The organism is Priestia sp. 53B2 (assembly GCF_056099005.1).
Genome location: NZ_JBLZXA010000008.1, coordinates 1,032,393 through 1,120,531 on the forward strand (window position 1 = coordinate 1,032,393; position 88,139 = coordinate 1,120,531).

Annotated in this window: 86 protein-coding genes, 12 tRNA genes, 2 riboswitches and 1 other annotated feature (1 of these 101 only partly in view); of the genes, 26 read left to right on the forward strand and 72 right to left on the reverse strand. The window is 38.8% G+C overall.

Annotated features, from left to right (window positions below; translation table 11 throughout):
- Positions 1-298, forward strand: the 3' end of a protein-coding gene (locus ACN6NE_RS08665; protein ID WP_016765739.1) for an acetoin utilization AcuB family protein. It extends 344 nt beyond the left edge of the window; 298 of the gene's 642 nt are visible here — the last part of the coding sequence; its start codon lies off the left edge, out of view; its stop codon occupies positions 296-298.
- On the forward strand, positions 298-1,461 hold the full coding sequence (locus ACN6NE_RS08670) for an acetoin utilization protein AcuC (RefSeq protein WP_129705067.1): 1,164 nt from the start codon (positions 298-300) through the stop codon (positions 1,459-1,461). The genes ACN6NE_RS08665 and ACN6NE_RS08670 overlap by 1 nt, the downstream gene beginning before the upstream one ends.
- Before the next feature lie 29 nt (positions 1,462-1,490).
- On the opposite strand, the gene motS is transcribed toward ACN6NE_RS08670, so the two are convergent.
- The 7 genes from motS to ACN6NE_RS08705 all read right to left on the reverse strand — a co-directional run bounded on the left by motS (position 1,491) and on the right by ACN6NE_RS08705 (position 7,610).
- Positions 1,491-2,147, reverse strand: coding sequence for a flagellar motor protein MotS (gene motS, locus ACN6NE_RS08675; RefSeq protein WP_129705069.1), 657 nt, complete (start codon positions 2,145-2,147; stop codon positions 1,491-1,493).
- Positions 2,137-2,940, reverse strand: coding sequence for a flagellar motor protein MotP (motP, locus tag ACN6NE_RS08680; protein ID WP_129705071.1), 804 nt, complete (start codon positions 2,938-2,940; stop codon positions 2,137-2,139). Before motP ends, motS begins: the two co-directional genes overlap by 11 nt.
- A gap of 53 nt (positions 2,941-2,993) precedes the next feature.
- Positions 2,994-3,992 carry a catabolite control protein A gene (gene ccpA, locus ACN6NE_RS08685; RefSeq protein ID WP_013059493.1) on the reverse strand — a complete coding sequence of 333 codons (999 nt, stop codon included), beginning with the start codon at positions 3,990-3,992 and terminating at the stop codon, positions 2,994-2,996.
- Between the two features lie 558 nt (positions 3,993-4,550).
- Positions 4,551-5,627 carry a bifunctional 3-deoxy-7-phosphoheptulonate synthase/chorismate mutase gene (locus tag ACN6NE_RS08690; protein ID WP_474325158.1) on the reverse strand — a complete coding sequence of 359 codons (1,077 nt, stop codon included), beginning with the start codon at positions 5,625-5,627 and terminating at the stop codon, positions 4,551-4,553.
- Between the two features lie 477 nt (positions 5,628-6,104).
- The gene (gene ytxJ / locus ACN6NE_RS08695) at positions 6,105-6,428 is read right to left on the reverse strand and encodes a bacillithiol system redox-active protein YtxJ (protein WP_129705075.1); all 324 of its coding nucleotides are present in this window, start codon (positions 6,426-6,428) and stop codon (positions 6,105-6,107) included.
- A gap of 213 nt (positions 6,429-6,641) precedes the next feature.
- Positions 6,642-7,097: a YtxH domain-containing protein gene (locus ACN6NE_RS08700; protein ID WP_013059496.1), complete on the reverse strand. Its 456-nt coding sequence runs from the start codon at positions 7,095-7,097 to the stop codon at positions 6,642-6,644.
- Between the two features lie 27 nt (positions 7,098-7,124).
- Positions 7,125-7,610 (reverse strand): DUF948 domain-containing protein, encoded by a 486-nt coding sequence (locus ACN6NE_RS08705; protein WP_013085231.1) that lies wholly within the window; start codon positions 7,608-7,610, stop codon positions 7,125-7,127.
- A gap of 282 nt (positions 7,611-7,892) precedes the next feature.
- On the opposite strand from ACN6NE_RS08705, the gene ACN6NE_RS08710 reads away from it, so the two are divergent.
- A complete protein-coding gene (locus tag ACN6NE_RS08710; protein WP_057244958.1) occupies positions 7,893-9,008 on the forward strand; it encodes an aminopeptidase in 1,116 nt (371 codons plus the stop codon).
- Positions 9,009-9,049: 41 nt separating this feature from the next.
- Here the strand turns inward: ACN6NE_RS08710 and murC are convergent, their stop codons facing one another.
- From murC to ACN6NE_RS08750, 8 genes are all read right to left on the reverse strand, one after another.
- Entirely contained in the window at positions 9,050-10,351 is a 1,302-nt protein-coding gene (gene murC, locus ACN6NE_RS08715) for a UDP-N-acetylmuramate--L-alanine ligase (RefSeq protein WP_013059499.1), read from the reverse strand.
- Between the two features lie 185 nt (positions 10,352-10,536).
- Complete coding sequence (locus tag ACN6NE_RS08720; RefSeq protein WP_129705077.1) at positions 10,537-11,190, reverse strand: nicotinate phosphoribosyltransferase; 654 nt, start codon at positions 11,188-11,190, stop codon at positions 10,537-10,539.
- Positions 11,191-11,529: 339 nt separating this feature from the next.
- The gene (locus ACN6NE_RS08725; RefSeq protein WP_474325161.1) at positions 11,530-14,640 is read right to left on the reverse strand and encodes a DNA translocase FtsK; all 3,111 of its coding nucleotides are present in this window, start codon (positions 14,638-14,640) and stop codon (positions 11,530-11,532) included.
- A gap of 429 nt (positions 14,641-15,069) precedes the next feature.
- A complete protein-coding gene (ytpR, locus tag ACN6NE_RS08730) occupies positions 15,070-15,675 on the reverse strand; it encodes a YtpR family tRNA-binding protein (protein WP_013085234.1) in 606 nt (201 codons plus the stop codon).
- A 2-nt stretch (positions 15,676-15,677) separates the two neighbouring features.
- Positions 15,678-16,490, reverse strand: coding sequence for a DUF1444 domain-containing protein (locus tag ACN6NE_RS08735; RefSeq protein ID WP_129705081.1), 813 nt, complete (start codon positions 16,488-16,490; stop codon positions 15,678-15,680).
- Between the two features lie 72 nt (positions 16,491-16,562).
- Complete coding sequence (locus ACN6NE_RS08740) at positions 16,563-16,880, reverse strand: thioredoxin family protein (protein WP_013059504.1); 318 nt, start codon at positions 16,878-16,880, stop codon at positions 16,563-16,565.
- Between the two features lie 153 nt (positions 16,881-17,033).
- On the reverse strand, positions 17,034-17,558 hold the full coding sequence (locus ACN6NE_RS08745; protein ID WP_016765749.1) for a DUF84 family protein: 525 nt from the start codon (positions 17,556-17,558) through the stop codon (positions 17,034-17,036).
- A gap of 58 nt (positions 17,559-17,616) precedes the next feature.
- Positions 17,617-18,690 carry a M42 family metallopeptidase gene (locus ACN6NE_RS08750; protein ID WP_129705083.1) on the reverse strand — a complete coding sequence of 358 codons (1,074 nt, stop codon included), beginning with the start codon at positions 18,688-18,690 and terminating at the stop codon, positions 17,617-17,619.
- Between the two features lie 152 nt (positions 18,691-18,842).
- Between ACN6NE_RS08750 and ACN6NE_RS08755 the strand changes: the two genes are divergently transcribed.
- Positions 18,843-19,154, forward strand: coding sequence for a PepSY domain-containing protein (locus ACN6NE_RS08755; protein ID WP_129705085.1), 312 nt, complete (start codon positions 18,843-18,845; stop codon positions 19,152-19,154).
- On the opposite strand, the gene ACN6NE_RS08760 is transcribed toward ACN6NE_RS08755, so the two are convergent.
- Positions 19,123-19,980: a YtnP family quorum-quenching lactonase gene (locus ACN6NE_RS08760; RefSeq protein ID WP_129705087.1), complete on the reverse strand. Its 858-nt coding sequence runs from the start codon at positions 19,978-19,980 to the stop codon at positions 19,123-19,125. The genes ACN6NE_RS08755 and ACN6NE_RS08760 overlap by 32 nt on opposite strands.
- A 75-nt stretch (positions 19,981-20,055) precedes the next feature.
- Positions 20,056-20,706, reverse strand: coding sequence for a tRNA (guanosine(46)-N7)-methyltransferase TrmB (trmB, locus tag ACN6NE_RS08765; protein WP_013059509.1), 651 nt, complete (start codon positions 20,704-20,706; stop codon positions 20,056-20,058).
- Positions 20,707-20,833: 127 nt separating this feature from the next.
- On the opposite strand from trmB, the gene ACN6NE_RS08770 reads away from it, so the two are divergent.
- A complete protein-coding gene (locus ACN6NE_RS08770) occupies positions 20,834-21,112 on the forward strand; it encodes a YtzH-like family protein (RefSeq protein ID WP_013059510.1) in 279 nt (92 codons plus the stop codon).
- A 6-nt stretch (positions 21,113-21,118) separates the two neighbouring features.
- Here ACN6NE_RS08770 and ACN6NE_RS08775 read toward each other — a convergent pair whose 3' ends face one another.
- The 4 genes from ACN6NE_RS08775 to thpR all read right to left on the reverse strand — a co-directional run bounded on the left by ACN6NE_RS08775 (position 21,119) and on the right by thpR (position 25,954).
- On the reverse strand, positions 21,119-21,913 hold the full coding sequence (locus ACN6NE_RS08775) for a phosphotransferase family protein (protein ID WP_028410490.1): 795 nt from the start codon (positions 21,911-21,913) through the stop codon (positions 21,119-21,121).
- Between the two features lie 191 nt (positions 21,914-22,104).
- Complete coding sequence (gene pulA / locus ACN6NE_RS08780) at positions 22,105-24,246, reverse strand: type I pullulanase (protein ID WP_129705089.1); 2,142 nt, start codon at positions 24,244-24,246, stop codon at positions 22,105-22,107.
- A 91-nt stretch (positions 24,247-24,337) separates the two neighbouring features.
- A complete protein-coding gene (locus tag ACN6NE_RS08785; RefSeq protein ID WP_474325164.1) occupies positions 24,338-25,264 on the reverse strand; it encodes a hypothetical protein in 927 nt (308 codons plus the stop codon).
- A gap of 135 nt (positions 25,265-25,399) precedes the next feature.
- Positions 25,400-25,954, reverse strand: a complete 555-nt coding sequence (thpR, locus tag ACN6NE_RS08790) for an RNA 2',3'-cyclic phosphodiesterase (RefSeq protein WP_097824696.1) — start codon at positions 25,952-25,954, stop codon at positions 25,400-25,402.
- Positions 25,955-26,144: 190 nt separating this feature from the next.
- Here thpR and cysK point away from each other — a divergent pair, with 190 nt between their 5' ends.
- Positions 26,145-27,077: a cysteine synthase A gene (gene cysK, locus ACN6NE_RS08795; RefSeq protein ID WP_474325166.1), complete on the forward strand. Its 933-nt coding sequence runs from the start codon at positions 26,145-26,147 to the stop codon at positions 27,075-27,077.
- A 32-nt stretch (positions 27,078-27,109) separates the two neighbouring features.
- Here the strand turns inward: cysK and pepV are convergent, their stop codons facing one another.
- Positions 27,110-28,513 (reverse strand): dipeptidase PepV, encoded by a 1,404-nt coding sequence (gene pepV, locus ACN6NE_RS08800; protein ID WP_474325168.1) that lies wholly within the window; start codon positions 28,511-28,513, stop codon positions 27,110-27,112.
- Positions 28,514-28,921: 408 nt separating this feature from the next.
- Here pepV and ACN6NE_RS08805 point away from each other — a divergent pair, with 408 nt between their 5' ends.
- Complete coding sequence (locus ACN6NE_RS08805; RefSeq protein WP_013059517.1) at positions 28,922-29,143, forward strand: DeoR family transcriptional regulator; 222 nt, start codon at positions 28,922-28,924, stop codon at positions 29,141-29,143.
- A gap of 222 nt (positions 29,144-29,365) precedes the next feature.
- Here ACN6NE_RS08805 and ACN6NE_RS08810 read toward each other — a convergent pair whose 3' ends face one another.
- Both ACN6NE_RS08810 and ACN6NE_RS08815 read right to left on the reverse strand, forming a co-directional pair.
- Positions 29,366-30,082 carry a pseudouridine synthase gene (locus ACN6NE_RS08810; protein WP_028410484.1) on the reverse strand — a complete coding sequence of 239 codons (717 nt, stop codon included), beginning with the start codon at positions 30,080-30,082 and terminating at the stop codon, positions 29,366-29,368.
- 51 nt (positions 30,083-30,133) lie between these two features.
- Positions 30,134-31,777, reverse strand: a complete 1,644-nt coding sequence (locus ACN6NE_RS08815) for a putative polysaccharide biosynthesis protein (protein ID WP_129705097.1) — start codon at positions 31,775-31,777, stop codon at positions 30,134-30,136.
- A 210-nt stretch (positions 31,778-31,987) separates the two neighbouring features.
- On the opposite strand from ACN6NE_RS08815, the gene ACN6NE_RS08820 reads away from it, so the two are divergent.
- Complete coding sequence (locus ACN6NE_RS08820) at positions 31,988-33,259, forward strand: BaiN/RdsA family NAD(P)/FAD-dependent oxidoreductase (protein WP_129705099.1); 1,272 nt, start codon at positions 31,988-31,990, stop codon at positions 33,257-33,259.
- Between the two features lie 4 nt (positions 33,260-33,263).
- Here ACN6NE_RS08820 and ACN6NE_RS08825 read toward each other — a convergent pair whose 3' ends face one another.
- From ACN6NE_RS08825 to ACN6NE_RS08860, 8 genes are all read right to left on the reverse strand, one after another.
- Positions 33,264-33,443: a sporulation protein Cse60 gene (locus tag ACN6NE_RS08825; RefSeq protein ID WP_013059521.1), complete on the reverse strand. Its 180-nt coding sequence runs from the start codon at positions 33,441-33,443 to the stop codon at positions 33,264-33,266.
- Between the two features lie 518 nt (positions 33,444-33,961).
- Positions 33,962-34,273, reverse strand: coding sequence for a rhodanese-like domain-containing protein (locus ACN6NE_RS08830; RefSeq protein WP_071270224.1), 312 nt, complete (start codon positions 34,271-34,273; stop codon positions 33,962-33,964).
- Positions 34,274-34,513: 240 nt separating this feature from the next.
- A complete protein-coding gene (gene leuS / locus ACN6NE_RS08835) occupies positions 34,514-36,928 on the reverse strand; it encodes a leucine--tRNA ligase (protein WP_129705102.1) in 2,415 nt (804 codons plus the stop codon).
- A gap of 64 nt (positions 36,929-36,992) precedes the next feature.
- Positions 36,993-37,211, reverse strand: a binding site (T-box leader).
- A gap of 243 nt (positions 37,212-37,454) precedes the next feature.
- Complete coding sequence (locus ACN6NE_RS08840) at positions 37,455-37,646, reverse strand: hypothetical protein (RefSeq protein WP_129705104.1); 192 nt, start codon at positions 37,644-37,646, stop codon at positions 37,455-37,457.
- Between the two features lie 64 nt (positions 37,647-37,710).
- Complete coding sequence (locus ACN6NE_RS08845; RefSeq protein WP_129705106.1) at positions 37,711-39,033, reverse strand: GntP family permease; 1,323 nt, start codon at positions 39,031-39,033, stop codon at positions 37,711-37,713.
- Positions 39,034-39,189: 156 nt separating this feature from the next.
- Positions 39,190-40,377 (reverse strand): MDR family MFS transporter, encoded by a 1,188-nt coding sequence (locus ACN6NE_RS08850; protein WP_129705108.1) that lies wholly within the window; start codon positions 40,375-40,377, stop codon positions 39,190-39,192.
- A 158-nt stretch (positions 40,378-40,535) separates the two neighbouring features.
- Positions 40,536-40,691: a hypothetical protein gene (locus ACN6NE_RS08855; RefSeq protein WP_013059527.1), complete on the reverse strand. Its 156-nt coding sequence runs from the start codon at positions 40,689-40,691 to the stop codon at positions 40,536-40,538.
- A gap of 12 nt (positions 40,692-40,703) precedes the next feature.
- Entirely contained in the window at positions 40,704-40,967 is a 264-nt protein-coding gene (locus ACN6NE_RS08860; protein ID WP_013059528.1) for a YtzC family protein, read from the reverse strand.
- Between the two features lie 169 nt (positions 40,968-41,136).
- Between ACN6NE_RS08860 and mnmL the strand changes: the two genes are divergently transcribed.
- Together mnmL and mnmM are read left to right on the forward strand one after the other, a co-directional pair.
- Positions 41,137-42,099, forward strand: a complete 963-nt coding sequence (mnmL, locus tag ACN6NE_RS08865) for a tRNA modification radical SAM protein MnmL/YtqA (protein ID WP_116515003.1) — start codon at positions 41,137-41,139, stop codon at positions 42,097-42,099.
- Positions 42,096-42,665 (forward strand): tRNA 5-(aminomethyl)-2-thiouridylate-methyltransferase MnmM, encoded by a 570-nt coding sequence (gene mnmM / locus ACN6NE_RS08870; RefSeq protein WP_474325172.1) that lies wholly within the window; start codon positions 42,096-42,098, stop codon positions 42,663-42,665. The genes mnmL and mnmM overlap by 4 nt, the downstream gene beginning before the upstream one ends.
- Before the next feature lie 12 nt (positions 42,666-42,677).
- On the opposite strand, the gene ACN6NE_RS08875 is transcribed toward mnmM, so the two are convergent.
- Positions 42,678-43,736, reverse strand: a complete 1,059-nt coding sequence (locus ACN6NE_RS08875) for a tetraprenyl-beta-curcumene synthase family protein (RefSeq protein ID WP_057233135.1) — start codon at positions 43,734-43,736, stop codon at positions 42,678-42,680.
- A 31-nt stretch (positions 43,737-43,767) separates the two neighbouring features.
- On the reverse strand, positions 43,768-44,544 hold the full coding sequence (locus ACN6NE_RS08880; RefSeq protein WP_013059532.1) for an alpha/beta fold hydrolase: 777 nt from the start codon (positions 44,542-44,544) through the stop codon (positions 43,768-43,770).
- A gap of 107 nt (positions 44,545-44,651) precedes the next feature.
- On the opposite strand from ACN6NE_RS08880, the gene ACN6NE_RS08885 reads away from it, so the two are divergent.
- From ACN6NE_RS08885 to ACN6NE_RS08895, 3 genes are all read left to right on the forward strand, one after another.
- The gene (locus ACN6NE_RS08885) at positions 44,652-45,179 is read left to right on the forward strand and encodes a gamma carbonic anhydrase (protein WP_014457969.1); all 528 of its coding nucleotides are present in this window, start codon (positions 44,652-44,654) and stop codon (positions 45,177-45,179) included.
- A gap of 191 nt (positions 45,180-45,370) precedes the next feature.
- On the forward strand, positions 45,371-45,895 hold the full coding sequence (locus ACN6NE_RS08890) for a phosphatase PAP2 family protein (protein ID WP_474325175.1): 525 nt from the start codon (positions 45,371-45,373) through the stop codon (positions 45,893-45,895).
- Positions 45,896-45,913: 18 nt separating this feature from the next.
- Positions 45,914-47,059, forward strand: coding sequence for a glycosyltransferase family 4 protein (locus ACN6NE_RS08895; protein WP_129705114.1), 1,146 nt, complete (start codon positions 45,914-45,916; stop codon positions 47,057-47,059).
- A gap of 32 nt (positions 47,060-47,091) precedes the next feature.
- Here ACN6NE_RS08895 and metK read toward each other — a convergent pair whose 3' ends face one another.
- A complete protein-coding gene (gene metK, locus ACN6NE_RS08900) occupies positions 47,092-48,294 on the reverse strand; it encodes a methionine adenosyltransferase (RefSeq protein WP_057244936.1) in 1,203 nt (400 codons plus the stop codon).
- Between the two features lie 131 nt (positions 48,295-48,425).
- A riboswitch (SAM riboswitch) is annotated at positions 48,426-48,543 on the reverse strand.
- A gap of 374 nt (positions 48,544-48,917) precedes the next feature.
- Between metK and pckA the strand changes: the two genes are divergently transcribed.
- Positions 48,918-50,507 (forward strand): phosphoenolpyruvate carboxykinase (ATP), encoded by a 1,590-nt coding sequence (pckA, locus tag ACN6NE_RS08905; protein WP_129705116.1) that lies wholly within the window; start codon positions 48,918-48,920, stop codon positions 50,505-50,507.
- Positions 50,508-50,541: 34 nt separating this feature from the next.
- Here pckA and ACN6NE_RS08910 read toward each other — a convergent pair whose 3' ends face one another.
- Entirely contained in the window at positions 50,542-50,784 is a 243-nt protein-coding gene (locus ACN6NE_RS08910; protein ID WP_028411849.1) for a DUF2584 domain-containing protein, read from the reverse strand.
- A 54-nt stretch (positions 50,785-50,838) separates the two neighbouring features.
- Positions 50,839-51,621: an alpha/beta hydrolase family protein gene (locus ACN6NE_RS08915; RefSeq protein ID WP_251444395.1), complete on the reverse strand. Its 783-nt coding sequence runs from the start codon at positions 51,619-51,621 to the stop codon at positions 50,839-50,841.
- Between the two features lie 172 nt (positions 51,622-51,793).
- Here ACN6NE_RS08915 and ACN6NE_RS08920 point away from each other — a divergent pair, with 172 nt between their 5' ends.
- The 3 genes from ACN6NE_RS08920 to ACN6NE_RS08930 are packed head-to-tail and all read left to right on the forward strand — an operon-like array spanning position 51,794 to position 54,357.
- Positions 51,794-52,792, forward strand: coding sequence for an ABC transporter substrate-binding protein (locus tag ACN6NE_RS08920; RefSeq protein WP_474325177.1), 999 nt, complete (start codon positions 51,794-51,796; stop codon positions 52,790-52,792).
- A gap of 1 nt (position 52,793) precedes the next feature.
- Complete coding sequence (locus tag ACN6NE_RS08925; protein ID WP_057233120.1) at positions 52,794-53,564, forward strand: ABC transporter ATP-binding protein; 771 nt, start codon at positions 52,794-52,796, stop codon at positions 53,562-53,564.
- A complete protein-coding gene (locus ACN6NE_RS08930; RefSeq protein WP_474325179.1) occupies positions 53,551-54,357 on the forward strand; it encodes an ABC transporter permease in 807 nt (268 codons plus the stop codon). The genes ACN6NE_RS08925 and ACN6NE_RS08930 overlap by 14 nt, the downstream gene beginning before the upstream one ends.
- A 46-nt stretch (positions 54,358-54,403) precedes the next feature.
- On the opposite strand, the gene ytkD is transcribed toward ACN6NE_RS08930, so the two are convergent.
- From ytkD to ACN6NE_RS08955, 5 genes are all read right to left on the reverse strand, one after another.
- A complete protein-coding gene (ytkD, locus tag ACN6NE_RS08935) occupies positions 54,404-54,874 on the reverse strand; it encodes an RNA deprotection pyrophosphohydrolase (protein ID WP_474325221.1) in 471 nt (156 codons plus the stop codon).
- Positions 54,875-54,977: 103 nt separating this feature from the next.
- Positions 54,978-55,298 (reverse strand): hydrolase, encoded by a 321-nt coding sequence (locus tag ACN6NE_RS08940; RefSeq protein WP_474325181.1) that lies wholly within the window; start codon positions 55,296-55,298, stop codon positions 54,978-54,980.
- A gap of 74 nt (positions 55,299-55,372) precedes the next feature.
- Positions 55,373-55,798, reverse strand: a complete 426-nt coding sequence (locus ACN6NE_RS08945; protein ID WP_028410466.1) for a phage holin family protein — start codon at positions 55,796-55,798, stop codon at positions 55,373-55,375.
- An 81-nt stretch (positions 55,799-55,879) separates the two neighbouring features.
- Positions 55,880-56,320: a Dps family protein gene (locus ACN6NE_RS08950; protein ID WP_013059546.1), complete on the reverse strand. Its 441-nt coding sequence runs from the start codon at positions 56,318-56,320 to the stop codon at positions 55,880-55,882.
- 163 nt (positions 56,321-56,483) lie between these two features.
- The gene (locus tag ACN6NE_RS08955) at positions 56,484-56,957 is read right to left on the reverse strand and encodes an S-ribosylhomocysteine lyase (protein WP_013059547.1); all 474 of its coding nucleotides are present in this window, start codon (positions 56,955-56,957) and stop codon (positions 56,484-56,486) included.
- A gap of 150 nt (positions 56,958-57,107) precedes the next feature.
- Between ACN6NE_RS08955 and yidD the strand changes: the two genes are divergently transcribed.
- Complete coding sequence (gene yidD, locus ACN6NE_RS08960) at positions 57,108-57,335, forward strand: membrane protein insertion efficiency factor YidD (RefSeq protein WP_013059548.1); 228 nt, start codon at positions 57,108-57,110, stop codon at positions 57,333-57,335.
- 3 nt (positions 57,336-57,338) lie between these two features.
- On the opposite strand, the gene ACN6NE_RS08965 is transcribed toward yidD, so the two are convergent.
- Entirely contained in the window at positions 57,339-57,911 is a 573-nt protein-coding gene (locus ACN6NE_RS08965; RefSeq protein ID WP_013085269.1) for a beta-class carbonic anhydrase, read from the reverse strand.
- A gap of 118 nt (positions 57,912-58,029) precedes the next feature.
- Here ACN6NE_RS08965 and ACN6NE_RS08970 point away from each other — a divergent pair, with 118 nt between their 5' ends.
- Both ACN6NE_RS08970 and ACN6NE_RS08975 read left to right on the forward strand, forming a co-directional pair.
- Positions 58,030-59,217, forward strand: a complete 1,188-nt coding sequence (locus tag ACN6NE_RS08970) for a GTP-binding protein (protein ID WP_474325183.1) — start codon at positions 58,030-58,032, stop codon at positions 59,215-59,217.
- Between the two features lie 83 nt (positions 59,218-59,300).
- Positions 59,301-60,272, forward strand: coding sequence for a metal ABC transporter substrate-binding protein (locus ACN6NE_RS08975; protein ID WP_129705132.1), 972 nt, complete (start codon positions 59,301-59,303; stop codon positions 60,270-60,272).
- A gap of 29 nt (positions 60,273-60,301) precedes the next feature.
- Here ACN6NE_RS08975 and ACN6NE_RS08980 read toward each other — a convergent pair whose 3' ends face one another.
- The gene (locus tag ACN6NE_RS08980; protein WP_013059552.1) at positions 60,302-60,547 is read right to left on the reverse strand and encodes a type B 50S ribosomal protein L31; all 246 of its coding nucleotides are present in this window, start codon (positions 60,545-60,547) and stop codon (positions 60,302-60,304) included.
- A 151-nt stretch (positions 60,548-60,698) separates the two neighbouring features.
- Here ACN6NE_RS08980 and ACN6NE_RS08985 point away from each other — a divergent pair, with 151 nt between their 5' ends.
- Entirely contained in the window at positions 60,699-62,033 is a 1,335-nt protein-coding gene (locus ACN6NE_RS08985; RefSeq protein ID WP_013059553.1) for a cytochrome ubiquinol oxidase subunit I, read from the forward strand.
- Positions 62,034-62,048: 15 nt separating this feature from the next.
- On the forward strand, positions 62,049-63,086 hold the full coding sequence (locus ACN6NE_RS08990) for a cytochrome d ubiquinol oxidase subunit II (RefSeq protein WP_474325185.1): 1,038 nt from the start codon (positions 62,049-62,051) through the stop codon (positions 63,084-63,086).
- Positions 63,087-63,115: 29 nt separating this feature from the next.
- Here the strand turns inward: ACN6NE_RS08990 and ACN6NE_RS08995 are convergent, their stop codons facing one another.
- Genes ACN6NE_RS08995 through ACN6NE_RS09005 form a run of 3 tightly spaced genes read right to left on the reverse strand, consistent with a single transcriptional unit; the run spans position 63,116 to position 64,681 of the window.
- Positions 63,116-63,574, reverse strand: coding sequence for a flavodoxin (locus ACN6NE_RS08995; protein WP_129705138.1), 459 nt, complete (start codon positions 63,572-63,574; stop codon positions 63,116-63,118).
- Positions 63,575-63,589: 15 nt separating this feature from the next.
- A complete protein-coding gene (locus ACN6NE_RS09000) occupies positions 63,590-64,345 on the reverse strand; it encodes a hypothetical protein (protein ID WP_474325187.1) in 756 nt (251 codons plus the stop codon).
- A 54-nt stretch (positions 64,346-64,399) separates the two neighbouring features.
- Positions 64,400-64,681 carry a DUF2325 domain-containing protein gene (locus ACN6NE_RS09005; protein WP_028411863.1) on the reverse strand — a complete coding sequence of 94 codons (282 nt, stop codon included), beginning with the start codon at positions 64,679-64,681 and terminating at the stop codon, positions 64,400-64,402.
- Between the two features lie 206 nt (positions 64,682-64,887).
- Here ACN6NE_RS09005 and ACN6NE_RS09010 point away from each other — a divergent pair, with 206 nt between their 5' ends.
- Together ACN6NE_RS09010 and ACN6NE_RS09015 are read left to right on the forward strand one after the other, a co-directional pair.
- Complete coding sequence (locus ACN6NE_RS09010; protein ID WP_082603910.1) at positions 64,888-65,046, forward strand: DUF1540 domain-containing protein; 159 nt, start codon at positions 64,888-64,890, stop codon at positions 65,044-65,046.
- A gap of 66 nt (positions 65,047-65,112) precedes the next feature.
- On the forward strand, positions 65,113-65,316 hold the full coding sequence (locus ACN6NE_RS09015) for a hypothetical protein (protein WP_013059559.1): 204 nt from the start codon (positions 65,113-65,115) through the stop codon (positions 65,314-65,316).
- Between the two features lie 29 nt (positions 65,317-65,345).
- On the opposite strand, the gene ACN6NE_RS09020 is transcribed toward ACN6NE_RS09015, so the two are convergent.
- The 8 genes from ACN6NE_RS09020 to ACN6NE_RS09055 all read right to left on the reverse strand — a co-directional run bounded on the left by ACN6NE_RS09020 (position 65,346) and on the right by ACN6NE_RS09055 (position 76,713).
- Positions 65,346-66,389: a ribonucleotide-diphosphate reductase subunit beta gene (locus tag ACN6NE_RS09020; RefSeq protein WP_013059560.1), complete on the reverse strand. Its 1,044-nt coding sequence runs from the start codon at positions 66,387-66,389 to the stop codon at positions 65,346-65,348.
- Positions 66,390-66,405: 16 nt separating this feature from the next.
- The gene (locus ACN6NE_RS09025; protein WP_474325190.1) at positions 66,406-68,649 is read right to left on the reverse strand and encodes a ribonucleoside-diphosphate reductase subunit alpha; all 2,244 of its coding nucleotides are present in this window, start codon (positions 68,647-68,649) and stop codon (positions 66,406-66,408) included.
- Between the two features lie 133 nt (positions 68,650-68,782).
- A riboswitch (cobalamin riboswitch) is annotated at positions 68,783-68,968 on the reverse strand.
- A gap of 280 nt (positions 68,969-69,248) precedes the next feature.
- Positions 69,249-70,352, reverse strand: coding sequence for an o-succinylbenzoate synthase (gene menC, locus ACN6NE_RS09030; RefSeq protein WP_474325192.1), 1,104 nt, complete (start codon positions 70,350-70,352; stop codon positions 69,249-69,251).
- A 3-nt stretch (positions 70,353-70,355) separates the two neighbouring features.
- Complete coding sequence (locus ACN6NE_RS09035; RefSeq protein ID WP_129705143.1) at positions 70,356-71,819, reverse strand: o-succinylbenzoate--CoA ligase; 1,464 nt, start codon at positions 71,817-71,819, stop codon at positions 70,356-70,358.
- Positions 71,820-71,902: 83 nt separating this feature from the next.
- Positions 71,903-72,721, reverse strand: coding sequence for a 1,4-dihydroxy-2-naphthoyl-CoA synthase (gene menB / locus ACN6NE_RS09040; protein ID WP_013059564.1), 819 nt, complete (start codon positions 72,719-72,721; stop codon positions 71,903-71,905).
- Between the two features lie 16 nt (positions 72,722-72,737).
- Positions 72,738-73,547 carry a 2-succinyl-6-hydroxy-2,4-cyclohexadiene-1-carboxylate synthase gene (gene menH, locus ACN6NE_RS09045; protein WP_474325194.1) on the reverse strand — a complete coding sequence of 270 codons (810 nt, stop codon included), beginning with the start codon at positions 73,545-73,547 and terminating at the stop codon, positions 72,738-72,740.
- 3 nt (positions 73,548-73,550) lie between these two features.
- Positions 73,551-75,305: a 2-succinyl-5-enolpyruvyl-6-hydroxy-3-cyclohexene-1-carboxylic-acid synthase gene (gene menD / locus ACN6NE_RS09050; protein ID WP_474325196.1), complete on the reverse strand. Its 1,755-nt coding sequence runs from the start codon at positions 75,303-75,305 to the stop codon at positions 73,551-73,553.
- On the reverse strand, positions 75,292-76,713 hold the full coding sequence (locus ACN6NE_RS09055) for an isochorismate synthase (RefSeq protein ID WP_129705151.1): 1,422 nt from the start codon (positions 76,711-76,713) through the stop codon (positions 75,292-75,294). The genes menD and ACN6NE_RS09055 overlap by 14 nt, the downstream gene beginning before the upstream one ends.
- A 351-nt stretch (positions 76,714-77,064) precedes the next feature.
- On the opposite strand from ACN6NE_RS09055, the gene ACN6NE_RS09060 reads away from it, so the two are divergent.
- Together ACN6NE_RS09060 and ACN6NE_RS09065 are read left to right on the forward strand one after the other, a co-directional pair.
- The gene (locus tag ACN6NE_RS09060) at positions 77,065-77,817 is read left to right on the forward strand and encodes a TraR/DksA C4-type zinc finger protein (RefSeq protein WP_013059568.1); all 753 of its coding nucleotides are present in this window, start codon (positions 77,065-77,067) and stop codon (positions 77,815-77,817) included.
- A 94-nt stretch (positions 77,818-77,911) separates the two neighbouring features.
- The gene (locus ACN6NE_RS09065; RefSeq protein WP_013059569.1) at positions 77,912-78,709 is read left to right on the forward strand and encodes a TIGR00266 family protein; all 798 of its coding nucleotides are present in this window, start codon (positions 77,912-77,914) and stop codon (positions 78,707-78,709) included.
- 38 nt (positions 78,710-78,747) lie between these two features.
- Here ACN6NE_RS09065 and ACN6NE_RS09070 read toward each other — a convergent pair whose 3' ends face one another.
- The 17 genes from ACN6NE_RS09070 to ACN6NE_RS09150 form a co-directional block, all read right to left on the reverse strand.
- On the reverse strand, positions 78,748-81,159 hold the full coding sequence (locus tag ACN6NE_RS09070) for a glycogen/starch/alpha-glucan phosphorylase (protein WP_016765785.1): 2,412 nt from the start codon (positions 81,157-81,159) through the stop codon (positions 78,748-78,750).
- A 13-nt stretch (positions 81,160-81,172) separates the two neighbouring features.
- Positions 81,173-82,603: a glycogen synthase GlgA gene (gene glgA / locus ACN6NE_RS09075; protein WP_028410451.1), complete on the reverse strand. Its 1,431-nt coding sequence runs from the start codon at positions 82,601-82,603 to the stop codon at positions 81,173-81,175.
- Positions 82,600-83,625 (reverse strand): glucose-1-phosphate adenylyltransferase family protein, encoded by a 1,026-nt coding sequence (locus ACN6NE_RS09080; protein ID WP_025750736.1) that lies wholly within the window; start codon positions 83,623-83,625, stop codon positions 82,600-82,602. Before ACN6NE_RS09080 ends, glgA begins: the two co-directional genes overlap by 4 nt.
- A 22-nt stretch (positions 83,626-83,647) precedes the next feature.
- Complete coding sequence (locus ACN6NE_RS09085) at positions 83,648-84,799, reverse strand: glucose-1-phosphate adenylyltransferase (protein ID WP_016765788.1); 1,152 nt, start codon at positions 84,797-84,799, stop codon at positions 83,648-83,650.
- A complete protein-coding gene (gene glgB / locus ACN6NE_RS09090; protein WP_028410449.1) occupies positions 84,750-86,711 on the reverse strand; it encodes a 1,4-alpha-glucan branching protein GlgB in 1,962 nt (653 codons plus the stop codon). Before glgB ends, ACN6NE_RS09085 begins: the two co-directional genes overlap by 50 nt.
- A gap of 293 nt (positions 86,712-87,004) precedes the next feature.
- A tRNA-Glu gene (locus ACN6NE_RS09095) sits at positions 87,005-87,076 on the reverse strand.
- Between the two features lie 20 nt (positions 87,077-87,096).
- Positions 87,097-87,187 (reverse strand) — tRNA-Ser (locus ACN6NE_RS09100).
- Between the two features lie 3 nt (positions 87,188-87,190).
- Positions 87,191-87,265: transfer RNA gene (locus tag ACN6NE_RS09105), tRNA-Asn, on the reverse strand.
- A gap of 3 nt (positions 87,266-87,268) precedes the next feature.
- Positions 87,269-87,345, reverse strand: a tRNA-Ile gene (locus ACN6NE_RS09110).
- Between the two features lie 5 nt (positions 87,346-87,350).
- Positions 87,351-87,424, reverse strand: a tRNA-Gly gene (locus ACN6NE_RS09115).
- Between the two features lie 11 nt (positions 87,425-87,435).
- Positions 87,436-87,511 (reverse strand) — tRNA-His (locus tag ACN6NE_RS09120).
- A gap of 10 nt (positions 87,512-87,521) precedes the next feature.
- Positions 87,522-87,597: transfer RNA gene (locus tag ACN6NE_RS09125), tRNA-Phe, on the reverse strand.
- A gap of 8 nt (positions 87,598-87,605) precedes the next feature.
- Positions 87,606-87,681, reverse strand: a tRNA-Asp gene (locus ACN6NE_RS09130).
- Positions 87,682-87,685: 4 nt separating this feature from the next.
- Positions 87,686-87,762, reverse strand: a tRNA-Met gene (locus ACN6NE_RS09135).
- Between the two features lie 25 nt (positions 87,763-87,787).
- Positions 87,788-87,880, reverse strand: a tRNA-Ser gene (locus tag ACN6NE_RS09140).
- 27 nt (positions 87,881-87,907) lie between these two features.
- A tRNA-Met gene (locus ACN6NE_RS09145) sits at positions 87,908-87,984 on the reverse strand.
- A gap of 30 nt (positions 87,985-88,014) precedes the next feature.
- Positions 88,015-88,090: transfer RNA gene (locus ACN6NE_RS09150), tRNA-Ala, on the reverse strand.
- Between the last annotated feature and the right edge of the window lie 49 nt (positions 88,091-88,139).

Genomic DNA, 88,139 nt, shown 5'->3' on the forward strand with positions numbered 1-88,139 from the left:
AGGCGTTGTTACCGAAAGAGATCTATTACATACGTTTATTCAGCTTACCGGCACCAATAAGCCAGGTTCACAAATTGAAATAAAAGTAGAAAATAAGGCTGGCGTGCTCGCTGAAGTTACATCCCTCTTTGGTTCAACGAGAACAAACATCTTAAGCGTACTTGTCTACCCTGATGTAGATGAACGATATAAAATCCTTGTGCTTCGCATTCAAGCTATTAATCCATTGATTAGTATAAATACATTAAAAGAAAACGGCTATGAGGTGTTGTGGCCTAAATTACCGGAGATGACGTAATGACTAGTAATGCTGTATTTATTTATTCAGATGATATTCTTTCGTACAAATTCAGCAATGATCATCCGTTTAACCAGCTTCGTGTTCAACTAACATATGAACTGTTACGGGAATTTGGCGCTTTAGGCAATCAAGATATTGTATTACCGCGGATGGCATCTGATGAAGAACTTCAGCTTGTCCATGATACTAGCTATATTCAAGCGGTAAAATTAGCAGGAAGCGGCGAGCTTTCTGTTGAAAAAGCAGCAGATTTTGGTCTTGGAACAGAAGATACACCTATGTTTCCCAACATGCATGAAGCCAGTGCATTTTTAGTTGGGGGTACACTTACTGCTGTAGATTATGTGATGACTGGAAAAGCTAAGCATGCTCTAAATTTAGGAGGAGGATTGCACCACGGCTTTCGAGGAAAAGCTTCCGGCTTCTGTATTTATAACGATAGTGCGGTAGCCATCAAATATATGCAGCAAAAGTACAACGCGCGCGTTCTCTATGTCGATACAGATGCTCACCACGGCGACGGCGTGCAATGGACATTTTATGACGACCCTTCCGTTTGTACTCTTTCCATTCATGAAACGGGACGCTACTTGTTTCCAGGCACAGGAAACGTTAACGAACGCGGGCACAGTGAAGGCTATGGTTATTCATTTAATGTGCCTGTTGATGCTTATACCGAAGATGAGTCTTGGCTCGACGTTTATAAGACCTCTTTAAAAGAAGTAGCTGCTTTTTTTAAACCAGATGTTATCTTGACACAAAATGGAGCCGATTCTCATTATTACGATCCGCTCACTCATTTATGCGGCACCACGAAAATATACCGTGAGATTCCTAAAATTGCTCATGAAATTGCCCATGAATACTGTCAGGGAAGATGGATTGCGGTTGGAGGAGGAGGTTATGATATTTGGCGGGTTGTTCCTCGGGCTTGGTCATTCATTTGGCTTGAAATGATTGAACGAAAGGCAGAAGGCATGCTTCCTCTGTCATGGCTTGAAAAATGGACAAAAGTATCGCCTCACCCCGTTTGCACGCAGTGGGATGATGAACCTAATATCTATCAGCCAATTCCAAGAAAACCAGAAATAACAGAAAAAAACGCTCAAACTCTTGAGCGCGCTCTTTATCCTATTCGTTCTCATACATCTCATTCTTAAAAAAAGGCTATACAAGCGTATGGCCTTTTTCACTGTGCTTCGGGATCTGAAATAATAATTTCAACGCGTCTATTTTTTTGTAGATTGCTATTAGACGTGTTCGGAACAAGCGGCTTTGTATCTCCGTATCCAAGTGCTTCAAAGCGGTTAGCAGAAAGAGAAAAATGGTTCGTTAAATAACGTATGACGCCGCTAGCACGCGCTGCCGATAGTTCCCAATTAGATGGATAACGATAGGTGTGAATGGGTCGATTGTCGGTATGACCTTCTACTTTAATATCATTTGGAATAGTACTGAATAACCTTCCTAATTCATCCAGAAAAGGAGTACCTTTTTTCAAAATGTCTGCTTGTCCTGTTTCAAACAGCACCTGTTCTTGTAAAATAAGCACAACTCCGCGTTCATCTCGCTTAGCAGTAATGACATTCTGAAGCTTATTTTCCTTCAGGTAATCCTGCACTTTCGCTAAAATGTTATCCAGCTTTTGAGACTGCTGGCTCTTTTCTACAGAAGCTAATGAGCCACCGCTTGTAAGTGAATTGACAACGGTCTGAAACTTTTGATTATCAACGCTAGACATTGAAAATAGTAAAATAAAAAAAACTAATATTAACGTCACCAAATCAGCAAATGTTATCATCCATTTTGGTGGCTGTGGCGAATACCTTTTTCTTCTACGCTTCACGAACGTGCTCTCTCTTTTCTTCCAGCTTTCGTTTTTCAACAGGGGCAAATACTTTTAGCTTTGCTTGCACAAAGCGGGAATTTTGACCCGCCTGCAAGCCGATGACACCTTCAATAATCACTTCTTTAACAAAAAGCTCATGCTCCGTTTTACCAGCTAATTTAGCTGCGATTGGCTGAAAAAACAAGTTTGAAAGCAGCGCCCCGTAGAAAGTCGTTAAAAGAGCAATTGCCATGTTAGGCCCAAGCGATGAAGGGGTATTAAGGCTTTTAAGCATTAGCACTAGCCCAACGAGCGTCCCAATCATTCCCCAAGCGGGGGCATAATCGCCTGCTTTTTCAAACATACTTCGACCTCTCGCATGTCTTTCTTCCACTGCAGCTATTTCAGCTTCAAGCAGCTCTCGAATCATTTCCGGTTCTACTCCATCAATGGCTAGCAAAATACCTTTTTTCACAAATGAATCATCGATTTGTTCAAGCTCTGCTTCTAACGATAGAAGTCCTTCTCGACGCGCTTTTTCCGATAAATGTACAAATGTTCCTACAATTTCTTCTACGTTTATTTCTTTAGATTGAAACGCTTGTTTCCCTACTCTTCCCATATTTTTTAATTGTTTTAAAGGAAAGCTCACGCACAGCGTACCAAAAACGCCTCCCAGTACAATTAAAATCGATGGTACATGAATAAAAGCTAAAAAACCGCTCATTCCTCCACTTGAAATAACCCCAAACACAACCATAGAGATACCAATTAGTATCCCTATAGGTGTGAGCATATCAATTTTTTTCATATTCTATCTCCCCGTGTCTGAACTTTGGATTCGTTCTTATTCATTCACAGGTATTATTTTGTTGATTGTCTGAACTCGATGCGGTGAGGAAGCTGTACAATGCTGCTGTCTACCGTTTCTTTGTTCATGTATTTTGTTAAGAGACGCATCGCTACTGCACCAATATCATACATTGGCTGTACAACAGATGTTAACTGAGGACGAACCATTGTTGAAAGTCTTGTGTTATCAAAACCGATAACTTCTAAATCGTTTGGTACATTCAACCCGCGATCTTGTGCCCCGTGAATAACGCCTAATGCCATTTCATCCGTTCCAACGAAAATAGCAGTTGGCTTTTCATCTTCTTCTAGTAGTTTTTCAACCGCTTCAATACCTGAATCGTACGTGTAGTCTCCTTCTACAATATAAGAATCACGTACAGGCAATCCGCTTTCAGTAAGAGCACGCTTGTACCCTTTTACTTTTTTTGCATGGTTGATTGGTTCTTCTAACGTACCTGAAACGAATGCAATATTTTTATGACCGCTGTCAATTAGTGATTGCACTGCATCAAAAGCTGCTTGTTCATAATCAATAGTTACAGATGGGATTTGGTTAGTTGATTCGATTGATGCTGCAAGTACAACTGGAACCGGTGATTTTTTTAGCTCTTCTACGTGTTCTTCCGTTACATTCCCACTCATGAAGATGATTCCGTCTACTTGTTTACCAAGCATGTTATTTAAAAGGTGAAGTTCTTTATCTTGATTTTGATCGGAGTTACTTAAGATGATATTATATTTGTACATCGTTGCAATATCTTCGATTCCACGCGCTAATTCTGCATAAAAAATATTTGAAATATCAGGAATGATAACTCCTACTGTCGTTGTTTTTTTACTTGCTAATCCACGCGCTACTGCGTTGGGACGATAGCCTAGTCTTTCAATTGTTTCTAATACTTTTTTTCTAGTTGATGGTTTTACATTTGGATTTCCGTTTACCACACGAGAAACTGTTGCCATCGACACGCTTGCTTCCCTTGCTACATCATAAATTGTTACGTTCACAACAAACACTCCTTATCGAAAAACATTTCGTTTATTTTATCCTTATTTCATTTCTTGTATTTACGTATATAAATCCATCTTCCTTTATAGAATGGCTATTTCTAGCTCCTTCACTCTTACATACAGCTTAGATACCCTGTATGCATCTAAATCATTCCTGTTATGCCCTTATTATTACGTGGCAAAGACAATTTTACCAGTTTATATGTAACAATGTAAAAGACGGTGTATATTAAGTAAATAAAAAAAGTGAATCGCGAATTTATATCATATGCAATCACAGAATGATAGCGAATATCTGTAACTACTATACGATACTATGTGCTTCATCGCAACGTATTTACCGCCTTTTTCCGACAAGTTTCACGAGAATTTCATAAATTCTTGTTTTTTGGATTTGCACTTATTCTTTCCTATTTTGACAAAAGTTATCGACTGTTTTCAAAATACGTGATAATTTCGCTTATCTTTATTATAACGAAAGGCAAACAAGCTTGAAACCATTAAGTGCCTCAAACTTGTCATAAAAGTATACGAATTTTTCATTTTTACGTTTTTTTATAAATTTAAGTTACATATAGGTTTTAGCTGCTTCATAAATTCTGTAAATTGCGGGATATCCATTTGCTGAGCTGAGTCTGAAAGTGCTACCGCAGGATCTGGATGAACTTCTGCCATAATTCCATCTGCACCAATGGCAAGAGCCGCTTTAGCCGTTGGAACAAATAAATCTCTTCTTCCCGTTGAATGCGTGACGTCGACTAAAACAGGTAAATGAGTTTCTTGTTTTAAAATGGGAACAGCTGAAATATCCAGCGTATTTCGCGTTGCTCGCTCATACGTACGAATTCCTCGTTCACACAAAATCAGCTGATCATTTCCTTTTGAAACAATGTATTCAGCAGCATTAATAAACTCATCAATCGTAGCGGCTAAGCCTCGCTTTAATAAGACAGGCTTCTTCACCGCACCCGCTTCTTTTAACAGCTCAAAATTTTGCATATTACGAGCACCAATTTGAATCACATCTACGTATTCTACAGCTGTTTCAATATCAGCGGGATCGACAATTTCACTAATAACGGCTAAATCGTATTCGTCAGCTACTCTTTTTAAAATTTGCAATCCTTCTAAGCCAAGGCCTTGAAAATCATAAGGAGATGTTCTTGGCTTGTAGGCTCCGCCTCTAAGCATCCGCACGCCCTGCTGCTGCACGGCTTTTGCTACGGCTGCTACTTGCTCATAGCTTTCAACGGAACAAGGTCCTGCTACAAAACGCTGAAGTCCGTCACCAATTGTTTCTCCTTTTACCGTAACAATTGTATTTTCCGGCTTCTTTTTACGGGATACAAGAAGTGCTTTACGATGATCATCTTCTTGAAGCTCTAAATGAGCTTTGAAAATCTCTTTGAAAATATGTTGAAGCGTAGACGTTTGAAACGGTCCTTCATTCTTGCTTAAAATCGCATCAAGCATTGCTCGTTCACGAACGGGATCAAACCGTTTGGTTGACTGCATTCCTTTTAACTTTCCTATTTCTTGAACAAGCTCGCCTCGCTCATTAATAAGCTTTAACAGTTTCATATTTACTTCGTCAATTTGAGATCGCAAATGCTGAAGATCTGAATTCGTCATGTACGTCCACCCTTTCACTGATTTTAAAAAATCCGTTTAGCAGGGTTACTACATAAGATGATAGATGATGGAGGATATATGTAAGGGGCTTCTCTGCTTTTATGTGCTAAACTACATCTATTGTACGAAAAAGCGGATGAAACCGCAATCAGCTTATAAAAAAAGAGATTGAGGCATAGCTAAATCGCTCCAATCTAAAGGCGAACAAATGGGATAAACAATTTATTATGGATTGCTTGTCATACCGCTGTTGATTTCCGTGCAAGACTTCGCTTTCCGCGGGCGGACGCTGAGCCTCCTCATCGCTTACGCTCCTACGGGGTCTCACCTGTTTCGCTTTTCCCGCAGGAGTCTTCGTCTTGCCCTCCAATCAACCGCTAGAAGCAGCTCCATGCAGTAAACCTACGTTCACCCTGCCAATGAAAAAATCCGAACGATTAATGTTCGGATTTTTCTTTTACTACAATACTTTTTCGATTAGTGAGCTACGTTTTTCGCTAATTCGTCTTCGTTAATGTTCCAGTGAGAAGCATGCCACTTCACTTTTCCATCTTCAAACAGAAGCGCTTGAGGTGATTCATGCTTCACTTCATACGTCTCAGAGATATAGTTAGATACATCACGTGAATCTTGAACATGAAGATAATAAGAAGGAATGTCTTCATGACTAGAAGCAAATACTGAAAATGCCTCATGACCAGCTGCACTAATTGGACACGTTGTGCTGTGTTTTAAAAATAAAAAGCGATTGTTTTCCTTTACAACTTGTTCGAACTCTTCAACTGTTGAAATTTTTTTCATTTTTTCACCCTTTCTATACTTACTCTTAAGTTTACATGGTTTGACCGTTTCCATACAAAAAGAGTGCTCAGCTTTATATATGATGCTAATAAATTCATTTATAAGGTAGAGTTTTTTCCTGCAATGAAACGATTATTTACTTGTTGTTATCCAACCTAAATTACATACAAAAAAAAGCGTTCACCCTATAGGGTAAACGCTTTTGATTCTTTATTATGGTCGTGGCACTGTACTTTCCACTTCATCTAGTGCTTTTTGAGCTTCTGTTAGCTTCTGCTGAACGTCTTCGTTGCTTTGAGACTCAACTTCATCAGCAAGCACTTCTAAGCTTGTTGGCGGTAATGCTTCGTGTTCAGGATCTACTTTACGGAAGTTTTTCACCTTGTCCACTACTTGTGAAGATTGCTCAGACAGTGTTTGTGATAAACCAGCCGTTTTTTCTTTAGCCGTTTGAGCAAACCCTTGTCCTTTTTCAACAGCGCTGTTTTTCGCTTGCTCTGTTTTTAAACGAACGTAAGCTGCCTGCTCATTTAAATCAGAACGGAACTCTTTACCTGATTTTGGAGCAAGTAGTAATGCCGTTGCAGCTCCTACAACTCCTCCAATCACTGTTCCTACTAAAAAGCCTTTATTTGAAGTGTTGTTTGGTTTATTTGGTTTGTTTGACATATGCGTCTCCTCCTTTAAAGTTCATTCTTATGAAAATGAGCGTGAGCGTTGAACCGCTTTTTCTTTTACTTCAACAGGTACAGGCTCTGCTTCAACTTTTTTCTGTTTTCTTAATTTTATACGTTCCCATACGTCTAATGCAACATTGCTCCATTGAACGACTTGAGCAACAGTTTCTTTATTTTCTTCTACTTTCTCTGAAACGCTTGATGATACGCTTTTAATAGACTTATTTAGGTCTTGGATTGAGTCACCTACACCTTTAACAGAATCCACCACTGTGTTCAACGCTTCGGATTTGCGCTGAATATCTTCAGCTAACAGATTAGTCTTATGTAAAAGTGCAGTTGTTTCGGCTGTGATTCCTGTCATTTGCTTTTCTACACCGTCTAAAGTACCTGCCACTGAATTTAATGTGTGCTGAACGGATTTCAATGTTTTGGACACGGAAACCACCAGGTAAAAAATCGCAATGGCAACAATAGCAGCGCTTAAATAAAGAATAATAACCATCTGTGCAAGGCACCTCCTATTTTCTTCTCTCTTGTTATAACTACTTTCCCAATTTTATAAACAATTAAACCTTCTATTCCCTATAGACTCTTTAACTTTACCATATTCTCTCTGCTTTTATTCAGAAAAAGGGAAGATTGCTACATTATTTCGCGATATATAAGTTATTTCCCTTCCTAAAGAAAAAAAGGATTTTAAAGCATAAAAACAAACAAAATAAGCTCAGTGGGGTACAATAGAAAGTGAATCACCAATCATTGTTATTTTAAGGAGGCACTATTTATGAAAGACCCTAGAATTTCCACATTAGCTAAAAATTTAATTAATTATTCTGTTCGCCTTCAAAAAGGAGAAAAAGTATTAATCGAAAACTTTGGACTTCAGCGCGAACTTGTGACAGCACTTGTAGATGAAGCCTACAAGGCGGGTGGCTATCCGTTTGTACTGCTAAAAGATCATTCGGTAGATCGAGCTCTTTTAAACGGTGCACAAGAAGAGCAGTTCAATATGATGGCAGACTTCGAAGCAAATGTGATGAAAGAAATGAATGCTTATATTGGCTTGCGTTCTGGTTCAAACATTTTTGAACAATCAGATGTTCCAGCAGATAAAATGAAAATCCAAGGGAATACGATCGGTAAAAAAGTACATAGAGAAATTCGCGTTCCAAAAACAAAATGGGTTGTTCTTCGCTATCCAAACGATTCAATGGCGCAGCTTGCTAAAATGAGTACAGAAGCATTTGAAGATTTTTATTTTGATGTATGTAACTTAGACTATGGCAAAATGAGCAAAGCGATGGATGCTTTAGTTGAGCTCATGAACCGTACGGACAAAGTGCGTTTAACAGGTGAGAATACAGACTTAACGTTCTCTATTAAAGATATTCCTGCAGTGAAGTGTGCCGGGGAAATGAATATTCCGGACGGTGAAGTATACACGGCTCCTGTACGTGATTCTGTAAACGGAACAATTTCTTACAACACTCCTTCTAACTATCAAGGCTTTACGTTTGAGAATGTATCCTTAACATTTAAAAACGGTAAGATTGTTGAAGCAACTGCTAATGATACAGAACGCATCAACGGCATTTTTGATACGGATGAAGGCGCACGTTTTGTTGGGGAATTTGCGATTGGCGTAAATCCATATATTCAACATCCAATGCAAGACATTTTATTTGATGAAAAAATTGACGGAAGTTTCCACTTCACTCCTGGCGAGTGCTACGAAGATGCGTATAATGGAAATAAGTCAAATATTCACTGGGATATGGTGATGATTCAGCGCCCAGAATACGGCGGCGGTGAGATTTATTTCGATGACGTGTTAATTCGTAAAGACGGGCTATTTGTCATTGAGGAATTAAAAGCGTTAAATCCTGAAAATTTAAAATGAGTTTTGAAATAAAAAAAAGGCACTCTCCTGAGTGCCTTTTTTTATGATACGGTTTGCTGATATAGTTTTTCAAACTTTTGAATGTCTCCAGCACCCATAAATACTAATACAGCTTCATTATGGTCTTTTAACGATTCAATTGTTTCTTCATTAATTAATTCAGCTCCGCTGATTTTGCTTCGTAAATCTTCAATTGATAATTTACCTTGATGCTCACGAGCTGATCCAAAAATGTCACATAGATATACTTTATCAGCGTGCTGTAAGCTTGCTGCAAAGTCCTCTAAGAACGTTTGTGTACGCGTAAAAGTATGCGGTTGGAAAACAGCCACAACTTCACGGTTTGGATACTTTTGACGAGCAGCTGAAATCGTTGCATTAATTTCCGTTGGATGGTGTGCATAATCATCGATTAGCACTTGTTTGCCAACGTTCTTTTCACTGAAACGACGCTTTACACCTTGGTATGTTTTAAAACGCTCTTGCAGCACAGCAACGTCAATTTCTTCATAATGACAAAGTGCAATAACAGAAAGTGCATTTAAGATGTTATGGTCGCCATACCCTGGAATTTCAAATGATGCGTGGAATGTATTACGAACGAACACATCAAATGTTGTGCCTGTTGTGCTTTTTACGATATTACGTGCTTGGAAATCATTTTCTTCGCCTAATCCGTAATAAAGAACAGGTACCTTCGCTTGAATTTGCTGCAGATGTTCATCGTCACCACAGGCAATAATTCCTTTTTTGACTTGAAGTGCCATCTCTTGGAACGCGCTGAATACATCGTCGATATTGGCAAAATAATCAGGGTGATCAAAATCAATATTCGTCATAATTGCATAGTCTGGCGTATAAGATAAGAAGTGGCGACGATACTCACATGCCTCAAACGCAAAATACTTGCTGTCTTTTACACCTTTACCCGTACCGTCTCCAATTAAATATGAAGTAGGTTCAGCTCCTTGAATCACATGCGCTAACATACCCGTTGTGGATGTTTTTCCGTGTGCTCCTGTTACGGCTACACTCGTATACTGTTTCATAAAGTCACCTAAGAAACGGTGATAGCGTACAAGCTTGACTCCTTCTTTTGAAGCTGCTTCTGCAATTTCTTCATGCGTATCAGGAAAAGCATTTCCTGCGATTACAGTCATGCCGTCTTTAATATTATTTTTATCAAATGGTAAAACAGGAATTCCCTGCTGTTCTAGTGCTTTTTGCGTAAAAATTTCTTTTTCAATATCCGATCCTTGAACTTGAAAGCCCATATCGTTTAGGATTTGCGCAAGTGCACTCATTCCTGTTCCTTTAATACCTACAAAATGGTAAACTGTCATATAAAGAACCTCCAACATTCGTCTATCTGTAAGACAGTATATGACGGTTATCTAGAATTGCTCTTACAAACGTATATAAATGTCGTTTGATTGCTGATTTCACGATAACATTCGTACATTATTTCACTTCTTATAACATAACTCCATGACTCCATTTCTACTCTCTTCCCTTGCGAAACGGCCTTTTATTTTGGCTTCATCACATAGTATATAGCCTGCTGTTTTAAAAAAGAGCGCCATGGCATTGCATTTTTTTTGTCATTATATTGCGTTACTAACTGTTCAATGCGTTGTTTATGTCCTAAAAAGAAAGAGTCAATTAACACGTCATATCCGATTGATTTTATTTTTCGAATCCAAATTACTTGTTGTTCCTCTAAATTTGCAAATCTTCCTCTTACATCTTTGATGATAACCTGCTCATTTGTCAATGGGGTATATCCTTTTAAGAAAAACGAATTAGGTACTTTAGACACAATAATTGGCTCTAGTACACTCGTCAAAAAAAAGGCTCCTTGAATCAAAAACGACTCTGTTTTCTGCTTCGCCTGATCAGCTAAAAAAAGCTGCAGCAGGGTTTTCCCCTGAATGGTTACATATTCAAATGCAAACCACTGAAAAAATAATTGTTCATGGGAATCAGACAGAGGCGCCTCATGAGGCAAGTTTACTAACTCTTTAAATAAATGTGAAGCCCGCACTTTTTCTCGTATATTCGTATAGCGGTTCACAAAAAAGAAATATTGATTGTAAAAGTCGCAAATAGCATTATCAGACTGAAGCTGCTTTTGTTCACGAATTTCATTAAAGTTAATCAGTTCATGATTTTCTTCTGTCATTACTCTTCACTCGTACTCTAATTATTTTGGGTTGTCCTCTTTAAACGCCTTCAGCTCATATGTTTCTGCTGGTGAGAAATGATAGCAAACTATCACATGCTAAAAAAGCAACACACACATTATCCTTACATATAGTAAATCATTTTACTAGTTCTGACAAACCTTTTCCTTTTTTTCTTCATGGATTTCTTCCAAAATCTCTACTCAAATTCTGTATAAACGAACTTAAAGCAGGAAAAAAAGAGGCGACGGAGACAGTGACAGAGCGTTAGCTCACACAATGCTGTATCCTGCTGATCTTGCATAGCCTCTTTTTTAACCTACAAGTAGAAAAACAGCTTAAAATGTAGAAGCGGCTGTTTGACTTTCCATTTCCTGAAGCTCGTTTTCGGTAATGAGCACATCTCTCGGCTTGCTTCCTCTTGCTTCTGAAATAATTCCTTGCTGCTCCATCATATCAATTAGGCGCGCTGCGCGATTGTACCCCATTCTGAAGCGTCTTTGCAGACTGGAAGTAGATGCACCGCCTTGATCTAGCACAAACTCGCATGCTTCATAAAAAAGCTCATCTTCTTCATTTGAAGCAAAGCTTTGCTGCTTTTTCAACAAATCTTCTTGATCAAATAAGTATGTTGGCTTCATTTGTTTTTTGACATGATCTACAACGCGGTCAATTTCTTCATCTGAAACAAAGTTCCCTTGAATTCGAACGCTTTTAGAAGAGCCGTTTTCAAGAAGCAGCATATCACCTTTACCTAGTAGCTTTTCTGCTCCCCCTGTGTCGATAATTGTACGTGAATCAACTTGCGAAGAAACAGAAAATGCAATACGCGTTGGCACATTCGCTTTAATTAAGCCTGTAATCACATCTACGGAAGGACGCTGCGTTGCAAGCAATAAGTGAATGCCACACGCTCTTGCTTTTTGTGCAATACGGCAAATAGCTTCCTCTACTTCTCCAGGAGATACCATCATTAAGTCGGCAAGTTCATCAATAATAATAACTAGATATGGCAGCTCCCCGCTTTTTTCATTATGTTCTTTTACACGTTCGTTGTATTTTGTAATATCACGTACACCCGCATGTGCAAACAATTCATAACGGCGCTCCATTTCCTCTACTGCCCATTTTAAAGCTGTAGTAGCTGCTTTAGCATCCGTGATAACCGGGCTGACTAAATGCGGAATACCGTTGTAAGGAGCTAGCTCAACCATTTTAGGGTCAATTAACATAAGCTTGACTTCGTGTGGCGCAGCTTTATAAAGCAAGCTGACGATAATAGTATTAATACACACGCTTTTACCAGACCCTGTCGCTCCGGCAATCAAACCGTGAGGCATTTTATTCAAGTCAGTCACAACCGGCGTTCCTGAAATATCTAACCCTAACGCCACCGTTAAAGGAGAGTTATCTTTTCTAAAAGAAGGATGCCTCAAAATTTCACGAATTAACACCGGCTTACTTTGACGATTTGGCACTTCAATTCCAATCGTATTTTTCCCTGGAATTGGCGCTTCAATTCGGATATCACGCGCGGCTAGGCTCAGTTTAATATCATCTGTTAAATTCGTAATTTTGTTCACTTTCACACCGGGTTCAGGATGTACTTCAAATCTGGTCACGGTAGGACCTTGCGTGACGTTTACGACCTTAGCTCGAACGTTAAAGTTTTTTAATGTCATATCCAAAAGCTCACGCTGCTCATCCGCCCATTGATTATCTTCTTCAATAGCAGCTGGAGGAATGTTAAGCAAGTTCATTTCAGGAAATGCATAAGGAGAAGAAGCCTTTACATTTACAGGTTCTTCAGCTTTTAACGAAGCCTGCGGAACCGCTTCTTTGGTTTGTTCACCGTGAACTTCTTCTTGCCTACTTACTTCCGTTTTTTTTTGCAGAGCTCCTGCCTCCTGCCTTTGGTATGAACCTTGAGACGGCTGACTTTTTTCTTGAGCGCTGTTATTCATCTTTGTACGGTCTTTTTTCAGCATCATCACGTTAAAAGGCACTAATCGCTTACCGCGAGCTCGTTCAGCATTTCCAGGCTGTTCTGCAGGTACAAGAGGTTCTACATCTGACTCTTGCTGTACTTGTTCTTGTAACTTTTGACTTTCCTGCATACTGCTCTCTTCCTCTTTTATCACCGAATTTTCAAGCTCTTGGTGAACAACAGCCGATGCCGCTTGTGGTTGCCATTCATCAGCTGCGGGTTGCGATGAATTTAAACTTTCAGAATTCAGCTCATGTTCTGCTTCCATATGAACACTGTTTGCTGGCTCTTCTAGAATGACTTCACTTTCTTTCTCAGCAGCTGGAGCTTCTTCTTTCTTTCTAGGCTTTAGCGCTTCTACTTCTTCTGCTGCTTGTAAAAACACTGCGCTTCCGTCCATCAACGTTTCTGCTTCTACTTCTTCAGTCTCATTTCCTATCTCTTGTTGGAGAGAAACTGATGGTTCAGACGGGCGCGGTTCCTCTGAAATTGGAACTTCTTCGGCCGCTGTCATACCTTTCGCTAAATCCCAGTCAAGAGTTCTCTCTTGTCCCACTAACGGTTCGACCGCGTGTGATTCTTCAAAAGTTGGCACCTCTTCCTGTTCTTTTACGGCTACTGAAGAACTTGGCTTTTCTTCAGGAAATGATAGCTTCTCTTTTTGATTTTCCTCATATTGCTTCCACTGAGCAAAACGCTGAGAAGACAGTTGCATCATTTCTTCTGTTTCTTGAATCGGTGCTTCTTCGGCTATAGGCTTAGAAACTGGTTTTCTTAACGGCTCTACAACAGCTGTATTCATCGCTCGTCGGTAAATTTCATCTTCGAACGCTGCTTTTGATAACTGTGTACTCGGAAGCTCATATTCTACTACTTCCTCACTTCCATTTTGTACAACATTAGAATTAGAAGGCCGCTTATTAAACCCATAGACAGGTGAAGGAATTTCAGTCGGACGAAACGGACGTTTTCTTACTTGCGGAACCGCTTCTTTCTTTTCAGATACCGTTTTTAACGGCTGAGATACTGACTTAGGCTGCGTTAGCGCCGACTTGCGAACAGGCTCTTGATAAAACGGAGCCGGTGCCTTTTTTGCTACAGGCCTTGGTTCATTTTTAGGAGCTGCTGCCTTTTTTGCTTCTCCCGTATCATCAATTAAAGGAAAACGAAACGTTCCTTTTGGATATTGATAAGCTACTTTTGTATGAACATCTTGCTGCTCTTCACTGTAACTCCGCTTTTGCGTTCTGGCCGAGTGTGGAACAGAAGGTTTTGACGCTGCTTTCATCACTGGCTTTTGATGAACTGACTGCATTTGTTTATGCTTAGGAGCCTTCTTTTTAGGAATTGTTTTTTCTCTATTTAAAGGGTATTCTTCCGTTGTATTTCCATGTTCGTCTACAACGATTTCTTTCACTTCGTATCCTAGTAAATAATCCATTACTTTTCGTACAAAACCCATTTTTATCACTCTTTCTATCAGACTATCTTACTTCGTTTAGCCTCTTATATCGCAGTGCTGCGATATCTACAAAAAGCTATCCATGCATCCTTTATTTACCTTTGGCCTCAAAGTATTCTCTGAGATGGATATATATACTATCTTTTCATTTATTATTCTATCACGTATGCTTGAACTCTTACTATAAAATCTACTATTTTGCTTCCCTTATTTATACAGTAAAATTCCTCTTTGCAAAAATATTTTTTCGCGTCTAGTTAGCACTCATAATTAAACGCGAAAAAAGCCACTAGTATATACTAGTGGCTTTTAATTTTATCAAACCTTTTTAAGAATTGACAATTGCTTTTCAGCAACTGTAACGCTTTGAAATATACGTGTAAAAAAACATCATGCTTTTGCCCTATAAATCAGTATGGCCCTCTGCTTTTATGCTTGAAAAGGTTGACCTACTTCATATTTGTCTTCAAGTACTAAAATCCCTTTTTCTTGAGGAGCGTTCGGAAGTGCCAGCTCTTTAGCAGAGCAAATCATACCTGAAGAAGGTACACCGCGCAGCTCTGCATCTTTAATGATCATACCACTTGGCATAACCGCTCCTACTTTTGCTACCACGACTTTTTGACCTGCGTCTACATTTGGTGCTCCACACACAATTTGAAGTGTTTCTGTGCCAACATCTACTTTACAGATGTTCAGCTTATCTGCATTTGGATGCTTTTCTTTTTCTTGAACATATCCCACTACAAATTTAGGAGATAAATCCACTTCAAGTTTACCTTCAAAACCGCTTTCGCTAAGTACACGATTTACTTCTTCCACCATTTCTTCTGTTAATTCAAGAGAACCATTTCCCTCTACTTTTAACTTAGAAGAAGCATGAAAGATGTTATAGCCAGCTGTTGTATTTGATTTTTGATCAAAGATACGCACAACGTCGCCCTTTGTTTCAAACGTGCGATTTTCAATTGCGATATCTTCTAGCTTGACGATTAACGTATCGCCGATACCTTCTTTATTGTAAAAAAGATTCATAATTAGTCCCGTCCTTTACTGCGATTTTTTCCTAGAATAAAAATAGGTTCTAGCTCACCGTTTTCGTATAAAAATGAAAGAGCTGTGATGGGTACACGTCCACTTGCAAAAAAGCTCATGGTCATTTGCGCAAGAATATCATAACCCGTTTCGTTTTGGATATCAGCTAGAATCAGCACATCTTGATGAGGTACTGCTACAGCCATTGTGCCCGAAACATTAGAAGCAAAATCTTGCAAAAATGCCTCGTTAAGAATTCGGCTTGCATCGTATCCATCGTTCTGATTTACAAAATAAAAGTCATTGCCTGCTACCGTATCTTTTTTATGTGAAATCGGCAAAGAGCGAAGATTAAATTTAGCCATTTCCCGTACTGAGGATAGATCTAAACTTTCCTTACGAATTAGTTTCTCATCTAATAGACGATATGTATTGCCTAAATCAAGCGCATAATAAATGCGTGTTTCAGCTGTATGTTCATCATAAATCAACGGCACGTCTTCATTCGATTTATCTGGAAAAGACGTTGATCGAATAACTGGATAAATGCGCTTTTCTTTTCCCGTTACCTGCTGTTCATCGTTCATAACACGAAGAGCTTCTTTTATATAATATACCATTTCATCTAGAGCCGCTTCCTTTTTTTCTTCCCATTTTGCAATTAGCCCAGGTAAAGAAATGGTTACACCTTTTTTCGTTTCCTGATGTTCAACGCGGAGCGTATCTTTTTCACGATCAAATAAAAATGACCAATCCGCACCCGTTAATCGCTCTTCTAGTAGCTTTCTCATCTTTTGACTATTCATTTTCGCCATATTTACGCCTCCTTTTCTTATTTTTATGTATGAAGACTGATAGCTGTAGATCGCTATCAGTCTTCACTTGATTTATGCATTTAAGCCGTTAATAAACTCTTCAATTTCTTCTTTTGTTTTACGGTCTTTGCTGACAAAGCGCCCTGTTTCTTCTCCGTTGCTGTAACCAACAAAGCTTGGAATTCCAAAGATGCTTAATTCTGCACAAAGATCGATAAAGTCGTCGCGGTCGACATAGTGAAATGTATACTCGCTATGATTCGCCTCAATTTCTGGAAGCACAGGCTCGATTACTCGGCAATCTGGGCACCAGTCTGCTGAAAACATCATGATATGTTTTCCTTCTTTAATGATTTCTTTGTATTGTTCAATTGTTTGCATTTTTTCCATTTTTCTTTCCTCCACTTTTTCTTTTACTTTCGTATTTAAACGGCTAAAGCCCTATACATTATTTAATCCTTCTACATCAAAACATAGTATATGAGTTGTTGCAACTATCATACACTGATGCTTTTCTATTATAAAGGGTTACAAAGAAATTTCCTATTGAACAGCTTGATTTGTCCTAAAATCCAGCTGTCCTTTTAGCATTAAAACAACCTGATAAAACATAGCGGTCCGATCTAAATTTCCGTTGGTAAAAATACCGATTGCTCCTTCTTTTTTCCGAATATTCTTTTGGTTTGTATACACTTCCATAGCTTCGGCTAATTCTTTTTTATCATGACGAAGCATACCGGCTACCGCTTCAGGAAGCCGAATACGAGCCCCTCCACCTAAAATCGGTTCAAGGTCCTTAGAGGTAACAAGACTTCCCCAATTGCAAAGGAATAAGCCATGAGGCGTTTCCTGCACCCCTCCTTCAAGCCCAATGCCAATATCAGCACCTGTCTCTTTGACAGCAGCACGCGCGCGGTTAACCGCTCCTTGGATGGTTTCTTCATCAGAAAAAGGCTGTGGCGACACCCCGGACTGCACGGCTACCTCTACATATGTAAAAGTATCTCCAAATACTTTTTTTACTGCATTTACTTTTGTTGGATTCTTCGTTCCGATTGCAATTTTCATTTTTTTCTCCTGTCATTATGAAACAAAGCAACCGCAAAAGCAGCTGCTTTGTTCTTTTTTATCCGTTTTGCTTAATCGTATCGAGCGTTGTTTGGTCTGTAGAACGTACAAGTTTGACTAGTAATTCTTTTGCGGCTGCATAGTCATCTACATGAATCATAGACGCATGAGTATGAATATAACGTGAACATACGCCGATTACCGCAGAAGGAACTCCATTATTAGAAGTATGAACGCGCCCTGCATCCGTACCTCCTGGAGAAACAAAGTATTGATAAGGGATGCTGTTTGTCTCAGCTGTATCTAAAATAAATTCTCTCATTCCTCTATGTGTGACCATCGTACGGTCAAAGATACGAAGTAATACGCCTTTTCCTAATTGTCCAAACGCATTTTTATCGCCTGATGTATCGTTAGCTGGACTAGCATCTAGTGCATAAAACAAATCCGGTTTAATCATATTCGCAGCTGATTGAGCACCGCGAAGCCCTACTTCTTCTTGCACAGTAGCTCCAGAATATAAGATATTTGGCAATTTTTCATTTTTTACTTCTTTTAATAATTCAATCGCAAGTCCGCACCCATAGCGGTTATCCCATGCTTTCGCCAGTATTTTCTTTTCATTTGCCATTGGCGTAAACGGACAAATCGGTACAATTTGATCGCCAGGACGAATGCCCATTTCTGCTACTTCCTGCTTGTTATCTGCGCCCACATCAATCATCATATTTTTAATGGCCATTGGCTTGTTGCGCTGTGATTCGTCTAATAAATGGGGAGGGATGGAAGCAATTACGCCGGTGATAGGACCTTTTTTTGTAACAACATGGACGCGTTGAGCTAGCAGTACTTGACTCCACCATCCTCCTAGAGTTTGAAAACGAAGCATTCCTTTATCTGTTACAGACGTAACCATAAATCCTACTTCGTCCATATGTCCCGCTACCATTACTTTAGGACCTTTTTCTTCATTATAGCGAACGCCGAATAAACTTCCTAACCCATCTTGAATGACTTCATCTACAAGGGGTTCAATTTGCGAGCGCATAAATGAACGTACTTGATGTTCGTTTCCAGCGGCACCTGGTAACTCCGTTAATGTTTTAAATAGAGATAGCGTTTCATTGTTCATATATACTCTCCTTTATGTATCATTTTCTTTATTGTATCGAAAACCGGAAATAGTTGCTAGTTCCGTCCTTCTCTTCTATGACTCAACTTAACAAAGCATTCGACAATTTGATATAATGATGAAAACATATCCTTAAAAAGCAGGTGAATAACGTGAAATGGACTCAACTAATAGCAGGAGCTGCAGTCGGATTTGCAAGCGCTTATATTATTCAAAAAAGAAAGTCGTCAATTTCCTCATCGGAAGCCCTTACGATTGTTAAAAGCGCTTTCAAACAAAATGGGGCAATCGACGGCTCATGGATTGAAACAACGACTAAAGTCATTCAAAAACATGGTCTCTCTTTTTATGGTTATACAGGTGGAATTATCAGAACACATGATGCAAAACAGGAACATTACGAGTTTTTCATTGATAAAAAAAGCGGTGCTATTATTGAATTGACGCTGAATGCATCCGTTTAATTTCGTCAACTATTTCTCCTTTATTATCCCATTTTACAGCTCGATAAAAAGCATCATGATAAAAACTTAGCCAAGCTTGATTCTCATAGGCATAAGCTAGCCACTGCTGCTTTTGTTCAATCGAAGTCATTGGATAATCATCATATGCCATTACCCATAAGACATTTTGATGTGCATGTGTTGGCAAAAGATCGCCCATATGCACTAAGATGTCATTGTTTCCTTTTAATATAACTACAGCATGACCATCGCTGTGACCGCCGGTATGATGAACCGTTACTCCAGGCACAATTTCATCTTTGTCGCTAAATGTTATTACTTGATGCTGAATAAATTCCCAATTTTGTTTCCAATACGTATTTTTAGAACGTATATTAGGATTTCTCATTTCATTCCACTCGATTTCACTAACAAAAATTCTTGCATTTGGAAAAGCAGAGGAAAAATGTCCGTTGCTACATTTTGTTAAGCCTGACACATGATCAAAGTGAAGATGCGTCATAATGACATGAGTAATATCTTCGCACGTAAACCCTAACTTTTGTAAATCTTCAGCAATAAATGATTCTTCTGTTACACCAAAATGACGCTTTTTTTTCTCATCCAACATACCATTCCCTATGCCTGCATCAATTAACATGAGGTGTTTTTCAGTTTGAACGAGCAAAGGATCAGTCCTCATTGGAATTCGATTTCCTTCTGAGATAGGATATTTTTTTGTCCAAAGCTCTTTTGGAACAACACCAAACATTGCTCCTCCGTCTAAATGATTATTCCCTCCACGAAGCCATGTCACTTTTAATTCGCCTATTGTTAACGTTTCCATTTTACACCTCCATTATATTCCTTTTTATTTTATCACTATCTCCTTCTCTTTTTGAACAAAAAAAGACTGAGGAACTCAGTCTTTTTCGTTCAGGTATTTTACTTCACAGCGGTAAATGCGGCTGCCTTTTTGTGAAAATTTCTCTTCATATTCCGTCATAACATTGCCTTCAAAATCGCTTTTATGCAAATCTAAGCTAATGTATTTGAGAAGAAGCCCATATTCTGAAAAGCTTGTCAATGAATATTCAAATAGCCCTTGATTATCTGTTTTAAAGTGAATTTCCCCACCATCAACCAGCAGGTTTTCATACATGCTTAAGAACGTTTTGTATGTTAAACGGCGTTTGGCATGTCTCTTTTTTGGCCATGGATCAGAGAAATTGAGATAAACGCGATCCACGTCATTTTTTGCAAAAAACTCACTAAGATGGTTAGCATCTACATTCAACAGCTTTAAATTTGGAAGCTCTTCTTCAATCAATCGTTCTAGAGCACTTAAAATGACACTTTCATACATTTCAATTCCAATATAGTTGATATGCGGATTTTGTTTAGCCATCCCTACTAAAAATTGGCCTTTTCCTGTTCCTACTTCAATATGAAGAGGATTTTCGTTTCCAAAAACCTCTTTCCAGTTCCCTTTATACTCTGCTGGGTTTGGAACTACGTATTGGGGGTTTTCAGCAATTTTATCTTTTGCCCAAGGTTTGTTTCGTAATCTCATGTTGCACCTCTTTAATGTATTTTGACGCATTGAAAATGTCGGTTATTCGAAACAACCGACATTCTCATGCATAATTGTGTTTAGATAGAAAAAAATAAGAGCATCATACGAGAAAGGATGATGCTTAATGCCTTTAAATGCCGAACACCAAATGAATATATTAAAAGATATTTTATCTAATCATCAAAGTGATTGCTGCGGAACGGTTGCGGAATGTGAACAGGTTGAACGTTTAATTCAATCAATGTTAGCAAAAGGATACGCTAGCACAGACGTACAAGCAACACTACAAAACGTGTATAAATACACGCAAGATGCAAAAAGTGCTGCTCATTTAGACGAACATATTCAAACCAATCAACAAAATTTATCACAATGGGTCCAAGAACTATCTACCTTGTCATAATCTTTGCTACTGTGCTTGAATGTCGTTGACGAGCAACATCCGAAGATATTCAAGCCAGTAATTCATTTCAGAATGTTCATTTTTCGAACGATGCCATTCAATGAATAAAATGGTTTGACTTATCACATACCACTTCATTCTCTTTTTCAAGTTCTCGGTTAGTTCAACCCCATAATGCTCAAGCCATTCTTCCCACTGAGATGGATTGATGTACCAATAAAGCAATAAACCTAAATCAATAGCAGGATCTGCAATCATCGCTCCGTCCCAGTCGATTAAATATAACTGCGTATTCTCTCCAAGCATCCAGTTATTGTGGTTCACATCACAGTGACACACAACATATTTATCAGTCTGAACGGACGGAAGCTCTGCTTGTAAATAACTGATTCCCTGCTCTACAATACTTTCTTTTTGAAGTCGCTCGTCCACATTCTCTACAATATCGGCTAGCACGTCTTCGGGAAGAAGCGGTGTTTTCCCCAACCTTTTCAACATATCTAATAACTCGTTTGAATGATGAATTTTACTAAGCAATTCTGTCACTCGACTCGAATTCATATCTTTTGGTTTTAATTCTCGACCATCTAGCCAGTGCTGAGCTGTGATCACATCTCCATTTTCCATTCGTCTTGTCCACACGAGCTTCGGTACAATTCCTTCAGCTGACAATACTGCTAAAAAAGGTGATGAATTACGCTTTAAAAAAAGCTTTCGGTCTTGAAATTTTGCAAAATAAGCTTCTCCTGTCGCTCCGCCAGCAGGAGTAATTTCCCATTCGCTTCCTAATATATCTTCCAACCAATTCACCTTCAATTTCAACACACACATTTCGTTTAAAAATTTCACTCAATAAAGCAATCTATTAAGACATCATGACGTTATTTTCTTAGTAAATAAAAAAGACGGCTATTGAGGATATGTATCAATAGCCATCCTTTATAAATATTATCTCCATCACACTTTTTTCGTCAAGTGGTTGAAGACAATAATTACGTTTGAAATAAAATAAGAACGCTAAGCTTTGAAACGTTTATAGCATTATCCTCTATAGTAGGATACCCATTTTTATATACTTTACAATGATCAAGTGCTATTTTCCATGGTCCTTCTGGCAAAACTACTTTTTCTTCCATTAGGCCTTGATTAAAAAACACGATAATATTCTTCCACGGACCGTAAGCCAATACGTTTGATAAGCAATAGCCAATAACGGACTGCGGCGTGTTTAGGAAAGAGACATGCTGCCTAATCGCTGAAGCATCTCCCAACCGAAATGCACCGTGCTGTTTGCGAATACGAATCAGCTCTTGAACCCAATTCACATCAGGAGAAAATTTGATCCGTCGATTCCAATCAAGTGCATTAATATCATCGGGTGAATTATAGCTGTTCTCTACGCCTTGTTTAGTGCGGTAAAACTCTTGACCACTATGAAGAAACGGTATGCCTTGCGAAAGAAGTACAATAGCAGTAGCAAGGCGGTGACGACTTCTGCGAGTGTCTTCGTCTTCTTCTCCATTTGAATTCGTTAACTTATCCCACAGCGTATGATTATCATGTGATTCAACGTAATTAACTGATTGTGCTGGATTTATAAATAAAGCCCGGCTGTCTTCTTTATCCAGAATGCTCCCCGCTATCACAGATTGCACGGTCTCTTTTTGATGAATATTTCCGCTGATAAAACCTTTTTCATATACATCAAACGTGCTTCCTTTTACAGAATCTCGAAAGCGATCATTAAAATAGCCGATTTGAGGCGTTTGGCGGGCATTCGCCATAATTGCTTTTTGATTGTAGGGGAGAGGAGTATTTAAATCCCAGCCTTCGCCAAACACCAAAATAGTAGAATCAATTTCATTTATTTTTCCCCGAATGATGTTCATCGTTTCTATATCTAAAATCCCCATGAGGTCAAAGCGAAACCCATCAACGTCGTACTCTTTTATCCAAAATAATACTGAATCGATAATAAACTTTTGCGCCATTTTCCGTTCAGAAGCAAAATCATTTCCTACTCCCGTCCCGTTCGAAGGCATCCCAAACTCATCATGTCGAAAATAATAGCCCGGAACAATTTTTTCAAAAGGTGATTCCTCTCGTACAAATACGTGATTATAAACTACATCTATAATAACACGGAATCCCTGTTGATGAAGTGTTGATATTAATTGTTTCACTTCAGCAATACGAGTGGCGGGATTTGAAGGGTCAGCGGAGTAGCTTCCTTCTGGTACATTAAACAACAATGGATTATACCCCCAATTATAAGAAGCATGAGGATTTAATTCATCTACTCCGCCAAAGTCGTTAATAGGAAGAAATTCAAGGTGGGTCACTCCTAGCTCTTTTAAATAATGAAGACCTGTTGTTTTGCCTGGCTGCCCGCTTGATTCAGTAACAGCTAGGTACGTGCCCTTTTTTTCTATCCCGCTTGAAGGATGAATAGAAAAGTCTCGAACGTGCATTTCGTAAATAACGGCATCCGTTGGCTGAAGGAAAGGTGGCTTTTCATGGAGATGAACATAGGCTGTATGAAGATTTATCAGAACTCCGTATTCACTATTTGCTGTAGCTGCAACGGCATAAGGATCCACCGCTTCATTTGTCCGGCCGTTTACATCTATTAAAAATCGATAATAATACCCTTCTTTATCTAAGGGAAGTTCTTTTTCCCATACGCCTTTTCTTTGACGAGCCATAACGTACAGTTCTTCTTTCCCGCTGTTTGCATGTATTAATTTTAAAACCACTGCTGATGCAGTCGGGGCCCAAATTTTTATCATAATATGATCCGAATAAAATGCTGCACCCAAATCATTTTGATTATAATAAAATCTCTCATCAAACTCTTTGGTTCGTATAACAGCCCCTACTTGCAGCGGAACTTTCTCCCCGTAATTATCACAGATAACGTACGACTGTCCAATTTCTATGCTACCTTCAACCTTGCCTTCATATTTGATAAAACCTTCTAATTCATGTACGTTTTCAATAGAGATGGCCTCATGCATTTGTGTACTTTTAATCACAAAAAAATCAATTTGACCTTCATGATAAGAAGTTGGAACTAAAAGAGTAATACGATCTATTTGATCTAAATAAGCTTGAAACTTATTATCACCAGTCATCCTTTCTCCTCCTTATGCCAATTACCTCTTTAGTAGCATTATATGTAGCAAACGCAAAAACGAAAGCACTTTCATAGCGTGAATGTTCGTATTATTCACCTGCTTCGAATTCCTGGTCAAAATAAATACTCTGGCTGTGTTCGAGCAATACTTGAGCTGCTTTCATCTGCTTAAACTTTAAAGGTGCTTTAGATTTCCTAAGTTCATAAAACCACTCTTCGTACTTTCTAGCATCTACAAATTCAACCTGATAAGGCTCCGCAGCGTAATCAATGTATCCATTTCTGCTCAGTAATATTTTCTTTACATTATGTTCAATATCGTGAGTACGATAGATGCTTCGGACAATTTGCTCCGTTCGATTTAACCCAATTAAAGGATTTAATATCTTTTTTTGATCTCCTCCTCTTAACTCTGTCCAAAAATTTTCTTTTGAATACTGAAAAACAGCGCTTTTATATGTTTCTATTAAACAAATACAGAGGGTTTCCGTTGGAGTAACAATAATGATATCTCCTTCTACCGGAGCTTTATTAATCAGGAAAACAGGCTTGTACATCACGAGACACGTATCAGGAAAGCGCTGAATAAAATAACGGAGAGCTTCATCATGGTAATATTTACGATCTGCTTGTGAGAACTCAAATAAAGTGGATGTAGCCCATTTCATTTGAAGATCAAATACATTTTCTAAAAACAATATTTTCAAGTCTTCGGCTGTTTGTGGAAGAGTTGTAAACCTCAATAGCTCTTGATTTTCCACGCTATCGCTAGAGAACGCTTCTTCCACTTCACACGTTTCTTTTTTTCTTGTAAACCGCTCTTTTGCTTTTTGCAAAAATGAACGTTGAGCTTTTGTTTCTTCTTGTACAGGCGGCTCATGTAATAGCCCTTCTTCAAATAATTGCTTTGCTTTCTTCCAATTATGCTTTTTTAAGTGATTAAACTGAGACGTGTAGTGATAAACGTCTTTTTCATAACGGGAAATATAATCTTGCACCTTAAGTAGCTGCGCCACGTTTACATCAATCCCCTAATTAAAATTCCTCTAAAACTTTGTTCGCCGATGATTTCTCTATTATCATCGGCGTTTTCTTTCCTTTGATAAGAGTGATTTTTAAATAACCTCTCTCCATGCTTGTATGTTCATATGCTACTGTGACTGCAAGGAAAAAGATAGTATTTTTTTATATTTAGGTTTGCTAGCAGGATGAACTTCAAAAAGGGCAAACGAACTTACTTGAAACTGTTCTTCAATCGACGTTTGCTTTAACTGTTCTTCCAAAAGTCCGGCTTCCCCTCCCCACTTCTTTGCAATCGTAATATGAGGACGATAAGGACGTTTTTCGTATAAGCCGCTTAGATCTTCCCATACGGCCTGTATATCCCTTTGCAGATTCATAAGCTTATCATTTGGCCTAAGGCTTACATAAAGCACTCTAGGCTTGTTATACGCACCGAACACATCGTACTGACCTGTCTGCAGTGAAAAACTTGAATGACGGGAGGCTACTTCTTTTAAGCGGGTAATCAGCTTTTCCTTTTTGTCATCTAAAAACCCTAAAAATTGTAGCGTTATATGATAGTCGTCAGGGTATGTCCATTGTTTGAAGGGAAAAGGTATTAATTCCTTTGCCCAATTTTCTGCCTGATGTGCAATAGATACAGGCACGTTGATTCCAATAAAATAGTGTTTATCACCTTTCATCAAATCGCTCCTTTTCTTTTCATTAGCTTTCCCCAATTTGTTATGTTCGAAAAGAGCTAGATCTATTTTAAAGGTTTTTTCGGATGAAATAGAAAGGTTTTTCTAAAAATTTGTCATGTGCTTAAAAAATAAGAATTTGTGTTATCATAGAAACAATACAGAGAATTTTTATAAGAAAAGGATGAGAAAAATGAAAGTTGTTAACAATATGGCTGATTTGATTGGCGAGACACCTCTTGTTAAGTTGAATCGTCTTCAACCTGCAGATGGAGCATCCGTTTACTTAAAACTAGAGTTTTTTAATCCGAGCCGTAGTGTAAAAGACCGTGCTGCTTTTAATATGATCATGGAAGCTGAAGAAGCAGGCTTGCTCAATGAAAATTCTACTATTATTGAACCAACGAGCGGAAATACAGGTATTGGCTTAGCTATGAATGCAGCGGCAAGAGGTTATCGTTCTATTTTAGTCATGCCAGATACCATGACTCAAGAACGAATTAACTTGTTAAAAGCATATGGTGCTGAAGTTGTTCTAACACCGGGTGATGAGAAAATGCCTGGAGCAATCCGCAAAGCAGAAGAACTTACAAAAGAAATTCCAAATGCATTTATGCCCATGCAGTTTGAAAATAATGCAAACCCTGACGCACATCGAAAAACGACTGCTAAAGAAATTATCGAGGCAATGAACGAGTTAGGCAAAGACCTATCTGCTTTTGTTGCTACTGCTGGAACAGGCGGAACGATTACAGGAACTGGTGAAGTCCTAAGAGAAAACTACCCAAATATGACCGTTCATGTTGTGGAACCAGCTGGGTCTCCTGTCTTATCTGGAGGAAGGCCTGGGAAGCACAAGCTTGTAGGAACAAGCCCTGGATTTATTCCTGATACGCTTAATGTAGATGTTTACGACGAAATTTTAAAAATTAAAGATGAACAAGCCTACGATATTACGCGACGCTTGGCTTCTGAAGAAGGAATTTTAGTCGGTCCTTCATCTGGCGCTGCGTGCTATGCTGCTATCGAGGTAGCCAAAAAATTATCTCCTGATCAAGTGGTCGTATGTATTGCTTGCGATACAGGTGAACGTTATTTATCAAGCGACCTGTTCTCATTTGAATAATAAAAAAGCGAACGCAAAGGCGTTCGCTTTTTTTATTTAGCTAATTCGTAAATAGCCTGTGCATAAATAGCTGTTGCACGAAGTAAATCTTCAATTACCATGTACTCGTCTTTTTCGTGCGCTACTTCTTCACGGCCTGGGAAAAGAGGTCCAAATGCCACACCCGCTTCTAATGCTCTGGCATATGTTCCTCCTCCAATTGAAATAAGTGTAGGTTCTTCATTTGTTTGTTCTTGGTAAACCTTTTGAAGCGTTTGAATAAGCTCATGTTTTTGATCGACGTGATGTGGTTTAGAATCTGTAAAATGTTTGATAGTCATTTGATAAGATTCACTTTTTTCTTTAATCGTATCAATAATATCGTCAATATGAGCTGATACAGGATAGCGAATGTTTAAACCAAAGTGCCCTGCTTCTTCTTGATTGTAAGACATGATTCCAACATTTATCGTTAAATCACCCGTGACCTCATCTTTGCGATTTAAGCCCATTTTTTCTCCTAGTGCATCTTGGACTAAATACGCGTTTGCATAACCTACAAACTGATTAGCTTGTTCATCAAGTTCTAATGTGTGTAAAAAGCGAAGAAGTGTAAGTCCAGCATTTTTCCCTTTATCAGGCACACTGCCATGTGCTGAAACGCCTTCTAAAGTAAGTGTGTATACACCGCTCTTTTCTGTTATTGAACCTTTTAAAGACTGATCCTTTAAAAATTGATCATATTTATTTTTAATATCCGTTTCACTATGGAATTGAAGAACAGCTGTTGCAAGATCAGGAACCATATTGTAGCGTCGCCCAGAGACAAATGATGTAAGCTGAACGCTTCCCTTTGTTCCTTCAATTGGCTGCTGGCGAACTTCTACGTCTGTAATGCCTTTTTCAGCAAAAATGATAGGAAAATCCGCATCCGGCGCAAATCCCATAGTTGGCATCTCTTCATGGTTAAAGTAGTGGTCCACACATCTCCAGTCACTTTCTTCATCCGTTCCAATGATCATTCGAACCCGTTTAGATAGAGGAAGCCCTAAATCTTTCACAATTTTCATCGCATAATAAGCAGCCATCGTCGGGCCTTTGTCATCGATTGCTCCTCTAGCAAAAATTTTCCCATCTTTTATTTCACCGCCGTATGGATCAACCGACCAACCGTCTCCTTCAGGAACAACGTCTACGTGACAAAGAATGCCAAGAAGATCTTTCCCTTCTCCTGCTTCAATATGACCAGCATATCCGTCTACGTTCTTGACGGAAAACCCGTCATTTTTTCCTTTATTTAAAAGAAAGTGAAGCGCTTGAGCAATTCCAGGTCCAAATGGCTCTTCTTGTTTCTCTGTGCTTGTCAAAACACTTTTAATTTGTAGAAAACGCTGCGTCTCAGCTAGAATTTCAGCTTCTCTTTTTTGAACTTCCTCTTTCCAATTAATTGCCGTCATCTGTTTGTCTCCTTTTCCTGCTTTTACAGATTGTATCTATCATTACTATTGGTAAATTTAACTTTATCATACCTTTATATAGAAAGAAATAATTGTCTCTTTCCTTTCATATCAAAGGTTTACAGAGTCAAAATTTCGGGAAATAATTTGTAGGCACAATCGATAAAAACGGATTCTATTTGTTTATTGTTTACATATACTATAAAAAATGTGCAAATAGAGGAAGGAGATGTTACGAAAGGATTACATATTTATATCATTTTTTGTAAATATTGTGTTAATTTGCGTTTTCTCTTTTATTTTTCTGTCGATTTTGTGTACAATAAGGATAAGGACTGAAATAGTGCTTGACATCTCAGAGTTATAAAGAAGTTGTGCCTTACGAAAAACGAATAAGGAAGTGGTTTTTTGAAACCTTCAACTAATCGAATGCTAACTCGTATCAAATCGGTCTATATGTTCATTTGTAAAAATGGAACAGTTACAACGCAAGAGCTCGTAGACGAATTTGGTATTACACCAAGAACCATTCAGCGTGACTTGAATGTGTTAGCATATAATGATTTAGTTCGCAGCCCAAGTCGCGGTACATGGACGACTACGCAAAAGAAGGTCAAGATGTCATCCTAGTAAGTTTATTTCAAGGGTAGTAAGTGATTTATATATAGAGATAAAATTCTACGCAGTAGAAAGTCAAGACTTGGACGAGTGCATAGTCCCCCGCTCCATTTGCACGTCAAGCAGAGTTGGTACTCGTTTAAGTTCTTTAACGTGAAATGTTTCACTTGTCTAATAAAGTGGACAAAAAAAGGAACCATTTTAGACTTAGGTTCCTTTTTCTTTCGCCTCTTCTTAGGCATTTGATTTTTGCAATAAAGCTAGTTCCTCTTCCGTTAACTCCCTATACTCTCCTAAATCTAACGACTCGTCTAATAGCAAAGCTCCCATAGATAAACGTTTTAAATACGTTACTTTTTTTCCTCTTGCTTCAAACATACGCTTCACTTGATGAAATTTCCCTTCAACGATCGTTAATTCAATTTCTGATTCCACACCGCTTGTTAGTATCTTTAACTCTGCTGATTTTGTTACATATCCATCATCAAGAGTGACACCTTGTCTAAATGCTTCAGCATCTTCTTCAGTCACCGGTGCATTAATTTTTGCAAAATATGTTTTAGGAACGTGTTTTTTAGGAGATAGCAGCTGATGTGCAAGCTGACCGTCATTCGTCAGCAGCAAGAGCCCTTCTGTATCTTTATCTAAACGCCCTACCGGAAATGGGTCATACACAGCATCGTCAAGTTCAAGTAAGTCCAAAACTGTTTCATGAAGAGAATCTTCTGTTGCTGATATGACGCCTTGCGGCTTATGAAGCATAAAGTAAACAAATTCTCGGTAAGAAACGGCTTCGCCATGCACAGTTATTTCTTGTTCATCTGGATTAACGTGGACCTTAGCATCTTTAACTGCTGTACCGTCTACCTTAACAGCTCCAGTCTTTAAAAGACCTTTAACTTCTTTTCGGCTTCCGTACCCAATGGTAGAAAGCAATTTATCCAAACGCATGTAATATCCTCCTCTTTTTTGAAAAGAAGATGACTCTAACGAGTCATCTTCTTAGGCACTGCGCTGTTTATTTCGGCGCAGTATCTTTCGTTCAATTGCACCTGTTACCCTCGCTCCCATTACTTTTTCAAGCAGGCTTGAACGATAGGTAATAATAAAGTAAATAAGGCCGCCTACTGCTGCTCCTAGAATCGTAATAACAGTGGCAGAGAATCGTCCTGGCGTTGTAAACAGACCAATCACTGCTGCGACAATTTTTACGCTGATTCCCATAATCGCAACAAAAATGAGAATAAGCACAGAGCGTTTTATAAACTCACTGTAGTTATATTTTGCGTGTTTTTGAATAAGCGCAAACATATAAACAAGAGATACGATATATCCTAGTGCTGTCGCTAAAACTGAACCAATCTCGTGGAACATAAGAATAAATGGAACGTTCACGACAATTTTCACAATCAATCCAAATAATAGACTTAAAACAGCATATTTTTGTTTGTTGATTCCTTGTAAAATAGCTCCATTAACCGTAAAGAATGAGAACAATAAAGCTACCGGTGCATAGTAAAGCAAGACATTTCCACCCGCATCCGATGCATCTGTTCCGAAGAAAAACGTATAGGCTGGGCCAGCTAAAGCCATTAATCCTACAGATGCTGGCAGCACAAGAAACATAATCGTTTGATATGTTTGGTCAATTTGCTTTTGCAGTACGTTATAATCTTTATTCACAAAGGAACGTGTAATCGTTGGTACAAGAGTCAAACCGAACGCAGTAGCTAATGAAACGGGAATCATCACAAGCTTTGGAACATAAGACTGAACAATTCCGTTCATTGACTCTGCTATTTCTTTTTGTCCAGCCGCTACCATCGCACGGTTAAATGTGAATTGATCCACATACTGATAAAGCGGTATAGCCAAGCTGACAAAGACATATGGCAATGAATACGTAAGCAGCTCTTTAAAAATGGATACGGTAGAAATACGGGTAGGCGTTACCTTCTGCTCGTTCACCATTTTATCAAGATAAGGCTTTCGTTTTTTCCAGTACCAAATTAATACAGTCAGTCCAGCAAGAGCTCCTACAAAAGCCCCCATCGTAGCAAATCCAACGGCTAATGCAAGACTCCCATGGACAACTTTGATGACGATATAGGTAGATGCCAATAAAAAGACAACCCGCACAAGCTGTTCAACTACTTGTGAAACAGCTGTTGGTCCCATAGACTGGTGACCTTGGAAAAATCCTCGCATTAAACTCATCATCGGTACTACAATTAACGCAACACTAACCATTCGCATAACCATTACTACATCTTCTAAGGAGTTATTTAAATCAGAACCTCCCAGTGTAATTCTAGACATAACAGGAGCTAACGAATATAAAAGTAAAAATGCAAGTATTCCTGTGACAAGCATTAATTTCATGCCGGCCCGGTACATTCTTCTACTCGTATAGTAATCACCGAGTGCATTATATTTTGATACAAATTTCGATACGGCCATTGGCATACCGGCTGTAGCAATACTTAAATAAATAGCATATTGGTTATATCCGTAACCAAACAGTGCTCCCCCTACGGTTCCAACAAGGATCGCAAATGGAAATAAATAAATCATTCCCAAGATTCGGGATACATAGGTGCCAAGCGTCAGCACAAAGGTCCCTCTTAACAATTTTGAATCAGACATACGTTTGCCTCCGATACTTAATGTTACATACTGATAATAATGATAGAATTGAAAAGAAGCAAGTGACAGTATACACTAAGAAAGGTCTTATACTCACTCGCACTCGTCAACAAACTAAAAAAACAAAGACTATAGCCCATTTTATCCAATGTTGAGAGATTTGTCAGTGAACAAACTAAAATTTTTAAGAATAGACAGGTTGGTGAAAGTATGATATATGATGTAGTCGTAATCGGAGGAGGACCTTCTGGTTTGATGGCATCGATTGCAGCTGGTGAGTCAGGTGCAAACGTATTATTAATTGATAAAGGCAATAAACTTGGACGAAAGCTTGCCATTTCTGGAGGAGGACGCTGTAATGTGACAAACCGTCTTCCCATTGATGAACTTATTAAACACATTCCAGGAAACGGACGCTTTTTATACAGTGCGTTTTCTGTTTTTAATAACGAAGATATCATCTCTTATTTTGAAGGCCTTGGAATTAAATTAAAAGAAGAAGATCACGGTCGTATGTTTCCGGTCAGCAATAAAGCGCAATCTGTTGTTGACGCATTAATTAGCGAACTTCACCGTCTTCGTGTGACAATTCGCACAAACACAGCCGTTAAACGCGTAAACTATGAGAACAACACCGTGAAAGAAGTTGTGCTTCAAAACGGGGAAGCAATCCAAACGAAAAGCGTTGTGATTGCAGTAGGTGGAAAATCAGTACCTCATACAGGTTCGACAGGAGACGGTTATCAATGGGCAAAAGATGCGGGGCATAAAATTACTGAACTTTACCCAACAGAAGTTCCTATTACATCTAGCGAACACTTTATTAAAACCAAAACGCTTCAAGGTCTATCTCTTCGCAATGTAGGACTAAGCGTGCTTAATAAAAAAGGCAAGCCTGTCATTACTCATCAAATGGATATGATTTTCACTCACTTTGGCATCTCTGGCCCTGCCGCTCTTCGCTGCAGCCAATATGTTGTTAAAGAGTTAAAGAAACAAAAAAGCAACACTGTTCAAATGTCTCTTGATTTATTTCCTAGCCAAAACGAAGAAGATGTTTTCCGAAATTTAGTAAAAACAACAAAAGAAGAGCCGAAAAAAGCAATTAAAAATGTCTTAAAAGGTTTTGTATCTGAACGCTATCTATTGTTTTTACTCGAGCAAGCAGGCATTGATAGCCAAGCACTAGCAGGACAGCTTCAGCATGAGAAACTGAGAGAATTTGCAAGACTGTGCAAACGATTTGAATTTGCTGTAAACGGCACGCTTTCTTTAGAAAAAGCATTCGTAACAGGAGGCGGCGTATCCGTTAAAGAAATTCACCCAAAAGAAATGTCTTCGAAATTTATGCAAGGCCTTTACTTCTGCGGGGAAATTCTTGATATCCATGGATACACTGGAGGATACAATATCACTTCTGCTCTTGTAACAGGCCGTTTGGCTGGAAGTAATGCAGGAGAATTTGCAACAAGCCTAGCATAATATGCTAGGCTTTATACATAACCATGGCTGAAAAACAGTACACCTGCTCATCACGATCAACATCCACTGTCACTTGGTATTTAATATCAACGACGTCTTCATCCTCTAATTTCCGTAAAAATCGGTTCACCGCAAATTCTAAATCTTTTTCATGCTCTTTATCAAACATTTTTACTTGTATCACAGCTTCTACCACCTTGTCCTATCAAATTTGTTTCAATCAGAATGGACCGTTTCTCTTGATGATGGTTTTTGTACGGATTTTCAATCTCTTACTACCTCTATTTTTATGAGGGCTTTTATAGATTTAGTCATCATTTGTTTTCCTGCTATCATTTTAGTCGGATGGTAGAAGTTTCATTCAAAAAAGAGGTTGAGACATAACGAAATGAATTCAATCTAAAGACGAACAAATGGGATACATGAGCTGAACCGCTTGTAACACGGCAGTCGATTTCCGTGCAAGACTTCGCTTTCCGCGGGCGGCCGGTGAGTCTCCTCGTCGCTTGCGCTCCTGCGGGGTCTCGCCTGTTCCGCTTTTCCCGCAGGAGTCTTCGCCTTGCCCTCCAATCGACTGCTAGAAGGAACGAAACAAATAAAAGCTATGTTCACCATAACAAAAAAAACGAACCACTAATCAAACATGTTGATCAATGGTTCATTTTTCACTTCAGCTAAGATACTTTTGTCCCAGCCTCTTTTTTATTTATTAACCGTTTTTCCTTCCCACTCTAACATACCGCCAACCATATTTGTTACTTTATATCCTTGTTCTTGAAGGTAGTAACATACGTTTTCACTGCGGCGGCCCGAACGGCAAATGAAAATATATTCTTTGTCTTTATCGAAATAATCCACATTAGCTGGAATATCATTCATACGAATGTGTTTAGCAGTTGGAATCATTCCTTCTGCTACTTCTTCATCTTCGCGCACATCAACTAAATGAAGTTCTTCTCCATTTTCAACGCGTTTTTGAAGTTCTTCAGGCGTAATTACTTTTACTTCTTCCATCTTCGTCATTCCTCTCTATTCTTTCATTCAGCTTGCTATCGCTATTGTAGCAAATTCAAATACCTTTATGCCACTAAATAAGAAAAGCTTAAGCAGCAAGCCTGCCTAAGCTTTTCCAATCGTAGTTAAAGATTTGACTAAGCGCCTGATGCCACCCCCCAAAGGGGAATATCAGGCACTTAGGTCTAGAACAGAATCCCTGACTGCTCTTTAGTCAGGGGTTCTGTTCTACATCAATACTTAATTAGCTACGATGTTTACTAATTTACCAGGCACAGCAATCACTTTGCGCACTGTCTTACCTTCAATGAACTCTTGAACATCTTCATTAGCCATTGCAATATCTTGAAGCTCTTCACGAGATGCCTCAGCAGGTACGTTTACTTTCGCACGTACTTTACCGTTAATTTGAACGACAATTTCCACTTCATCATCTACAAGTTTCGCTTCGTCAAACGCAGGCCAAGCCTCATACGAAATTGTATCTTCGTGACCTAGTTTGCTCCATAATTCCTCAGTCGTATGAGGACAAATTGGTGCTAATAGCTTCACAAACCCTTCTACGTATTGCTTTGGCAGCACGTCAACTTTATATGCATCATTGATGAATACCATAAGCTGAGAGATACCTGTATTAAAACGGAGGCCTTCGTAATCTTCCGTTACTTTTTTCACCGTTTGGTGATACACGCGTTCAAGCGTAGTGTCATTGCTTTCTTGAACCTTGCTGCTTAATTCACCGTTATCGTCAACAAGTAAGCGCCATACACGATCTAAGAAACGGCGTGCACCATCAAGCCCTTTTGTTGACCAAGCGATTGATGCATCTAAAGGCCCCATGAACATTTCATAAAGGCGAAGCGTATCTGCTCCGTGGCTTTCTACGATTTCGTCTGGGTTTACAACGTTACCTTTTGACTTACTCATTTTTTCGTTGTTTTCTCCAAGAATCATACCTTGGTTAAACAGTTTTTGGAACGGCTCTTTTGTTGGAACTACGCCGATATCATATAAAAACTTATGCCAGAAACGAGCATATAATAAGTGAAGAACAGCGTGTTCAGCACCACCGATATAAATATCAACCGGCAACCATTCTTTTAATTTATCTGCATCCGCTAACGCTTCACTGTTTGTTGGATCAATGTAGCGTAAGTAATACCAGCAGCTGCCTGCCCATTGAGGCATTGTATTTGTTTCACGGCGCCCTTTTTTGCCTGTTTCCGGATCTACAACGTTCACCCAGTCATCAATGTTTGCTAACGGAGATTCACCTGTGCCTGACGGTTTGATTTCAGTCGTTTTTGGTAACACAAGCGGAAGCTGATCTTCAGGAACTGCAGTCGTTGTGCCATCTTCCCAGTGAATAACAGGAATTGGTTCACCCCAGTAGCGCTGACGGCTGAATAACCAGTCACGCAGACGGTATGTTACTTGTTTTTCACCTTTTTCATTTGCTTGAAGCCACTGAATCATATTTGAAATTGCTTCTTCTTTATCTAAACCATTTAAGAAGTCTGAATTAACGTGCTCGCCGTCGCCTGTATAAGCTTCTTTTGAAACGTCTCCGCCCGCTACTACTTCTTTAATCGGCAGTTCAAATTTAACAGCAAATTCATAATCACGCTCATCATGAGCCGGAACAGCCATAATTGCACCTGTGCCATAGCTCATTAGAACATAGTCAGCAATCCAAATTGGCATTCTCTCGCCGTTTACAGGGTTAATTGCATAAGCACCAGTGAATACGCCAGTTTTGTCTTTAGCTAAGTCTGTACGTTCTAAATCGCTTTTGCTTTTAATTTGATCTAAATACGCTTCTACCGCTTCTTTTTGTTCGGCTGTTGTAATTTTTTCCACAAACGGATGTTCAGGTGCTAAAACGGCATACGTTGCCCCAAATAGCGTGTCAGGACGCGTTGTGAACACAGTAAATGTGTCGTCGTATCCATCGATTGTGAAGTGCACGTGAGCTCCTTCAGAGCGGCCAATCCAGTTGCGCTGCATTTCCTTAATACTTTCTGGCCAATCAAGCTCATCTAAATCTTCTAGTAAACGATCTGCATAAGCTGTGATTTTAAGCATCCACTGCTTCATTGGGCGACGCTCAACCGGATGTCCCCCACGCTCACTTTTGCCGTCAATAACTTCTTCGTTCGCAAGTACTGTTCCTAGAGCAGGACACCAGTTAACAGCTACTTCATCCACATAAGCTAAGCCCTTTTTATATAGCTGTAAGAAAATCCACTGCGTCCATTTGTAGTAGTTTGGATCAGTTGTATTAATTTCTCGCTCCCAATCGTAAGAGAAACCTAACGATTTGATTTGACGACGGAAATTATTAATGTTAAGTTCAGTGAATTCAGCCGGGTCGTTTCCTGTATCTAATGCATACTGTTCAGCAGGTAGTCCGAATGCATCCCATCCCATCGGATGAAGTACATTGTATCCTTGCATACGCTTCATACGAGATAAAATATCCGTTGCTGTATAACCTTCTGGATGCCCAACGTGTAAACCAGCGCCAGATGGATAAGGGAACATATCTAATGCGTAAAATTTACGCTTTCCTTCATCTTCTGTTGTTCTAAATGTTTTATTTTCTTCCCAAACTTTTTGCCATTTTTGTTCGATCTTTTCATGATTAAAAGCCATACATAATCCTCCTTGTACGCTCCAGCTGTATTTAATTAAACTAAAAAACCCCTCATCCCTCAAACAAAGGGACGAGAGGTTGAATAAACTTCCCGCGGTACCACCCAAATTAGCACAATTATGTACTCACTCATTTTCCTTAACGCGGATAGACGGCAAATGTTACTTTACTTCACATTTACAACTCCAAGGTGAGTTCATGAACGCTCGTTTGCTGACTCGCACCACCCGTCAGCTCTCTTAGCTCGCTTCGTTCACTACTATTCCTTATCATAGTTTTTACATCATACTACCTTGTATTGTAAATAATATGTTCGTAAACTGCAAGTTGTTCAACGGATTTTGTAAAAGTTTCTGCACTGTAGCACTGCTTTGTTGCTAAATCCTCTCTTTCATTCTTATATATGAACAACTTCTCCCAAAAACATACATCCACGGCCAAACAAAAAAGGGATTGAGACATACTTAAATCAATCCAATTTAAAGACGAACAAATGGGATAAATGCGCTAGTATGAATCTCTTGGTTACACCGCTGTTGATTTCCGTGCAAGACTTCTCTTTCCGCGGGCAGCCGATGAACCTCCTCGTTGCTTACACTCGTGCGGGGTCTCACCTACTTCAGGAGTCTTTGTCTTGCCCTCCACTCCGGAGCTAGAAGCACCTAAACAAATGAAACCTACGTTCACCATAAACATGAAAAGATCCGAACGATTCATCGTTCGGATCTTCCTTCAACTAAAATACTTGTATCCGAGTCCCTGCTTTCTTTAGCTCCTATTATTAAATGCCAAATCCAAAAGAAAACAGGATGATCGCAAGTACAAGACCAACAAGCGGCACAATCACCGTCATTGCTGCAACTGGTCCATACGCATCTTTATGAGTTTCTCCGCAAATAGAATTAATTGTTGTTACGACATAACCATTATGAGGCAAGGAATCTAATACTCCAGAGGAAATAGCTACTACGCGATGGAGAGCTTCTGGATTTACACCAGCATCTAGATAGTGAGGCGCTAAAATTGGCAAAGCAATCGCCTGACCTCCTGAAGCCGAACCTGTCATCCCCGCGATAACACTCACGGCAATAGCTCCCCCAATCAACGGACTTCCTGGAATATGCGTCATGGCATCTACAGCCACTCCAAACGCGGGAACAGCCTTAGCAACTCCTCCAAAACCTACGACAGCGGCTGTATTCCCAATAGCAATTAACGCACCCAGCGTTCCTTCTGAAGCTGCATTCCAAAATCCTTTAAAATGCTTTCGGTTCACAATATAAGTGACAATGATCCCGCTTAAAAGTGCAACAATCAACGCAGATTGCTGAAGTGGCTTATGAAGTGTAAAAGAAATAATGAGCACGACCACAAGCGGAAGCAAACTTAATAAAGGATTAGGAAGAGACTGATTTTCCGTTACTACTGGATCTTTCTCGCGTGATATAAAACGCTCTCCATTTTTAACTGCTTTTGAAATCAAGCGCTTTAACCACCAGTAGCCGAATACAGCCATCACTACTGCTACAACTAAACTAACTTCCCATCCTGCATACGGACTAGTCTTCAAATATTCAATTGGAATCCAGTTTTGGATTTCAGGCGACCCAGCCGAGGTCATCGTAAACGTAACGGAACCGAATGCTAAAGCAGCAGGAATAAACCGCCTCGGTAAATCGGCTTGTTTGAATAAGCTCAAAGCCATTGGATAGACAGAGAATGCTACTACAAACAGACTGACTCCTCCGTATGTTAAGACCGCACAGGCAAGTACAATCGCCAACACTGCTCTTTTCATTCCTAGTTTACTGACAATCCAGCGAGAAACACTATCAGCAGCCCCGCTGTCTTCCATCACTTTTCCAAAGACGGCGCCCAATAGAAACATTAAATACCAAGAAGCAATAAATCCTGTAAAACCAGACATGTAATTTCCAACAAAATTTACTTCTCCTTCTTTCACCAGCTGTGGAAATAAAGGCATTCCGCTTGTTAACGCAACAACTAAAGCACTGAGCGGACCTGCTATAAATAAATTCATGCCTCTCATCGTTAATACAATGAGCAGCAATAATCCTCCAATTAATCCAATCATACTAAGCATGTTTAGCCCCCCATGAAGTCATATAATTAGAAAACGCTTACACATTTACAGGTATATACTCCTTTCTTTGCTTGTCACAACCCTTACTATATTATTAAAGGAATACTGAAGACATTCCTACGTTTATTAAGCATTCAAAAATAAAACCATCTCTATTTATTTAGAGATGGTTAATGAACGCTGACGTTTTTCTTTTAATTTATAATCGTATATCCATGTTGTACACATACTGAATAACAATAGCGCAATTAATAAATAGCACAGCGTAGACATATTAAAAGCATCGAAAATAACGCCTCCAAAAAGAGGACCAATCATTTTACCTGCAGTAGCCATGCTGTTAACTACACCTTGATAAAATCCTTCTTTTCCAGATGGAGCTAACTGACTCGCCACAGCCGGAATGGCTGGCCAAACGAACATTTCTCCAATTGTTAACACAACCATTGCTGTTAAGAACTGCGGAAATGTTGTAGCATTCACCACGATAATAAAAGAAGCCACAAAAATAACCGTTCCAATTAGGACCTGTATTTTTAATGTTTTTGCTACTTTTTGAATGATGGGTACAATCAAAGGCTGACCGACTACAATTAAAATTCCGTTAATCGTCCAAAGCAAACTGTAGCTAGAAAGAGGTATATTCAGCTCACGCGTATGCGTAGCAATCGTTGTTTGCCACTGAACATACGCCACCCAGCATAAGACATACCCCGTACATAAAATAAGAAGAGCAGTCAGCTTCGTTTTATGCCCAATGCTTCCAGCTTCATTAAGGACATTCGTTTGCCCAACTGTAACCGAAATATGGCGATATGAAAAAATAGCAATAAGCAGAAAAATAACGTATAAAATTGTATTAGCTAAGAAAATATACGTAAATGAATAAGACGCTACAATGCCTCCTACTGCGGCGCCAATAGCTACTCCTGCATTTTGAGCAACGTACATCGCATTAAATGCTTTTCTTCCGCCTTGTGGCCAAACGGACCCTGCCATTGCATACATAGATGGAAACACAATACCAGATCCAAACCCTACAACAACCAAGAGAACAACGTATGTAGGCCAACCATGGAAAAACACGAGTCCTACTAATGCAATAAGAGTAATAATAATTCCTGATAAAATGGATTTATATCCTCCGATTTTGTCAAAAAGCGTTCCTCCAAGCAAATTTCCTACTACGCTTGCCGCAGAATTCAGCATAAGAACCACTCCTGCGACGGATAACGACTTTCCTAAATGTTCATTTATATAAATTGTATTGAGAGGCCATAAAAATGAAGCTCCCGTTACGTTTACAAGCATACCAATAATCAAAAACCAAAGTGATTTGGGCATTGATCTCCCCCCTATCTATTCGAATGCCAACGTACATTCTAGTCTTTTCTTAAAGGGTTCGCAATGCTTTTACATATAGACAATTTATTTGAAATTCGCTGACTATTTAAAAAGGTGATTCCACATGACAATATCATGCAAAACCACCTTTTTATCGCTTATTTTTGCTTCGAACGAACCGGCTGTGCACGCTTGCTATTTCGTGCTTTTAATTCTTTTACCGGATCAAAATCTTTTCCTAGCTCAATGTCATTGCTGTTGATCCCGTTTTTTGTTTTTTGTTCCGGATTATTTTGATTTGAACGCGTTGCCATAAAATCCTCTCCTTAATGCTGAGTTGTGATCAATTTATTTTGCAGCTGCTGAACTTGCAGACGCATGCGATATAGCTGCTCTCTTTGCTGTGCATTTGCACTGTGAGAAAACTCTTCAATTTCTTTATAAGCATTTTCTAATTTTTCCTGTGCTTTTGTATATTCAGTGTCGTTATAATGTTCTTGCTTCATGCCTTCCTGCAACTGACCTTGTCCAAAGCGAATAGCATCTTCACACTGTTGCATAAGTTGATCCACTGCTTGACGAGTTGTCATTCTCTATTCCTCCTATTCGTTCATTTCTGTCTTATTTTGTGCAACTTTACTTCCCTTTACGACAAGAAGAACCTGTTAAATATAAGCATCCTTAAATTTGTTTGGCACTTTTTCACGTTTTTGATACAATTTGTTGATGTATATTGCATGTAAAAAGGAGGTTGCTGATTTGAATCAGACAAACCCATTTCCGTATAAATCTGAAAACAAACGTTATCATACCTGGAATTACCACTTACGTAACCACTTTGGCCATAAGGTATTTAAAGTAGCCTTAGATGGAGGATTTGATTGTCCAAACAGAGACGGCACGGTAGCTCACGGCGGCTGTACGTTTTGCAGTGCTGCCGGCTCAGGGGATTTTGCCGGAAACAGAGCGGATGACCTCGTGACACAATTTAATGAAATCCGTGAAAAAATGCATCATAAATGGAAAGACGGAAAATACGTTGCTTACTTTCAAGCATTTACTAATACTCATGCTCCTGTCGAGGAGCTTCGTGAAAAATATGAAGCCGTCTTAAAGCTTCCCGGAGTTGTTGGGCTTTCTATCGCCACGCGCCCTGACTGTCTCCCCGACGATGTGGTGGAATACTTGGCTGAATTAAATGAACGAACTTATCTATGGGTAGAACTTGGACTGCAAACTGTTCATGAACGAACTTCACTGCTTATTAACCGGGCACACGATCATCAATGCTATGTAGATGGGGTAGCAAAGCTTCGAAAACACGGTATTCGCGTTTGTTCTCACATCATTAATGGTTTGCCTTTAGAAACACCTGATATGATGATGGAAACCGTACGTGAAGTAGCAAAATTAGACGTTCAAGGAATTAAGATTCATCTGCTTCATTTACTAAAAGGAACTCCTATGGTCAAACAGTATGAAAAGGGCCTTGTTGAATTTCTTTCATTTGAAGAATACGTAAAGCTTGTATGCGATCAGCTCGAAGTAATCCCTCCTGAGATGATTGTTCATCGTATTACAGGCGATGGACCGATAGACCTCATGGTTGGACCGATGTGGAGCGTAAATAAGTGGAGCGTATTAAATGCCATTGATCAAGAGCTCCAACGTCGTCAAAGCTATCAAGGAAAATATTACGAAAAAGAGTTGATGGAAAGATGAAAATAGAACGTATCCTGCCTTTTGCCCGCACATTGCTCACTAATGCTGTGGCCGAAGGAGATGTCGCGATTGATGCCACAGCAGGAAATGGACATGATACATTGTTCTTAGCTAACTTAGTCGGAGATACAGGTCATGTATATGGATTTGATATTCAACCTCAAGCCATTCAAGCAACTCAGAAGCGATTGACAGAACACCATGTAGAAAACAGAGTAACACTTATCCAAGAAAGCCACAGCAATATAAACATGCTTCCTCATTCTATTAAAAGACGAGTCACGGGCGCTGTCTTTAATTTAGGTTATTTACCAGGTGGAGATAAAGACATTGTCACCACTTCTGAAACAACAATCTCTGCAATTGAGCAGTTACTTGATTTGCTAGCACCTGAAGGAGTGATTGTGCTCGTTATTTATCATGGACACGAACAAGGGAAACAAGAAAGAGACGATTTACTAACGTATGTCCAAAATCTTGATCAAAAAGACGTTCACGTTTTACAATATCGTTTCATGAATCAGCAAAACAACCCTCCCTTCATCATTGCTATTGAAAAAAGATAAGCCGCATATGGCTTATCTTTTTAACATTCGGTACAAGCGGCCGTTGATATAGAAAAAGTAGCTGAGGGCTCCCCCTGCTTTTATTAACCTGCGTGCATTTACATGAACATGTTTTTGTGCCCGCACTTTTTGATCCGACAAATAAACGCCCAAGAGTCCTTTATAGATAAAGCAGTGAAAGTGATAATCCGGCAGTTTTTTAGCATATTCGTCCGCTTTTACGACAAAATGCAAAAAGCGATCCATCATTTGCTGATAATGAGGATAATAAAAACAAAAGTTCAAATCTCCTCCTGCTTTATCTTCTTCTTGGTCAATTAAATAATCGAGTAAAATATGTAAGCCTTGAATATAAGGAAAATATCCTGCTTTTATTTTCTGCGTCATTTCTTCGGTCATCTCTTCTTGAAAGCTATAAGCAACTAAACAAAAAATCCCTAACGTTGAACCAGAGCACGCTGAAAATTCATACCACTCCATTTCAGGAACACTGTGCCGGTGAGCATCGAACCAATTCTCTAATCGTGGAACTCTTTCCTTGATTTCAACATGCTTATGTATTTGCAAATCACAATAATAATTAGCTAGTTCTAATAAATGTGAAGAGACTATATGGTAATTACAAGCTTTTCGCAAGGACTGCTGACAAGTCTGGACAAGTCCGGCTAAGTATCCTCCGTCGTCTTTATCCGTTCGAAAACGATAGTAATCCCCAAGAGGTGCATGAGGAGTCAACGCATCTGGCATCGATTCATGTAAGGCGGCAAAATCTTTAGGGTCTAGCGAATTGCTGCGGTCACATAAGTTATCTAAGTAATCGCTGATTGTTTGGTAGGCAACAATAAATTTCACGCATTCAATCATGTTTTCTTTCGCTAAAATCGATAGGATACCGCCTCCTTCACAATGAAAAGTTTTTGTATCGATACTTGCCAATGCTTGAGTACGCAATTCTTTATTAGGAATCTCTTTTGCTCGTTCGCGCCAATGATTAAGCTCATGATGAACGACAGGAAACACTTCTCGATAAATTTTTCTCATTAATGAAATAGGATGAGACGGAATCTTCATTTATTTTCACCTCAATTTCTTACCGCACTTATTAAATGTGAAGATCGACAAAACTTTTCGCATATGTAAAAACGTATTCTCTTTCAGGCTCATTAAAGATTTCGTGATACAGCTGAGACCATTCTTTGTAGATTTTTTCACTTAGCTCTATTTCATCAAACCATTGCCTAACAATCAGCTTTTCAATAATTTTATCTTCTCCTGCCTGCATCACAAGAAGCGGGACATCAGGCAAACGATCGATATCTTTAAAAGCTAAGTTGACAGCTTGGATCAATTCCCGGTACCATCTTACAGAAACTTTTGTAACATACAAAGAGTCATTTTCATCTTCATCTCGAACTTCTTGGTTTCTTGTTGCTTTTTCAACAGTGAGACCTAAATCGAAAAGTTTGTTCGGCATGACTTTATTTAACCCTTTAGATAGCATATCTAAATAAGCCGGTACTTGCTCTTTTAATCCTAGACAAGGAGAGGAAAGAATCGCACCCCATATAGGGAGGTTTTTTGTCTGTAGCGTACGAATAACCGCCAGTCCTCCCATACTGTGACCTAACAGGAAAATAGGCAAATCATATTTTTGCGCTTCACGTACCCATTCTTCCACTTCATACACATATTCATCAAAGGATAGGATATGTCCTCTTCTTCTTGTTGTTAAGCCTTGGCCAGGAAGGTCTCCCATAATTACGTGCATTCCAACCGAACGCCACATCTCAATCAGCCAGCGATAGCGTCCGTGATGCTCCGCTGCTCCATGGACCATGACAATAACGCCTTTTGGATTTACTGCTTCCCATTTATGCATTTGAGTTACTCCTTCTTCCTTTTTTTGTTTACCTGCTTAAAAAACCTTTGTACACTTACATTAGAAGATTTACTACTTTTTTTCAACTAATAAAGGGAGATGATTTGATGATTTATCCGTATAAAGAAAAAATGCCTACCATTGCACCCAGCTGCTTCATCGCAGACTATGTCACGATTACTGGAGATGTCACCATTGGTGAAGAAAGCAGCATTTGGTTTAACACTGTTATTAGAGGAGATGTTTCACCTACGATTATTGGTAAACGAGTAAATATACAAGATCAATCAACACTGCATCAAAGCCCAAATGCTCCTTTGCTTATTGAGGATGATGTAACAGTAGGACATCAAGTTATTTTACATAGCTCCATCATCCGCAAACGCGCGCTCATTGGCATGGGTTCTATTATTTTAGACGGTGCGGAAATTGGTGAAGGTGCTTTTATCGGTGCTGGAAGCTTAGTGCCTCCCGGTAAAAAAATACCCCCTAATACTCTCGCACTCGGCCGACCTGCTAAAGTGATCCGCACTCTGACAGAAGAGGATTTAAAAGATATGCAGCGCATTCGTACAGAATATGTAGAAAAAGGGCAGTATTATAAATCTATTAAGAAATCTGATTCTTCATTATAAAGGAAACGTTCCCTCAGAAAGTCATACTGAGGGAATTTTTTTAGTACCTCCACAAACTCTCCAATCATGTTCTATTCTCTCCACAATTGTAAAGAAATTTCCATATTAATTTACATCGTTTTAGTACTGCCTACACAATTAAAGATTAAACTGAATAATAAAGACGTATTTATTGAAAAGGGAGCGACTCTATGAAAGCCAAGTTAATTCAGTATGTATATGATGCCGAATGCCGATTATTCAAAAGCGTAAACCAACATTTTGATCGAAAGCACTTAAATAGATTTTTACGTTTACTAACTCACGCTGGCGGAGCCACGTTTACCATTGTGATAGCGTGCTTGCTGCTATTTCTGCATCCTTCATCCGTCGCTTACGCTTGTGCGTTTTCTCTAGCCGTTAGTCATCTTCCTGTCGCCATTGCTAAAAAACTATATCCGAGAAAACGACCTTATATTCAATTAAAATATACAAAAGTATTAGAAAATCCATTAAAAGATCATTCATTTCCATCTGGGCATACAACAGCTATTTTTTCGCTGGTTACCCCTCTTATGATTGTTTATCCAGCCTTCACTGCCGTTCTTTTGCCTCTTGCAGTAACGGTAGGAATTTCAAGAATTTATCTCGGTCTGCACTATCCGACGGATGTCATGGTAGGCCTGATACTGGGCATCTTTTCAGGTGCTGTGTCACTGAACATATTTTTAACTTAATTGATAGGAGGAGTACTAATGAGAATTGCTTTATTTACGGATACATTTGCTCCAGAAGTTAACGGAGCTGCTAAAACACTTTATCAGTTTACCCAGTATGTCAAATCAAAGCAAATTCCCATCCAGGTATTTGCTCCTGAATTTGCTCATGATCAGTCATTTTCAACGTATGTTCACCGTTCGCCCAGCATGCCGTTTTTCCTTTATCCAAACAGCCGCTTTTCATTGCCAAACGTTCTAAAAATTAAAAAGCAGCTGCAGGAATTCAATCCTTCTATTATTCATTTGGCCACTCCTTTTACAATGGGGCTTTGCGGCTCCTATTACGGGAAAAGATTAGGTGTTCCTCTTGTCGGCTCTTATCATACCAATTTTGATGATTATTTATCTCACTATGAACTTGAAAAAATGCGTGTACCACTGCAAAAATATATGAAATGGTTTTATAAACCTGTACAAAAAATATTCGCTCCCTCTGAAGTGACCAAACAGCAGCTAGAAGAACAAGGGTTTCACAACGTATCTATTTGGTCGCGAGGAGTAAATCATAAATTATTTCATCCCCACTATGACCGCTTTGATATTCGTATTAAATATAATATTAAAAAGCCCTACATTTTAACGTATGTAGGAAGATTAGCTAAAGAAAAGAACGCTGATTTTTTAATAAAAATCGCACGATCTCTACCGGATCATATCCGCCATCAAATTCACTGGGTTATTGTGGGAGACGGCCCTTTAAAAGAACAAATGCAGCAGCAAGCATCTGAGCATATGACATTTACAGGCTTCCTTGAAGGTAAGCAACTTGCTCATATCTATTCATCATCTGATTTGTTTGTTTTTCCTTCAGAAACAGAAACCTTCGGAAATGTTGTACTGGAGTCTCTTGCTTCTGGAACTCCTGTAGTGGCAGCAAATGCAGGAGGAGTTAAACAGATGGTTCAGCACGGGCGAAACGGCTACCTTTGCAAACCTCACTCCTTAGAAGAATTCAGTTCGGCTATTACAGGTTTACTCGATGATTTGCACCAGCGGCTTCACTTTGGCCATGCAGCGAGACACTATGCTCTTACTCAATCATGGGACGCCATTTTTCAGCATTTGCTTTCAGAATATGAAGGTGTCGTAGAAAAATCTGCTGAAGGTATTCAATGGGCATAAAAAAAATCTCCGTTTTCACGGAGATTTTTTTATTATTTAGCTAAAGCTTGAGTTTTTAATACTTCCGCTTTGTCTGTGAACTCCCAAGGAAGCTCCACATCCGTACGACCAAAGTGGCCGTAAGCTGCTGTTTGCTTATAAATTGGGCGACGTAAATCAAGCATTTTAATGATGCCTGCTGGACGTAGGTCAAAGTTTTTGCGTACTACGTCTACTAGTACTTCTTCAGAAACTTTTCCTGTACCGAATGTATCAATTGAAATAGATACTGGTTGTGCAACACCAATTGCATATGCTAGTTGTACTTCACATTTATCAGCAAGATCAGCTGCTACAATATTTTTCGCAACATAACGAGCTGCATAAGCTGCTGAACGGTCTACTTTTGTTGCGTCCTTACCAGAGAATGCACCGCCGCCGTGACGAGCATATCCGCCGTAAGTATCAACGATAATTTTACGACCAGTTAAACCAGCATCTCCTTGAGGACCGCCGATTACGAAACGTCCTGTTGGGTTAATGAAATACTTTGTATTTTCATCAATTAACTCGTTTGGAACAACTGGATTAATAACATATTCTTTTAAGTTACGTTGAATTTGCTCTAACGTTACTTCTGGATGATGCTGAGTTGAAATAACAATTGTATCGATGCGAACAGGTTTGTTGTTTTCATCATATTCAACCGTTACTTGTGTTTTACCATCCGGGCGAAGGTAAGGAAGAATTTCTTCTTTACGTACTTCTGTTAGACGGCGAGCAAGTTTATGAGCTAATGAAATTGGAAGAGGCATTAATTCTTTTGTTTCGTTACATGCATAACCAAACATTAACCCTTGGTCTCCAGCTCCGATTGCTTCGATTTCTTCATCTGACATTTGACCTTCACGTGCTTCTAACGCTTGGTCTACACCAGCAGCGATATCAGCTGACTGCTCGTCGATAGATGTTAATACTGCACAAGTTTCAGCATCAAATCCGTATTTTGCACGAGTATAGCCAATTCCTTTAATTGTTTCACGAACTGTTTTAGGAATATCCACGTAAGTAGAAGTTGTAATTTCACCACTTACTAAAACTAAACCAGTTGTTACGCTTGTTTCACAAGCAACACGAGCATTTGGATCCTTTGCTAGGATAGCATCAAGAATTGAGTCAGAAATTTGGTCACAAATTTTATCGGGATGTCCCTCTGTAACAGATTCTGACGTGAACAGACGACGTTGTGTTGACATCAGTTTTCCTCCTTATAAATACGATACATTGTGATACGGTACTCATTCCCTTATTTTCATTACACGTTAAAAAATATAAAAAACCTTTCCTTGTATCGAGGAAAGGTATCAAATTCTACATAAGCCTTTCACTCTTATCGATCAAGGTTGTGCCCTTGCATCAGGTTAGCACCTTATCGTCTACACAAAAAAATGACGATGGTTGCTGGGTTTCATAGGGCCTGTCCCTCCACCAGCTCGGGATAAGAGAGTATCCGTTCAAGGACATATAATACATGAAAAAGCGCTTCACTGTCAACAACATTCAAATGGAAATCATCTCTTTATGTTTGAATCTGTTTTAATGTAACATACTCAAATTCCGAAATAGTACATCTTATTAAGAATCATCACTAAGTTTAGTTAATAAGACAGATCAAAATGAGGCTTTCACTTAAAACAGCTTCACTTTTTTCGCTCCTAGCACATATACATGTGTCTAAAATAGGTATAACGTACATTTTTTTATAATACACAAACATTTTTAGTTAAATAGTATAGAATAATTAAATAAATGTGTTATACTAATTATAAATTTCAAACATTAATGAATAAATAATAGCTAAAAAAGGAAGGTAGTGCACATGAGTACTGTTGATATGTCTATCGAATTAAATGGTTTGCTTCAATTAAAAACAACAAAACACCAATTATCTGTTCCACAACTTGTTGAAAAAATTCTAGCTCGACGCGAAGGAACGCTGACTTCTACAGGTGCTGTGTCAGTCGAAACCGGAAAATATACAGGTCGCTCTCCTTTAGATAAATTTATTGTAAGCGATGCTGTGTCTTCAAAAACGGTTGAATGGGGACCTGTCAATCAGCCAATTTCTGCTCAGCGATTCGATGCGCTATACAAAAAAGTCTTAACCCACTTAAAGAAGCAGGATGAACTTTTTGTTTTTAATGGATATGCTGGAGCTGATAAAAAGTATCAGTTACCAATTCAAGTAGTTAATGAATTTGCATGGCACAACCTATTCGCTCAGCAGTTATTCATTCGCCCTTCAGCCGAACAAAAAACAAATGATGATGTGAAGCCGTTTACAATTGTAGCAGCTCCAACGTTCAAAGCTGATCCTGAAACAGACGGGACGAATTCTGAAACCTTCATTATTCTTTCGTTAGAGCGACGCATCGTGCTAATTGGAGGAACTGAATACGCTGGTGAAATGAAAAAATCTATTTTCTCAGTGATGAACTTCTTGCTTCCTCAAAACAATATTCTATCCATGCACTGTTCTGCTAACGTAGGAGAAGAAGGTGACGTTGCATTATTCTTTGGTTTATCTGGAACGGGTAAAACAACGCTTTCTGCTGATGCAAACCGTCGTTTAATCGGAGATGACGAGCACGGTTGGTCAAGCTCTGGTGTATTTAATATTGAAGGAGGATGCTACGCGAAGTGCATTCAGCTTTCCGAAGAAAAAGAACCGCAAATTTTCAATGCAATTCGCTTCGGCGCCGTACTGGAAAATGTAGTGTTAAATCAAAATACGAAAGTAGCAGATTACAATGATAATAGTTTAACAGAGAATACTCGTGCCGCTTATTCAATTGACTCTATTGATAATACGGTATTGCCAAGCGTTGCTGGGCATCCTACAGCTATTGTCTTTTTAACTGCTGATGCCTTCGGCGTCTTGCCTCCAATCAGCAAGCTTACAAAAGAACAAGCGATGTACCATTTTCTGAGCGGATACACTAGTAAGTTAGCTGGAACAGAGCGCGGCGTAACATCGCCACAGGCTACTTTCTCTACATGCTTTGGTGAGCCTTTCTTACCTCTTGCTCCAACAACTTATGCAGAAATGCTAGGAAAGAAAATTGATGAACATAATGTAAATGTCTACCTTGTAAATACTGGATGGACCGGCGGTGAATACGGGGTGGGCGAACGAATGAAGTTAAGTTACACTCGAGCTATGGTTCAAGCAGCCCTTGAAGGAGAACTAGCTAATACCGAAACAGTAACAGATGCTATTTTTGGTTTATCGATTCCAACTCATGTTCCGGGAGTTCCTGATGAAGTGCTTCAGCCTTCTAAAGCATGGAACGATGCAACAGCTTATAACCAAAAGGCAACTGAGCTTGCTGCTAAATTCAAAGCTAATTTCAAGCGTTTTAATCATGTAGCATCTGACATTTCAACATTAGGCGGACCTAGAGTCTAATAAAAAACCGATCGTCTTATAGACGATCGGTTTTTTAGTTAGTCGAATGTAATTTTGTCAGTTCATATGTGACAATGGTTTTTTCCTGCTCCATTTCTACCTTACGCACAACAGCAGTTCCAATACATTCTCCATTTTTCGTTTTATGAATGTTTAATGGAATATCTAACGGATACAAGCGATATCCTTTTTTCTCAACTTGAAAAATGTTATCCGTTACACGCTTTTCGTTGCCTTTTGTCACAATCATTGTATTTAATTCTAGCGGCATCCCCATTTTTTCTCACTCCTCACTGTTATTCTACTTGTTTTCTCTATCGTAGCATATCTTTTATTGCGCTTTCATCCACTTCGTTAACTTCTTCACCGTTTCTCGGTTTTCTTTTGGTGGAAAAGCATGTGGAAAGTTTTCGAAGTACCAGCTGGTAACTTTTTTATTGGACTTCTTTAGTTTAGATTCGAGCTGATAGGAATGATCAATCGACACGTTTTTATCTTCTAAACCATGAATAAGCAAGACCGGCGGCTCGACGAGATGAGCACGATGCAAAGGTGTCCTCCATTCGTATCTTTCAGGATATTTAGAAGGCGTTCCTCCAATCACCCGCTTCATCATTCTTCTTAAATCTTCTCTTTCTTCATATGTCAGCACCATATCCGTGACGCCTCCCCATAACACAAGAGAGCGGCTGTCGGTTTTTTCAATGGCTGTGAGTAAAGCCATCACTCCCCCTCTTGAAAACCCAAAAATATGAATGCGGTCATGGTGGACGTTAGGGAGCTGTTTCAGTAAATCGTAAGCAGCAAAAGCATCGTAACGATCATCTCCTGCAAAATCTTCGTTTCCTTCGCCTCCTTGATTTCCCCTGTAGAACGGAGCCATCACAATAAAACCTTGAGAAGCAAATTGAATGAGTCGAGCAGGACGAACCGTTCCTACGTTCTTGATACCTCCCCTTAAGTATAAAAAGCCGTCATACATTCCTTTTTCTTTTGGCTCTGCGAGCATTCCTTTAATCTTAAGCCCTTGACATGCATATGTAATCACCCACAGCGCTACGCGAGGGTTTGATGATGGGAAACGCTGTTTATGAAGAATTGTTCCATCTTTCATTTTTTTCCTCCATTCTTTATATAACTAGCCTGCTTTCTCCCGCTAAGGTGTACTTTCAATTGTTGACTAATAGTTCTTTGATTTTCCACATAGTTATATAGGCACTCACCTTTTTCCACTTCTTTACATACATTATCATAAAATATTTTATTATTTTAAGGGGGTTTGCTTTATGAAACCAATCAAATGGCTTTTTTCTTTGCTTGCTATTATGATTTTACTCATTCCACTAATTAGCTGCAGCAAAACAACATCTGTACAAACGGTTCGTGTTGGCGAAGTAACTCGCTCTATCTTTTATGCTCCCCAGTACGTCGCTATTTCAAAAGGCTTTTTTGAAGAAGAAGGACTAAAGGTAGATTTAAAAACAACGTGGGGCGGAGATAAGACAATGACATCACTTTTATCTGACGGCATCGACGTCGCCTTAGTCGGCTCGGAAACTTCAATCTACGTATATGCACAGGGGTCTAGTGATCCCGTCATCAACTTTGCACAACTAACCCAAACCGACGGAACATTTCTAGTAGCACGTAAAAAAGTCGATCACTTCTCATGGGATCAGCTTAAAGGCAAAACGTTTCTTGGTCAACGCAAAGGCGGCATGCCGCAAATGGTAGGAGAATATGTGTTGAAACAGCATAATATTGATCCTAAAAAAGATGTAAAACTCGTTCAAAACATTGATTTTGCTAACGTTGCGAATGCTTTTGCTTCTGGTACTGGAGATTACGTTCAATTATTTGAGCCAACGGCTAGTATTTTAGAACAACAAGGAAAAGGACATATCGTTGCTTCCTTCGGAAAAGAATCAGGAACAGTTCCTTATACAACATTTATGGCCAAAGAAAGCTATTTAAAAGATAACCCTGAAGCAGCAGCTAAATTTACTCGAGCTATTTACAAAGCACAAAAATGGGTAAATACACATAGCACAGATGAAATTGCTGAAGTGGTTGCACCGTACTTCGAAGATACTCCTAAAGAAACGCTGAAAACTGTTATTGACCGCTATAAATCCCAAAAATCCTTTGCAACTAACCCTTTATTAGATCAAAAAGAGTGGGATCATTTACAAAAAATCATGGACGAATCTGGAGAACTTCCAAGACACATCGATCACAACAAGCTAGTCAACACAAAATTCGCAAAAGATGCAATGAGTGAGTAATATGACAAAACTTCACATTCAAGATGTTCAGCATATGTATCTTACGACAAAGTCTGCTACCACTGCACTTGAACATATTAATTTGTCTATTGAAGAAGGAGAATTTGTTTCCTTTCTCGGCCCAAGCGGATGTGGAAAAACAACGCTTCTATCGATTATTGCAGGTTTGATTGAACCAACGTCCGGCTTTGTCACAATAGATGGTGAAAATATCGGAACATCAGTCCCAAACATCGGTTATATGCTTCAACAAGATTATTTGTTTCCGTGGAAAACCATTAAAGAAAATATTTTACTTGGGCTTGAAATTCGCGGACAGCTAACAGATAAAACAGAGAGTAAAGCACTGTTACTCCTAAAAGAAATTGGTTTACAGGGCGTAGATGACCTATATCCGCACCAGTTATCCGGAGGCATGAGACAACGCGTCGCTTTAGTCCGAACACTTGCCATTGACCCCGCTATTTTACTCTTAGATGAACCTTTTTCAGCACTTGATTTTCAAACAAAACTCAAGCTTGAAGAACTTGTCTCCAAAACGCTGATGACCTATCAAAAAACGGCCGTTTTGGTCACGCACGATATCGGCGAAGCTATTGCCATGAGCAGCCGAATCTTTTTATTCTCAGCAAAGCCGGGAAAAATCGCAAAAACATTTACGGTTCCTTCTATTTTACGAACCCTCTCTCCGTTTGAAGCGCGACAGCACCCTGTCTATAACGACTTATTTATGGATATATGGAAGGAGCTTGATCAACTTGAAACCCACTAGCTCCCTAGATACTCTTCATGAAAGCTACCTTCGCAAGGTTCGGGTCGAAAAACGATTAGTACTGAGCGTGCAGCTGATAATTTTCTTAGCCTTTTTTAGCTTATGGGAACTAGCTTCTCGTTTAAAGTGGATTGACCCTTTAATCTTCAGTTCTCCTACTAAAGTATGGCATTTATCTTTAATTAAAATTGCTGACGGCTCGCTGGCAGAACATATTGGTTTTACGTTATTTGAAACAGTTCTTGGCTTCATTTTAGGCACAGTGCTAGGTATTTTACTTGCAACGGCTCTTTGGTATTCAACTAGGCTTGCACATATATTAGACCCTTACCTCGTTATTTTAAACGCCATGCCAAAAGTAGCGCTGGGCCCTATTTTAATTGTAGCGATCGGTCCAGGGTTTTTCTCAATCTTAACGATGGGGGCGATTATATCCGTTATTATTACATCCATCGTCGTTTACACAGCATTTAAAGAAGTTGATCCAAACTATATTAAATTACTAAAAAGCTTTGGGGCAACGAAAACCCGCTGTTTTAAAGAAGCAATTTTGCCAGCTTCCATGCCTGCTATTATTTCCACATTTAAAGTAAATGTCGGCTTATCTTGGGTAGGAGTCATCGTAGGAGAATTTTTAGTTTCTTCGAAAGGGCTTGGATATATGATTATTTATGGTTTCCAAGTCTTCAACTTTACTCTTGTTCTTCTCAGCTTATTATTAATTGCCATTTTCGCTACGATTATGTATCAAGGCGTTGCTTATTTAGAAAAGAAATTGATCCGACGCTCATAAAAAATCCCCCCGTACAAACGGGGGGATTTTCATTGATATGATACGTTTACAAAAATGTTCGCTTTACATATTTCATTACATATTGTAAAACATTATCTTTCATGATGAAGCTGTATGCATCATCTTGTTGAATGCCCGAAGGTAGTTCATCAATCATTACGGGACCATCCGTTTCCATGTAGTCTTCTTTTTTAATTAAATTTCCAATAGTAGCAAAATAAATGTTTTTAATAATGGTCTTTCCTTTACTTACTACTTTATATTGCCCAATATAAGTTAAAGAAGAGACTTCTCCGCCTGTTTCTTCAAATACTTCTCGAACCGCTGCTTCTTCTGGTACTTCATTGCCTTCTAGTTTTCCTCCGGGAAATTCTAAACCTCGTTTTGAGTGATTCGTTAGCAACCATTGATTTTCATACCTGCATACGACCCAAACATGACGTGGAGTTTTAGAGAATGGATTTTTTTCAAATGATAAAAATACTTGATTATGATATGCATCCTTAAATGTGTACATGGTCGACTCAAACTCCATTTGATTTTTCCCTTATTTTATCATACATTACGGCCATACCTGATAAGAAAAGTATGTTCGTACTTTTTTCTTTGCTTTTTACCCCTTATCCCATTCTATCTGAAGATAAAATATTCATCTGTTTGATATGTGATTTTGTTTCATCGTCTCCTAGCTGATAAAGCATGGCATATATTTCAACTGTCGTTTTATCGTACATATCATTTTGAGAATCATGATGATATTCCAGATACGGAATATGTGATCGCCAAAAGCTTGACCAATCGCTTGAAGCACGCTGATCTAAATACGTTCTCAGCTTCTCCACTTCTTCATCTGTTGCTTCAATCGCATAATTCCAATCTGAAGCAGTATTTGACTGATTGATTTCTCCTGAACTCAGAGATACATAATATTTTTTTGTCATGAAAGATATTCAGCTCCTTCTTTCTAGTGCCAACTTATCTTTCTTATTTGTATCTTATTCTTTTTTTATACACTCTACGATTTAAAGCGGTCTTTTAAAATCGCTATTGCCTTTTTTAACGGCTCTGGAATCGGAACCCCTACAATTCTTGCGTTTTCTGTAATTGAAATCATTTCGTTTAAAATATAGAACAAAATAGCTCCATCTCGAATAATATGACCGTTTTCCCAGAATACGGAATCGATAAAGTTTGCTACAGCAATCATGGCAAAAATAAAAATCTTTTTGGCAATTCCTTTAAAACCTACTTTGCTAGATAAACGTTTATTTATAAAAGCTGCAATCGTGCCTGTCAAATAATCCATTGTCACTAATGCTACTAAAGCCATTAGTAAATAGTCCCACTCTCCAAATAAAAAAAAAGCCAGTGAACCTAAACTTGAGATTATCAAGACAGAAAGCTTCTGCATATCCACTTTTTTCACCCTTTCAGCAGTCATATCCCTACAGTATATGCCGGTGAAAAAAAAGTGTTCGTCCATCTTATCATAAAAAAACCTGCGATTACTCGCAGGTTTTAATTACTTGCCTAGGAATGATTTTAACATCCACGTATGCTTTTCTAAGCTTTGATGAATGGCTAACAGCATGTCTCCTGTTGTTTCGTCGCCCGCTTCACCGGCTGCGTCCATTCCTTCTTTTAATTCAGCAGTTAGCGTATCAAAATCGCTTACTAAAGAAGCAACCATATCTTTAGCCGTTTCGCTTCCATCCGCTTCTTTAATAGAAGAAAGTTCTAACGATTCTTTCATTGTTGCCACAGGTTTTCCTTCTAATGCTAAAAGGCGTTCTGCAAGGTCATCAATAATTGTAGCTGTTTCCGTATACAGCTCTTCAAACTTTTCATGAAGAGTGAAGAATTGTTCACCTTTTACGTACCAGTGAAAGTTATGAAGTTTTATGTACATTACACTAAAATTCGCTACTTGTTTATTAACGATTTCATTTACATTTGCTGCCATGTTTTTCGCTCCTTTGTGAACTCTTTATATAATATAGTTGTACCCTTTTTTAGTTGATTAAAACATTTTTTTCATAAAAAGAGCCATTTCCCTTTCTTTAGACTCAGAGAAGCTTCTTCATCTTTTTTCAAATAAAATAAGCAGCCCAGCGGACTGCTTATTTTTAGCCAAATACTTTTTCTAAATCTTCTTTGTCCTGTTCTAGCCAGAACTTCATCAAGCGTTTTGCTCCTTCTAAATCGTGAAGTTTCGCTTGACCGCACTGCTTTTCGTTTGCTGCTGGAATTTCAGTAATGTTAATTGCATCTTTTAACGTATCGTCTAACAAGTCAATAATTTCACGTACAGTTGGCTCGCCGCTCACTACTAAGTAGTACCCAGTTTGACATCCCATAGGCGAAATATCAATAATATCAAAGTGATCATATTTTTCTACATGAGTACGAATGTTAAAAGCTAATAAATGCTCTAACGTATGAATAACGTCGGGCTTCATTGCTTGTTTGTTTGGCTGGCAAAAACGAATATCAAATTTATTTACAACGCCGTCGCTTCCCACTTTGTGAACACCGCAGTGTCTTACGTAAGGTGCTTTAACCGCATTATGATCTAGCTCAAAACTTTCTACTGATGGCATAATACCACTCCTTTTTTCTTCTTTCACCTATCATAACATGCAATTCCGATATATTTCATCCATTTAATAACCTTTATTTCTTTTAGTTGCTTTTTATTCCTTCTATCCCTTATAGTATGAGCAAACACGAAAGAAAGAACGTGATAATAAATGATTGCAAAGCTTTTGCTTTTACTTATAAAAGGATATCAAAAAGGAATTTCACCTTTTCTTCCGGCAAGGTGCCGGTTTTACCCTACTTGCTCCCAGTACGGAGTTGAATCCATTAAACGCTTTGGTGCCGTAAAGGGATCTTATTTGACTGTAAAACGCATTTTAAAATGCCACCCGTTCCATCCGGGTGGCATCGATGAAGTACCTGAGAAAAAATCACACTAAGCTTTAGTTGTTTTCGATTGCTTCATACCCATTTACAACAACATCTAGCTTTCCTGTATTTGGATCAATAACTAGTCCATGTACAGGAGTATCTTTTGAAAATAGAGGATGATTACGGATTGTCTCTACACTATGCTGAACAGTCTCTTCTACTGAATCAAAACCCGTTAACCATTGTTTCAAGTCCATAGAATATTCAATGGTATTAATCACTTCATCTGAGATGCCTTTTGCTCTTACTTTCTCTAAAAAAGGTTCCGCCTGAAGTTTACCTGCTCCACAGTCGTGGTGACCAATTACACATACCTCATCTGCTTGAAGCTCATATACAGCTACTAAAATGCTTCGCATAATACTTCCAAATGGATGTGAAACAAGCGCTCCTGCGTTTTTAACAATTTTCACGTCTCCGTTGCGCAAATTCAAAGCGTGTGGAAGTAATTCTACCAATCTTGTGTCCATACACGATAAAATAACCATTTTTTTATCAGGGAATTTGCTTGTTTCGTAAAGTTCATACTTCTTTTCTTCTACAAATTTTTGATTGAATTCTAAAACATCTTGTAATAAGCTCATCTGCTGTCTTCTCCTTCATAAAAAAATTCTTTCTTGTATTATAATACTTTTTCCTATAAGATGAAAAGTGTTAAATCGTAATCATTATTATTTATAAACAAGAAAGTAGGTTATAACAGTGAAAAAAATTCCCGTTACCGTTTTAAGCGGATACCTTGGTTCAGGTAAAACAACTCTTTTGAACCATATTTTAAAAAATAAAGAAGGTTTAAAGGTCGCGGTCATTGTCAATGACATGAGCGAAGTAAATATTGATGCAGACTTAGTTAAACAAGGCGGATTCTCACGAACAGAAGAAAAACTTGTTGAAATGCAAAATGGCTGTATTTGCTGTACGCTTCGAGACGATCTAATGAAAGAGGTAGAACGCCTAGCTGACAATGGTGATATTGGTTATATTGTCATTGAATCTTCCGGAATCAGCGAACCTATCCCTGTTGCTCAAACATTTACTTATATTGATGAAGAGCTTGGCATTGATTTAACTCAGAAATGTTCGTTAGATACGATGGTCACTGTAGTAGATGCCAATCGCTTTTGGGAAGACTTTTCATCCGGCGAAAGCTTATTAGACCGCAAAGAAGGAACAGATGAAAACGATACAAGAGAAGTGATTGATTTATTAATCGATCAAATTGAATTTGCAAACGTCATTTTGTTAAACAAAGTTGATTTGTTAACAAAAGATGATGCAGATGAGCTGCAGGCTGTTCTTCACAAATTAAACTCAGAAGCCACTGTTATCCAAACAATTAATAGTGAAGTAAGCCTTGAAGCCATACTTCATACCGACTTATTCGACTTTGAAAAAGCTAGTCAAGGAGCCGGATGGATTAAAGAATTAAATGAGGAGCACCATACGCCTGAAACGGAAGAGTTCGGTATTTCTTCTTTTGTATACAGAAGGAATCGTCCCCTTCATCCTGAACGCTTTATGAAATGGTTAGAGAACTGGCCGGTTGATATTGTACGTGCAAAGGGATTTTTCTGGCTTGCTTCGCGTAATAATATGGCAGGACTTCTTTCTCAAGCGGGTACGTCCATTATGATTCAAGCAGCGGGTGAATGGATAGCAACTTACGCACCGGAAGAAAGAGAACAAACCTTAAAAGAAGAGCCTGAATTACGAGCAAAATGGGATGAACAATTTGGAGATCGTATTAACGAGCTTGTGTTCATTGGTATTGATATGAACAAAGCTGAAATAATTGAAACTTTAGACCGCTGTTTGCTGACAAATGAGGAAATGAATCAAGATTGGGCTACTCTCAAAGATTCCCTTCCTAAGTTTACAGTAAGTGCGTAAATTTTTAGTTTTCAAATCGTAATAATTACGATATAATAACATAGGTCATAAATGGTTACGATACGAACGGAAGGAGCAACATAATGAAATTCAAACCACTTTTAATGGTGCTTGCATTAGGAATCGGAACAGCTCTTGCAGGGTGCAGTTCAAGCAGTGCAAATAACGCATCTGATAATAAAAACAAAAAGTTAGAAGTTTATACAACAATCTACCCTTTACAGGACTTTACTGAAAAAATCGGTGGAAAATATGTAGAAGCTAAAAGCATTTTACCAACCGGTGTAGATGCGCACTCATTTGAGCCTACAACAAAAACAATGGTCAAAATCGCCAACGCGGACGCATTTGTTTACTCAGGAATTGGACTTGAAGGTTTTGCAGATAAAGCACAATCTACACTGAAAAATGAAGATGTAGCTTTAGTAGAAGCTGCCAAAGGAATTAAATTAGCAAAGAGTTCTGAAGATGAACATGCTCATGAGGAAGAACATGAAGAAGAACATGAACATGAAGAAGAGCATAACCACGGAGATACAGACCCTCACGTTTGGCTTGATCCTGTTTTAGCTATTCAATTAGCAGAAAATATTAAAGACGAACTTATTGAATTAAAACCAGATAAAAAAGCAGAGTTTGAAAAGAACTTCCAATCGTTAAAGACTCAGCTTGAAGATGTGGACCAAGAGTTAAAAACAACGATTGGCAACGCACCTCATAAAGAAATTTTAGTATCACATGAAGCCTATGGCTACTGGGAAAAACGATACGGCTTAAAGCAAATTAGCGTAGCGGGTTTATCTCCTACAAATGAGCCGTCTCAAAAACAATTAGAAAACATCGTAAAACAAGCAAAAAAAGACCATATCAAATACTTTATCTTTGACCAAAATTTAAAGCCTAAAGTGTCTACGCTTGTAAAAAATGAAGTGGGAGCTCAAGCTTTAACACTTCATAACTTAGAGTCATTAACAAAAAACGATGTTAAAAATAAAGAAGATTATTTCTCCATTATGCAACACAACATTGATACGTTGAAAAAAGCATTATATTAATAAAAAAACTAGCCTCTCGGCTAGTTTTTTTATTGTAATTTATATTTTTGCTTAAAGCGTTCTACACGGCCGCCTTTATCAGCAAATTTTTGTTTTCCTGTATAAAATGGATGTGTATCCGAGCTGATTTCAACTTTTAAAAGCGGATATGTGTTGCCATCTTCCCATTGAACGGTCTCATTTGATTGTTTTGTAGATCCTGATAAAAATGATGTTCCGCTATTTGTATCCATAAATACAACTTTACGATAGTCTGGATGAATATTTGTTTTCATTAAATATCTCTCCTTTAAAACAATATACACTTATTATAATCGTAATGATTACTATTTTCAAGTTATATGTTTACCAATTCTGATGCATAAAGCGTGGTAAAAAGTGGACAATAAGGTTTATCAATACTTTACTGGAAAGGTTGAAAAATGAATGGATCATTTAGTTACTGCACGTTCAATGTTTGGTCTGAACATGGGAGTACATATCATTTTTGCCACTCTTGGCGTCGGCATTCCTCTCATGATTTTATTGGCTGAAATTCTTTACTACAAAACAAAAGATAAAGATTATGAACTTATGGCACAGCGTTGGACAAAAGGAGCTGCTGTCCTGCTTGGAGTCGCCATTCCTACCGGAACGATTGCTGGTGTACAATTAGCGTTGCTTTGGCCGGGTTTTATGGAAATCGTAGGAAAAGTGATGGCTCTTCCCTTTCAAATTGAAATTTATGCTTTCTTTATTGAGGCTCTGTTTCTCTCTATTTACGTATACGCAGCGGACCGTATTTCTCGAAAAATGAGGATTATCAGTCTAATTTTAGTAGCAATAGGCGCTCTTGCCTCTGCTGTTTTAATTACAAACGTGCACGCATTTGAAGGAACACCTGCTGGCTTTCGAATTTTAAATGGCGAAATTGTAAGCGTAGATCCTTGGGCAGCTTTCTTTAACCCGAGTTTCTTTGTAACGTCCGGTCACGTAGCTGTTTCTGCCTATACAACCGGAGGCTTTGTCATTGCTTCAGTTGCTGCCTTTAAAATGCTTCGTGCGCGAAAACATAATCCAAGAGAATATAAATTTCATCATAAAGCGTTGATGATGGGATTAGTAATCGGCGGAATTTTTTCTTTTGTAACGGCTTTGAATGGACATGAATCTATGCAAAAAGTATACGAATATCAACCCGAAAAACTTGCAGCAGCTGAAGGTCTGTTTGAAACGCAAGATCATGCGCCATTAGCTTTAGGGGGATTTACAGATGAAAAAGAACAGCGAGTTAAATACGGAATTGAGTTTCCATGGATGCTGAGCTTCTTGTCGGGTAATAGCTTTAACACAGTGATTACTGGACTCAATGACTTCCCTAGGGACTATTGGCCGCCGCTTTTTGTGCATACCTTGTTTAACGGTATGGTCATTATCGGATCAATTTTAATTTTAGTGGCGCTAGTGGGCGTTGTTTGGTACAAGTTTTTAAAAAAGAAAAGCTTTCCAAAAATTTTCATGTGGGCATTTGTCGCAACGGGTCCTCTCGCGATCATGGGCATTGAATTCGGCTGGATTTTTGCATGTACAGGAAGACAGCCTTGGGTCATTTACCGCATCATGCGTACATCAGAAGCCGTTACCACTTCTGCTAATTTGCATATTCTATTTTTTTTATTTTTGCTTGTTTATATCGTACTCGTGGCCGCAGTCGCCCTTGTACTGGTGTTTTATTTCAGAAGAAATCCGCTTTCTAAAGAGCTTGCTGCGCAAGCAGATTAAAAAGGATGTGAGAATATGGGTGATTCATTACTAGCAATTACTGTAATATGGGGCTTCATTTTTATCTATGCCGTAATGGGAACGATGGACTTTGGAGCTGGTTTTTGGTCGATGGTATATATTAATCGTACGAAAACAAATGCTACAGATGTAGCAAACAGATATTTATCGCCTACTTGGGAAGTAACCAATGTATTTATCGTTGCGATTGTTGTTGCGCTGTTTAGCTTTTTTCCACGAGCTACATTTACACTTGGAACAGTGTTATTAATACCGGGAAGTATCATTTTACTTCTCTTATCAATTCGAAGCGGATTTTTAGTGTTTTCACATTATGCTAGCAGCTTTAAATATCGGAGAGCGTTGGTTTATATATCCGGTATATCCGGCGTGTTAATTCCTGCTTTTTTAATCGCTGTACTGCCAGTAAGTCAAGGTGGATTTATTGATATAATTGACGGAACGCAGCGATTAAATTTAGCAAAAGTGATTTCAAGTCCGCACGTCTATTCATTTATTGGATTTGCCATTAGCTCTTCGCTGTTTCTATCGTCTCTGTTATTAGCAGATTACTCGAAGTCATCTGACGAAATGGAAGCTTATGCGGTCTATCGACGTGATGCACTCATTACAGGGCCTCTTTCTCTGCTAATGGCTATCTTTATTATGATTACGATGAAATCTGAAGCAAGCTGGTTATATGATAAAATGATGCAGTTTAAGCCCCTTCTTTACGGGTCTGTAGGTCTCTTTGTAGTGGCTGGCATTGCCCTTCTGCTGCCTTCTCAAAAAGGAAAAGGAATGCCTCGTTTAGCCGTGGTATCCATTGTCCTTCAATATTTCTTAGCAAGTTACGTATACGGGCGAAGTCATTTACCGTATGTCGTGTATCCAAACGTAACGATTGAGAATGGATTTACACATCCCGATGCGTTTCATTCTTTATTTATTGTGTATATTGTTGGCTTTGCGATTTTATTTCCTGGATTCTTTTATTTCTGGCGTTTATTTATGAAAGATAATAAAGAATACAGCAAAAAGAAGCCATATTAAAAAACCGGTCAGCATTTGACCGGTTTTTCTTATGAAGCAGCAGATTTTGCTACTACTTCAGCAAAATCTTTAGCAAATATCTTACATCTTTCTACGTCTTCTCCAAAGGGAGAGAGCTCGACTTTTAAACCCGGAACAATTATATTTCCATTTCGTTCTGTTATTTTTTCTTCTAGCACATCAACTGCTCCGCAAAAAACATCATATGATGAATCACCTGAACCAAATACAGCCACCTGCTTTTGACTGAAATCTATATCATCCATTTCATCATAAAGATCTAAAAAATCATCTGGCAGCTCTCCATCTCCCCATGTATAAGCTCCAAAGATAATAGATTCTGCGGATACAAGGTCAGAAGCATCAATGTCATATACTTCTGCTCGTTTCACATGCAATCCATGCTTGACTAATTCTTCTTCGATCAAATCGGCTATTGCTTCTGTGTTACCTGACATACTCGCATAAGCTAGTAAGATTTCCTTCATGTAAATGACGCTCCTTTACACCAGCAGTGTTGGCCGCACATCCCCTTCTTCAGCACATTCTCGTTGAAGAGGACAGCTTTCACACTCACTGGATGCATAATTCTTTTGAAAATGTTTTGGTTCCATTAATACACTTTTGACAATATGTAGTTGAAGTATTGCTTTTTTATAATCGTCTGGTGCAGTATGATAAGTTGTTGTTTCTCCCGTTAATAATGAATAAAAACGAATTTGTTCAGGAACCTTTTTAAAAGCTTGTTTCGAAAAAACGATAATAAAGTCTTTCATTGCGTTTTTCACTTCTTCATGGTCATCTAGAATGAATTTTGTTACCGTATAGGACTTCTCTGTCCATGCAGCAAAATCAATGGTTAGAGAAAGGTTGCTTTGAATTTCTTCTACATAAACGCTGTATTTCTCAAACACAAAAAGCGGTAGTTCCACATGTGCTTTCTCTCCTAAAAACCTTAGTAAATAATCGCTTACTTTAGCTAACACATCGTAATAGTGAACGGGTGATGAAAACATATTTGGCTTTAGGCGCCAATATTTTTCAATAAGCTGTAAAACATAGAGGTTTGAGCGATACTCAACGGGCTTGCTATAGTATATTTTAATGATTTGATGGACAGTTACTTGAACAAGCTGTTTCCAATCTATAGATGTTTTTTTCAAAAGAAGCTGCTGCTGATAAAATTTGTACGGACATCGAATAAATTGTTCGATGTGGTCGTTAGAGAGTGTCTTTATATGCACTTTTATCGGTTCCACCTATGTCTCACCACCCTAATTGAAATTCATTCTCAATAATGATTAAAAATTAAATCATGAAATTTGCTCAATCACTTTACGAATAGCACTCCATGAATGTTTAACGAAATAAATTGGTTTTTGCTGTTTTTTTGCCTTCTCTTTAATAACTTTTGCCATATTGTGATTAATAAAATCCGTAATAACTAATACAAACCCAATATGTTCGGGTATTTCTCGCTTCACCATATTGCTTTTACGGCCATCTAAATGAATTACTTCATTAAATCCTTCTCCCGCTAAACGATCTGTAATATGCTTTAACCTGTCTCCTCCTACAACCATAACTGATGACATGTTTGTTCCCTCCCAATTAATTATTCATTTAATGATTTGACAACAACCTGTATTTTTTACTATATACACAGTTTAATTGAGAATGATTCTCTTTGTCAATGTTTAATTGATAAAAATTCTCAATTAAAATGAAAGTCTACACCTTTCTTATAAGTTAGTTGAGTTTTGACCATACTATAGCTATCACATACAAAGGAGGGTTAACGTTGGAACAAAACATTCTTTGTGAAGTAAATAACTGTCACTTTTGGAAAAATGGAAATCACTGCGGCGCAGAAGAAATTTACGTGGTAAGTCATAGCGGAAAACATGCAGCAAGCAGCTATGAAACAGACTGCAAAACGTTCAAACCAACTGAAGCGTAACCCGCAAAAGGACAGCCTCTTGGTTGTCTTTTTTCTCTCTTCAAGATCATAAAAAAGGAGACTAATATGAAAACTGAACAGCTAATTCATTTTTTTAAAGAAGAAGCAATAAAAGCAAATGAACAAACCTTTCCAATCTATGTACAATCGTTTACTCATTTATGGACATACAAATGGGGAACGCTTGAAAACATCCCAGAAGAAATTGACGACTTAATTACCACACGCGCGTTAGAACTTGGACTTATTCACTTAAAAAAAGCTGACTAATCAATAAGAAAATTAGTCAGCTTTTGTGTTTATAGATCATCAAATCCATTCGCATCTGATGCTTTTGTATATTGTCTTGATTTCTGTTCAAAGAAATCCGTTTTTCCTAAATCTACCTCTTGATAAGCAATAATCCAACGGAGAGGATTTTCAATCGGTGCTTCTGGGAAAGCAGCTCGACCGAAGCCTAGCTGATTACAGCGTTTATTGGCCATGTATTCAATATACTGCTGCAGTTCTTTCATCGTGATGCCGTCGAATTTTTCTCCGATAACAGATTCCGCCCATTCAATTTCAAGACGAGCTGCCTCTTGGAACGTTTCAACTACAAACGTTTCTAGCTCCTCCGTACGATAAGCTGGATTTTCATTCAGTACTTCCTTGAAAATCTTTTCAAATAACCCAACGTGAAGCTGTTCATCACGATTGATATAGTTAATCATAGTAGATGTCGCCACCATCTTTTGATTTCTCGCAAGATTATAGAAGAAAGCAAATCCGCTATAGAAGAAAAGGCCTTCTAAAATAACATCATATACCATAGACTTCAAAAAGTTTTCAACCGTTGCTTCTTCGCTAAATGCTTTATATCCGTTTGTAATAAAGTCATTTCGAGCGCGAAGCTTTTCGTCTGTGCGCCAGTATTCAAATACTTCATCTTGTTTTCCTTTTGGTACAAGACTTGATAAAACATATGAATACGAATGATTATGAACCACTTCTTGCTGCGCTAAAATAATCATTAGAGCATTAATTGAAGAATCGGTTACATAGTCAGCTACTTTGCTAGCATAATCTGATTGAATACTGTCCAGTAGCGCCAGCAAGCCAATAATTTTTAAAAAGCTCTCTTGTTCGTCAGCCGTTAACTGAGGGAACTGCTTAATATCTTGACCCATATTAATTTCAAACGGCGTCCAGAAGTTAGCTAGCATACGCTTGTATTTAGGGAACGCCCATGAAAATCGGACGTCATCCCAGTTTAGAATATTTGAGCTCTTGCCGTTGATGATTCCTGTCGAACGGTTCGGAGCTGTTTCGTTCATTAATTCTCGTTTTAACATGCTTGTCATCAATTATTCACTCCTTTTAACTATGACAGCTTTCACATTCTTCAATGACTTCACTTGATGTTGAACGTACGTAGTAGGTCGTTTTTAACTTTTCTTTCCATGCCGTCATATGAAGATCCAGCAGCTCTTTTGCTCGGATATCATTTTGCACATATAAGTTGAATGAAATGGATTGATCAATATGGCGCTGGCGCTTGGCGTTTTGCTTAATGCTCCAGTGCTGATCAATTAAATAAACGGACTTATAATACCAGTTTGTTGCTGGTGATAAATCTGGTGCCGTCACCGGGATTTTATAGTTTTTCTTTTCCTCTGAATAAAACTTACGGAAAATCGGATCAATACTTGCAGTAGAACCCGCGATAATAGATGTTGATGAATTAGGTGCTACAGCCATTAAGTATCCATTTCTTATTCCGTTATTTTGAACTTCGTTACGCAGTTCACTCCACGCTTCGCTTGTGTATTTACGTGTTTCAAAATAAGCGCCTGACTCAAAATCTGAGCCTTTAAATAATGGATATGCGTCTTTTTCTTTAGCTAAGTTCATGCTTGCCTGTACGGTTAAGTAAGCAATTTGCTCATACAATTCATCGCAATATGCTACCGCTTCATCTGTTTCCCATGCTATTTTCTTTAAGGCAAGCAAATGGTTCCAACCAAATGTGCCAAGCCCTACTGCGCGGTACTTTTGGTTTGTTAGTTTTGCTTGAAGTACCGGCAAATCATTTAACTCAATAACGTTATCAAGCATGCGTACTTGAATTGGAATTAAACGTTCAAGCACATCTTCAGTTACGGCTCTTGCTAAGTTGATAGAAGAAAGATTACATACAACAAAATCGCCCGGATTCTTTGTAATAATAATTTTTCCGTCTTCCGTAATTTCCTCTGTTACGACCGTTGTGCTTTGGTTTTGCGTGATTTCTGTACATAAGTTGCTGCAGTAGATCATGCCCTCGTGGCGGTTTTGATTAGCTCGGTTAACTGTATCACGATAGAACATATAAGGCGTTCCGGTTTCAAGCTGCGAAAGCATAATGCGCTTGAAGATTTCAATAGCAGGTACTGTTTCTCTTGAAAGATGCTTATTATTTACACACTCAGCGTAACGAGTGCGGAACGAACCGCTGCCTTCTTCTTCATCATAAAAATCTTCTAACGAGTAGCCCATCAGCGTACGAACTTCGTGAGGATCGAATAAGTGCCAGTCTTCACGTGCTTCTACTTTTTCCATAAACAAATCTGGCAAACATACGCCAGTGAATAAATCATGCGTGCGCTGGCGTTCGTCACCATTGTTCAAACGCGCGTCTAAGAATGAAAAGATGTCTTTATGCCATACGTCTAAATATACGGCAATAGCTCCTTGTCGTTGACCTAGCTGATCGACACTTACAGCCGTATTATTTAGCTGTTTCATCCATGGAATTGTTCCTGATGATACGCCTTTAAAACCTTTTATATCACTTCCTCGGCTTCTAATATGACCGAGGTAGACACCAATTCCGCCTCCATTTTTACTAAGCGTGGCCAAATCTGTATTGCTATCATAAATACCGCGTAAGCTGTCATCAATCGTATCAATAAAGCAGCTAGATAGCTGTCCATAGCTTTTTCCTGCGTTTGAAAGTGTTGGTGTGGCAACCGTCATATATAGACTAGAAAGCGCCCAGTACGCTTCTTTTACTAATGCTGTTCGATTTTCTTTCTTTTCTTGAGACATCAGCGTCATAGCAATGATAAGAAAACGTTCTTGCGGTAATTCGTATACGCGCTTATCATGTGATGTCGCTAAATAGCGATCTGCTAATGTCAGCAATCCAATGTATGTAAATAAACGATCGCGTTCAGGAATAATGACTGAAGCAATTTCATTAATTTCTTCTTCTGTATATGTTTTTAATAGTTGTTTATTATAAATGCCGATTTTTGTTAGTTCTTGAATAAGCTGATAAAACGAACCGTACTTCTCTTTTTTATCATAACCTCGGTTGTCCGCTGCTTTTCGATATAGTTCGTTTAAGTAGACGTCTGCCGCTACGTACGTCCAATCTGGTTCTTCCATTGAAATACGCTCTAGGGCTGCCAAAATTAGTACGTTTGCAACCTTTTCGTCCGTCATATTTTCCTTTACTGTGACAGTTTGAATAACCTTTTCCTCATACAAAGAAAAATCAAGCTGCGTAAATTCTTTTTTTAAACGTTCAATATATGCAGTTAATTCATGTAGAATTGTAGGCTTTAATGTATTCACCATAAATATGGCTCCTCTCTTCACTTCAAAATAAAAAATCGCTCACCGTACCTCGGTGAGCGAATAGAACGAAGATAGAAGAAGACGCTAAGTCTTTTCTCAATCCTCGCTCTACCCTCTCACCTCCCGAAGAAGATAAAACGACATAAAAAAGGCAGGTCTCCTGACTTATGCTTCTTTTTACTTTAAGGCCTTCCCATGATGTTTACTCACAGTGGATCTCCTTATTTCATCAGCATTCACAGTTGCGGGGACAGCTTTGGATTTTCACCAAATTCCCTTTTAAGTCTTTTTATCAGACACCTTTTTCACTGGAAAACACAAAATATAGTATTTTATTATCGATTCCAAAACAACATATTGTGTTATGTTATAAACACATTATATAGGACAACTTAGAAAACTATCAACCTATTTTCAAAAATAATTTTGTTTTTCACGATAAAACCCTTCGACTTTTTTCATCAAACTATTCCATCATAACATGTTTTGACACGCTTGATGGAACAATGTGCTCTTTTTAAAAAATTTGTCCTATTTTTCTACTAAACATTGACAACATCAATAAAAAAACCGTTTTTCATAAAAAAAACGGTTTTTAATTATTTGTATTCTTTTTCAAATGCTGTGATTGTTTTGATAAACTTTTTATCAATATCGTATCCTATCCCCGGTTTCTCCTTCACCTTTATTACTCCGGCTTCTACCTCTACTTCGGGCTTAATAATATCTTTTTCCCAATAGCGAGACGACGCAGAAATGTCACCTGGTATCGTGAAAGAAGGCAGTGTGGCAAGGGCGATGTTATGAGCTCGTGAAATCCCGGCTTCTAACATTCCTCCAACCCAAAGTCTTACACCATGCTGGGCGCATAAATCATGAATTTGCTTGGCTACGGACAGTCCGCCAACTCGACCGATTTTCACATTGATAATCTGACAGCTTTTTTGTTCGATCGCATGACGCGCGTCTTCATAGCTCACAATACTTTCATCTAAGCAAATCGGCGTCTTCATTTGCTTTTGTAACAAGCGATGATCAAGGATATCGTCAGAACTTAACGGCTGTTCGATCATCATCAAATTCAATTCATCTAGCTTTTTCAATGAATCACTATTGCTTAACGTATAGGCTGAATTGGCATCAGCCATAAGAGGAATGGTTGGAAATTCACCCCGAATTTGTTTCAGTAACTCATAGTCAGCACCCGGCTTAATTTTCACTTTAAAGCGCTTATAGCCATCTTTCATGTAAGTCTTTATTTGTTCCTTCATGATGGAAATATCATTTAAGCCAACTACCACTCCAGCTTCTACAGCAGGCCTTACTCCTCCAATTACTTCAGATAACGGCTTATTTTGCCGCTTTGCATACAAATCCCATACAGCACAGTCCAAAGCTGCTTTAGCCATGTTATTTCGCTTTAGAGGTTTGAATAATTTTTGAACGTCCTCTGGTTTTTGAAGCTGCTGGTGAAGAAGCGAAGGAATTAAAAAATCATCTAACATATGAAAACATGTCTGAATTGTTTCTTCCGTATACCAAGGAGATGAAAAAGCAACGACTTCTCCCCACCCTGTAAATCCTTTTTCATCTTCTACTTCAAGCAAAATCAATTCTCTATCCTGCACTGTACCATAGCTTGTTGAAAAAGGAGAAAGAAGCTTCATGCCAATTTTATAAAGATGTACTTTTTTTATAATCACCGATTAACTCCCTTTCTGTATGAGCGATGATAGCTTCCGGCGTATGATTTTATTAGAAGCCGTTCGGGGCAGCTCCTCTACTCGAACGAAATACTTTGGAAGTTTGTACTTTGCTAAAAATTGTTGCATGTGTAAAGATAATGCTTCATCTGAAACGTCTTCGTTTGTAACGATGCATGCTGCCGGAACTTGTCCCCATTTTTCATCCTCTACTCCCGTTACACCAGCCTCTTTAACAGCCGGATGCTTCAACAAAACATTTTCAATTTCAGCTGGATATACATTTTCTCCACCTGAAATAATAAGGTCCGAACGTCTGTCTAATACATATAGGAAGCCTTCTTCATCCACTTTCCCGATATCTCCTGTATAGAACCAGCCTTGTTGAATTGCTTTTTTAGTAGCCTCAGGTTTATTTAAATATCCTTTTGTAACATTTAGACCTTTAACAATGATTTCTCCTGCTTCACTTGTCTCATTTCCTTTTTCATCTACAATTTTCATTGCACATGGAAATAATGGTTTACCTGCTGATCCCAATTTTCGCAAACTATCTTCAGGTGAAAGCGTAACGAACTGTGAAGATGTTTCTGTCATTCCATACGTTTGATAAACAGGAATTTCTTTATTCACACAAGCCTCTAAAATAGTAAGCGGTGCAGGTCCTCCTCCTAAAAGCATACAGCGAAACGTATTTGGATACTTGCGTTCAGCTAATTCATCAAGCATGTTGGACAGCATAGAAGTAACAACTGAAATAATCGTTACACCTTTGTTTTCAATTGCTTCATTCACTGCTCTTGCTTCAAATCGTTCTTCTAAAATAATTTTCATTCCGTAAAAGACGCTTCGCATTAAAATAGATAAGCCGCTAATATGAAACAAAGGAACCGCTATAAGCCAGCAGTCTTTTTCATTTAGTCCTAAATTAAGCGCTGAGCCAACGGAACTCCACCAATGATTTCCATATGTCTGCAGCACTCCTTTTGGATGACCTGTTGTTCCAGACGTATACATAATGGTGAACGTCTCCTCGAGATTCCACGTTTTCTGAAAATTAGTTTCGGTTTCTGGAGAACTTTTTAAAACAGGTAAAGTAAGCTGAGTAATGGAACTTTGGAATTCTCTCACTATAAATGTTTCATCCGCAATAAGCAACAACACGTTTGCATCTGTTAGCTGATAATTAATTTCTTCGTTTGTCAAACGCGTGTTGACGAGCAGCAACCGAGCGCCAATATAAGAAACCGCATGTAAAATCTCAATAAACTCCACGCTATTTTTCATGTATAAAGCAATGGTATCGCCTTGCTTTACACCGTTAAACGAAAGCTGCTGTGCTACTTTTTGAACACGCTGATGAAGCTCTTGAAAAGTAAGGGACGTTTGCGGTGTTTCTACCGCCACTCGATTTGGCGTCAAATATGCTCTTTGCATCAGCCCATTGGGAATCGTTTGGCTACTCATGAATTTCTCTCCTTTTTATACTGATTAACTAAATTAAATTGAAAAAAACAGCCTGATGATAATCACCAAGCTGTTTCAGCTGTTTAAGGGAAACGTGGGAACTGTTGGAAGTCTGGATTGCGTTTTTCCTTAAATGCATCGCGACCTTCTTTTGCCTCATCGGTTGTGTAATAAAGAAGCGTTGCGTCACCCGCAAATTGCTGGATACCAGCTAAGCCATCCGTATCAGCATTAAATGCTGCTTTTAAGAAACGAAGAGCGGTTGGACTTTTTTCTAACATCTCTTCACACCATTGAATTGTTTCAGCTTCAAGCTGTTCTAATGGAACGACCGTGTTTACTAATCCCATGTCTAGTGCTTCTTGAGCGTTGTACTGACGGCATAAGAACCAGATCTCACGCGCTTTCTTATGACCTACGATGCGAGCTAAGTAACCAGAGCCATATCCTGCATCAAAGCTTCCAACTTTAGGACCTGTTTGTCCAAAGACTGCGTTATCCGCTGCAATTGTTAAGTCACATACAACGTGAAGAACGTGGCCTCCACCAATTGCATAGCCTGATACCATCGCAACAACCGGCTTTGGAATTACGCGAATTAAACGCTGTAAATCTAGAACGTTTAGACGTGGAATTTCATCTTCTCCTACATAGCCGCCGTGGCCGCGAACTTTTTGGTCTCCGCCTGAGCAAAATGCTTTATCTCCAGCACCTGCTAATACAATTACTCCAATGCTTGCATCGTCACGAGCATATGCAAATGCATCGATCAATTCCATTACTGTTTTTGGACGGAATGCATTGTGCACTTCCGGACGGTTAATCGTAATTTTAGCGATTCCGTTATATGTTTCGTATAAAATGTCTTCATACTGACGTGCTGATGTCCATTCAACTGTCATCTTTATTTCCTCCTAATTATGTAGTAGCTAAGAACTCATTTACTATTCTACCAAAAATCTCAGGTTGTTCCACGTGAATTGCATGGCCTGTCCCTAAAATAATTTTAGACGTAGCATTTGGTATTAATGTTTGCATTTCTTTGGAAATTAAACAAAACTTTTGATCTACTTCTCCTGTAATAAGCAAAACCGGCATCAACAGATCGTCCAGCTTCTCCCAAAGGGACGGCTGGACACCCGTTCCCATTCCTTTCAAACTGTTGGAAAGGCCGATTTCTGTATGCGAAAGTCTTTCTTTACGCACCGCTTCTTGAACATGGCTAGGCAATTGCTTTTGAGAACTAAAAAGAGGGGTTTCCTCCCAAAAGTTCACAAATTCTTCAATCCCATTTTTCATAATGCGGCTCGCCAGCTGTTCATCTTTTTCTTTTCTTAGCTTTTGTTCTTCTCGCGTTTTTAAACCAGGCGATGCGCTTTCTAATACCAACTTTTTCACAAGGTGTGGATATCGCTGAGCAAATGAAAGAGCAAGCCTTCCTCCCATCGAATATCCAATTACATTCACCTGTGATAGAGATAGCTGTTCAAGCAGCTCATGCATTGCTTCAACAACTGCTTCCATTGAATATGATTTGATTTCTTTCGGAGCTGCTGATTGGCCATGACCAATAATATCAACAGCAATCACCTGATAGTCTTTAGCGAATTTCTTCATGAAGGTACGCCAGGTTTGAGAAGAACCGGTAAAGCCGTGAAGCAGAAGCAGCGGCTCTCCTTTTCCCTCGGTGTGCACATAGTAAGATACACCACTTAATTGATACATCATTGCTTATTCCTCACCGTTTGACAAATTTATTTCCTCGGAAACAAGTTTCCACAAACTGCGATGAGTCTCTACATTTTCTGTACGAGTGGTACGAATCTCTACAACATGCAACCCGCCTTTTGCGAAAGCATGGTTCATTGCATGTCGAAATTCTTCCCAGCTTCTTGCTGAAGAAAATGTGCCATCATACAGACGAGTGGCATGCTCAAAATTTAATCCAGTTGGCGTACCGAATAAAAATTCAAAGTGCTTTTCCTGTTTTGACTGCGGTAAAAATGAAAAAATTCCTCCGCCGTCATTGTTAACTAGCACAACGGTTAAATTTAAATTATGCATTTTAGCTGCCAGCAGACCATTTAAATCGTGATAAAACGATAGGTCACCAATAAATAAAACGGTGTGATCGTAAGCCGTACTTACGCCTAGAGCAGACGAAACCACACCATCAATTCCATTTGCTCCCCGATTTACAAAGAGTGGAATATCTTTTTCCGTATTTAGGAAGAAAGAATCAATATCTCGAACAGGCATTGAATTTCCAGCAAACAAAGCCGTGCCTTCAGGTACTACATCAACAATTTCTTGAACTACTTGTCCTTCGAACCATTCCTGGCCAGAAGTTAATGTTCTCAGAGCCTGTGCAGTTTGAGCATTAATCTTTTTCCACAGACTCAGCCATGAAGTAGACTCCTCTTGATTCGCTGAAAGACGCTTGATCAGTTCTTCACAAAATAATTTCTCATCGGCTTCAATCATCACTGTTGAACGCAAAGTAGGATCTCTCCAGCCTTTACCTTGGTCAATTACAAACATTTCTGTCGGCTCGTGTGCTTTCAAAAATTGCAATAGCGGTTTCGATACCGGCATCGCGCCAAAACGAATGACAACTTCCGGGTGAAAACGCTCATCAACCTTATCACTTTTTAAAAATGTATCATATGTCTCTATTACATTTTCTTTTGAATGCTTGCCGCTTCTTAATTGTGATAACGGATCTGCAAGGACCGGAAAGCTTAAAGATTCACCTAAACGGCATACGCTGTCTACTGCTTTTAAAGACATTTGATCTCCGCATATAATAAGTCCTTTTGTTGTTCCCTCTAAGCGCTTCGCAATTTCTTCGAATCCTTTTTCAGATAGAGATGCTTCTCCATGAATAGCAGCCACATATGATTTACCGCGTTTCCCCTGACTCCATAAATCCTCAATAGACAAATCTGGTACAATCGGTTCACGTAAAGGTACGTTAATGTGTACAGGACCGCTCGGTATAGCTTGAGCTGTATGAACAGCCCTTGAAGCTACTGTTCGAATATAACGATTCATATCTGCACTTTCTTCTGGTAAAGCTGTATCTACAAACCACTTCGCATATTGACCGAAAAGATGATTCTGATTAATGGCCTGCGGGGCACCTATATCCCTTAACTCATGCGGCCGATCCGCTGTGATAACTACTAAAGGAATGCGTGAGTAGTGAGCTTCAATTACTGCAGGATAATAATTCGCTGCAGCTGTTCCAGATGTACATACAAGCGCCACTGGTTTTTTCTTTGCTTTTGCTATTCCTAGAGCAAAAAAGCCGGCGGAACGTTCATCAATATTTAAGTGCACATGAATATCAGGGTGCTCAGCCATAAGCATCGCAATAGGCGTTGAACGTGACCCTGGACTGACCACTACTTCTTCAACATTTGCTTCTACTAATTCATCCACGAATGACGCAATATACGTTGTTAATGATTTAATGTGTTCCACGCATAATCCCTCCTAAAGCTGAAAGCATCGGGTTGAATTTAATTCTTGTTTCTTCATATTCACTTTCAGGCGTAGAATCTGCTACAATTCCACAGCCCGCAAATAAAACCGCTTCTTTTTGCTGAATAACAGCGGAGCGGATTCCTACTATAAATTCACCGTTTCCGTTGATATCCATCCATCCTAAAGGAGCTGCATACCACCCTCGTTCAAAGGATTCTAGCTTTCGAATAATAGGCAGAGCCTCCTGTTGAGGATATCCTCCTAGCGCTGGTGTTGGATGGAGCTTTTGAATAAATGAAAATAGCGTAACATTTTCCTTTATACGCCCTTTAACAGGTGTATACAAATGTTGAATATGCTTTGTTTTATATAAACTTGGCGTACTGGGAATTTCTACTTCATAACAATAAGAATTCATCGCTTCTTTAATCATATGAACAACAACATCGTGCTCAATTAAGTTCTTAGGATCTTGAAGCAATTCCTCACCCAGTTCGTGATCTTCCTGCCTTGTCTTTCCTCTTGGAATCGAACCCGCTAAACAAGTGGAAAACACATAATCTCCTTGTTTTTGCACTAGCCTTTCTGGGGAAGCGCCGATAAAATGCTGGTGCTCTCCCTCTAAAATATATGTGTAGCTAGTTGGCTGTTCCTTTAACAGACGCTGAAGCACGTATTCAGTAGAAATATCTTCATTAAATTTTACTTTTAATTGACGAGCAAGAACCACTTTCTCTATAGCCTGTTGCTTAATTAAAGTAGTAGCTCTTTCAACATTTCCTTTAAATTTCTCTACCCCAATTTCCTCTTTTTCCAACAGCAAAGGTGAAATATGAGATTCCCCGTCGTACTCTTCACAAAGAACAAGTTTTTGGACCTCTTCGAAATAATTGATGTGCTTTTTAACAGAATCTTGTCCTTTAACCATCATATTAACGGTAAGGTATCCTTCTTTGTCTACCTGAGTATATAACAGAGTTGGAATCATAAATTTTGAACTCGGGAAATCACTCCAATAGTTTTCTCGATACTGATTTGGGTCAAATGAAAATCCTCCAAATAAAAGAGGACCTGTCCCGTCTGGGAAAATTTGATTATTTTTATAAAAGTCTTCTTTTATAAAGCGCTTCCATTCATTTTCAATGTGGAAATAACGTTCTTTTGCTGCATTGGTGCAAATAGTATGCGCATATCCTAATCCAACAAATGTATAATAACTGTTGGGATCTTTCCAAAAAAAGCGTTCTTTATAAAACTGGTCATGTCCGTTCGCATAAAAAATAAGGGGGTCAATAGGTCTTACTTTTTTCACTAAACTGACCAATTTTGGCTGATTTTCATTTTTTGCACACTCAATCGCATCTTTAATGTATTCTTGTACTAACTGTTCGGTCGTTGCAATCACACTACGTCCCCCCGTTCATCTTTTTTCTTAAGTCTGTAACTAACTTATTATAAACTTTCAGTTCAAAAAAATCTAGCATCGCGATTCACAAGAAAAAATTAATTTCGCTTGTCTAAATTATGCCTTTTCATTAAATGAATCAAAAATCTTTATGATCTATTTAGTACTCCTTAGACCTCGAGAACGTTATTTTTATCATACCCTTTTCTATAACCTTTAACTTTCTTTAATTTTCCACTCCTTTTCTCTCTTAGCTTCATGAATATCCCAAATACTCCTAATATGAATCGTGTTTTTTTGAATTTTTAACACATACTACAAAAGCACAATAAATTTTTAAGGGGGAGCTTCATGACACTTTCAAAACAAGAAATCAGTCAGTTAAAACAAAATTTACAGCAGCAGCAGGCTGATATTCAATCGCATTTTGATCAAAATGATCATTTTGGTCTAACTCGAAGCGACGCTCACGATGCTGTAGGAGAACTTTCAAGCTACGATAACCACCCTGGTGACACAGCCACGGAAACATACGAGCGTGAAAAAGACCTTGCACTAAATGAACATGCAAAACAAGAGCTACATGAAATAGAAGAAGCACTTCAGGCAATCGCTCACAGCACGTATGGAACATGCAAAGTATGTGGAGCAGATATCTCGTTTGAAAGACTTCAGGCTGTACCAACTACTTTATACTGTAGAGAACATAGCCCATCACAGGATATTCCAAAGCACAGACCTGTAGAAGAAAATGTTCTCCATCACCCATTTGGTCAATACGACTATGACGATACCGAAACGACAGGATATGACGCAGAAGATTCTTGGCAAGACGTTGCGCGTTACGGGACGTCTGAATCTCCTTCTGATTTTATAGAAGATACGTCTAACTATAGTGAAACCTATATTGAGGCAGATGAAGCTATCGGGTACGTTGAAGATTATGAAAACTTTGCCGCTACCGATTTATATGGACAGCCTCTTCCTATTTACCCTTCAAAAGAGCATGAGCGATATGAAAATGCACTGGATGAAGAAGGTACGATGACCATATTTGGAGATTTACCGGCCTATGAGAAAGATCCATACACTGAAAAGGAGTAGTTCTTCATACTACTCTTTTTTCTATTTTTAGTAGGAGCTATAGGAGATGACATCGAATGAATAGGAGATTAGAATTAATAATGAGGTGAAAATGATGAATGCACATGAAATTGATTATAAATTGTATGGAGATGACATGCAGTTTGTTGAAATTGAATTAGATCCTTCAGAAAGTGTTATAGCAGAAGCTGGAGGAATGATGATGATGGAAGATGATATTGAGATGGAAACCATCTTTGGTGACGGTTCTTCCTCCAACAGCAGCGGGCTGTTTAATAAACTAAAAGGAGCTGGGAAACGCGTATTAACTGGTGAAAGTTTATTTATGACGGTATATACAAATAACGGATATCACAAACGAAAAGTATCCTTCGCTTCACCTTTTCCAGGCAAGATTATTCCTGTCGATTTAGAGCAGCTCGATCATAAAATCATTTGTCAAAAGAGCTCCTTTTTATGCGCTGCTAAAGGCGTATCCGTTGGCATTGATTTTCAAAAAAAACTAGGAACGGGCTTCTTTGGCGGTGAAGGTTTTATTATGCAAAAATTAGAAGGTAACGGCTTGGCATTTTTGCATGCAGGCGGGACCATTCATAAAAGACAGCTGCAGCCGGGTGAACGCCTTCGTGTGGATACTGGATGTTTAGTGGCCATGACCCGCGATGTAAACTACAACATCGAATATGTAGGGAAAATTAAAACAGCTCTGTTTGGAGGAGAAGGCATGTTTTTTGCTACTCTGTCAGGACCAGGAACAGTTTGGATTCAATCTCTTCCTTTTAGCCGACTAGCCGATCGCGTTTTATCAAGTGCAGTTTCGCCAACGGGAGGTAAAGGTGAAGGCAGTATCCTTGGTTCTTTAGGTGATTTCTTAAACGGTGACAACAGATAAAATAAAAAAGGTGTAGTCTTTGACTACACCTTTTCTATTTATTGATTTAATAAATTTTTAGTGGAGTGAATTCCCCAAATATCAGATGCATATTCCTCAATCGTTCGATCACTAGAAAAAAAGCCGGAGTGTGCAATGTTCGTCGCACTCATTTGAAGCCATTTATTTTCATTTCTATAAGCTTCGTTTACTTTTTGCTGTGCCGTAACGTATGAGTCAAAGTCACGGAGTACATAGTATTCATCATTTTGCATTAATAATGAATCATATATAGGCTCGAATAAGTCATATGTGTCAGGCAGGAAGCCGTTTGTAAGCTGCTCGAGCACTTGTCGAATCCGCTTATCATGATGGTAATAATCATAGGCACGGTATCCTCCATTTTGCTGATAGCTTAACACTTCTTCGGCTTTTAATCCAAAAATAAAGACATTATCTTTTCCTACTGCCTCGCTAATTTCGACGTTCGCTCCGTCCATCGTGCCAAGAGTTAACGCTCCGTTCATCATGAATTTCATATTTCCCGTTCCCGAAGCTTCTTTGCTGGCGGTTGAAATCTGTTCACTGACATCCGCTGCAGGAAAGATATACTCAGCAAGTGACACACGATAGTTTTCTAAAAAAACGACTTTTAAAAACGGTGATGTTTGTGGATCATTATTGACAACATCAGCTACAGAGTTAATTAGCTTGATGACTTTTTTTGCATAATAATAGCCGGGAGAAGCTTTCGCACCAAAAATAAATGTACGAGGAACGATTTGAAAATTAGGGTCTTCTTTTAATCGATTGTACAAATACATAATGTGCAGCACATTTAAAAGCTGCCTTTTGTAAGCATGAAGCCTTTTAACCTGTACATCAAAAATAGAATTAGAATCTATTTTAATTCCCGTTTGCTCTTGAATAATATCCGCAAGCAGCTTTTTACGCTGTTGTTTTACTGTTTTTAGTCCTTGTAAAAAGCTTGGATCTTCCACATACTCTTGGAGCTTTATAAGAGAATGCGGCTGTTTAATCCATTTATCTCCTATCACCTCGGTGATAAGGGAGGAAAGCTGCGGGTTAGCTTTTAACAACCAGCGCCGGTGGGTAATTCCGTTCGTTTTATTGTTAAATTTAGCAGGATAAAACTGATAAAAATCTTTCATTTCTCGTTCTTTTAAAATATCAGTATGAATCTTTGCTACACCGTTTACTTTATAACTTCCCACAATTGCTAAATGAGCCATCTTTACTAACCCGTGTGCTAAAATAGCCATATTTTCAATCCGCTGCCAGTCTCCTGGATATGATTCCCATAATTCTTTACAAAAGCGCTCATTAATTTCTTCAATAATCATATACACGCGTGGAAGCAAGGGTTGAAATAAATCAATCGGCCATTTCTCAAGGGCTTCAGAAAGAGTCGTATGATTTGTGTATGATATGGTATTGGACGTAATATGCCATGCATCTTCCCATTCCATTTTTTCTTCATCCAATAAAATTCTCATTAGCTCAGGAATCGCAAGTACAGGATGCGTATCGTTAATATGAATGGCTACTTTTTCGTGAAAGTTTGTAAGTGTTTGATAGGTATTTCGATGTGCTCTGATAATACTTTGTAAGCTAGCTGACACAAGAAAATATTGCTGTTTCAATCTTAATATTTTACCATCTTCATGTGTATCATCTGGATATAAAAATTCTGATACAGCCTCTGTTTGACGCTTATACTCCATCACATCTTTATGTACTGGAAATGATGAAGGCTCCGCATTCCAAAGGCGAAGTGTATTCACTGTATCTGTTTTATACCCGATAACCGGGATGTCATAAGGAACAGCAGAGACGGGTTCTCCTTTTACATGACGAAAAGAGAATTTTTCGTCTTCCTGTACCATTTCAACTTCGCCCCAAAAGTTCACTTCTATGGCTTGATCTAATTTGCGTACTTCCCATGAATTCCCATGCCTTAACCACTGTTCTGGGAGCTCAATTTGAAAGCCGTTTACAATCTTTTGATCAAACAAACCGTGTTTATAGCGAATCCCATAACCGTGGCCAGGAAGATTAAGTGAAGCAAGAGAATCTAAAAAACAAGCAGCAAGCCTGCCTAATCCGCCGTTTCCTAATCCTGCGTCTACTTCTATCTCTTCAATATTTTCAAGTGAAATATTCAGATCACTTAATCCTTCTTTTACAACTTCCCGAATTCCTAAGTTCAACAGATTTTGACCCAATAGTCTGCCTAATAAAAATTCGATAGAAAGATAATACACTTGCTTTGTATGTGAAGACCTATGAATTTCATTGGTTGAAATCCAATCGCTGCTAATATACTCTCGCACCATATTTCCTAATGTATGATAGTGATCTTGAACAGTAGATTCTTTAAAGCTCTTTCCATATGTCATTTCCAGCTTTTTTAAAAAAGCCTCTTGAAAGCTTTTTTTATCAGAGAACAATCTGCTCACCCTTTCACGATGGAGTAGATGTCAAATTTGAATACAATTGATTATATTTAAATGCCGATTGCCCCCAGCTATAATCCTGACTCATAGCATCCATCATTAATTTTTTCCATACATCTTTTTGGTGATAAAATGAAACAGCTCTTTCTAACGTATGAAGCATGTCATGAGCATTATAATTCTTAAAAGAGAAGCCATTTCCCTCTCCGCTATATTCATTATAAGCTTTGACCGTGTCATTCAGGCCGCCCGTTTCACGCACGACTGGAATGGTTCCATATTTTAAGGCTATTAATTGTCCGAGTCCGCAAGGCTCAAAACGGGAAGGCATTAAAAATAAATCCGTACCGGCATAAACTTTATGAGCAAGTTCCTCATTAAAACCAATAATGGCTTTTACTTGTTGCGGGTACGTATCTTCCATCTCACGGAAAAACTGCTCAAACTCGTATTCTCCAGTTCCTAAAATAACAATTTGGGCTCCTAAGTTAACCGTCTCATGGAAAACGTGCTTAACTAAATCCAATCCCTTCTGCTGAGTTAACCTTGTAACCATCGAAATAATTGGAACATCCTTATTTTCTTCTAATTCAAGATAGCGCTGGAGCTCTTTTTTATTTTTATATTTTCCTTCAATCTCTTCTACCGAATAAGGATAAGATATAAGCTGATCTGCGTCTGGGCTATAAGCTTCTTCATCGATTCCATTTACAATCCCAATTAAATCTTGATTTCGCTGACGCAATAACCCATCTAAACTTTCTCCGTAATATGGCATTTGAATTTCATCTCGATATGTAGGACTTACCGTGGTAATTTTATCAGCTGATACAAGAGCAGCTTTCATAAAATTAATGTTCCCATAAAACTCGAGCTGGCTTGTAGTAAAATAATATTCATTTAAATTTAATAACTCATATAAATTGCTCTTAGGGAAGATTCCTTGGAATTGCAAGTTATGAATCGTAAAGACCGTCTGAATATGATCATACATATCATAATTAGCACGAAGTAAAAATGGAATCATAGCCGTATGCCAGTCGTGACAATGAATAATATCAGGCTCATTCTCTAAAAATGGGATAGCTTCAAGCACAGCTCTGCTGAAAAAAGCAAATCGTTCAGCGTCATCGTAGTGCCCATATAAGCTATCTCTTTTAAAATAATATTCATTATCAATGAAAATATATTTAACGCCATCCATCGTTAACGATTCAATTCCGCAGTACTGTCTTCTCCACCCAACCTGCACATGAATAACTTTTTCAAGCACCATTTCATCTTGATAATGTTGAGGAATCGTTCCGTACTTTGGCATGACTACACATACGTTCGTTCCTAACTTTTTTAATTCTTTAGGCAGGGCACCAGCTACGTCTGCTAATCCTCCTGTTTTAATAAAAGGTACACATTCTGATACAGCAAATAATACATTCACGACTTCATCAACGCTCCTTGAGTTGTTCCTTTAGCAATGACTCTAGGTAATCCTGACTCACCTAGCAACGTTTCATTACTTCCTATTTTCACATCTTTGTCTAAAACAACATTTTCTAATACACTATTTTCTAAGATAACGCCTTTTTGCATCACAATGCTATTCTTAACGACCGTACCTTTTCCAATTTTAACGCCTCGGAAGATAATACTATTTTCCACATGCCCTTCAATCACGCACCCGTTTGCGATCATTGAGTTTTTCACAACCGCTTTTTTTGCGTAACGAGTAGGCGGTTCATCTTTTACTTTAGTGAAAACAGGACGTTCGTTGATAAATAACTGCTTCCAGACATCTGGAGATAAAATTTCCATACTTGTTTTATAGTAGGCATCTAAGCTAGAAATCTCAGCCGTATATCCATGGTGCTCATACTTTTCTACACGATGAGATTGTGCCATATATCGAACCATTTCTTTAATCGTATAAAAATCATGGGATTCATTTTGCAAAATATTAACTAGAATAGATTTATTAATAATATACATATTAAGCGATTTATCACCCTGCTTCATTTCAGTAATATCTGCATTTGAAGCAATATGACGTTGCAGCACGTGCTCAAAGTCAACTGTACATATCGTATAACTATTCGCAATTAATACGTATTCCTGCTTACTTCTTAAGAAATAATCAATATGATAACGGAACTGCGTGAATAGTGATGGACTTTCTAAGTGTAAATCACTTGTCATAGGAGGGAAAATAAACAATCCATCTCGCTTCCGATCCAAATCCCACTCTTTTCCTGAACCTATATGATCCATCAATGCGCGATAGCGATCACGAGGAAAAATGGCAACGCTCGAAATTCCAGAGTTCACCATATTAGAAAGCGTAAAATCGATTAATCGATAGCGCCCTGCAAAAGGAATGGCAGCAATCGATCTATAAAAGGTTAAAGGTTGCAGCGCTGTTGTGTTTGTACAAGCATCAATAATACCAAGCATTTGATTATTCAATGTCGTTCATCCTCTCTGTTCGTTAAATGCATTTAGCAACTGATTCAATCAATTCTTGAGTAACAAGAATTACTTCTTCGCTTCCTTTGGTCGGTCGAATAATAGTACCGTCTGGAACTTCAATGTCCGATGGAACAATTGCGTTTTCAATATATACGTTAGAACCTATCTTTGCAGTAGGCATGACAACCGTTTTCTTGACCTCAGAACCTGAGCCGATTTGTACACCTGGAAATAACACGGACTGCTCTACGTTTCCTTCAACAACGCACCCTTCATTTACTAATGACTCCACCACGCAGGCGTTTGGCGCGATATATTGAGGAGGCTGATTAGGGTTAACAGAGTATACTTTCCATGAAGAGTCAAATAAATTAAGCTCGTCTTTATCACATAACAAATCCATATTCGCTTCCCACAAGCTTTTTACAGTTCCCACATCTTTCCAATAACCTTGGAAAGGGTATGCAATTAGCTTTTTCTTTTCATCTAGTAAAAGCGGAATAACATCTTTACCAAAATCATGGCTTGAATATGGATTGCGTGCATCCATTTCTAAATATTCTTTTAAAATACTCCATTTAAAAATATAAATCCCCATGGAAGCTAGATTGTTTTTAGGACGCTGAGGCTTTTCATCGAACTCCATTACGTCTAGGTCACTATTTGTATTTAAAATACCAAAACGGCTCGCTTCCTCCCAAGGTACTTCAATAACAGAAATCGTTACGTCTGCTTCTTTGTTTATATGATAATCAAGCATATTTTCATAGTTCATTTTATAAATGTGATCACCTGATAGAATCAGTACGTACTCAGGATCATATTGTGTTAAATAGTTTAAATTTTCATAAATAGCGCTAGCCGTCCCTTTATACCACTTTACTCCATCTGACTCCGCGTATGGAGGCAATACCGTGACGCCACCATTCCGTCGGTCCAAATCCCAAGCGCTTCCAATTCCAATGTATGAATTGAGAACTAGCGGTTGGTATTGTGTTAACACACCTACTGTTTCAATACCTGAATTTGTACAATTACTTAAAGCAAAATCAATAATTCGATATTTACCACCAAATGGTACAGCTGGCTTTGCTAGATTTTTTGTAAGTGAACTTAGCCGACTACCTTTTCCTCCTGCCAATAACATCGCTACGCATTTCTTTTTTAACATGTTGTTTTCTCTCCCCTCGTTTTCTCTTTGCTCGCAGTATACTAATACCAAACGGCGGAATATTCATTTCAATGCAAAAAGGTTGGCCGTGAAACGATTCATCCACTGATTTTAATGCCTTTTTATTTACAATGCCTGAACCGCCGTACACTTCGTCATCACTGTTAATAACTTCAATGTACTCTGTCTCAACTGGAACTCCAACTTTGTAAGAATGATATGGATGCTCAGAAAAATTGCTAACAACTATAAAAATCTCCTGATTTTCTTTCGACTTACGAATAAAAGAGAAAATTTGTTGATGATGGTTGTTAACATCAATCCATTCAAATCCATCTGGATTATGGTCTAATTCATATAAAGGCTTGCTTCTCTTATAAATCTTGATGAGATCCTTCATATATCCGTTAAGATTGCGATGCATATCAAAATCATAAAGCATCCAATCCAACTCCTCTAAATCTTTCCACTCATCAAATTGGCCAAACTCTCCGCCCATAAATAAAAGCTTTTTCCCAGGGTGTGCAAAGAAATATCCATATAGCAGTCGAAGCTGTGCAAACTTGCGCCAGTAATCACCTGGCATTTTATTAAGTAATGATTTTTTCCCATGTACGACTTCATCATGAGAAAGCGGCAAAATAAAGTTTTCGTTAAACGCATACATTAGTGAAAAGGTCATTTTATCGTGAAGATAGGGACGCCTTTCCACGCCAGCTTCCATGTAGGTTAAAACGTCATTCATCCATCCCATGTTCCACTTATAATTAAAGCCTAAACCGCCCTCATACGTAGGTGCTGTAACAAGCGGCCAGTCCGTTGAATCTTCTGCCATCATTAATATCGTTTCATCAGATTCAAAAACAGCTTCATTCAACTTTTTCAAGAAGCTGACAGCTCCATCATTCACTGCTTTTCCAGAAGAATTTTGCCAATAAAGCATATTGGCTACAGCATCTACTCGAAATCCATCTATATGGAAGTACTCCAACCAAAACAAAGCGTTCGAAATCAGAAAACTTTGTACTTCAGGCTTTCCTAAATCGAAATTAGCTGTTCCCCAAACGTAGTTTTCACGATCGGGCTCTTGTTTGTATTCATAAGTAGGTTCTCCATCGAACATATACAGACCATGTTCATCCTTACAAAAATGCCCGGGTACCCAGTCTAAAAGAACCCCTATATTGTTTTGATGACACTCATCTATAAAGTTCATCAACTCTTTAGGTGTACCGTATCGACTGGTAGCAGAATAGTATCCAATTCCTTGATATCCCCAGGATCGGTCGAGCGGATGCTCAATGACTGGTAATAACTCAATATGTGTAAAACCTTGTTCAGCAATATAAGGAATAAGCTCCTGTGCTAATTCACTATATGTATAAAGGCTGCCATCTTCATGAGTCCTCCAAGACCCTGCATGCAGCTCGTAAATACACAGGGGTCTTTCATATATATTTTGCTGTTTTTTCTTTCTACGCCAATATTGATCGTTCCATTTGTACCCATCCAATGAGTAAACAATAGACGCAGTGTTCGGACGCACTTCACTGAAGAAAGCGTATGGATCTGCTTTTAATTTTTTTTGATTGCTTTGTGTGATGATTTCATATTTATAAATAGTCCCTTGTTCTAATTCAGGGATAAATGTCATCCAAATACCTTCTTCATTAACTTTAACCATTGAATGTTGAAAGCCATTCCATTTATTAAAATCACCTACAACGCTTACACCCTTTGCATGAGGTGCCCACACGCAAAATCGTACGCCTTCAATTCCTTCTACCGTTACCTGATGCGCACCGAAAATAGAGTAACTGCGAAATAAGTTTCCTTCGTGATACAAATGAACATCAAATTCAGTAGGCTGAACCGCTAGATTCACTTTTGCCACCCCTTTAACTTCAAACATAATATACGCACATAATATACGCTTCTTACCACTCATTCCCTTTTACAGTAAAAACATAAACCTTTTCTACAAATATAATAGAATAAATGTTCTTTAAAATTACTCTTTATTCCATACTCTTCATACTTTATTACTTTATGAATAATTCCATATGATATAGGGAAAATCCTGCTTAAAACTTACTTTTTATTCTGAAAATTCATGGTAATTATTCCTAACTATTATTTCTGTTTACTTAATCTTTAAAAAAGCGCAAATAAAAAAGGTTTGCATATATGCAAACCTTTTTGAGATGACCCGTACGGGATTCGAACCCGTGTTACCGCCGTGAAAGGGCGGTGTCTTAACCGCTTGACCAACGGGCCATATTTAAATTTAAAACGACTGGCGGAGAAGGAGGGATTTGAACCCTCGCGCCGCTTACACGACCTACACCCTTAGCAGGGGCGCCTCTTCAGCCACTTGAGTACTTCTCCGTATGGCTCCACAGGTAGGACTCGAACCTACGACCGATCGGTTAACAGCCGATAGCTCTACCACTGAGCTACTGTGGAATATGGTGGGCCTAAGTGGACTCGAACCACCGACCTCACGCTTATCAGGCGTGCGCTCTAACCAGCTGAGCTATAGGCCCATTTTTGGAGCGGGTGATGAGAATCGAACTCACGACATCAGCTTGGAAGGCTGAGGTTTTACCACTAAACTACACCCGCGTTACTTAAGATGGGGCGACTGATGGGAATCGAACCCACGAATGCCGGAACCACAATCCGGTGCGTTAACCACTTCGCCACAATCGCCGTCTTAAAATGGTGGCTCGGGACGGAATCGAACCGCCGACACAAGGATTTTCAGTCCTTTGCTCTACCAACTGAGCTACCGAGCCAAACAAAATGGCGGTCCCGACGGGAATCGAACCCGCGATCTCCTGCGTGACAGGCAGGCATGTTAACCGCTACACCACGGGACCACTTTGGTTGCGGGGACAGGATTTGAACCTGCGACCTTCGGGTTATGAGCCCGACGAGCTACCGAACTGCTCCACCCCGCGATGATATGAATATGATATAAATAAATGGCGGAGGAAGAGGGATTCGAACCCCCGCGGGCTTTAACACCCCTGTCGGTTTTCAAGACCGATCCCTTCAGCCGGACTTGGGTATTCCTCCGTATATTTATAACAAATGTAACTTATATGGTAGCGGCGGAGGGAGTCGAACCCACGACCTCACGGGTATGAACCGTACGCTCTAGCCAGCTGAGCTACACCGCCATATTATTCGTTACAATTATTCAGTTTAATTGGTGGAGCCTAGCGGGATCGAACCGCTGACCTCCTGCGTGCAAGGCAGGCGCTCTCCCAGCTGAGCTAAGGCCCCATAAATGGTCGGGAAGACAGGATTCGAACCTGCGACCCCTTGGTCCCAA

What these genes read in the sequence shown, in the direction of transcription:
- ACN6NE_RS08670 (WP_129705067.1), top strand. Translation starts at nt 298, where the DNA reads ATGACTAGTAATGCTGTATTTATTTATTCAGATGATATTCTTTCGTAC.
- motP (WP_129705071.1), bottom strand. Translation starts at nt 2,940, where the DNA reads ATGAAAAAAATTGATATGCTCACACCTATAGGGATACTAATTGGTATC.
- ACN6NE_RS08690 (WP_474325158.1), bottom strand. Translation starts at nt 5,627, where the DNA reads ATGACGAATTCAGATCTTCAGCATTTGCGATCTCAAATTGACGAAGTA.
- ytxJ (WP_129705075.1), bottom strand. Translation starts at nt 6,428, where the DNA reads ATGAAAAAAATTTCAACAGTTGAAGAGTTCGAACAAGTTGTAAAGGAA.
- ACN6NE_RS08700 (WP_013059496.1), bottom strand. Translation starts at nt 7,097, where the DNA reads ATGTCAAACAAACCAAATAAACCAAACAACACTTCAAATAAAGGCTTT.
- ACN6NE_RS08705 (WP_013085231.1), bottom strand. Translation starts at nt 7,610, where the DNA reads ATGGTTATTATTCTTTATTTAAGCGCTGCTATTGTTGCCATTGCGATT.
- ACN6NE_RS08710 (WP_057244958.1), top strand. Translation starts at nt 7,893, where the DNA reads ATGAAAGACCCTAGAATTTCCACATTAGCTAAAAATTTAATTAATTAT.
- murC (WP_013059499.1), bottom strand. Translation starts at nt 10,351, where the DNA reads ATGACAGTTTACCATTTTGTAGGTATTAAAGGAACAGGAATGAGTGCA.
- ACN6NE_RS08720 (WP_129705077.1), bottom strand. Translation starts at nt 11,190, where the DNA reads ATGACAGAAGAAAATCATGAACTGATTAACTTTAATGAAATTCGTGAA.
- ACN6NE_RS08725 (WP_474325161.1), bottom strand. Translation starts at nt 14,640, where the DNA reads ATGGGTTTTGTACGAAAAGTAATGGATTATTTACTAGGATACGAAGTG.
- ytpR (WP_013085234.1), bottom strand. Translation starts at nt 15,675, where the DNA reads ATGAATCTTTTTTACAATAAAGAAGGTATCGGCGATACGTTAATCGTC.
- ACN6NE_RS08735 (WP_129705081.1), bottom strand. Translation starts at nt 16,490, where the DNA reads ATGGCGAAAATGAATAGTCAAAAGATGAGAAAGCTACTAGAAGAGCGA.
- ACN6NE_RS08740 (WP_013059504.1), bottom strand. Translation starts at nt 16,880, where the DNA reads ATGGAAAAAATGCAAACAATTGAACAATACAAAGAAATCATTAAAGAA.
- ACN6NE_RS08745 (WP_016765749.1), bottom strand. Translation starts at nt 17,558, where the DNA reads ATGAAAATTGCAATCGGAACGAAGAATCCAACAAAAGTAAATGCAGTA.
- ACN6NE_RS08750 (WP_129705083.1), bottom strand. Translation starts at nt 18,690, where the DNA reads ATGAACAATGAAACGCTATCTCTATTTAAAACATTAACGGAGTTACCA.
- ACN6NE_RS08760 (WP_129705087.1), bottom strand. Translation starts at nt 19,980, where the DNA reads ATGGAAACGTTAACAATAGGCGAATTAAAAGTGACATGGCTTCGTGGA.
- trmB (WP_013059509.1), bottom strand. Translation starts at nt 20,706, where the DNA reads ATGAGATTACGAAACAAACCTTGGGCAAAAGATAAAATTGCTGAAAAC.
- ACN6NE_RS08770 (WP_013059510.1), top strand. Translation starts at nt 20,834, where the DNA reads ATGCCTTTAAATGCCGAACACCAAATGAATATATTAAAAGATATTTTA.
- pulA (WP_129705089.1), bottom strand. Translation starts at nt 24,246, where the DNA reads ATGACTGGTGATAATAAGTTTCAAGCTTATTTAGATCAAATAGATCGT.
- thpR (WP_097824696.1), bottom strand. Translation starts at nt 25,954, where the DNA reads ATGAAAGGTGATAAACACTATTTTATTGGAATCAACGTGCCTGTATCT.
- cysK (WP_474325166.1), top strand. Translation starts at nt 26,145, where the DNA reads ATGAAAGTTGTTAACAATATGGCTGATTTGATTGGCGAGACACCTCTT.
- pepV (WP_474325168.1), bottom strand. Translation starts at nt 28,513, where the DNA reads ATGACGGCAATTAATTGGAAAGAGGAAGTTCAAAAAAGAGAAGCTGAA.
- ACN6NE_RS08810 (WP_028410484.1), bottom strand. Translation starts at nt 30,082, where the DNA reads ATGCGTTTGGATAAATTGCTTTCTACCATTGGGTACGGAAGCCGAAAA.
- ACN6NE_RS08815 (WP_129705097.1), bottom strand. Translation starts at nt 31,777, where the DNA reads ATGTCTGATTCAAAATTGTTAAGAGGGACCTTTGTGCTGACGCTTGGC.
- ACN6NE_RS08820 (WP_129705099.1), top strand. Translation starts at nt 31,988, where the DNA reads ATGATATATGATGTAGTCGTAATCGGAGGAGGACCTTCTGGTTTGATG.
- ACN6NE_RS08830 (WP_071270224.1), bottom strand. Translation starts at nt 34,273, where the DNA reads ATGGAAGAAGTAAAAGTAATTACGCCTGAAGAACTTCAAAAACGCGTT.
- leuS (WP_129705102.1), bottom strand. Translation starts at nt 36,928, where the DNA reads ATGGCTTTTAATCATGAAAAGATCGAACAAAAATGGCAAAAAGTTTGG.
- ACN6NE_RS08840 (WP_129705104.1), bottom strand. Translation starts at nt 37,646, where the DNA reads ATGAATCGTTCGGATCTTTTCATGTTTATGGTGAACGTAGGTTTCATT.
- ACN6NE_RS08845 (WP_129705106.1), bottom strand. Translation starts at nt 39,033, where the DNA reads ATGCTTAGTATGATTGGATTAATTGGAGGATTATTGCTGCTCATTGTA.
- ACN6NE_RS08850 (WP_129705108.1), bottom strand. Translation starts at nt 40,377, where the DNA reads ATGCCCAAATCACTTTGGTTTTTGATTATTGGTATGCTTGTAAACGTA.
- ACN6NE_RS08855 (WP_013059527.1), bottom strand. Translation starts at nt 40,691, where the DNA reads ATGGCAACGCGTTCAAATCAAAATAATCCGGAACAAAAAACAAAAAAC.
- ACN6NE_RS08860 (WP_013059528.1), bottom strand. Translation starts at nt 40,967, where the DNA reads ATGACAACTCGTCAAGCAGTGGATCAACTTATGCAACAGTGTGAAGAT.
- mnmM (WP_474325172.1), top strand. Translation starts at nt 42,096, where the DNA reads ATGAAAATAGAACGTATCCTGCCTTTTGCCCGCACATTGCTCACTAAT.
- ACN6NE_RS08875 (WP_057233135.1), bottom strand. Translation starts at nt 43,736, where the DNA reads ATGAAGATTCCGTCTCATCCTATTTCATTAATGAGAAAAATTTATCGA.
- ACN6NE_RS08880 (WP_013059532.1), bottom strand. Translation starts at nt 44,544, where the DNA reads ATGCATAAATGGGAAGCAGTAAATCCAAAAGGCGTTATTGTCATGGTC.
- ACN6NE_RS08885 (WP_014457969.1), top strand. Translation starts at nt 44,652, where the DNA reads ATGATTTATCCGTATAAAGAAAAAATGCCTACCATTGCACCCAGCTGC.
- ACN6NE_RS08890 (WP_474325175.1), top strand. Translation starts at nt 45,371, where the DNA reads ATGAAAGCCAAGTTAATTCAGTATGTATATGATGCCGAATGCCGATTA.
- ACN6NE_RS08895 (WP_129705114.1), top strand. Translation starts at nt 45,914, where the DNA reads ATGAGAATTGCTTTATTTACGGATACATTTGCTCCAGAAGTTAACGGA.
- metK (WP_057244936.1), bottom strand. Translation starts at nt 48,294, where the DNA reads ATGTCAACACAACGTCGTCTGTTCACGTCAGAATCTGTTACAGAGGGA.
- pckA (WP_129705116.1), top strand. Translation starts at nt 48,918, where the DNA reads ATGAGTACTGTTGATATGTCTATCGAATTAAATGGTTTGCTTCAATTA.
- ACN6NE_RS08910 (WP_028411849.1), bottom strand. Translation starts at nt 50,784, where the DNA reads ATGGGGATGCCGCTAGAATTAAATACAATGATTGTGACAAAAGGCAAC.
- ACN6NE_RS08915 (WP_251444395.1), bottom strand. Translation starts at nt 51,621, where the DNA reads ATGAAAGATGGAACAATTCTTCATAAACAGCGTTTCCCATCATCAAAC.
- ACN6NE_RS08920 (WP_474325177.1), top strand. Translation starts at nt 51,794, where the DNA reads ATGAAACCAATCAAATGGCTTTTTTCTTTGCTTGCTATTATGATTTTA.
- ACN6NE_RS08925 (WP_057233120.1), top strand. Translation starts at nt 52,794, where the DNA reads ATGACAAAACTTCACATTCAAGATGTTCAGCATATGTATCTTACGACA.
- ytkD (WP_474325221.1), bottom strand. Translation starts at nt 54,874, where the DNA reads ATGTACACATTTAAGGATGCATATCATAATCAAGTATTTTTATCATTT.
- ACN6NE_RS08940 (WP_474325181.1), bottom strand. Translation starts at nt 55,298, where the DNA reads ATGACAAAAAAATATTATGTATCTCTGAGTTCAGGAGAAATCAATCAG.
- ACN6NE_RS08945 (WP_028410466.1), bottom strand. Translation starts at nt 55,798, where the DNA reads ATGACTGCTGAAAGGGTGAAAAAAGTGGATATGCAGAAGCTTTCTGTC.
- ACN6NE_RS08950 (WP_013059546.1), bottom strand. Translation starts at nt 56,320, where the DNA reads ATGGCAGCAAATGTAAATGAAATCGTTAATAAACAAGTAGCGAATTTT.
- ACN6NE_RS08955 (WP_013059547.1), bottom strand. Translation starts at nt 56,957, where the DNA reads ATGCCATCAGTAGAAAGTTTTGAGCTAGATCATAATGCGGTTAAAGCA.
- yidD (WP_013059548.1), top strand. Translation starts at nt 57,108, where the DNA reads ATGATTGCAAAGCTTTTGCTTTTACTTATAAAAGGATATCAAAAAGGA.
- ACN6NE_RS08965 (WP_013085269.1), bottom strand. Translation starts at nt 57,911, where the DNA reads ATGAGCTTATTACAAGATGTTTTAGAATTCAATCAAAAATTTGTAGAA.
- ACN6NE_RS08975 (WP_129705132.1), top strand. Translation starts at nt 59,301, where the DNA reads ATGAAATTCAAACCACTTTTAATGGTGCTTGCATTAGGAATCGGAACA.
- ACN6NE_RS08980 (WP_013059552.1), bottom strand. Translation starts at nt 60,547, where the DNA reads ATGAAAACAAATATTCATCCAGACTATCGTAAAGTTGTATTTATGGAT.
- ACN6NE_RS08985 (WP_013059553.1), top strand. Translation starts at nt 60,699, where the DNA reads ATGGATCATTTAGTTACTGCACGTTCAATGTTTGGTCTGAACATGGGA.
- ACN6NE_RS08990 (WP_474325185.1), top strand. Translation starts at nt 62,049, where the DNA reads ATGGGTGATTCATTACTAGCAATTACTGTAATATGGGGCTTCATTTTT.
- ACN6NE_RS08995 (WP_129705138.1), bottom strand. Translation starts at nt 63,574, where the DNA reads ATGAAGGAAATCTTACTAGCTTATGCGAGTATGTCAGGTAACACAGAA.
- ACN6NE_RS09005 (WP_028411863.1), bottom strand. Translation starts at nt 64,681, where the DNA reads ATGTCATCAGTTATGGTTGTAGGAGGAGACAGGTTAAAGCATATTACA.
- ACN6NE_RS09015 (WP_013059559.1), top strand. Translation starts at nt 65,113, where the DNA reads ATGAAAACTGAACAGCTAATTCATTTTTTTAAAGAAGAAGCAATAAAA.
- ACN6NE_RS09020 (WP_013059560.1), bottom strand. Translation starts at nt 66,389, where the DNA reads ATGACAAGCATGTTAAAACGAGAATTAATGAACGAAACAGCTCCGAAC.
- ACN6NE_RS09025 (WP_474325190.1), bottom strand. Translation starts at nt 68,649, where the DNA reads ATGGTGAATACATTAAAGCCTACAATTCTACATGAATTAACTGCATAT.
- ACN6NE_RS09035 (WP_129705143.1), bottom strand. Translation starts at nt 71,819, where the DNA reads ATGAGTAGCCAAACGATTCCCAATGGGCTGATGCAAAGAGCATATTTG.
- menB (WP_013059564.1), bottom strand. Translation starts at nt 72,721, where the DNA reads ATGACAGTTGAATGGACATCAGCACGTCAGTATGAAGACATTTTATAC.
- menH (WP_474325194.1), bottom strand. Translation starts at nt 73,547, where the DNA reads ATGATGTATCAATTAAGTGGTGTATCTTACTATGTGCACACCGAGGGA.
- ACN6NE_RS09060 (WP_013059568.1), top strand. Translation starts at nt 77,065, where the DNA reads ATGACACTTTCAAAACAAGAAATCAGTCAGTTAAAACAAAATTTACAG.
- ACN6NE_RS09065 (WP_013059569.1), top strand. Translation starts at nt 77,912, where the DNA reads ATGAATGCACATGAAATTGATTATAAATTGTATGGAGATGACATGCAG.
- ACN6NE_RS09085 (WP_016765788.1), bottom strand. Translation starts at nt 84,799, where the DNA reads ATGTTAAAAAAGAAATGCGTAGCGATGTTATTGGCAGGAGGAAAAGGT.
- glgB (WP_028410449.1), bottom strand. Translation starts at nt 86,711, where the DNA reads ATGTTTGAAGTTAAAGGGGTGGCAAAAGTGAATCTAGCGGTTCAGCCT.